The organism is Bacillus sp. V26, from assembly GCF_034296245.1.
GTDB lineage: Bacteria > Bacillota > Bacilli > Bacillales > Bacillaceae > Bacillus > Bacillus halotolerans.
The window spans coordinates 1-115343 of record NZ_JAXKQF010000002.1 but is presented as its reverse complement, the minus strand read 5'-3'; the positions used below and the strand labels follow the sequence as shown (position 1 = coordinate 115343).

At 44.0% G+C, this 115343-nt stretch carries 111 protein-coding genes, 17 tRNA genes, 2 rRNA genes, 4 pseudogenes and 1 riboswitch (1 of these 135 running past the window's edge); of the genes and pseudogenes, 43 read left to right on the top strand and 91 right to left on the bottom strand.

The features are described from left to right. Positions 1 to 521: the 5' portion of an enoyl-CoA hydratase gene (locus tag UJ203_RS07835; protein WP_322009694.1), read on the bottom strand. Its footprint begins 247 nt before the window's first position; the window shows 521 of its 768 coding nt (coding positions 1-521); its start codon is at positions 519 to 521; its stop codon lies off the left edge, out of view. Between the two features lie 165 nt (positions 522 to 686). Here UJ203_RS07835 and UJ203_RS07830 point away from each other — a divergent pair, with 165 nt between their 5' ends. The 3 genes from UJ203_RS07830 to khtU all read left to right on the top strand — a co-directional run bounded on the left by UJ203_RS07830 (position 687) and on the right by khtU (position 2812). Next, entirely contained in the window at positions 687 to 1025 is a 339-nt protein-coding gene (locus UJ203_RS07830) for a hypothetical protein (RefSeq protein WP_105955305.1), read from the top strand. A 61-nt stretch (positions 1026 to 1086) separates the two neighbouring features. Further along, positions 1087 to 1584, top strand: coding sequence for a K(+)/H(+) antiporter subunit KhtT (gene khtT / locus UJ203_RS07825; protein ID WP_010333581.1), 498 nt, complete (start codon positions 1087 to 1089; stop codon positions 1582 to 1584). Positions 1585 to 1591: 7 nt separating this feature from the next. Beyond that, positions 1592 to 2812, top strand: a complete 1221-nt coding sequence (khtU, locus tag UJ203_RS07820) for a K(+)/H(+) antiporter subunit KhtU (RefSeq protein WP_105990514.1) — start codon at positions 1592 to 1594, stop codon at positions 2810 to 2812. 17 nt (positions 2813 to 2829) lie between these two features. On the opposite strand, the gene UJ203_RS07815 is transcribed toward khtU, so the two are convergent. Together UJ203_RS07815 and UJ203_RS07810 are read right to left on the bottom strand one after the other, a co-directional pair. Then, positions 2830 to 4335 carry a coproporphyrinogen III oxidase gene (locus UJ203_RS07815; protein ID WP_322009688.1) on the bottom strand — a complete coding sequence of 502 codons (1506 nt, stop codon included), beginning with the start codon at positions 4333 to 4335 and terminating at the stop codon, positions 2830 to 2832. Positions 4336 to 4447: 112 nt separating this feature from the next. Then, positions 4448 to 5314 carry a Cof-type HAD-IIB family hydrolase gene (locus UJ203_RS07810; RefSeq protein WP_059336402.1) on the bottom strand — a complete coding sequence of 289 codons (867 nt, stop codon included), beginning with the start codon at positions 5312 to 5314 and terminating at the stop codon, positions 4448 to 4450. Between the two features lie 487 nt (positions 5315 to 5801). On the opposite strand from UJ203_RS07810, the gene UJ203_RS07805 reads away from it, so the two are divergent. Then, entirely contained in the window at positions 5802 to 6875 is a 1074-nt protein-coding gene (locus UJ203_RS07805) for a DNA alkylation repair protein (protein WP_322009683.1), read from the top strand. Between the two features lie 43 nt (positions 6876 to 6918). On the opposite strand, the gene UJ203_RS07800 is transcribed toward UJ203_RS07805, so the two are convergent. After that, positions 6919 to 7272, bottom strand: coding sequence for a YlbF family regulator (locus tag UJ203_RS07800; protein WP_010333576.1), 354 nt, complete (start codon positions 7270 to 7272; stop codon positions 6919 to 6921). A gap of 92 nt (positions 7273 to 7364) precedes the next feature. Further along, entirely contained in the window at positions 7365 to 8498 is a 1134-nt protein-coding gene (locus tag UJ203_RS07795) for a DUF445 domain-containing protein (RefSeq protein WP_095713720.1), read from the bottom strand. Between the two features lie 262 nt (positions 8499 to 8760). Here UJ203_RS07795 and UJ203_RS07790 point away from each other — a divergent pair, with 262 nt between their 5' ends. From UJ203_RS07790 to UJ203_RS07765, 6 genes are all read left to right on the top strand, one after another. Further along, complete coding sequence (locus tag UJ203_RS07790; protein ID WP_322009680.1) at positions 8761 to 9852, top strand: YheC/YheD family protein; 1092 nt, start codon at positions 8761 to 8763, stop codon at positions 9850 to 9852. Further along, a complete protein-coding gene (locus tag UJ203_RS07785) occupies positions 9842 to 11203 on the top strand; it encodes a YheC/YheD family protein (protein ID WP_069486318.1) in 1362 nt (453 codons plus the stop codon). Before UJ203_RS07790 ends, UJ203_RS07785 begins: the two co-directional genes overlap by 11 nt. 158 nt (positions 11204 to 11361) lie before the next feature. Further along, a complete protein-coding gene (locus UJ203_RS07780) occupies positions 11362 to 11571 on the top strand; it encodes a YheE family protein (protein WP_024120758.1) in 210 nt (69 codons plus the stop codon). A gap of 212 nt (positions 11572 to 11783) precedes the next feature. Further along, positions 11784 to 11987 (top strand): beta type acid-soluble spore protein SspB, encoded by a 204-nt coding sequence (gene sspB / locus UJ203_RS07775; RefSeq protein ID WP_010333571.1) that lies wholly within the window; start codon positions 11784 to 11786, stop codon positions 11985 to 11987. A 106-nt stretch (positions 11988 to 12093) separates the two neighbouring features. Beyond that, the gene (locus tag UJ203_RS07770) at positions 12094 to 12219 is read left to right on the top strand and encodes a hypothetical protein (protein ID WP_105990510.1); all 126 of its coding nucleotides are present in this window, start codon (positions 12094 to 12096) and stop codon (positions 12217 to 12219) included. A 38-nt stretch (positions 12220 to 12257) separates the two neighbouring features. Next, positions 12258 to 12878 carry an NAD(P)-dependent oxidoreductase gene (locus UJ203_RS07765; RefSeq protein WP_305935167.1) on the top strand — a complete coding sequence of 207 codons (621 nt, stop codon included), beginning with the start codon at positions 12258 to 12260 and terminating at the stop codon, positions 12876 to 12878. A 45-nt stretch (positions 12879 to 12923) separates the two neighbouring features. Here UJ203_RS07765 and UJ203_RS07760 read toward each other — a convergent pair whose 3' ends face one another. Both UJ203_RS07760 and UJ203_RS07755 read right to left on the bottom strand, forming a co-directional pair. Beyond that, positions 12924 to 14945: an ABC transporter ATP-binding protein gene (locus UJ203_RS07760; protein WP_322009672.1), complete on the bottom strand. Its 2022-nt coding sequence runs from the start codon at positions 14943 to 14945 to the stop codon at positions 12924 to 12926. Further along, positions 14942 to 16699, bottom strand: a complete 1758-nt coding sequence (locus tag UJ203_RS07755) for an ABC transporter ATP-binding protein (RefSeq protein ID WP_322009670.1) — start codon at positions 16697 to 16699, stop codon at positions 14942 to 14944. Before UJ203_RS07755 ends, UJ203_RS07760 begins: the two co-directional genes overlap by 4 nt. Positions 16700 to 17141: 442 nt before the next feature. On the opposite strand from UJ203_RS07755, the gene UJ203_RS07750 reads away from it, so the two are divergent. Then, positions 17142 to 17642 (top strand): universal stress protein, encoded by a 501-nt coding sequence (locus UJ203_RS07750; RefSeq protein WP_105990506.1) that lies wholly within the window; start codon positions 17142 to 17144, stop codon positions 17640 to 17642. Positions 17643 to 17767: 125 nt separating this feature from the next. Further along, positions 17768 to 19129, top strand: coding sequence for a Na+/H+ antiporter NhaC (gene nhaC, locus UJ203_RS07745; protein ID WP_322009667.1), 1362 nt, complete (start codon positions 17768 to 17770; stop codon positions 19127 to 19129). Between the two features lie 37 nt (positions 19130 to 19166). Here nhaC and dat read toward each other — a convergent pair whose 3' ends face one another. Beyond that, complete coding sequence (gene dat / locus UJ203_RS07740; protein ID WP_105955295.1) at positions 19167 to 20018, bottom strand: D-amino-acid transaminase; 852 nt, start codon at positions 20016 to 20018, stop codon at positions 19167 to 19169. A gap of 282 nt (positions 20019 to 20300) precedes the next feature. Between dat and UJ203_RS07735 the strand changes: the two genes are divergently transcribed. Then, the gene (locus UJ203_RS07735; protein WP_024120750.1) at positions 20301 to 21149 is read left to right on the top strand and encodes a polysaccharide deacetylase family protein; all 849 of its coding nucleotides are present in this window, start codon (positions 20301 to 20303) and stop codon (positions 21147 to 21149) included. 25 nt (positions 21150 to 21174) lie between these two features. Here the strand turns inward: UJ203_RS07735 and UJ203_RS07730 are convergent, their stop codons facing one another. From UJ203_RS07730 to UJ203_RS07720, 3 genes are all read right to left on the bottom strand, one after another. Continuing rightward, positions 21175 to 21918 (bottom strand): NAD-dependent protein deacylase, encoded by a 744-nt coding sequence (locus UJ203_RS07730; RefSeq protein WP_322009664.1) that lies wholly within the window; start codon positions 21916 to 21918, stop codon positions 21175 to 21177. 78 nt (positions 21919 to 21996) lie between these two features. After that, a complete protein-coding gene (locus UJ203_RS07725; RefSeq protein ID WP_322009663.1) occupies positions 21997 to 23112 on the bottom strand; it encodes a mechanosensitive ion channel family protein in 1116 nt (371 codons plus the stop codon). Between the two features lie 150 nt (positions 23113 to 23262). Beyond that, a complete protein-coding gene (locus tag UJ203_RS07720; RefSeq protein WP_003224203.1) occupies positions 23263 to 23370 on the bottom strand; it encodes a YhdX family protein in 108 nt (35 codons plus the stop codon). A 234-nt stretch (positions 23371 to 23604) separates the two neighbouring features. Here UJ203_RS07720 and UJ203_RS07715 point away from each other — a divergent pair, with 234 nt between their 5' ends. Genes UJ203_RS07715 through crcB form a run of 3 tightly spaced genes read left to right on the top strand, consistent with a single transcriptional unit; the run spans position 23605 to position 25071 of the window. Then, a complete protein-coding gene (locus tag UJ203_RS07715) occupies positions 23605 to 24330 on the top strand; it encodes a glycerophosphodiester phosphodiesterase (protein WP_024120746.1) in 726 nt (241 codons plus the stop codon). After that, a complete protein-coding gene (locus UJ203_RS07710; RefSeq protein WP_105990501.1) occupies positions 24323 to 24715 on the top strand; it encodes a fluoride efflux transporter FluC in 393 nt (130 codons plus the stop codon). Before UJ203_RS07715 ends, UJ203_RS07710 begins: the two co-directional genes overlap by 8 nt. Then, positions 24715 to 25071: a fluoride efflux transporter CrcB gene (crcB, locus tag UJ203_RS07705; protein WP_322010619.1), complete on the top strand. Its 357-nt coding sequence runs from the start codon at positions 24715 to 24717 to the stop codon at positions 25069 to 25071. Before UJ203_RS07710 ends, crcB begins: the two co-directional genes overlap by 1 nt. Positions 25072 to 25084: 13 nt before the next feature. On the opposite strand, the gene UJ203_RS07700 is transcribed toward crcB, so the two are convergent. Both UJ203_RS07700 and UJ203_RS07695 read right to left on the bottom strand, forming a co-directional pair. Then, the gene (locus tag UJ203_RS07700) at positions 25085 to 26470 is read right to left on the bottom strand and encodes a hemolysin family protein (protein WP_322009659.1); all 1386 of its coding nucleotides are present in this window, start codon (positions 26468 to 26470) and stop codon (positions 25085 to 25087) included. A 633-nt stretch (positions 26471 to 27103) separates the two neighbouring features. Beyond that, entirely contained in the window at positions 27104 to 28285 is a 1182-nt protein-coding gene (locus UJ203_RS07695; protein ID WP_322009657.1) for a pyridoxal phosphate-dependent aminotransferase, read from the bottom strand. Positions 28286 to 28442: 157 nt separating this feature from the next. Here UJ203_RS07695 and UJ203_RS07690 point away from each other — a divergent pair, with 157 nt between their 5' ends. From UJ203_RS07690 to UJ203_RS07675, 4 genes are all read left to right on the top strand, one after another. Beyond that, positions 28443 to 28874 (top strand): MerR family transcriptional regulator, encoded by a 432-nt coding sequence (locus UJ203_RS07690; protein WP_024120741.1) that lies wholly within the window; start codon positions 28443 to 28445, stop codon positions 28872 to 28874. Positions 28875 to 28932: 58 nt separating this feature from the next. Beyond that, on the top strand, positions 28933 to 30267 hold the full coding sequence (locus UJ203_RS07685; RefSeq protein WP_322009655.1) for a hemolysin family protein: 1335 nt from the start codon (positions 28933 to 28935) through the stop codon (positions 30265 to 30267). Between the two features lie 175 nt (positions 30268 to 30442). Beyond that, the gene (locus tag UJ203_RS07680) at positions 30443 to 31342 is read left to right on the top strand and encodes an NAD-dependent epimerase/dehydratase family protein (protein WP_202852714.1); all 900 of its coding nucleotides are present in this window, start codon (positions 30443 to 30445) and stop codon (positions 31340 to 31342) included. 129 nt (positions 31343 to 31471) lie between these two features. Then, positions 31472 to 32622 (top strand): IS3 family transposase gene (locus tag UJ203_RS07675; RefSeq protein ID WP_322009651.1). Its coding sequence is split into 2 segments (ribosomal slippage): positions 31472 to 31745 and positions 31745 to 32622, totalling 1152 coding nucleotides; the frame shifts between segments, so codons are not numbered across the junction. A 20-nt stretch (positions 32623 to 32642) separates the two neighbouring features. Here the strand turns inward: UJ203_RS07675 and UJ203_RS07670 are convergent. The 3 genes from UJ203_RS07670 to UJ203_RS07660 all read right to left on the bottom strand — a co-directional run bounded on the left by UJ203_RS07670 (position 32643) and on the right by UJ203_RS07660 (position 35617). Then, entirely contained in the window at positions 32643 to 33785 is a 1143-nt protein-coding gene (locus UJ203_RS07670; RefSeq protein WP_322009649.1) for an FAD-binding oxidoreductase, read from the bottom strand. Positions 33786 to 33886: 101 nt separating this feature from the next. Continuing rightward, positions 33887 to 34486, bottom strand: a complete 600-nt coding sequence (locus UJ203_RS07665; RefSeq protein WP_024120737.1) for a 1-acylglycerol-3-phosphate O-acyltransferase — start codon at positions 34484 to 34486, stop codon at positions 33887 to 33889. Positions 34487 to 34621: 135 nt separating this feature from the next. Continuing rightward, entirely contained in the window at positions 34622 to 35617 is a 996-nt protein-coding gene (locus tag UJ203_RS07660; protein ID WP_322009646.1) for an aldo/keto reductase, read from the bottom strand. Between the two features lie 196 nt (positions 35618 to 35813). Between UJ203_RS07660 and sigM the strand changes: the two genes are divergently transcribed. From sigM to UJ203_RS07645, 3 genes are read left to right on the top strand one after another with little or no spacing between them, the layout of a single operon-like run. After that, a complete protein-coding gene (gene sigM / locus UJ203_RS07655) occupies positions 35814 to 36305 on the top strand; it encodes an RNA polymerase sigma factor SigM (protein WP_024120735.1) in 492 nt (163 codons plus the stop codon). Continuing rightward, positions 36295 to 37371 (top strand): anti-sigma factor, encoded by a 1077-nt coding sequence (locus UJ203_RS07650; protein WP_322009643.1) that lies wholly within the window; start codon positions 36295 to 36297, stop codon positions 37369 to 37371. The genes sigM and UJ203_RS07650 overlap by 11 nt, the downstream gene beginning before the upstream one ends. Beyond that, a complete protein-coding gene (locus UJ203_RS07645) occupies positions 37359 to 37649 on the top strand; it encodes a hypothetical protein (RefSeq protein ID WP_024120733.1) in 291 nt (96 codons plus the stop codon). The genes UJ203_RS07650 and UJ203_RS07645 overlap by 13 nt, the downstream gene beginning before the upstream one ends. 30 nt (positions 37650 to 37679) lie before the next feature. Here the strand turns inward: UJ203_RS07645 and UJ203_RS07640 are convergent, their stop codons facing one another. Further along, positions 37680 to 38111, bottom strand: a complete 432-nt coding sequence (locus UJ203_RS07640) for a GNAT family N-acetyltransferase (protein ID WP_322009641.1) — start codon at positions 38109 to 38111, stop codon at positions 37680 to 37682. A 109-nt stretch (positions 38112 to 38220) separates the two neighbouring features. Between UJ203_RS07640 and UJ203_RS07635 the strand changes: the two genes are divergently transcribed. Further along, the gene (locus UJ203_RS07635; RefSeq protein WP_322009639.1) at positions 38221 to 39627 is read left to right on the top strand and encodes a PLP-dependent aminotransferase family protein; all 1407 of its coding nucleotides are present in this window, start codon (positions 38221 to 38223) and stop codon (positions 39625 to 39627) included. Between the two features lie 37 nt (positions 39628 to 39664). Here UJ203_RS07635 and UJ203_RS07630 read toward each other — a convergent pair whose 3' ends face one another. The 4 genes from UJ203_RS07630 to citA form a co-directional block, all read right to left on the bottom strand. Further along, positions 39665 to 41020 carry a sodium-dependent transporter gene (locus UJ203_RS07630; protein ID WP_059352610.1) on the bottom strand — a complete coding sequence of 452 codons (1356 nt, stop codon included), beginning with the start codon at positions 41018 to 41020 and terminating at the stop codon, positions 39665 to 39667. A gap of 117 nt (positions 41021 to 41137) precedes the next feature. Beyond that, complete coding sequence (gene bcaP, locus UJ203_RS07625; protein ID WP_101860899.1) at positions 41138 to 42535, bottom strand: branched-chain amino acid transporter BcaP; 1398 nt, start codon at positions 42533 to 42535, stop codon at positions 41138 to 41140. A 248-nt stretch (positions 42536 to 42783) separates the two neighbouring features. Next, entirely contained in the window at positions 42784 to 43653 is an 870-nt protein-coding gene (locus UJ203_RS07620; protein WP_322009634.1) for an SDR family oxidoreductase, read from the bottom strand. A gap of 72 nt (positions 43654 to 43725) precedes the next feature. Beyond that, entirely contained in the window at positions 43726 to 44826 is a 1101-nt protein-coding gene (citA, locus tag UJ203_RS07615; protein ID WP_024120727.1) for a citrate synthase CitA, read from the bottom strand. 108 nt (positions 44827 to 44934) lie between these two features. Here citA and citR point away from each other — a divergent pair, with 108 nt between their 5' ends. Next, entirely contained in the window at positions 44935 to 45810 is an 876-nt protein-coding gene (gene citR / locus UJ203_RS07610) for a transcriptional regulator CitR (protein WP_024120726.1), read from the top strand. A gap of 69 nt (positions 45811 to 45879) precedes the next feature. On the opposite strand, the gene UJ203_RS07605 is transcribed toward citR, so the two are convergent. Then, the gene (locus UJ203_RS07605; protein ID WP_322009630.1) at positions 45880 to 46881 is read right to left on the bottom strand and encodes a LysM peptidoglycan-binding domain-containing protein; all 1002 of its coding nucleotides are present in this window, start codon (positions 46879 to 46881) and stop codon (positions 45880 to 45882) included. Positions 46882 to 47420: 539 nt separating this feature from the next. On the opposite strand from UJ203_RS07605, the gene UJ203_RS07600 reads away from it, so the two are divergent. Beyond that, positions 47421 to 48797 carry an alkaline phosphatase gene (locus UJ203_RS07600; protein WP_322009628.1) on the top strand — a complete coding sequence of 459 codons (1377 nt, stop codon included), beginning with the start codon at positions 47421 to 47423 and terminating at the stop codon, positions 48795 to 48797. Positions 48798 to 48827: 30 nt separating this feature from the next. On the opposite strand, the gene spoVR is transcribed toward UJ203_RS07600, so the two are convergent. Beyond that, the gene (gene spoVR, locus UJ203_RS07595; RefSeq protein WP_322009626.1) at positions 48828 to 50234 is read right to left on the bottom strand and encodes a stage V sporulation protein SpoVR; all 1407 of its coding nucleotides are present in this window, start codon (positions 50232 to 50234) and stop codon (positions 48828 to 48830) included. Positions 50235 to 50401: 167 nt separating this feature from the next. Here spoVR and UJ203_RS07590 point away from each other — a divergent pair, with 167 nt between their 5' ends. From UJ203_RS07590 to UJ203_RS07580, 3 genes are all read left to right on the top strand, one after another. After that, entirely contained in the window at positions 50402 to 51934 is a 1533-nt protein-coding gene (locus tag UJ203_RS07590) for a mechanosensitive ion channel (protein WP_415859183.1), read from the top strand. A 111-nt stretch (positions 51935 to 52045) separates the two neighbouring features. Then, a complete protein-coding gene (nsrR, locus tag UJ203_RS07585) occupies positions 52046 to 52486 on the top strand; it encodes a nitric oxide-sensing transcriptional repressor NsrR (RefSeq protein ID WP_010333538.1) in 441 nt (146 codons plus the stop codon). A 152-nt stretch (positions 52487 to 52638) separates the two neighbouring features. Next, a complete protein-coding gene (locus tag UJ203_RS07580; RefSeq protein ID WP_322009623.1) occupies positions 52639 to 54087 on the top strand; it encodes a LysM peptidoglycan-binding domain-containing protein in 1449 nt (482 codons plus the stop codon). Positions 54088 to 54129: 42 nt separating this feature from the next. Here UJ203_RS07580 and UJ203_RS07575 read toward each other — a convergent pair whose 3' ends face one another. Beyond that, positions 54130 to 54453, bottom strand: a complete 324-nt coding sequence (locus UJ203_RS07575) for a YqzG/YhdC family protein (RefSeq protein ID WP_305935115.1) — start codon at positions 54451 to 54453, stop codon at positions 54130 to 54132. 201 nt (positions 54454 to 54654) lie between these two features. Between UJ203_RS07575 and UJ203_RS07570 the strand changes: the two genes are divergently transcribed. Next, positions 54655 to 54897 (top strand): YhdB family protein, encoded by a 243-nt coding sequence (locus UJ203_RS07570; protein WP_024120719.1) that lies wholly within the window; start codon positions 54655 to 54657, stop codon positions 54895 to 54897. Positions 54898 to 54912: 15 nt separating this feature from the next. Here the strand turns inward: UJ203_RS07570 and UJ203_RS07565 are convergent, their stop codons facing one another. The 14 genes and pseudogenes from UJ203_RS07565 to UJ203_RS07500 all read right to left on the bottom strand — a co-directional run bounded on the left by UJ203_RS07565 (position 54913) and on the right by UJ203_RS07500 (position 69978). Then, positions 54913 to 55437: an NADPH-dependent FMN reductase gene (locus tag UJ203_RS07565; RefSeq protein WP_322009619.1), complete on the bottom strand. Its 525-nt coding sequence runs from the start codon at positions 55435 to 55437 to the stop codon at positions 54913 to 54915. Next, a complete protein-coding gene (locus tag UJ203_RS07560) occupies positions 55434 to 56081 on the bottom strand; it encodes a response regulator (protein ID WP_044156617.1) in 648 nt (215 codons plus the stop codon). The genes UJ203_RS07565 and UJ203_RS07560 overlap by 4 nt, the downstream gene beginning before the upstream one ends. After that, entirely contained in the window at positions 56078 to 57220 is a 1143-nt protein-coding gene (locus UJ203_RS07555) for a GAF domain-containing sensor histidine kinase (protein WP_322009616.1), read from the bottom strand. Before UJ203_RS07555 ends, UJ203_RS07560 begins: the two co-directional genes overlap by 4 nt. A 147-nt stretch (positions 57221 to 57367) precedes the next feature. After that, the gene (locus tag UJ203_RS07550; RefSeq protein ID WP_322009614.1) at positions 57368 to 59113 is read right to left on the bottom strand and encodes a phospho-sugar mutase; all 1746 of its coding nucleotides are present in this window, start codon (positions 59111 to 59113) and stop codon (positions 57368 to 57370) included. Between the two features lie 133 nt (positions 59114 to 59246). After that, positions 59247 to 60914 (bottom strand): glycerol-3-phosphate dehydrogenase, encoded by a 1668-nt coding sequence (gene glpD / locus UJ203_RS07545; RefSeq protein WP_322010615.1) that lies wholly within the window; start codon positions 60912 to 60914, stop codon positions 59247 to 59249. A 140-nt stretch (positions 60915 to 61054) separates the two neighbouring features. After that, complete coding sequence (gene glpK, locus UJ203_RS07540) at positions 61055 to 62545, bottom strand: glycerol kinase GlpK (protein ID WP_024120714.1); 1491 nt, start codon at positions 62543 to 62545, stop codon at positions 61055 to 61057. Positions 62546 to 62563: 18 nt separating this feature from the next. Next, entirely contained in the window at positions 62564 to 63388 is an 825-nt protein-coding gene (glpF, locus tag UJ203_RS07535; RefSeq protein ID WP_095713748.1) for a glycerol uptake facilitator protein GlpF, read from the bottom strand. Positions 63389 to 63558: 170 nt separating this feature from the next. Beyond that, positions 63559 to 64134, bottom strand: coding sequence for a glycerol uptake operon antiterminator GlpP (glpP, locus tag UJ203_RS07530; protein WP_029441192.1), 576 nt, complete (start codon positions 64132 to 64134; stop codon positions 63559 to 63561). A 30-nt stretch (positions 64135 to 64164) separates the two neighbouring features. Further along, positions 64165 to 65517 (bottom strand): aspartate aminotransferase family protein, encoded by a 1353-nt coding sequence (locus UJ203_RS07525; RefSeq protein ID WP_322009606.1) that lies wholly within the window; start codon positions 65515 to 65517, stop codon positions 64165 to 64167. Between the two features lie 137 nt (positions 65518 to 65654). Further along, positions 65655 to 66568, bottom strand: a pseudogene (locus UJ203_RS07520) (AEC family transporter). 112 nt (positions 66569 to 66680) lie between these two features. After that, positions 66681 to 68222 (bottom strand): bifunctional GNAT family N-acetyltransferase/carbon-nitrogen hydrolase family protein, encoded by a 1542-nt coding sequence (locus UJ203_RS07515; RefSeq protein WP_024120710.1) that lies wholly within the window; start codon positions 68220 to 68222, stop codon positions 66681 to 66683. Between the two features lie 15 nt (positions 68223 to 68237). Next, positions 68238 to 68900, bottom strand: coding sequence for an HAD family hydrolase (locus tag UJ203_RS07510; protein WP_322009601.1), 663 nt, complete (start codon positions 68898 to 68900; stop codon positions 68238 to 68240). Between the two features lie 122 nt (positions 68901 to 69022). Next, positions 69023 to 69445, bottom strand: coding sequence for a CBS domain-containing protein (locus UJ203_RS07505; protein WP_024120708.1), 423 nt, complete (start codon positions 69443 to 69445; stop codon positions 69023 to 69025). A 137-nt stretch (positions 69446 to 69582) separates the two neighbouring features. Further along, positions 69583 to 69978 (bottom strand): YhcU family protein, encoded by a 396-nt coding sequence (locus tag UJ203_RS07500; protein ID WP_024120707.1) that lies wholly within the window; start codon positions 69976 to 69978, stop codon positions 69583 to 69585. 111 nt (positions 69979 to 70089) lie between these two features. Here UJ203_RS07500 and UJ203_RS07495 point away from each other — a divergent pair, with 111 nt between their 5' ends. Then, a complete protein-coding gene (locus tag UJ203_RS07495; RefSeq protein ID WP_322009597.1) occupies positions 70090 to 70995 on the top strand; it encodes an RluA family pseudouridine synthase in 906 nt (301 codons plus the stop codon). 36 nt (positions 70996 to 71031) lie between these two features. Here the strand turns inward: UJ203_RS07495 and srtA are convergent, their stop codons facing one another. Both srtA and UJ203_RS07485 read right to left on the bottom strand, forming a co-directional pair. After that, entirely contained in the window at positions 71032 to 71628 is a 597-nt protein-coding gene (srtA, locus tag UJ203_RS07490; protein WP_322009595.1) for a sortase SrtA, read from the bottom strand. Further along, the gene (locus UJ203_RS07485; RefSeq protein ID WP_415859182.1) at positions 71625 to 75191 is read right to left on the bottom strand and encodes a 5'-nucleotidase C-terminal domain-containing protein; all 3567 of its coding nucleotides are present in this window, start codon (positions 75189 to 75191) and stop codon (positions 71625 to 71627) included. Before UJ203_RS07485 ends, srtA begins: the two co-directional genes overlap by 4 nt. A gap of 144 nt (positions 75192 to 75335) precedes the next feature. Between UJ203_RS07485 and UJ203_RS07480 the strand changes: the two genes are divergently transcribed. Further along, positions 75336 to 75983, top strand: a complete 648-nt coding sequence (locus UJ203_RS07480; RefSeq protein ID WP_024120704.1) for a spore coat protein — start codon at positions 75336 to 75338, stop codon at positions 75981 to 75983. On the opposite strand, the pseudogene UJ203_RS07475 reads toward UJ203_RS07480, so the two are convergent. Beyond that, a pseudogene (locus UJ203_RS07475) lies at positions 75915 to 76882 on the bottom strand (hypothetical protein). The gene UJ203_RS07480 and the pseudogene UJ203_RS07475 overlap by 69 nt on opposite strands. 121 nt (positions 76883 to 77003) lie before the next feature. Beyond that, positions 77004 to 77573, bottom strand: a complete 570-nt coding sequence (locus UJ203_RS07470) for a YhcN/YlaJ family sporulation lipoprotein (RefSeq protein ID WP_105955262.1) — start codon at positions 77571 to 77573, stop codon at positions 77004 to 77006. A gap of 154 nt (positions 77574 to 77727) precedes the next feature. Here UJ203_RS07470 and UJ203_RS07465 point away from each other — a divergent pair, with 154 nt between their 5' ends. After that, positions 77728 to 78162 (top strand): hypothetical protein, encoded by a 435-nt coding sequence (locus tag UJ203_RS07465; protein ID WP_322009591.1) that lies wholly within the window; start codon positions 77728 to 77730, stop codon positions 78160 to 78162. Positions 78163 to 78204: 42 nt separating this feature from the next. Here UJ203_RS07465 and UJ203_RS07460 read toward each other — a convergent pair whose 3' ends face one another. Further along, positions 78205 to 79596, bottom strand: a complete 1392-nt coding sequence (locus UJ203_RS07460) for an L-cystine transporter (protein WP_248338484.1) — start codon at positions 79594 to 79596, stop codon at positions 78205 to 78207. 172 nt (positions 79597 to 79768) lie between these two features. Here UJ203_RS07460 and UJ203_RS07455 point away from each other — a divergent pair, with 172 nt between their 5' ends. Further along, entirely contained in the window at positions 79769 to 80848 is a 1080-nt protein-coding gene (locus UJ203_RS07455) for a diguanylate cyclase (RefSeq protein WP_322009584.1), read from the top strand. 2 nt (positions 80849 to 80850) lie between these two features. On the opposite strand, the gene UJ203_RS07450 is transcribed toward UJ203_RS07455, so the two are convergent. Continuing rightward, positions 80851 to 81681, bottom strand: a complete 831-nt coding sequence (locus tag UJ203_RS07450; RefSeq protein WP_322009582.1) for a MetQ/NlpA family ABC transporter substrate-binding protein — start codon at positions 81679 to 81681, stop codon at positions 80851 to 80853. A 444-nt stretch (positions 81682 to 82125) separates the two neighbouring features. Here UJ203_RS07450 and cspB point away from each other — a divergent pair, with 444 nt between their 5' ends. Continuing rightward, positions 82126 to 82329 (top strand): cold shock-like protein CspB, encoded by a 204-nt coding sequence (cspB, locus tag UJ203_RS07445; RefSeq protein ID WP_010333511.1) that lies wholly within the window; start codon positions 82126 to 82128, stop codon positions 82327 to 82329. Positions 82330 to 82420: 91 nt separating this feature from the next. Here cspB and UJ203_RS07440 read toward each other — a convergent pair whose 3' ends face one another. From UJ203_RS07440 to queG, 18 genes and pseudogenes are all read right to left on the bottom strand, one after another. After that, positions 82421 to 83362, bottom strand: coding sequence for an ABC transporter permease (locus UJ203_RS07440; RefSeq protein ID WP_322009579.1), 942 nt, complete (start codon positions 83360 to 83362; stop codon positions 82421 to 82423). Further along, positions 83355 to 84272, bottom strand: a complete 918-nt coding sequence (locus tag UJ203_RS07435; RefSeq protein WP_322009577.1) for an ABC transporter ATP-binding protein — start codon at positions 84270 to 84272, stop codon at positions 83355 to 83357. Before UJ203_RS07435 ends, UJ203_RS07440 begins: the two co-directional genes overlap by 8 nt. A gap of 16 nt (positions 84273 to 84288) precedes the next feature. After that, positions 84289 to 84987 (bottom strand): ABC transporter ATP-binding protein, encoded by a 699-nt coding sequence (locus tag UJ203_RS07430; protein WP_101863743.1) that lies wholly within the window; start codon positions 84985 to 84987, stop codon positions 84289 to 84291. Beyond that, positions 84984 to 85355: a GntR family transcriptional regulator gene (locus UJ203_RS07425; RefSeq protein WP_322009574.1), complete on the bottom strand. Its 372-nt coding sequence runs from the start codon at positions 85353 to 85355 to the stop codon at positions 84984 to 84986. The genes UJ203_RS07430 and UJ203_RS07425 overlap by 4 nt, the downstream gene beginning before the upstream one ends. Before the next feature lie 5 nt (positions 85356 to 85360). Then, positions 85361 to 86140, bottom strand: coding sequence for a hypothetical protein (locus UJ203_RS07420; RefSeq protein WP_322009572.1), 780 nt, complete (start codon positions 86138 to 86140; stop codon positions 85361 to 85363). A gap of 171 nt (positions 86141 to 86311) precedes the next feature. Further along, a complete protein-coding gene (locus UJ203_RS07415) occupies positions 86312 to 86686 on the bottom strand; it encodes a hypothetical protein (RefSeq protein ID WP_024120693.1) in 375 nt (124 codons plus the stop codon). Between the two features lie 12 nt (positions 86687 to 86698). After that, positions 86699 to 87229: an NAD(P)H-dependent oxidoreductase gene (locus UJ203_RS07410; RefSeq protein WP_003224063.1), complete on the bottom strand. Its 531-nt coding sequence runs from the start codon at positions 87227 to 87229 to the stop codon at positions 86699 to 86701. A gap of 22 nt (positions 87230 to 87251) precedes the next feature. Further along, a complete protein-coding gene (locus UJ203_RS07405; protein ID WP_095713765.1) occupies positions 87252 to 88856 on the bottom strand; it encodes an MFS transporter in 1605 nt (534 codons plus the stop codon). Positions 88857 to 88896: 40 nt separating this feature from the next. Then, positions 88897 to 89563: pseudogene (locus UJ203_RS07400) on the bottom strand (HlyD family efflux transporter periplasmic adaptor subunit). Between the two features lie 35 nt (positions 89564 to 89598). Continuing rightward, a complete protein-coding gene (locus tag UJ203_RS07395; protein WP_101860915.1) occupies positions 89599 to 90063 on the bottom strand; it encodes a MarR family transcriptional regulator in 465 nt (154 codons plus the stop codon). A gap of 159 nt (positions 90064 to 90222) precedes the next feature. Beyond that, positions 90223 to 91401, bottom strand: coding sequence for a sporulation protein YhbH (gene yhbH, locus UJ203_RS07390; RefSeq protein WP_095713766.1), 1179 nt, complete (start codon positions 91399 to 91401; stop codon positions 90223 to 90225). Positions 91402 to 91579: 178 nt separating this feature from the next. Further along, the gene (gene prkA, locus UJ203_RS07385) at positions 91580 to 93475 is read right to left on the bottom strand and encodes a serine/threonine protein kinase PrkA (protein ID WP_024120689.1); all 1896 of its coding nucleotides are present in this window, start codon (positions 93473 to 93475) and stop codon (positions 91580 to 91582) included. Positions 93476 to 93832: 357 nt separating this feature from the next. Then, positions 93833 to 94540 carry a hypothetical protein gene (locus tag UJ203_RS07380; protein ID WP_322009561.1) on the bottom strand — a complete coding sequence of 236 codons (708 nt, stop codon included), beginning with the start codon at positions 94538 to 94540 and terminating at the stop codon, positions 93833 to 93835. A 10-nt stretch (positions 94541 to 94550) separates the two neighbouring features. Continuing rightward, the gene (locus tag UJ203_RS07375) at positions 94551 to 95264 is read right to left on the bottom strand and encodes a bactofilin family protein (RefSeq protein WP_322009559.1); all 714 of its coding nucleotides are present in this window, start codon (positions 95262 to 95264) and stop codon (positions 94551 to 94553) included. After that, positions 95255 to 95896, bottom strand: a complete 642-nt coding sequence (locus UJ203_RS07370) for a YhbD family protein (RefSeq protein WP_322009557.1) — start codon at positions 95894 to 95896, stop codon at positions 95255 to 95257. Before UJ203_RS07370 ends, UJ203_RS07375 begins: the two co-directional genes overlap by 10 nt. Positions 95897 to 96008: 112 nt before the next feature. Further along, positions 96009 to 96491 (bottom strand): tRNA (uridine(34)/cytosine(34)/5-carboxymethylaminomethyluridine(34)-2'-O)-methyltransferase TrmL, encoded by a 483-nt coding sequence (gene trmL, locus UJ203_RS07365; protein WP_322009555.1) that lies wholly within the window; start codon positions 96489 to 96491, stop codon positions 96009 to 96011. Positions 96492 to 96528: 37 nt separating this feature from the next. Beyond that, positions 96529 to 97458 (bottom strand): amidase domain-containing protein, encoded by a 930-nt coding sequence (locus UJ203_RS07360; RefSeq protein ID WP_101863735.1) that lies wholly within the window; start codon positions 97456 to 97458, stop codon positions 96529 to 96531. Positions 97459 to 97537: 79 nt separating this feature from the next. Then, the gene (gene queG, locus UJ203_RS07355; RefSeq protein WP_322009552.1) at positions 97538 to 98683 is read right to left on the bottom strand and encodes a tRNA epoxyqueuosine(34) reductase QueG; all 1146 of its coding nucleotides are present in this window, start codon (positions 98681 to 98683) and stop codon (positions 97538 to 97540) included. 83 nt (positions 98684 to 98766) lie between these two features. Between queG and UJ203_RS07350 the strand changes: the two genes are divergently transcribed. Further along, on the top strand, positions 98767 to 99390 hold the full coding sequence (locus tag UJ203_RS07350; protein ID WP_322009550.1) for a hypothetical protein: 624 nt from the start codon (positions 98767 to 98769) through the stop codon (positions 99388 to 99390). A 90-nt stretch (positions 99391 to 99480) separates the two neighbouring features. Here the strand turns inward: UJ203_RS07350 and UJ203_RS07345 are convergent. Then, a tRNA-Gly gene (locus UJ203_RS07345) sits at positions 99481 to 99554 on the bottom strand. Positions 99555 to 99747: 193 nt separating this feature from the next. Here UJ203_RS07345 and UJ203_RS07340 point away from each other — a divergent pair. Both UJ203_RS07340 and UJ203_RS07335 read left to right on the top strand, forming a co-directional pair. Then, entirely contained in the window at positions 99748 to 99948 is a 201-nt protein-coding gene (locus UJ203_RS07340; protein WP_322010611.1) for a helix-turn-helix transcriptional regulator, read from the top strand. A gap of 1 nt (position 99949) precedes the next feature. Next, positions 99950 to 100423 carry a hypothetical protein gene (locus UJ203_RS07335; RefSeq protein ID WP_322009548.1) on the top strand — a complete coding sequence of 158 codons (474 nt, stop codon included), beginning with the start codon at positions 99950 to 99952 and terminating at the stop codon, positions 100421 to 100423. A 17-nt stretch (positions 100424 to 100440) separates the two neighbouring features. Here UJ203_RS07335 and rpsN read toward each other — a convergent pair whose 3' ends face one another. From rpsN to UJ203_RS07305, 6 genes and pseudogenes are all read right to left on the bottom strand, one after another. Beyond that, positions 100441 to 100710: a 30S ribosomal protein S14 gene (rpsN, locus tag UJ203_RS07330; protein ID WP_322009546.1), complete on the bottom strand. Its 270-nt coding sequence runs from the start codon at positions 100708 to 100710 to the stop codon at positions 100441 to 100443. A gap of 105 nt (positions 100711 to 100815) precedes the next feature. Then, positions 100816 to 101333: pseudogene (locus tag UJ203_RS07325) on the bottom strand (hypothetical protein); the annotation flags it as partial. Between the two features lie 91 nt (positions 101334 to 101424). Next, the gene (gene ssuD, locus UJ203_RS07320; protein WP_322009544.1) at positions 101425 to 102561 is read right to left on the bottom strand and encodes an FMNH2-dependent alkanesulfonate monooxygenase; all 1137 of its coding nucleotides are present in this window, start codon (positions 102559 to 102561) and stop codon (positions 101425 to 101427) included. 19 nt (positions 102562 to 102580) lie between these two features. Further along, a complete protein-coding gene (locus UJ203_RS07315; RefSeq protein ID WP_081638258.1) occupies positions 102581 to 103414 on the bottom strand; it encodes an ABC transporter permease in 834 nt (277 codons plus the stop codon). After that, on the bottom strand, positions 103408 to 104409 hold the full coding sequence (locus tag UJ203_RS07310; protein WP_322009542.1) for an aliphatic sulfonate ABC transporter substrate-binding protein: 1002 nt from the start codon (positions 104407 to 104409) through the stop codon (positions 103408 to 103410). The genes UJ203_RS07315 and UJ203_RS07310 overlap by 7 nt, the downstream gene beginning before the upstream one ends. 17 nt (positions 104410 to 104426) lie before the next feature. Further along, entirely contained in the window at positions 104427 to 105194 is a 768-nt protein-coding gene (locus UJ203_RS07305; RefSeq protein WP_322010608.1) for an ABC transporter ATP-binding protein, read from the bottom strand. 397 nt (positions 105195 to 105591) lie between these two features. Here UJ203_RS07305 and katA point away from each other — a divergent pair, with 397 nt between their 5' ends. Beyond that, the gene (gene katA / locus UJ203_RS07300) at positions 105592 to 107043 is read left to right on the top strand and encodes a catalase KatA (RefSeq protein WP_322009541.1); all 1452 of its coding nucleotides are present in this window, start codon (positions 105592 to 105594) and stop codon (positions 107041 to 107043) included. A gap of 39 nt (positions 107044 to 107082) precedes the next feature. Here katA and UJ203_RS07295 read toward each other — a convergent pair whose 3' ends face one another. The 3 genes from UJ203_RS07295 to UJ203_RS07285 all read right to left on the bottom strand — a co-directional run bounded on the left by UJ203_RS07295 (position 107083) and on the right by UJ203_RS07285 (position 110184). Further along, positions 107083 to 107268, bottom strand: coding sequence for an FbpB family small basic protein (locus UJ203_RS07295; RefSeq protein ID WP_024120673.1), 186 nt, complete (start codon positions 107266 to 107268; stop codon positions 107083 to 107085). A gap of 142 nt (positions 107269 to 107410) precedes the next feature. Beyond that, a complete protein-coding gene (thiC, locus tag UJ203_RS07290) occupies positions 107411 to 109183 on the bottom strand; it encodes a phosphomethylpyrimidine synthase ThiC (protein WP_322010607.1) in 1773 nt (590 codons plus the stop codon). A gap of 132 nt (positions 109184 to 109315) precedes the next feature. Further along, positions 109316 to 109423, bottom strand: a riboswitch (TPP riboswitch). 68 nt (positions 109424 to 109491) lie between these two features. After that, positions 109492 to 110184: a Type 1 glutamine amidotransferase-like domain-containing protein gene (locus UJ203_RS07285; RefSeq protein WP_322009538.1), complete on the bottom strand. Its 693-nt coding sequence runs from the start codon at positions 110182 to 110184 to the stop codon at positions 109492 to 109494. A gap of 100 nt (positions 110185 to 110284) precedes the next feature. Between UJ203_RS07285 and UJ203_RS07280 the strand changes: the two genes are divergently transcribed. The 3 genes from UJ203_RS07280 to UJ203_RS07270 are packed head-to-tail and all read left to right on the top strand — an operon-like array spanning position 110285 to position 112022. Next, positions 110285 to 110509, top strand: a complete 225-nt coding sequence (locus UJ203_RS07280) for a hypothetical protein (RefSeq protein WP_024120670.1) — start codon at positions 110285 to 110287, stop codon at positions 110507 to 110509. Then, entirely contained in the window at positions 110506 to 110865 is a 360-nt protein-coding gene (locus tag UJ203_RS07275) for a spore coat protein (protein WP_010333479.1), read from the top strand. The genes UJ203_RS07280 and UJ203_RS07275 overlap by 4 nt, the downstream gene beginning before the upstream one ends. Positions 110866 to 110885: 20 nt before the next feature. Beyond that, entirely contained in the window at positions 110886 to 112022 is a 1137-nt protein-coding gene (locus tag UJ203_RS07270; RefSeq protein WP_322009526.1) for a zinc-dependent alcohol dehydrogenase, read from the top strand. A gap of 40 nt (positions 112023 to 112062) precedes the next feature. Here UJ203_RS07270 and UJ203_RS07265 read toward each other — a convergent pair whose 3' ends face one another. After that, entirely contained in the window at positions 112063 to 112260 is a 198-nt protein-coding gene (locus UJ203_RS07265) for a hypothetical protein (RefSeq protein ID WP_322009524.1), read from the bottom strand. Between the two features lie 153 nt (positions 112261 to 112413). Here UJ203_RS07265 and UJ203_RS07260 point away from each other — a divergent pair, with 153 nt between their 5' ends. Then, complete coding sequence (locus UJ203_RS07260; RefSeq protein WP_322009521.1) at positions 112414 to 113190, top strand: sporulation protein; 777 nt, start codon at positions 112414 to 112416, stop codon at positions 113188 to 113190. 98 nt (positions 113191 to 113288) lie between these two features. Here the strand turns inward: UJ203_RS07260 and UJ203_RS07255 are convergent. From UJ203_RS07255 to UJ203_RS07170, 18 genes are all read right to left on the bottom strand, one after another. After that, positions 113289 to 113370: transfer RNA gene (locus UJ203_RS07255), tRNA-Leu, on the bottom strand. A 252-nt stretch (positions 113371 to 113622) separates the two neighbouring features. Next, positions 113623 to 113711: transfer RNA gene (locus UJ203_RS07250), tRNA-Leu, on the bottom strand. Positions 113712 to 113718: 7 nt separating this feature from the next. After that, positions 113719 to 113789 (bottom strand) — tRNA-Cys (locus UJ203_RS07245). Positions 113790 to 113794: 5 nt separating this feature from the next. Continuing rightward, positions 113795 to 113869 (bottom strand) — tRNA-Gly (locus UJ203_RS07240). A 49-nt stretch (positions 113870 to 113918) separates the two neighbouring features. Next, positions 113919 to 113990: transfer RNA gene (locus UJ203_RS07235), tRNA-Gln, on the bottom strand. Positions 113991 to 113999: 9 nt separating this feature from the next. Beyond that, positions 114000 to 114075 (bottom strand) — tRNA-His (locus UJ203_RS07230). Positions 114076 to 114099: 24 nt separating this feature from the next. After that, positions 114100 to 114173: transfer RNA gene (locus UJ203_RS07225), tRNA-Trp, on the bottom strand. A gap of 5 nt (positions 114174 to 114178) precedes the next feature. Further along, a tRNA-Tyr gene (locus UJ203_RS07220) sits at positions 114179 to 114263 on the bottom strand. 22 nt (positions 114264 to 114285) lie between these two features. Next, positions 114286 to 114358, bottom strand: a tRNA-Thr gene (locus UJ203_RS07215). A gap of 5 nt (positions 114359 to 114363) precedes the next feature. Beyond that, positions 114364 to 114439: transfer RNA gene (locus UJ203_RS07210), tRNA-Phe, on the bottom strand. A gap of 12 nt (positions 114440 to 114451) precedes the next feature. Next, positions 114452 to 114528: transfer RNA gene (locus UJ203_RS07205), tRNA-Asp, on the bottom strand. A 13-nt stretch (positions 114529 to 114541) separates the two neighbouring features. Next, positions 114542 to 114618 (bottom strand) — tRNA-Met (locus UJ203_RS07200). A gap of 7 nt (positions 114619 to 114625) precedes the next feature. Continuing rightward, positions 114626 to 114701, bottom strand: a tRNA-Val gene (locus UJ203_RS07195). Positions 114702 to 114710: 9 nt separating this feature from the next. Beyond that, positions 114711 to 114782 (bottom strand) — tRNA-Glu (locus UJ203_RS07190). A gap of 34 nt (positions 114783 to 114816) precedes the next feature. Further along, a tRNA-Ser gene (locus tag UJ203_RS07185) sits at positions 114817 to 114908 on the bottom strand. 5 nt (positions 114909 to 114913) lie between these two features. After that, positions 114914 to 114988 (bottom strand) — tRNA-Asn (locus UJ203_RS07180). Between the two features lie 9 nt (positions 114989 to 114997). Further along, positions 114998 to 115113 (bottom strand): 5S ribosomal RNA (gene rrf, locus UJ203_RS07175). Between the two features lie 105 nt (positions 115114 to 115218). Beyond that, a 23S ribosomal RNA gene (locus UJ203_RS07170) occupies positions 115219 to 115343 on the bottom strand; the annotation flags it as partial.

Sequence of the window (115343 nt, the reverse complement as noted above, 5' to 3'; positions counted from 1 at the left end):
CCCATGCCAGCCGCTTCTTCAGCGGATAGCTTTTTCCCGCTCCAAATCAGTTTTTTCGCTTTCGCTTCCCCAATCCTTTTTTTCAGCAAATAATGTCCCCCGCCATCAGGAACAAGGCCGATGCCGATAAAGTTCATTGCAAGAACGGCATTTTTCTCCGCAAGCACAATGTCAGCACAAAGTGCTAAACTCAAGCCCAGCCCCGCGGCAGCACCATGGACAGCGGCAATTGTCACTTTTTTCATTTCGTATAACGTTAAAGTAATGGCTTCGATTGTATCCATCAGCTGCCTAAATTGATCAGGATCATGCTCAGAGGTCATCATCCGTATATCGCCGCCTGCCGAAAAACCTTTTCCGGTACCTCTCAGGAGGACGATGAGCGCCTCGCTTTCAGAAACCTTTTCACACGCCTCCTTCAGCTCGAAAAGCATTTGCTCATTCAAGGCGTGATGAGCATCAGGGCGATTCAGCACAATTTCTGCCACAGGCCCCTTCAGTTCATATTGAATATAATCCATATGAAACACCTCCATGTATACGCTTTCTTTTTTTCTTTCTCATATACATTCCCCGCCGTCCTTAAAGAAACCTTTTTTATTTTTCAAGGTCAATAGATACTGAAAAGTGCATATCATTTGAATGGAAACATAAAGTTTTATATAGTGAAATGGAAGGGATATAGAATGAGAAAGGGGGAAGGTAACATGGATAAATTGCTGATCAGCTTTCTATTAAGCTTATTTATGGTGTGCTTTCCCCCTTCTGACGTGGCCCTGCCCTCCCAGTTTGATGCAAGCACTGACAGCTATGTGCCAATGGCCTCATATCCGAAAGAATCACAATCAGCCAAAACGCCGTCACCGGGCAGCCTGCATCTGGCGGAGTTTATGAAAGAGTACAATCCATTGGCGCAGTCTATCAGAACGTTATCTGTCAAACCGCTTGATGATCCTCACATCAACAGGCTGGAAAGGGTTTGTGCCGTCCCTGTCAAATACCAGTCTAATTACCTCCGAATATGAATGTATACCGTTTTGTTTGTACCCTATCTTTTAGCCAACACTACATTCGGAGGGATTTTCATTGAATATAAAAGAAAACGATCTGCCGGGAATCGGCAAAAAATTCGAAATTGAAACAAGAAACCGCGAAAAAATGACGATTATCATTCATGATGACGGAAGAAGGGAAATCTATCGGTTTGATGACCGGGATCCGGATGAGCTCCTTTCCAATATTTCACTGGATGATTCTGAAGCAAGGCAAATTGCAGCCATTTTGGGCGGCATGGTCTATAAGCCGCAGGCGCTGGAATCCATCGAGATGGCGTTTAGCGACCTCATTATTGAATGGTTTAAGGTGGAAAAAGGCGCGAAGTCAATCGGGCGCACCCTCGGCGAACTTGATGTCCGTCAAAACTATGATGTCACTGTCATCGCCATCATTAAACACAACCAGCAAAAGTTTTTAAATCCAGGCGCTGACTCAGTGATTGAAGAAGATGATACCCTTGTCCTCTCAGGTGAAAGAAAGCATCTGAAGAAGCTGACTCATGATTTTCTTTCTAGAGAGGGCGTGTGATCAGCGGATGGATCATCTTGTTTTTGAAGTCGGAACTGCGCTTGTGCTTGTGGCAATTGCCAGTGTCATCGCAAATAAAATTAAGTTTTCAATTATCCCGTTTCTCATTATTTTAGGGATGCTGCTTGGCCCTCATGCCCCTAAAGTCGGGATCATTGACCTCACGTTTATAGAAAGCAGTGAAATCATTGAGTTTTTCGGACGGATGGGCGTGCTTTTCCTCCTTTTCTATCTCGGACTTGAATTCTCTGTCGGAAAGCTGATCAAGTCTGGAAAATCCATCGCAATTGGCGGATCAATTTATATTTTGATTAACTTCAGCCTCGGACTGCTTTATGGCTTTATCACCGGGTTTTCTTTTCTGGAAGTCCTCGTGCTGGCAGGCGTTATCACCATTTCTTCAAGCGCGATCGTCGCAAAAGTGCTGGTCGATTTAAAAAGAACGGCCAACCCGGAAACCGAGCTGATTCTCGGCATTATTATGTTTGAGGATATTTTCCTTGCTGTGTATTTGTCTGTTGTTTCCGGTCTTGTGCTTGGAGACGCGACATCAGTCGGGGGTGCGATTTTGTCCATTCTGATCGCATTTGGCTATATGCTGCTGTTTTTTATCGCGGCCAGAAAGCTCCCGCCGCTGTTGAATAAGCTGTTGGACATTCGCTCGAACGAAGTGTTTATTATCGTCATTTTTGCAGCGCTCTTTTTCATCGCCGGATTTTCAGAGACAATTCATGTAGCAGAAGCCATCGGCGCGCTGCTGCTCGGTTTGGTATTTTCGGAAACAGAGCATTCCGATCGGATTGAGCACCTTGTCGTTCCGTTTCGCGACTTTTTCGGCGCGATGTTCTTTTTCAGCTTCGGCCTCAGCATAGACCCTTTTTCACTTGGTGAAGCGGTTTGGCTGGCATTGGGAGCTGTGATCCTGACCATATTCGGAAACTTTATCGCCGGAATGGTGGCTGGACGCCGCGCAGGGCTTTCTCATAAAGCCTCATCCAATATCGGTCTTACGATCGTATCACGGGGAGAGTTTTCGATTATCGTTGCCAACCTCGGCATAGCCGGCGGCCTGTCAGCCACATTAAAGCCGTTCGCCGCATTATATGTCCTCATTCTGGCGATTTTGGGGCCATTATTAACAAAAGAGTCAAAATGGATTTACCGCCAGCTAAACAAGGTGTTTAAATGGAAGCCGGACGTTCAGCCTGTGAAAAAACAGCGGGGATAAAAAAAGCAGCACTGTGATCAGTGCTGCTTTGTCGTTCTCTCAAAAATTTGCTCTAAATATTTGATCTTTTCGTCCGTGTAGTGCTCAAATCGGTCATTGTATGATTTCGGGTCTTTCGGATTGGCAAAGTGTGTGATTTTCCCTGTATCCGGATCAATAAATTTACTTGCCGCACCGCAGCCGATGCCGATAATCGTCTGCACTTCTTCCATAATCATAATGTTGTAGATGCTTTCCTGGCCCGGAATCGAGTACCCGACGTTTTCCAGATTTCCAAGAATATTTTTCTGGCGGTATAAATAATAAGGCACGTATCCATGCTCTTGCGTCCAAGCTACCGCATCATCCATCATTTGAGAAACCTCTTCTCTCCCGGCAACTTTGTATTTATGTTTGTTTCTTGTCATTTCTGACGCCCGCTTAAAGGAAAGGGTGTGAACAGTCAGCGATTCCGGCATCAATTTCTCGGTTTCTGAAAGGCTGTGTCTGAACTCCTTCACGCCTTCGCCAGGCAAACCGATAATTAAATCCATATTGATATTATTCATGCCGTGCTGGCGTGACAGATGATATTTTTCAATGGTCTCTTCCACCGTATGATGACGGCCGATCGCTTTGAGCGTTTCGTTTTCATAGGATTGCGGGTTAATGCTGATCCGGTCAATATCATATTTGTTCAACACGGCAAGTTTTTCTTCAGTAATCGTGTCGGGGCGGCCGGCTTCCACAGTAATTTCCCGAATGTTTTTCACATCCGGGAAGGAGCGGACCATTTCTTCATACAGAAGATCCATCTCTTCCGCTGTAATGCTTGTAGGCGTCCCGCCGCCAAAATATATGGTTGTGACCTTGACGTCATGCTCCTTGAGCCATTCGCCGATTTTCTGCATTTCGTAATGCAGCCCCCATAAAAATGAGCCGACTCTGCCTGCTTGTCCTTGGATGGCGTATGCAGGAAATGTGCAATACGCACATTTGGTCGGGCAGAAAGGAATGCCGATATAAATACTGACTTCGTCCTTTACTTGATATAAATCAGGAACTGCCGCCAGCTGCCTGTCGACAATTTGCTGCATCAATTCGATTTTCTCATCATGAATTAAATAGTCCTTTTTCAATTCTGCATGCGCCTGTTCCTTCGGCATCCCGCTTTGCAGCTTTTTATGAAGCAGCTTCGTCGGGCGGATTCCCGTGAGGATTCCCCACTTTTGCGTCATGCCCGTATGCGCTTGAAGAAGATTTAAGTAAACATAAGAAATTGTGTTTTTCACTTGTTTGAAAGCTTCTTTTTCATTCATATCAGGAGAAAAAGCTTTCGTATGGTGTGCCTTAATTCCGGTTCCTTTCACTTCTCCTGAAACCGTCACATGCTCATCTGTTTGCGTGCACGCTAAAGAGATGACAAGATCCGCCGGCTCCTCTCCGCCGTAGACAAGACCGCATTCCTCATAAAACAAATTTGCGATATTTTGCAGTGGCCGATGAAGGCGGTCATCGTGTATGCCTTCTATTTTAATTTGCAACTTCATCACCTAATTTATCAGATTCAAAACTTTCTTTAGTGTACAGAAATAAACAGCTAAAATCAATCCGGCAAAAAAGCCGCCGCACCTGTTTAGGCGCGAGCGGCTTTTTTTATACGCGTTTCATGTGGAACTTATCGAGGAACCCTTTTCGCTGCTGCATACGGAAATATTCCTTCATCATATATGCGACGCCTTGCTCGTCATTTGACCTTGTGACCCAATCGGCTTTTCTCTTAATTTCCGGTGCAGCGTTCCCCATTGCAACCCCAAGTCCGGCAAGCTCAATCATCGGAAGATCGTCTTGCTGATGGCCGATAGCGACTACATCCTCCATCCCCAGCCCCAGTTCCGAAGCGACAAGTGCAAGGCCCGCTTCCTTCGAAACTCCCTTTGGAACAATGTTCATCTTCTCATCGTTTACGCGAATCACGTCAACCGCCGGGAAGGCTTTTGTAATCGTTTCTGTAATGTCTTGCTGAATATCGTGTTCTGTATATACTTCGATGACGGGCGCACTCACCGGTTCATCCATCAGAAGATCGCTTAACGATTCAACAAACTGAACCGGGTAAAAGATGGGATCTGACGGGTGGATCAGCGCTTTCCCAAGCAAATTTGAATTGACCTTTTTCTTGTTTCCTATCGAATATTTCTCGTGAAGAAGCCTGATGTTGCATTGATAGCTCTCAAGCACTTGAACGATATTAAAAGTATGATCGTCAGAAATTCTTTTTTCAAAAAAGGGCGCGTCTATTTTCTCAGCGATATAGGCGCCGCTGTGGGTAATCAGCTTTGCATCAAGCTTCAGCGATTTTGCTATTTTCTGAGCTGAGCGAAAATGGCGGTTGGTGACAAGTGTGACGTAAATCCCTTTTTTCTTAACATATTCAATCGCGTCTTTCGTTGCCTGATGAATTTTCCCGTTCGACCGAAGCAGCGCTCCATCTATGTTTAAGGCAAGCAATTGTTTAGACACAGAGATGTCCCCCTCCTTGATGACTGTACTTGTGTATAGGATATGACCCTGTCTCTGTGTTTAGAACAACCTTTTCTGTACAGCAAAAAAAGCCTGACTCAGCAGACTTTATATATGCAATCATAATAGGATACGATCGAAGCAGCCATTCTCCCTAATATCGTTATTTCGATTTACGAAAAATCATGTATCAGGAACCCCTTATTTGACCAATGATGCGCTCCGAACACTTACTCTCTGTTGCTTATCCCCTCTATATAACGGCATGATATGCGACCGTATCCATTTGAAATAGGTAAGTGTAGGCGCTTTCAATGTTATTATCCCAGTTTTCTCTGCAGATGACAAGGGTTTTTTTAACTAAAAAAAGTAACCAATATCTGTGTAACTAAGGTAGCGTGTAATGTTAATTATTGGATTCCGCCACTTGAACAGGAACGTACATTCGTATACAATATAAACATTAAATGAAAAAAGCGGTGGTCCAATGACTGTATTAAAAGAAATTTATAATCAAGAACTGATCTCTCGATTGATAGATACTGTAAAAGAAACCTATCCAGCGTTCAACAAAGAAAAATTCGAGGAGCTCTTAATGACGGGAGAATGGCCTGAGCTCGCTTTAAAAGAACGCACGCGCCGCATTACCGTTGCTTTATACGAAACACTGCCGAAACATTATGGCGAAGCGCTTGCAGTATTATGGGATGCAGCTCCTCATTTTAAGGGACTCAGCGGAATCATATTTCCTGATTATGTGGAGCAGTACGGCTTAGAGCATTGGGATGATTCAATGAAGGCGTTAGAATACTTTACGGCATATTCCACTTCAGAATTTGCTGTGAGGCCTTTTTTGCTTTTAAATCAGGAAAAAATGATTGCACAATTCCTGATATGGTCTAAGCATGAAAATGAGCACGTGAGAAGACTTGCGAGTGAAGGAAGCAGGCCCCGCCTCCCATGGGGAAAATCGATACCCGCATTGAAATCGGACCCCTCCCCTGTGCTGCCGATCCTTGAGCAGCTGATGCAGGACGAGTCTTTGTATGTGAGAAAAAGTGTGGCCAACAGCCTTAATGATATATCAAAAACGCATCCTCACTTGCTGAGAGAAGTCGCAGTACAATGGTATGGAACACACCCTCATACAGACTGGATCATCAAACACGCTTACCGGACCTTGCTAAAAAAAGGCGATAAACAGGCTTTATTGCTTTTTGGCTATCACGATGCTGATTCGATTCAACTGCAAGATTTAACGTGTGAGTCCAGCCGTATTTCTATTGGTGAAACCCTCAAGTTTACTTTTCACATTCATTCAGACAGAGATCAGAAAGTAAGAATTGAGTACGCCATTGATTACGTAAAAGCCAGAGGCCAGCATCATCGAAAAGTATTTAAAATAACAGAAACGAATATAGGAAAAAACGAAACAAAATCATATACCAAAACACAATCCTTTAAGGATTTATCTACAAGAAAACATTACAAAGGAATTCATACATTATCAGTGATCATCAATGGAGAGGTAAAGAAATCGCTGGATTTTCTAGTTTGCTGAACGAATAAAAAATCCCTTCTTATCCAGAAGGGATTTTGAATGATTAGCCTTCGACACTGCCGTAAAGCTCTTCTAAAGGCTTCATGATGATTTTGTTTAATTCGCCGATCAGCATACTCATACGCTGCTCCGCTTCCATCAGCTGAGAGATTTTTTCGTGCTGCTGCACAAGCGCAACGGTTTTTTGAGCCTGCTGCACTTCGTCTTCTGTAATTTCTTCTCCAGCCATTTGTTTTTGCTGAAGTCTCAGCTGCACATCACGGAAGTTTTCGAACATTCGTTTCGCAGACTCGTCTGCGTTTACTTCATCGTACAGGTTTTTTAAACGGGTAAACTCTTCGCTCCCGCGCAATGCATTTTCCAGATCATACGCTACATCGTAAAAATTAACAGCCATTGTAAATAGCTCCTTTCATTATTGCCGATTGACATACCACTCCACTATAACAGACTATGGAGCTCCTTTCATTAATCGAAACCCGTTTCTTCTTAAAAAAGGATGACAAACAACGCTTGAATTGCACCTATGATTCCGCCGAGAAGGCCGCCCAAATAGGTTATCATTTTAAATTCTTTTTTCGAAATCGACAGCACCATTTCTTCAAGACGCTGTACCGGGAACTGATCCACCTGCTCCTTTACAATTTCCTCAAGGCGCATTCGTTTTAATACACTTTCAAGATTGGTTGAAATCCCCTCAAGCAATTTGTCTAAAAGCGCCGGCAGGATACGATGGTTCAGATCATTTTCATAGCGGGCTGTAAGCGAGCCAATCGTATTTTCAAAAAACGGAGCAGTTGAAAATGCTTGCAGCACTCTTTGTTTCAGGCTAAAGATTAATACTTTTGCGTTCCATTTTTCGTCCGCTTCATTAAATGTATACTCCTTCAGCTTGCCCCATTCGTTTTTCAGAAGATCAGAAAGCAGCTTATTCGTTTCCTCATTCCGCAAAAACTTCAGAAGCTCCGGCAGCACGCGATCAGCAAGGCTTGAATTGCCGAGAAACATTTGCACCATGCTTCCAAGCATACCGCGTTCTTTTAAGAAATCATCAATCATATTGCCGAGACGGATTTTTCCTTCTTCACTTTCAAAATAATGAATGCTTCGCGCCAAAATATAGCCTGAAATCATCGGTATCTTCTCTTCAAGCTTTTCCTGCACTTCCAATGGCAGTGCTTCTTTTAACGTTTGATGCTCATATCGGCGGAAAAGTTCATTCAATTTATCATCCGTCCAGCGGCTGATCCAGGCGTCTGCCGCTTCACCCGGATGCTTTACTCCGGCTTTTTCAAGCGCTTCTTTTACTGTCATTTCAGATAGCGACAGGTTTTGAATCAGCTGTTCACCGACTTGCAGCGCCTGCTTTTTGGCTGAATCTGAAACAAGCCGCTTTTTAATACCCTCAGGCGTTAATAAGTGGTTTACCACCATCAGCCCCATTTGTTTCGCAAGCTCATCACGTCTTCTTGGAATCAATCCCGGAGTAAAAGGGACTCGTTTTCCAAACAAATAATATGCCTTATACGGCCTAAATAGCATTTGAATTGCTAAATGATTGGTCACCGCGCCGATAACTGCGCCGATCACGATCATAAATATAAAGGTTCCTGCAATACCCATTCCTGCTCATCTGCCTCCATCTGTGCTTTTACTTTTTCATAAATAGAATGACCTATTTGTATTATAGAGGTTGGTGTGATCACTTAGCAAACAAGGAGACAAAACATATGGCCATAAAATCAGCTTGTTTAACAGGAATAGGGCAAGATGCTGAATCGTAATCTGTAAAGTAGACTACCGACAGCTGTGTTCCTGATGTTTTTTGAAGCGTAAAGCTGCTGACACCCGCCGGCAGCTTTTTAATAAAAGGGGGAGTCTCACCATGATAACACTCGGTTTTATGTCCTTAACCCGCCAGCACGAGCAGGATTATTCCGCAGAATTGGCTACACGAGCGCCCGAATTCGGCATACGTTTGATCCGTTTTACACCGTTTGACATTTTGCCCGACACCCTGCGTGTAAAAGCGCTGGTATATCATCCAGCGAGCAGCAATTGGAACGAAACAGAACTTGCGATTCCCGATTATATTTATGACCGCTGTTTTTATGGGAAGGATTCACAATCACAAAAAGCAAAGCCGATCGTCGAATGGCTCAAAAAATATCCGAAAACCGAATTTATCGGGCGGGGTCTTCCTGATAAATGGACTGTGTTTCAAGATTTGCAGGAGCATTCTGTGATCAATCCTTACATTCCGGAAACCATGAAAGTGAGCCGATTTGAACAAATCCATTCGTATTTATCGAAAGAAAAAGCCTGTATTTTAAAGCCAGCGTTCGGTGCTGGCGGCAGAGGCGTGATACTTCTGGAGCTTGGCAAGAAAAACATAACCGCCACCTACCATATCGGAAAGGATAAACAGACAAAATCCTTTTCCAACCAAGCTTCATTTAAAACTTGGTGCAAAAAAGTGCTTCAGCACCAATATTTGATGCAGCCTTATTTAAATATCCAAGATAAGGAGCAATACCCTTGTGATATCCGGCTGTTTATGCAAAAAAATGAGGACGGTGAATGGCATACCGTCGGAAAGGCAGTGAGACGCGGATACAAAAACGGGCTGCTGGCCAATTTATCAGGCGGATCGGATACGCTTACATTTGATACATGGTTTGAAAATATCCCGAAAAAACAGCAGGTAGTCTTACTGGATGACTTATTCTCGATTACCCAATCGGTTCCGTATTATCTTGATGAGCGATACGGGCCATTATTTGAACTCGGTCTGGATATATGCCTTGCGAAGGACGGGAGAATCTGGATCCTGGATATCAATTCTAAACCAGGCAGAAAATCAATACTTCATGTTTCCCCTGAGAAAAAAGAACATCTATATACTTGCCCTCTTAAGCGGTGCAAATATCTATTTTCGCTGCAAAACCAGAAAGGAGTCCTTCCGCGTGAATCGTAAACGGTTTTTGATCGGCATAGACAAAAACAGTGAAAATACTCTGTTTCTGCCCTCCGCCATGAAGCAAGACGGCCTTTTGTCTGCCTCATTCGGAACGAAGGTTGTCAGATGCCATGTTACTTTCAGACGAAATCTCGAACAGACAGTGCTCCTCTCTGAAAATCTGTTTCACGAACTGCTGATACCGCATCGCAGCCGGGCTGATATTCTCATTCATGATCATTCGGTGCACATTGGTCCGTTAATCGGGATCTTTACCGCGGGGTTTACCGCATCACTTGAGCGCCCTTTTAAGGACCGTTCTCTCTTTTTTTCTAAACTGCTCACTTTGCATGAACAAACAGGAAGCTATTGCTTCGTGTTCGGCGCGCACCAAATCAATTGGCAGGAAGGAACGATTGAAGCGCTTCTATACAGGGAAAATGGCTGGGAGAAACACATTGTCCCGCTGCCGAACGTCGTGTATGACCGTTTGCCGAATAGAAAAATCGAGAACTCAATTGTCTTGCAGAATACAAAAAATCGGCTGATCAATGAATATCAAATCCCATGGTTCAATAAAACATTTTTCAACAAATGGGATGTTCATCAATTGCTGGAAAAAGACCCGAGAACGGCTCCTTACTTACCGAAATCAATCCTTCATCCTACTGTTGAGCGGATTGAAGAGCTGAGTGATTCATTCGGCAAGGTTTATATAAAACCGGCGGACGGAGCACTCGGCACCGGGATTTATCAGCTCGCCAAAACGGAATCCGGTTTGACTGTGAAACATACAAATGATGCCAAATCTTTTTCTTCAATCGACTATCCCGATGCTTCCGCATTTCTGGATGAATTTCAAAAACAGCATGATCCCGCTGTCTTTCTCGTTCAGCAAGGGGTAAATTTGATTGAATTTCAGGGAAAACCAGCCGATTTCCGCGTTCATACGAATAAAAACAGTAAAGGCAAATGGACTGTGACCGCCATCGCAGTAAAAATTTCAGGAGAAAACAGCATTACAACACACCTATCAAATGGCGGAAAAGTGAAAACGCTGGCCGAAGTATACGATGATCCGGCGGAACGAATACATGTCATTAAAAAGCTTTCTGCGGCGGCATTGACCGCCAGCCAAGTGCTCCATGACCATATCGAAGGGTTCATCGGCGAGATCGGTTTTGATTTTGGCATTGACCAAAATGGTAAGGTATGGATGTTTGAAGCGAATTCACGTCCGGGCCGCAGTATTTTTTCTCATCCGAGTCTGCAATCTGTCGATTCTTTGACAAAACGAAGAAGCTTTGAATATGCTTCATATCTTTCGAAGATGGCCATTACCTCCCATGAATCGCTGTGGCCATCCTAATTTGCCCGCTTTATGTAAAAGCGGGCTTGAAGTTTATTCAACGCAAGGACAAGTTCATCATAAAGCCCCTTCAATGATGTTTTGCAACAATGATACAATGAATGTAATTCGTCCGTATCCATGTCAATTGATATCAATTTCAAGGAGCGTGGCCCCTGATGATTTCTCATTTCAGCTGGAAACCTTTGTTTCAAAAACAAAAACTGCCCGGATGGACAATTTCGTTTTACTATAAAGGCATGCATTACGAGGGCATCTATCATAAAAGCGGCGAGATTGAATGGGGAGATTTGTTTCCCGCCCGTGCTGATGAGCCTGCACTCAAAAACGAGATACATGAATTGATGCTTTTTCATATTTACGATTAGCTTAGCCTGGGCGGCTAAGCTTTTTTTATGCCTTCTCAAGATTTACCACTAAAATCCCCGCATGAGTTTTAGTCAAATCTAACATAATACGTAGTAACAAGCCGGCAAAGCATTGGGTTACGCCGAGACGGCAGTGACACCCGAGGCGGGTCCACAGACTGGTGCAACTCCAGTTAACCCAACCATATCAAATAAAAAAGGAGATTTTACACATGGCAAACCAAAACTCTTCAAATCAATTACTAGTACCTGGCGCAGCTCAGGCTATCGACCAAATGAAACTTGAAATCGCTTCTGAATTCGGCGTTAACCTTGGAGCGGATACGACTTCCCGCGCTAACGGTTCTGTCGGAGGAGAAATCACAAAACGTTTAGTATCTTTCGCTCAGCAGAACATGGGCGGCCGCGTACAATAACAATTCAATAAATGGCTGACAGAAGGCGCGGTTTCCGCGCCTTCTTTATATTTGTCACCCTTTTTTCCTGCACCACATATCCTAGGAGAAAAGGGAGGGAATCAAAGTGCCATTCATCGATATTATGAATTGGGAGCTGGTGCAGTTCGTAAGTATATCCATGATTAATGAATATGTTTCCCATCGTTCTGTCTTTTTGTACAGGTATTCTTTCCCGCGCTGTTCAAACTGAGTACCTCCTTTTATAATGAGGGGCGAGGAGGTTTTTTCATGAAAATTGCCTTATTTGGCGCAACCGGCCGTGTCGGACAAGCCTTTTTAATATTGGCAGGCACCAATGAACAACTTGATATTTACGCTCTGATCAGGTCATCGAATGATAAACTTGGCCTGCCGAAAGAACGAATCGTTATCGGGAATGCCCGCTGCCGGGAAGATGTGAAAGAAGTCATGAAGGATGCTGAGATCGTCATCAGCTGTCTCGGCACAGATGGCGACGATACGTTGTCAGCTGCCATGACACATATTCTTGCCATTATGCAGGAAAAGCATATCAAACGGCTCATCACGATCGGCACCGCGGGCATTCTTAATTCACGATGTGAACCAGGAAAATACCGATTTGAAACAAATGAATCAAAACGAAAGCTGACCCGCGCTGCCAAGGAGCATGCAAAGGTATATGACATGCTTAGAGATTCGTCCTTAGATTGGACCATGATCTGCCCCACATATCTCCCCGACGGAGAAGCAGCAGGTGAATACCGTGCAGAGCGCAACGTCTTGCCGGCGGAAGGCAAAAAGATCACTGTCGGCGACACTGCGGCTTTTCTGTATCACGAGCTTCTTACAGGAGATTATATCGGCTGCCGGGTAGGACTGGCTTATTAATGCGTAAAAAAACCCAAAACATTGAATGTCTTGGGTTTTTGAAAACTATGCAATGGAGTGCTTCTGTCCTTTTTGCAGCTCATACATTTGATAATATTGCCCTTTTGACGCCATGAGTTCCTCATGATTCCCTTTCTCAACAATTTCTCCTTTTTCAAGCACTAAAATTTGATCCGCGTTTCTGATGGTTGAAAGCCGATGGGCAATGACAAATGTCGTGCGCCCTTGCTTCACTACATCCAGTGCCTTCTGGATCAAAGCCTCTGTCTCCGTATCAATATGCGCCGTTGCTTCATCCAAAATCAAAATGGCGGGATCGTACGCCAGAGCTCTCGCAAAGGAAATGAGCTGCCGCTCTCCCGAGGATAGCGTGCTGCCTTTTTCAATGACAGGTTCGCTGATGCCTTTCGGAAGCTTTTCAAGAAGCGACTCAGCCCCGACTTGCCGCAGTGCTTCTATGATGTCTTCTTCTGAAATTCTTTCATCCTCCAGACTGACGTTAGAACCGATTGTTCCTGAAAATAAGTACGGGTCCTGCAGCACAATCCCCATATGGGATCTAAGTTCCTGCCTTGACATGCTGTAAATGCTTCTCCCATCGATGAGCACATCCCCTTTTTGCGCATCATAAAAGCGGAAGAGGATATTCAAAATCGAGCTCTTGCCTGATCCGGTATGGCCGACAAGCGCTACAGTTTCGCCTTTTTGTGCTGTAAAGGAAATGTGTTTCAAAACATTTTCTCCTTCTTGATAAGCAAATGATACGTCTCTAAATTCAACCCGCCCCAGCGCGCGCTCCTTCGCCGGTTCACCCGTTTCTTCCGTTTCCTTTTCTTCAAGCAGTTCAAAAACACGCCCGGCGGACACCCGCGCCAGTTCCAGTTTAGAAAACTGATTGACGATACCTGTAATCGGCTGGAATAAGCGGTTTAAGTAATCCACAAACGCGTACAGCACACCGATGGAAACAATTCCTGCCGCGTTTAGGCTTGCGCCGCCAAAATGCCAGATCAGACAGACAAACGCAAGGTTGCGGATCACATTCACAAGGTTGTGTGACATTAAGGAGTTTAAATTCAGCATCCTGTTCTGATAGTAATAATGAGATTCATTTAATTCCTCAAACTCTCTCATTGTTTCTTTTTGATGGCGAAAAGCTTGGATGATCGGCATGCCTTGAATGGACTCATTCATTTTTGCATTAATGTCACTATTGATCGAACGGATTTGATGATTGTAATAGGAAGCGTATTTCCGATAGATGATCGACCACAGCCAGATGATCGGCACAATCGCCAAGCATAAAAACGCGAGCTTTACATCCAGCAGGAACAACGCCGTAAATATCCCGATCATATATATGCCGCTTGTCACAAACGTCGACAGCACTGTCACATATAAATCTCTGATTGCCTCGGTATCATTTGTAATTCTTGCGACTACTTTGCCCGCGGGAAGATTATCAAAATAGCGGATCGGCAGTTTCTGAATGCGGGAAAACACATCCTGTCTCATCTTTTGAATAATGCGGTTGGCACTCATCTGCAATAAATAATGCTGCCCATATTGGAAAAATACCGAGAAGACAAGCAAACCGGCATACAGAAAAATAAGAAACGTCATCCCCTTCATTTCCCGCTTATAGAACTGAAAAATCTCCTGCTTTGTCAGCTTTTCAGCAGGATACGTCCGGCTTTCATTCCCATTAGTGATCGTCAGCTTTCCGTCAGAAACCGTTCTGTTCCCGTCAAAGCTGACAGCCTGATCAACGAAATAAAACGCCATTCCCACTTGATAAATATGCGCTTCTTTCTCTTTAGCAGCCGCTCCCTGCATCCGGTCCTCCCTGACATAGGAGGTGCCGTCAAATTCAACTGCATTTTTATCTTTTTTCGAGACCTCATACCATGTTTTTTCAATGCCGAGGATGTGGTCGTCAATCATTTTTTTGCCGATAAACGGTCCGGTCAGCTCTGCCCCGACTGCAATCGCAAGCAACAGGACGGCAGTGATCAGCAATTTTTTATATAGGAGTGCGTATCTCCATAATGTTTTTCCCGTGTTCATGCCCCTGCTCCTCCTTCTTCTGCAGTGAACAGCTGCTGCCTTTCGTATTGTTCCCGATACCATCCGTTATTGGCCATCAGCTCTTGATGTGTGCCTCTCTCAGAAATCACGCCGCCGTCCATCACAAGGATGAGATCGGCATGCTCCACAGCTGATAAACGATGCGTCAGAATAAATGTCGTTTTCTCTTGGCGGTTTTTCCTGATATTGCTGATAATAGCCGCCTCCGTTTTCGCATCTACAGCGGAAAGAGAATCATCCAGGATTAAAATCTCCGGATTCGCCATCAGCGCCCTCGCGATTGAAATTCTTTGTTTTTGCCCTCCAGAGAGTGCAACGCCTTTTTCACCCACCATTGTCTCCAGACCGGCCGGAAGCATTTGCAAGTCTTTTTCAAAATGAGCTTCTGAAACAGCCTTCTTTACCTCAGCATCACTTGCGTCAAGCTTTCCGTACAAGATGTTTTCTTTTACAGACCGGGAAAACAGCAAATGATCCTGCGGCACATATCCAATCCATCCGCGGAGCCGGTCAAGAGGAATCTGCTCAATCGGCACACCTGAACATGTGATGCTCCCTTCACCGGCTGGATACTGGCGCAAAAGCTGCTTGATAATCGTCGTTTTACCGCTCCCTGTTTTACCGGCAATCCCGACAGTCTGCCCTTTTCGCACGGCAAAAGAAATATCTTGTATATTCACATTTGTTGAGCTTGGATATGTAAAGCTGACATGGCTGAAAACGATATCTCCAGGCTCTTTTAAATCAGACGGCCGCTTCGGATCTGTCACGTCCGGTTCATAAGAAAGGGTTTCATTTACCCGATCTAAGGACGCGTTGCCGCGCTGCATCACATTAATTAATTCACCGATCGCAAACATTGGCCAAATCATCATGCCCAAATAGACATTAAAGGAAACAAGCTCGCCAAGCGTCAGCTCATTACGGAAAACAAGAAACGCTCCATACCCCAGCCCAATCAGATAGCTGGCGCCGACAAGCAGCTTAACAGTCGGCTCAAACAGAGAATCGATAAAGGCTACCTTCATATTCTTCCGGTACACATCGGCCGTCATTTCATTAAAACGGCGTTCATCATTCATTTCCTGCACATAAGCTCGAATCACTCTCACACCCGAGACCGATTCGAGCACCCTGTCATTCAGCGCTCCGAAAGAATTTTGTGCCTCTGTAAACCTTTCATGAATTTTACTTCCGTATATGCTGATCGCAACAGCCATAATGGGAAGCGGTATTATGGCTGCAAGCGTCAGCTTCCAGCTGATCAAAAACCCCATCGTCAAAAAGATCGTCATCATAAACATTGTGGAATCGACTAATGTCAAAATGCCAAAACCTGTCGTTAAACTGACAGCCTGGAGATCATTTGTCCCCCGCGCCATTAAATCTCCTGTTCTGTATTTTTCATAAAACGGCGGCGCCATTTTCAGCAAATGGCCCATCAGCTTTGAGCGGAGAATTTTTTCCATCACATTCGCTCCGCCGAACAGCTGGTGCATCCAAAAATAAGACATGATATACACCACCGCCGTCAAACCTAAAAATACGCTGACATAAAACAGCAGCCCGCCTGAGGTAAACTCCCCCGATTTCATATCATCGATGGCGTTCCCCAACAGTTTAGGCGGAAACATCTCAAGTACATTTACACATAATAAAAGCACAATCGCAATGGTATAGCGCAGCCAGTAGGCTTTAAAAAACCAGCCCAGCTTTTTCAATACTGAAAACATCCATCCCCATCTCCTTTATCTCGTCAGCCGCCTTCTATTTTTTCCTTGCAGCTCTTCAGGTTGTCATAACCAATCCTTGCCTCTGTATTTGTCTTCACATCCGATACACCTGTCTTTCTTAAGATTTTGTATATAAAAAAGGCATGAAGCGTCAGCTCCATGCCTTTTGTTATCGATTATGATGTACGGGAGCGCTTTTCGGCGCGCGGATTAACCCAATTCAAAAAAACAGAATAAGGGTTTGCCGCGCCAATATGAAACTGTTCTGTAAGACATATCATTCCTTGGCATAGCAAACCCTCCATTCATTCTGATTTTTCACTCTTTTTTCATAATATAAACAAAACCTTTTTTTGTCAATCATTACTTGAACAGAGAAAAGATTAAATAGATATGATGTCGGGTATTGTATTGTACGACGTTTTTTGAAAGGGTGAGAATGATGTTTCATGCTGACCGTATTATTGTTGCGTTTGACGGAAGTGAAAACAGTAAGAAAGCGCTTCAGACAGCCATTAATCTTGCGAAAACGGTAAATGCAGCCATTACAGTCGCCCATTCACATGATATGAAAGACAACCAGACCATCATCGACCCGCCGAGGCCCGCAGCAGGGGCAAGCTATATTGGCGGAGGCATGACAAGTGTTCCTGACCCGCTGATATCAGATGTTGCGCCACCGGAGCCAATGATTTATGAAGACCGTACGGAAGAAGTCATCGCCGAAGCCAGAATGATGCTGAATGATCAGCAGACAGAGGGAGATATCGATATATTGGAAGGTGACCCGGCTGAATCAATTATCGAGCATGCCAACCGGGTTTCAGCCGATCTGATTGTAACCGGAAGCAGAGACCAAAACAGACTGAAGAAACTTTTGTTTGGAAGTGTAAGTGAAAAGCTTTCGGCGAAATCAGATATACCGGTTCTGATCGTAAAGTGAGCACGCCACGTGCTCGCTTTTTTATATTCATAATTGTGAAAAAACACGGATTTTCGTTTTTTTCTGATATAATGCTTTCGTGCCCAAAAGCACAAAAGCATTAAAGAAAATGATGGGGTGTTGTTTTGGATTCTCAAAAAAAGCTGACGTTTCCGTTAGCCGTCGGTTTATTTATATTCATGTTAGGGGTCATTATCTCCTGCTTATTTTTTCTTCATACAGAACCGCATATCCCGCTGTTCCTATGTGTTGTCCTGCTTTCAGCAGCCGGTTTATGGTACGGATTTTCCTGGAACAGTCTTGAAAAAGGAATTGTAAACGGGATTAAAAACGGTGTACAGCCGATCATTGTTCTGGCGCTGATCGGTATCTTAATCGGCGCTTGGATGTACAGCGGCGCCATACCGTCCGTTACAGTTTATGCTTTATCCTTTATTGAACCGAGCCATCTTCTGTTGACTGCTTTGTTTTCCTGCATGATCATCAGCACGCTAGTCGGCTCAAGCCTGACAACTGTAAGCACAATTGGCGTGGCACTGATCGGCGTGGCGAGCGCAGCAGGCGTTCCGCTCGAATGGACGGCGGGGGCAGTCATTTGCGGAGCCTGCTTTGGTGATAAAATGTCACCGATGTCGGATACAACAAATTTCGCTGCGGGTATAGGCGAAATATCTATCTTTGAACACATTCGCCACATGATGGGCACAACTATTCCCGCCTTGCTGATCACCGTTGTCCTTTTTTACTTTCTTGGTTTATCAGTCTCAGCGGACGCTGCTTCAACAGATGATATTGCACACGTTATAGCCGGAATAAAAGATGCAGCAAATGTTACACCGTGGGCGCTTCTTTCTCCGCTCTTAGTTGTTTTGCTGGCGATTAAGCGCGTGTCCGTTATTCCCGTTCTGACTGCCGGTATTATTTCCTCGGGAATTTTGACTGCCATTTTCGTTCCCGACAGCAGCATTCAGGCTTTTATGGCAGCCCTGCAAAATGGCACCATGTTCGAAACTGACAATGAGGCTGCCGCTAAAATCATCAACAGAGGCGGACTGCAATCCATGATGGGCTCAGTTTCTCTTATTATGATCGCTTTTGCACTCGGCGGTTTAATGGAGAAAATCGGCCTGATCTCCGTATTATTGGAGGGTATGATGAAAGGAATCCGTTCAAAGGGCAGTCTCATTGCAGCAACTGTCTGCTCAAGTATCGGTGTCAATCTTGCAACAGGCGAACAGTATTTATCTATATTAATACCGGGACAGTCATATAAATCCTTATATGACAAACAAAACATTCAGCGGAAGTTTTTATCAAGATCATTAGAGGACGGCGGAACATTGATTAATCCATTGATCCCTTGGGGCGTCAGCGGGGCTTTTATGGCAACCGCGCTTGGTGTTCCCGTCATTGACTATCTCCCATTTACGTTCTTCCTATATATATCACCGATGATCTCGATTTTAGTTGGATTTGTAAAAAAATAAAAAGAGCGCCGCTTGCAAAGCGGGCTCTTTTTTAACATTAAAATGATACGCGGGCTGCCTGCTGAATGCTTTCTTGAAAAGCCGCCTGCAGCTGTTTTGTCACCGGTCCGGGCACTCCGCTTCCGACTGACTTTCCATCAAGCGTCACAACCGGAATAATCTCTGCCGTGGTTGAAGAAATAAAGATTTCCTCCGCCTGTCTCAGCTCTTCTTCAGTAACGGGCTTTTCATCAAGCTCTATGCCGTTCTTTACGATGAGATCCAAAATCTTCATTCGTGTAATCCCATTGAGAATCATTCGGTTAGCCGGATGCGTCCGCACCGTACCGTTTAAAACGGCATAAACATTAGAAGAGGTACCTTCTGTAACAATTCCGTCTCTTATTAAAATGCCTTCAAATGCTCCTGCTTCGTAGGCTTTCTGCTTTGCCATCACATTATACAGTAAATTCAGACTTTTAATATCGCATCTCAGCCAGCGAAGATCCTCATCCGTGATGGCTGAAACGCCGTATGTCTGCTCCTGTTCCGGCTTTTTAACAGAAAATGTATAGGCCGTCGTCTGCGGCTCAAGGCCCGCTTCATATTGGTGTTTTCGCGGAGCAACCCCTCTGGTGGTTTGAATGTAAACCGCTCCGTCGCTGACCGCATTTTCCTGCACAAGCTTTTGCAGGTCCCACTCTAAATCTTCTAAACTGAACGGCAGTGAAATTCCGATCTCAGCCGCGCTTCTGAATAAACGCTCCGCATGCTCGCGCAAGCCGAATAATACCCCTTTATACACCCTGATAACCTCATAGATTCCGTCTCCAAACTGATAACCGCGATCTTCCACATCAACGGATGCCTCGTTCCGCTCCACCAGTTGGCCATTGACTAAAATCTTCATATAAGCCCTCCCTTTTTCGTATTTATCCTGATGTCTAATCAAGCTGTCATTGTCACTCATTCTACCATATCAAACCAGCTGAAAAACAGAAAGATCAAGAACTCAATAGCTGGGAAGGAGATTATTTTTTCCTTAAAATCTGACATTTCGACATTTTTTCTATGTTCTTTCCAGTTTTATTCCTGTATACTTGACTCGTAATACATAGGTTGTAAACAATGGCACCTTCAGAGCTGCCAATACAGCGGTATGTAGAGATTTTATGCCACTGGAGAGATTGATATGCGACAAACGAGAGGAGACGCTTCTCCTTCTGCAGTTTCGCTTGCTTTTAAATTTGCAAGTTTAGCAGTTTTATGTGTGCTGCTTTTGCTTATGGTGATTTTAGGTTATTCCAACAGCTCCTCGAAAGCAAAGGAGATCACTGTCACAACAAACAGCCAGCTTCGTGATGAGAAGGAAAGCCTGAAGCTGAAAGACGACTCCCCAGGCCTGCTGATAAAACATTTGCAGACCGAGCAGAATATGGGAGACAAAACGGTTTATTTAACCTTCGATGATGGCCCGTCAGCCTCTACAAACCGCTTGCTGGACGTACTGAAAAGCGCCGATGTAAAGGCGACATTTTTTATGCTGTCACCGCGAATGAACGAATTCAAACACGCTGTTAAAAGGGCCGGAAATGAAGGGCATGCACTCGGTTTACACGGGGTCACGCATAATAACAAATTGTTTTATCAAACGCCGACATCACCGCTAAAAGAAATGCAGCAGGCGCGCGACACGCTGGAAAGCATTACAGGCTATCGCACTGATCTCGTCAGAACGCCCTACGGCAGCAAGCCGTCTCTTACAGATTCTCAAATTCGCAATCTAGAAAAAGACGGTTTTGTGTACTGGGATTGGACGATTGACAGCATGGACTGGAAATACCGCAACTCAAAATACGTAGCAGAAGTACTGCAGCAGCTTGACAATATGGAACACAGCCACTCAAATCGGCCGTATGTGATTCTCATGCACGATCTTCCTGCTACAGTAAACGCACTGCCGGTGCTAATCCATAAACTGAAAGAAAAAGGCTATTCCTTCGGTGTGTTAAAGGATACAATGGTTCCGGTTCATGAATAAAAAAGTGAGGCGCTTATCTGCGGCCTCACTTTTTTATGCCCAAGCTACGGGCAAACTCTCCGATTTTTTGATGGATGACGAAATCAAACAAACTGTCGCAGTACGTCGGCTCCAGGTTAATAATGGCTTTTTTAATGCCTGGAATCCGGCTTGCATCCTCAGGCACAAATCTGGCGGGAGCAACCTCAAGAGACGTGCCGATCACCAATAATAGGTCGGCTTTATCCAGCTTTTCATAAAGCGTGTCAAAATGCAAAACGGCATCGCCAAACAGAACGACATCGGTTTTTAATACCGTTCCGCACGCCTCACCGTCATTTCCGACCGCTGTACACTCCGGCACATCATGCTTCAGCAAATGAGGGAGATCATATCGGGCGCCGCATGAGAGACAGCTCGCTGTTTGGATAGAGCCATGCAACTCGTATACACGTCTGCTTCCGGCTTTTCTATGAAGGCCGTCAATGTTTTGTGTGAATATATCCACCTGCTTCCCTTGTTTCTCCAGTTCTGCCAAAAGCAAATGCCCTTCATTCGGTTCATAGCTCCCGCTCATTTTCATTTGAAACAATTCTTTGAACTTAGGCCAAAACAGACGCGGATAGCTTAAAAAATAATCAAGGCTCATCGCCTCCATCCTTGAGGCATCCTCAGTCCAGATGCCGCCGGCTGAGCGAAAATCGGGTATGCCTGATTCTGTGCTCATTCCCGCTCCGGTCAGCACGACAATTCGCTGTGCTTCATTCAGCATGTTTCTGAATGCTTCCAATTCAACACCGCCTTACAGTCTTTTTTCTTATTTTACCATGAAAAAGACTCCGCCTCTTTGAGACGAAGTCTGTCTTTTTTAAGCCCGTTCCTTTTCCCCTTTATTGAGATTTACTTGAAACGGATCATGCTGGTGCTTCTGATTGACATACACCATTTGTCCGGGATAAGCAAATTCAACCCCTTCAGCGCCGAGGATTTCAATAATTTTGTAGTTGATATCCTCTCTGACATGAAGGTTCTCCGCCCAAACGGTTGTTTTTGTATAGAAGTTGAAAAATAAATTGTAATAGCTGTCAGCAAACGTATCGAAATTGACCATGATTGTATCATTATCGACCCCTTCATGTTCAAGCAGCATCTTTCTGAGCGAACGAATGCAGCGTTCCAAATTCTCAATCGGCGTTGCGTAGGATACATGAATGGAAAACGTAATCTGACGCTTGGTCATTCTCGTCCAGTTCGTGATGGCTTCCATCGACAGCGTGGAATTCGGCACCGTTACAAGCGCACCCTGCGCTGTTCTGAATCTTGTGCTTCTGAAGGTAATATCCTCCACTGATCCGGTTACTGTCGCCGTTTCCACCCAATCACCGATCGTAAACGGCTTTTCAGTGATAATGATGATTCCGCCAAAGAAGTTGCTGATCGTGTCTTTCGCTGCTAACGCAAAAGCCAATCCGCCAAGCCCAAGGCCCGCCACAAACCCATTGACGTCATAATTGAATTCTTGCGCGATCACGCTCACACTGAGCGCTATAATGACAAAACGGAGCAGCTTAGACAAAAACGGCGCCAGAATATCATCCATATCCAGTTCGAAGCGCTGATTCACTTTATGAAAAATAAAAGATGATGTAGCGGTCAAATTACAAAGCCCCCAGCACAACAGCGCCACAATCAGCGAGCGGTATATTTTGCTGATCAGCGGCATCTGTGCATCTAAAAATGGTGAATAGCGAATCGCTAAAAACAGTCCTAAGGCAACAAAAAACCATCTGGCAGGCTTATCGAACGCCACAACCACCTGTTTAAAAATTTCGGTTTTCGGTTTGTTTGTCATATTAAAAAGCAAACTAAAGAAATATCTTGTAAACAGTTTTCTTAGTATAAGAAACAACAGCAAAATTGCCAAACTGATGCCGATTTGTATGATTTTATCTAGCGTGAAATATTGCTGCAGATGATCTAGCATGGCAGTCTCCCCTCTATCCCAATCGAATGTTTATTATACTAAAACATTCGGCAGAATGCTTCTCTAAATGTCTTTATAAAACACAAAACCCCGGCGGAGCGCCGGGGCAATTTCTCATTTTAACCATTCAGCCAGATTCAATAGGGACAGTCACTTACTTTTTTTCGTTTGTGTCTGATCAAGGAGAGTTGCTTTTTGCATTTCAGCATCTGTTTCGGCTTTAATTCTTTCCTCCACTCTGATTCTCCCTTTTCCCATGATCTCGCCTCCTTTTTTGCTATTATAAAGTAACAGAATATTTTGTGAACATGTCGAAAGCACTATTTTTCTGCCGAAATATGCTCGGATACGGCGAGTGTTCTTGTTTCAGTTATACGTTGTTTTCAGCTTGGACTATTCAAATATAACAGAAAAAAATTCACAAGTTGGTATCGCGGTGCATATATGGATTTGATACAATAACAGAAATGCCCATATGAGGAGCTGACAAGCTTGTACACCATTGCCCACCGCGGAGCATCCGGCTACGCTCCCGAAAATACAATTGCTGCATTTGATCTCGCGGCAGAAATGAATGCAGATATGATTGAGCTGGATGTCCAGCTAACAAAAGACAGGCAGATTGTCGTTATACACGACGACAGAGTGGACCGGACAACAAACGGTTCAGGCTTTGTTAAGGATTTTACGCTGAAGGAGCTGCAGGCACTCGATGCAGGAAGCTGGTACGGCCCCGCTTTTCAAGGAGAAAAAATCCCGACTCTGGAGGACGTGCTCAAGCGCTACCATAAAAAAATCGGGCTTTTAATTGAACTAAAAGGCCATCCTTCGCAAATCGGAATTGAAGAAGAAGTGGGACAGCTGTTAGGACAATTTTCTTTTTCTATTAACAATATTGTTCAATCCTTTGGATTCCGCTCCATCCAAAGGTTCCGCGAGCTTTATCCATCGATTCCGACAGCCGTTATTACAAGGCCGAATTTTGGCATGCTGTCCAGAAATCAGCTGAAAGCCTGCAAATCTTTCGCAAATTATGTCAACATCAAATACACACGTCTCAATCGTCTCATGATCGCTTCCGCCCATAAAAACGGATTAAAAGTGTTTGCATGGACAGTAAGGCATCAGAAAACAGCAGCCAAATTGCAGGCCATGGGCGTGGACGGTATTGTCACAGACTACCCGGACTACGTATTAAAGGATGGAAAACATGAATAGATATAGTGCAGTTTTTATCGGAGGCGCCCTTGGCGCTTGTCTCCGATACGGATTGAACATCGGCATAAACAATGACATATTTCCGGCTGCAACTTGGCTGGAGAACGCGGCAGGCAGCCTTCTACTAGGCGTTCTGACCGGCTTTTTTATGATTAGGGCGAAACGGCCTTTGCTATCGGCTTTTTTAGGCACCGGTTTTTGCGGAGGCTTTACAACCATGTCAACATTTTCTAAAGAAACGGTCATGCTGTTGCAATCCCATTCGTCATTAGCTGTTTTGTATATGGCGTCCTCATTCATATCCGGAATCGTGCTTGCCCTCTTTGGCGTTTTGGCAGGACGGCGAATAGCCCGATTTCAAATAGGAAGGGGGCGGAAGCAATGATGACACTAGCTGGTATTTTCGTTGCGGGAGGACTAGGTGCTGTGCTGCGTTTTTGGCTCGGCAATGTCATAACATCTAAAACCGAAAGCCTTCGTTTTCCAGTCGGCATTTTGACCGTTAATATACTGGGTGCCCTCGGTCTTGGTCTTTTTACAGGGCTTCACGTGACAAATTCATCTGCAGCACTCATCATCGGCACCGGCTTTTTTGGCGCCTTTACCACTTTTTCCACTTTCAGCGTTGAAAGTGTTCAGCTCTTGCTGGCCAAGCGTGTAAAGGAAGGCATCCAATACATCGGCTTAACGCTTTGCGGGTCTCTCTTGGCGTTTTGGTGCGGCTGGACGCTGCTGACATAAAAAAACCTTGAGCTTATTTCTCGCTCAAGGTTGCACTGTTCAGCATGACCGGCTCGGGCATCGGCAGCGTATGGTGGGCCGTAACCCCGGTTGTTTTGCTGATTTCTTCTTTTATATCTATTTGCTTAATCAGACGGCCATCCATCTTCAGCACCTTTATTGTATATAATCCGATGCGAATGGATTCGCCAGCCTCAATATCAATGTTTTCTTTCAATATCAGGCCGCCGATGGTGTCCACGTCTTCTTGAATCGATGCGCCAAGAAGGCTGTTCACCTGATCCATGCGAACCTTTCCATCCATAACATAATGGCGGTCGCCAAGCTTTTGGATCAGCGGCTGTTCGTCTTCATCAAATTCATCTCTGATCTCGCCGACAATTTCTTCAAGAATGTCCTCTGTCGTGACAAGTCCCGAGGTTCCGCCGTATTCATCCGACAAAATCGCCATATGAATGCGTTCACGCTGCATTTTAATCAGCAGATCATGAACCGGAATTGTTTCAATGACTTCAATCACTGGCCGCACATACGGATGGATCGTCATTTTCATTCTTTCCTCTTCTGTCATAAACAGCAAATCAGAAAACAAATGCTTCGTATTGACCAAGCCGATTACACTGTCTTTGTCCCCATCTGTGACAGGCCAGCGGGTGTATTTTTCTTTCTGCATAACCTCCAGCATCTCGGCCATTGTCATATCTGTTGATACAGCGGCCATTTCCTTCCGCGGTATCATAATTTCTTTGGCAATGCGGTTATCAAATTCAAAAATCTTATTCACATATTTATATTCAGACGGATTAATCTCTCCGTTTTTTAAACTCTCAGACAACAGCATTCTGAGTTCTTCTTCAGAATGAGAACCCTCATGTTCTGACGCCGGCTTTAAACCAAACATGCCGCATAAAAGCCGCGCCGATCCATTCAGGATCCAAATAAACGGAAACAGGAGCAAATAGAATAGTCGCAGCGGACCCGCTATCAGCAAGGTTAGCTGTTCAGCCTTTTGAATCGCGACCGTTTTCGGGGCCAGTTCACCTACAACAACATGCAGAAATGTAATCAAGCCGTACGCGACCGCAAAAGAGACTGCATGAGAAACCGATTCCGGCAGGCCGAGCGGTTCAAACAATGGGTGCAGCAGCCGTTCAAATGCCGGCTCCCCCAGCACGCCGAGTCCAATTGATGTCACTGTAATGCCCAGCTGGGATGCAGATAAATATTCATCCAAATCTGTAATGACACGCTTTGCGAGTATCGCCCGTTTGTTTCCTTCTGTTATAAGCTGATCAATTTTGGATCTCCTTACTCTAACAATCGCAAACTCACTTGCGACGAAAAATGCAGTTAAAGCAATGAGCACACCAATTAAAATCAGACTGTCAATATCGTCCATTTAACCTTATCCCCTCATTAAAGGATAAGGAGTCACCTCCTGATATAATCATTTTTCCTTAACATTGAGGTACGCGGTGTATTGTTGCCTAAGCAGAGGGCCCCATCATACCACCTCCAAGTCAAAGTTTGATTATAAATTGTATATTTTATTGTAACACAACTCATTCCAAAAATGATTTTTAATTTTTAGACTTTTATCATGGGACAAACTATTGATTCATCTGGCCAGCAGGTTCTCGATATCCGTGTATAGCCTTTCAATCTCTGACTCTGCACCTGTTAAGATGCTAAAACTATTGGCAAGGCGCTGTTTACTGAAATATCAGACATTGATCTGTTTTTCAAGCTGAAGCTCGTTTAAGGCGGAACAATTGGTGACCGTTAGATCATTTGAAGCTTAAAAGATGCGTCTGTCACGCAGCGCAGGCAAGGGCTAGTAATTAGCTTATCCAGTTTGCGTTAAAAATGTTTTTTTCTTCATTTTGATAGTTCTGCTGTTATGATTGGATTTGGCGGTTTATCTAAGGGAGAGATAAAATCAGGAATTGAAAAACAGGACAAAGCTTGGGGCATACGACAAATAAAAAAGATAACAGCCTCAAATAGCTGTTATCTTTTTGTCTGAGATGGCCTATGAAAAATCTTTATATAAGGCAATAAAGATGTCGCGTGATTTTTTGATCTGCTTCAGCGGCACACTGAAGGATAAACGGAAGTGCCCTTTCATCCCAAAACCGCTGCTCGGTACAATTAACAATTTATACTTTTGCGCTGCATGCACACAAAATGCGACTTCATCTTCAATTGGCGACTTCGGAAAAACGAAGAAACCGCCTTTTGGCATTTCAAATTCAAAACCGGCTTCCTTTAAAATATCAACCATGAGATCCCTGCGCTCTTTATAAGCGCTTGCGTCTATTCTTAAATCATCCATTCTCGCCACAGCCCGCTGCATCATGACAGGCGCATTTACAAATCCAAGCGTTCGATTGCAGTACACAAAAGCGTTTATCAAAAGGTCGGCATCCGGCATGCTGCTGTCTAAGCCGATATAACCGAGCCGCTCCCCTGCTATGCCGAGGTCTTTACTGAATGAGCTCGCCAAAATGACACGGTGATACGATTGAAACGGATTTGCCAGTTCTTCATCATAAATCAGCTGACTGTACGGTTCATCAAACAGCACATAGATGGTTTGGCCGTTTGTCTCTTCGATCTCTTTTAACAGAGCGCCTAGATCATCTATATTTTTCTGGCTGAGTACGGTTCCCGTCGGGTTATGCGGTGTATTCAGGATGAGACCTTTCGTCTGCGGGGTGATCGCCTGCCTGACCGCTTCAATGTCAATCTCGAACCGGGCTGTCAGCGGGCAGCTGACAGCCTTCCCGCCATAGTTCTCAATATACAATTTATATTCTGCAAAATAAGGAGCGAGAATCATGACCTCTTCTCCCGGATTTAATATACTTTTTAACGCCACATTCAATGCGCCGCCCGCACCTACTGTCATGACAACACGCTCAGCTGAAAACTCGGCAGCAAAGCGGCCGGCCAGAAATTGCGCGACTTTTTCTCTAGCTTCAGGAAGGCCCTGATTTTGTATGTATCCGTGGTTTCCTTTTTCAGCTTCTTCTATTAATGCTCTCGTAAAGGCTTCAGGCGGTTCAACGACCGGGTTGCCGATTGAAAAATCAAACACCTGGTCATTCCCGAACTCTTTCTTCAGTCTCGCTCCTTCATCGAACAGCTTTCGAATCCACGATCCTTTATTAAGGTTCTCTTCAATTTCCCGCGATAAACCAGCCAATCTCATCTGTCCCTTCTGCACATATAAATTGAACATTCTATCTATCTATGTTACTTCAATCATAATTCGGATGCCACAATTTCCATATCCGGCATCTCAAAAAAACAATAAACTTGTGTAAGGCACCCTTCATATATTAAACTATTCTCATAACTATAACGTGATGGTTGGGAGGGATTTAGATGGGGCTGAGACTTATCGTATCAGTGAACTAGCGGCACTTGCCGGAGTAACGAAACGAACAGTTGATTATTATACGAATCTTGGTCTGCTGACGCCGGCCAGATCCTGTTCAAATTATCGTTACTACGATGAAAACGCACTTAAACGACTCATATTTATTGTAGATTGCAAGCAGCAGCGATTGGCCCTGTCCGATATTAAAGATCGACTGGAGAACCAGTTTCCCTCTTCAGCCATAGATCATGATGAAATTGGAAATCTGGCATCTGAAATTGATTATATGAATCAAAACATCTCCGGAATCTTGCATCGGTTTGAACGGCTGGAGCCTGAGGAGCGTGACAAGCTAAAAAGCAAACTTACACCCGAAAAGCTCGCCGTGTTCCAATCATTTATGCTGCTGTTAAGTTAAAACCATTTTACTAACAGGAGGTGTTACCTTCATTCTCATTGTAGAGTGAAGGTTCTAATTGGACATAGTGAATTTGATTTTAGTCGCTGTTTTAATCGCCCTGACGGCGTTTTTCGTAGCATCTGAGTTTGCCATTATCAGAATCAGAGGCTCACGGATTGATCAGCTGATCGCGGAAGGAAATAAAGCAGCAATTGCCGTAAAAAGAGTGACCACGCATCTTGATGAGTATCTATCTGCGTGTCAGCTTGGAATTACATTGACTTCCATTGGATTAGGGGTTTTAGGGGAATCGACGATTGAAAGGCTTGTTCATCCGCTTTTCGTACAATTGAACGTACCAAGTTCCCTTTCACATATCATATCGTTTATTTTGGCGTATGCTATTGTGACATTCCTGCATGTTGTTGTCGGAGAACTTGCACCTAAGACAGTTGCCATCCAAAAGGCGGAAGCAGTGTCTATGCTGTTTGCGAAACCGCTGATTTGGTTTTACCGCATCATGTTCCCGTTCATCTGGCTTTTGAACAATTCCGCACGGTTATTGACAAAAGCTTTTGGCCTGGAGACCGTATCAGAAAACGAACTGGCTCACTCTGAAGAAGAGCTAAGAATTATTCTGTCGGAAAGCTATAAAAGCGGTGAAATTAACCAGTCAGAGTTTAAATATGTGAATAAAATCTTTGAATTTGACGATAGGCTCGCGAAAGAAATTATGATCCCGCGGACCGAGATTGTCAGCCTTCCGCACGATATTAAGATTTCTGAAATGATGGAAATCATTCAAATTGAAAAATATACCCGCTACCCAGTAGAAGAGGGCGATAAAGATAATATTATCGGGGTTATTAATATTAAAGAAGTGCTGACCGCCTGCATCAGCCGCGAGGTTTCTGTTGATTCCACCATCTCTCAATTCGTGAATCCGATCATTCATGTGATTGAATCTGCGCCGATCCATGATTTGCTTGTCAAAATGCAAAAAGAAAGAGTCCACATGGCAATCCTGTCAGATGAATACGGCGGAACTGCCGGACTGGTGACGGTAGAGGACATTATTGAAGAAATCGTTGGCGAAATCCGCGATGAGTTTGATATTGATGAAATCAGCGAAATCCGCAAAATCGGCGAAGGCCATTACATGCTGGACGGTAAAGTCTTGATCGACCAAGTGAACGACCTGCTCGGCATTCATTTAGAGAATGAAGAAGTCGATACAATCGGCGGCTGGTTCCTTACTCAGAAATACGATGTTGAAAAGAACGATTCAATTATCGAAGAAGGCTGTGAATTTATTATTAATGAAATTGACGGCCACCACGTCGCTTATATTGAAGTGAAAAAGCTCGCAGCAGAAGAGCTGATAGAAGTTGGAGAGTCGAAAGAAGCATAATTTGAAAAGACACCCTTTATTAGGGTGTCTTTTTTATTCTGGTTCGTTTTTGACATGATCATACCTCTCTTCTGAAAACTGCTGCTAATAAATCGGTCATCCGCGGGAACTCTAAAAAGGTGCAATTGCGAGAAAAACGAACATCTCTGCATTATTATCGAAAAGGAGCGAAAACATGAAAGTTGTCGTAACTGGAGCAGCAGGTAAAATCGGACGCTGGGCTGTAAGAACAATATTGGAGGCCGGCCATGATGTGACAGCATCAGACAGAGTATTAAAAGAAGAATCCGCATCGAAAAAATTTATTCAAGCTGATTTGCGGGATTACGGTCAGGTATGTCAGCTAATGATGGGCTGTGACGCTGTGATTCACCTTGGGAATATCCCTACAGATGTCAGGAATACATCCCAGGCGATATTTGAAAATAATATGCTTGTTAATTTTAATATCCTGGAAGCCTGTAAAGATTTTAAAATCCGTAAGCTTGTGTGGGCTTCAAGTGAAACGGTGCTGGGATATCCATTTGTGCCGGACGAGCTCAGTTACCTTCCCGTAGACGAGGAACATCCAACGATCGTAAAGTCATCTTATGCGATGGCAAAACGGCTGACCGAAATCCTCTCAGATATGTATTCAAAGCTGATCAATACACAAATTGTCACTCTCCGCTTTGCGAATATATATGAGCCTGATGAGTACGAAAAAATCCCAGGCATGCACTGGAATGAGCAGCAAAAGGATATTCAAAAGAAAAACGCATGGGCGTATTGTGATGTCAGGGATGCTGCACATGCTTGCCTTCTAGCACTCGAAAAAAACAATCTCGGAAATGACGTCTTCCATATTACTGCACCCGATACCATCATGAAAGAATCGAGTGAAGACTTAGTAAAACGATTTTTCCCCGATGTATCTTTAAAGAGAGATATAAAAGGATTTGAAACGCTGATGGCAATCGATAAAGCCAAAAAGGTCCTTGGCTATGAACCGCGTTATACATGGCGTTCTGTATTAAATAATGACGGCTCTCTTAAAGCACTGCCAGAGGATCAGCTATCATTATCAAAAATATAAACATCACAAAAAAGCAGCAGGTGATCACCGGACGGGACTGACCCCATAAGATGAGACAAATAAAAAACACCTTCAAGTTTGAAAACGGATAGTTGTTATCCTTAAATAAGACTTGGAGGTGTTTTTTGTATGGGAACAAGAATGAGTTATCCGGTTGAAGTTAAGCAGAAGGCTGTAGAAATGAGATTGGCAGGCATGCCTATGAAAGAGATCATGGAGAAATTAAAAATTAAGAATAAGACACAGATTCAGACATGGGTTAGATGGCATAAGGCTGGGGATACACATCGATTTGAACAGCCTGTTGGTAAGCAATACACTTACGGAAAAGGTCCGGAGTATTCTTCCGAATTAGAGAAACTGCAGGCAGAGAACCGTTATCTGAGACAACAAAATGAAGTTTTAAAAAAGTACAACGAATTGGAAAGGAAGTTGATAGCCAAACATCAGTTGAACTTGTAGAAGTATTGCACGGCACAATGACCGTACAGGATATCTGTGTTCATTTAGGTATCTCACGAGCGTCTTATTATCGTTGGAAGAAGAACCTGATGAAAGATCATCCCAAGTGCCATTTGGAAAAACAAATCGGCACGTTGTGCCGAGAGCACAAGTATCGATATGGATATCGAAAAATTACAGCTATATTAAAAAAGGAAATGCGTATTAACCATAAAACGGTTCAGCGTATCATGCAGAAAAATCAGTGGCAGTGCCGGGTTAAGGTGAAAAAGCGCAAGAAGAATGGGCAGCCATATGCCGTGGTTGATAATATATTAGATCGGAACTTTCAGTCCGATCATCCTCTTGAAAAACTAGTAACGGATATCACGTATTTGCCTTATGGACAGAAACAATTGTACCTTTCCAGTATATTGGATGTATACAATGGAGAAGTAATTGCTTTCACGATTGGAGATAAGCAGGACACAGACTTTGTCTTAAACACACTTGATCAGCTGCCAACACTGCCTCAGAACTGCGTGTTACATAGTGACCAAGGATCTGTGTATACATCTTATGAGTATCAGAAAGCTGTTAAAACAAAAGGCATTACCATGAGCATGTCCCGCAAAGGGACGCCCGCTGATAATGCCTCCATCGAATCGTTTCATTCCTCACTAAAGTCTGAAACGTTCTATCTTAACAGTATTGATCGAACCACGACCGCCATCGTAGAACGCACTGTCAAAGAATACATTTATTATTATAACAACATTCGTATTCAAACGAAACTAAACAGCCAATCACCGATAAGCTATCGGCAATTGGCTGTATAAAAGGTGTTTTGATCCCTGTCTCAAAAACAGGGGTCAGTCCCGACCCCTGCTGCTTTTTTTATATGATAATCATCTAAATTGATATCCAAATCCATTTTGAGGGCCAGCTTCGCCAACTGCTCCCCCATATAGGGGCCCATTGTTAAACCAGACGACCCAAGACCGTTTGCCACTATGATCCCCTTCCAGCCGGGAAGAGATCCGATCACCGGCACATCGCCTGGTGTAAAGGGGCGTAAGCCGACTCTTGCCTCTTGAAAGGTGCTGTTCGCTAAGCCGGGAGCCATTTCTAATCCTTTGCTCAGAAGTTCCTGCAGCCCGCCAGCCGTTATCCGTACATCACGTCCGCCTATCTCATCTTCACGTGTCGCACCGATGGCTATTCTATTGTCATGATAAGCTAAAAGATATTCTTTGGAAGGCGGCATCACTGCAGGCCAGCTGTCGATATGATTTACATTCGGCACCTGCACATACACAATTTGCGCTTTTTGCACACTTACTTTGAAGTGAATTCCCAAAGGCGCTAACAATTGGTCTGCCCAAACACCGGCACAAACAATAACCTCGTCAGAAGAATAGATTTCATTACCGACAGTTACGCCTGTGACACGATTCGAATGATGTCGAAGCGCAGCATCGCCTTTTAAAATGACTGCGCCGTTTCTTTGAGCAGATCTCAATAATGTATCTCGCAGCACTTCTCCATCCACGCGGGCGGCTCCGCTTATATGAACAGAATGGTACCGTTCAGCCAGCAGAGGAAACAAATCAGCGGTTTGGTTTTCATGAAGAAAGGTAATCTCACCAATTTCCGCGGCAGCTTGTTTACGCTCCCGCACACGTTTTTCGATCTTTTCTATCTTTTCTTTATCGTGATGAATACTGAGGGCACCGACTTGAGCATAACCAATGTCCGTCTCGCCTTCTTTTCTAAGTTCTTCTATGAACCGAGGATAAAAGCGCGCTCCGTCCTTTGCCAGCCGGTACCAAGCCTGATCACAGCGAGGAGACAGCCATGGACAGATAATGCCTTTCGCTGCATGGGTGGCCTGGCCCTTATCTTTCCGATCTATAACAAGAACCTCTGCACCCATTTTGGCTAGCTGATATGCTGTTGATGCCCCCAAAATTCCAGCCCCGACGATTATAATTTTTTTCATGATCCGTAACCTTTCCCAATGATCAATACCTCATTTAGTATAGCTAATGGCCCAGGAAATTATAAACAATCGGGAAATGGGTGAATGCAATGACCGATGAATTAAAGTTGTTCCAGCTTCTTTTCAAGCTCTTTAATGCTGTTATTCAAAGCCTCTGTCATAGCCGCCAGCCTTTCCTTAGACGGAAGATGGGCAAAATCGGCCTGCTGCAAAGGTTTACCGATAATCAGCTTCATTTTTCCTTTTTTGAACAATGCCTTTCCGCTTGAAGGTCCTTTATAAGCGGCCGGAACAAGGGGCGCTTTCCCCATTTGCGCAATTGTCACTGCGCCTCTTTTTAAAGGCACATCCTCAGAGGTTCTTGTTCCGCTTGGGAAGATTCCGACAATTTCTCCTTCTTTCAGCAGCTTAATCGGCGTTTTAATGCTGCTTGGGCCGGGATTTTCCCGGTCTACCGGAAAGGCATGAATTTTCTTCAGAAACGAACCGATCCATTTATTTTGAAAAAGCTCTTTTTTCGCCATGTAGTGTATTTGATAAGGAAGAATCCCGACTCCGAGTGTGATCACATCAACCCAGCCAGAGTGTGTACACGCGATGACAAAACCTGAATCGGCCGGAAGGTTTTCTTTGTTATACACCTTCACTCCTCCGCGAAGAGAAAGAATAACTTTTAAAGCATTTGCACAAAACTTATACATATCGCACTTCCTTTGTCGTAATCAATGATTCTTTCTGTTACTTATTATAACAACATTTTTTATTACCTGGTACTAATTTTTAAGATTTCTCTTTTCTTAACGTCAAAAAGCTGAGGAATCATCCTCAGCTTTTTGTTAAATGCCCTCTCTTGTCGGAGGCGCCATAAATTCCGGTCCGACCGAGTTTGATATCGTATGTTCCAATATAGTATTGATGTCTTTTTTATCTTCACTGCTCAGCGTCCAGCCAGTAATTTCTGATACCGCTTCTATTTGCTCAGGTTTTCTAGCTCCCCAAAGAGCGATTCCCGCTCCAGGCTGGTCTAAAATCCATCTGACGGCCAGATGAATCACTGATTTTCCATACCGTGTCTTCGCCAGCTCATCTAATTGATTGACAGCAGAAAGATACTCTTTAAATCTTGGCTTCTGGAATTTCGGATCGTGATTTCGGAGATCGTCTCCCTCAAACGAATGATCTTCTGTCATTTTTCCTGTTAACAGCCCTCTGCATAAACTGCCGTACAATAGTGTTGTCATCTGCTTGTCTTTCGCATACGGGAGCACATTCTCTTCAATTTCCCTTTCAAACAGATTGTAAGGAGGCTGGATTGTATGAAGGGGAGCAACAGCCCGAAACGTATCCATTTGTTCAACCGAAAAATTACTGACGCCGATCGCGCGGATTTTCCCGGCATCATATAATTCCTTCATCACTTCTGCGGTTTCCTCTATCGGGACAAGCGGATCAGGCCAGTGCACCTGATATAAATCGATATAATCCGTCTGAAGCCGTTGCAGGGAATCCTCGACCTCCTGTATGATTCTCGCTCTGTTAGCATGGCGGAACAGCTGATTGTTTTTCCAATCCAGCGCCGTTTTAGTGGCAAGAACAACCTGATCTCTTGCCCCATGCTGCTTGATCGCCTTCCCGACAATTTCTTCGGACTGTCCGAAGCCATATGCCGGCGCGGTGTCAATCAGTGTGATCCCCTTATCAAGAGCGGCGCGGATGGTTTCGATCGATGTTTTTTCATCAGTGCCTCCCCACATGGTTCCGCCGATCGCCCATGTGCCGAGTCCAATTCGGGAGGCTTTTATTCCTGTGTCTGAGATACTGATATGTTCCATTGTGCCACTCCTTCACTTTTTCACTATGGTTTCCCTGATGGAAAAAATGTTAAACATTTCTCACCACTATCTTTCAGGGCAAATTTTCGGTACTATAGAGTAATGGTGTTTGATTACGTATTAAAAAGCCGTTTGCATGTAATGTGCAACTTTAAACCTTTCTTATGCGTGTATAACATAGAGGGGAGAAAAGGCAGTGACGATCGATGAAATTTACCAAATGTACATGAATGATGTTTACAGGTTCCTGCTCTCCATGACAAAAGACAAGCATCTTGCCGAAGACTTGCTGCAGGAAACCTTTATGCGGGCATACATACACATTCACTCCTATGATCACAGCAAAGTAAAGCCCTGGCTTTTTCAAGTGGCGCGGAACGCCTTCATTGATTACGTCAGAAAGCATAAGAAAGAAGTAACCATTTCTGATGATTTGATTGGAAGTCTCTTTCAGACTGCTGTTCAGAGCCCTGCCCATCAGGTAGAGATAAAGGAAGTGCTGACTGGTTATATGTCCGAGCTCCCCGATAACTATCGGGAGGCGTTAACACTATATTATTTAAAAGAATTAAATTACAAAGAAGCATCCCATATTATGAATATTTCAGAGGCGAATTTTAAAAGTGTTTTGTTTCGTGCCAGACAGCGGCTGAAAGCACTTTATAATAGAGGTGTTAATGATGAATGAAGAATTTAAAAAGCGTTTTGATCAATATAAAAACGGTGAAATGAGCGATCAGGAAATGACCGCGTTTGAAGAGGAACTTGAGAAGCTCGAAGTGTATCAGGAACTGATTGATAGTGAGCTGCCAGACGATCATGATTGGGATGTCGACATCAGTCCTGAAAAACAAAAAGCCATTCTGGCCTACGGCAAACGGAAGTCTTATTTGCGTATTTCCGCGCTTGCCGTCATTTCGACATTAATGATTTTGCCGCTATGTACGCTGGGAAGCTACCTCTATTACGGAATGGGAGGAAAACACAGCACCGGCAATGAATTTATGGAAACTGCCGCAGTCACTGTAGCCCTGACTATGCCAAATGTTCTTGTCGATACTTCTGGACTGAAGAGCCAGGTGAAGCTGTTTGGCATGAATACAGAATTCCCGCTTCAAAAACAGATTGGCACGAAAACGGCCGCCGTGGGGAATGAACGGGTGGAAATGTTTTATGACAGAGTGAAAGCGCCGGTCGTCAACTACTATGACTTAGAAATCCATAAAGCAGGCCATTACTTTACACACCCATCAAGCGGATCTGAACAAGCAACCGCAAAAGCGGAAAAAACATTAAAAACTTTGCCTGAAGGGACTGTTTCCGAGGTCTACCTTTCTTATGACCGGGCATATCCGACAAAAGAAGTGTATCAAAAATTCAGCGGCTATGATGTAAGCTTTTTGTGGAACGCGGTTGAAACAGAGAACAATACAAAGGATACCCCTTACGCAGAGCCGCTTGGCTACCCAGGGAAAGATTCAAAATTCCTGACTGCGCTTAATACAAAAGGCAAGTCAAACGGCGACCAATTTATCGATGCTTTAACTTACATATCGAAGCACGAAAAATGGGCGCAGGTCATCTCAAAACGAAAAGATTTAAAAGTGGACTCCCGCTTGGATTATGTAGAGAAAAATGGTGTTAATGTATACGGCTCAGTCGTTACAGGGCCGACCAAGGAAATCCAGCGCATGCTGAAAAACAAATCAGTAAAATCAGCAAATGTCGGCGAGGTGGAATTATGGAATTGGTAAGAATTTTTAAAGAACATAATGTATTTGGCTGGATATCTGTCGGGACAGCAATTCTGTCTTTGCTCTTGCTTAATTTGGCGATTATCAGCAATGTAACCTCTTATTCTTATCAAATGCTTCCGTTTGCCATGGCCGCCGTTCCGTTTGGCGTTATCGAGCTTTTCATCAAAAGAGGACGCACGGGTCCCGGCCTGCTCGGCGTTGTACTTAATCTCTTTGTGATTATCTGTGTGTATACGATCGTGTCTGTGGATACCAACTTACAGTTTGGTTTTTAGCAGAAAAGACGCCTGAAACGGCGTCTTTTTTTAATACAATTGTTTTCTGAATAAATAACTTTCAATCGTAAATCCCATTTTATCCGTATAAAATCTGTGGGCGTGTTTGCGCTGAAGACCTGATGAAAGACTGACAAGAGGATAGCCCGCATCTTTCGCCCAGTTTGCCGCATAATCCAAAAGAAGTTTGCCGTACCCTTTAGATCTGTGAGACCCGCTTGTGACAAGATCTGCTATCCATACGTACTCTCCTTTATGAAGCGAAACCTTTGGCAGTGCGCCGCACAGCGCCCTGATCGTTTTATCCTCATATAAGGCAAACAGCATATACAACTCTTTTTGGACACAGCGTTCCAGCCTATGTAAATACGTCTCTTCATCCAGCTCTGTTCTTAATTCGTGCATCACCGGATAAGCTTCCATCCACTCTTCTCTAGTCGTTAATTGTTTGATATGAAGCATCTTATCAATCCCCTCTCCATTCGTTACAATGATGATATCCGATTTATGGCATTCACCAAATAGCCAAAACCTGAAAAAATGACCACGCCAGATGCAAAGGAGAGATAAAATGGATATCACGCCGTTTCTGGACAAAACAAGCAAAACACCGCTGTATGAACAGCTTTACACCTATTTCAAACAAGAAATGACACATGCCAGAATCACCAAGGGAATGAGGCTTCCGTCAAAACGCAGGCTCTCCGGCTTGCTCGGTGTCAGCACGGCAACGGTAGAACGCGCCTACGAGCAATTAACCGCTGAAGGATATGTCAAAAGCAAGCCTAAAATCGGCTGGTTTGCGGCAGAAATTGAACCTGAGTTTCCGGCTGCTCCAGTATCATATCAACCGCCTCCTCAATCGGTCACTCATAAAGAAATAGAACCTGTTATTAACTTTCATCAAGGAAATGTCGATCCGGTTTACTTTCCCTTTAACGCTTGGCGAAAAAGCATAGTGAAAAGTCTCGATCTGTATTCTGAACAATTTCACACCTCAGGCGATCCTCAAGGAGAACCTGCACTCAGAGAAATGATAGCCCGATTTGTCAGACTGTCACGCGGTGTCAATTGTGACCCCAGCCAGATTATTATCGGAGCAGGCACTACTGTCCTTCTGCAAATTCTTTGCCTTACGCTTCAGCCGGGAACAAAAATCGGTTTTGAAGAACCGGGATTTCACCGTTCAAGACGAATGTTTGAGGCCAATCACATGAACGTGATCCCCATTTGCACTGATGAAGAAGGAGTCCTGCCGGCTAGCCTTACACACGAGAGCCCGCATCTTGTCTATACGACTCCCTCGCATCAATTCCCGCTCGGGAGCATAATGACGATCGCCCGAAGACAGAAGCTGTTATCTTGGGCAAAAGAGGCAAACTCATTTATTATTGAGGATGATTATGATGGAGAATTCCGCTACAGCGGACAGCCCATTCCATCTCTGCAAGGCCTTGACCCGAATGGCAGGGTTATTTATCTCGGCACTTTTTCAAAATCATTGCTCCCTTCCTTGCGGATCAGCTATATGATTCTTCCTGATGCACTTATTGAACCCGCAAGAAAAAATGCGCTTTTGATGAAACAGACCGTCTCTTCTCATAATCAATTGGCACTGGCAGATTTCATTGAAAACGGCGAATGGCAAAAGCATTTGAACAGGATGAGATCCTTATTTCGAAAAAAACATGCTGTTCTGCTGGAAGCGATACGAACTGAATTGGGAGACAGTATGGAGGTTCTCGGAAAAAACTCGGGGCTTCACATCCTGCTCCGGCTTATGTTTTCAGCCAGTGAGGATGAAGCGATAAAAGCCGATGCCAAAAACAGAGTGAATGTCTATCCGGTATCTCCATCGTACAAAAGCCAGCCGCCGTTTGTTTCTGTCTTAATCGGTTATGGAGGGCTTTCTGAAGAGGACATCCGGCTCGGTATCAAAAAGCTGAAAACCGCATGGGAGCCGCTGATGAAATCATAAAAAACAAAAAAACAGGCCCCCAGCGGAGCCTGTTTTTCTAAAAGGATATAATCCCGATTAAATTTAAGAACACAATAATAATAGCCAGCGGCACAACAAAACGGAGCAAATAAAACCATATATAAAAGAATGCTTTCCCGGGATGCGATCCTTGTCTCATTTCTGCCCACAGCTCCTGTTTCGATATTTTCAGCGGAATGAAAATAGAAATTAACAGGGCGCCTAATGGCAGCAGAACATTGCTGACAGTAAAATCGACAACGTCAAAAAACGTCTTATCAAATATGCGCACATCGCTCAGCATGCCATAAGATAAGCAAGATGGGATACCGACTAAGAAGATTAAAAACCCGCTTGTCCATGACAGTTTTTTTCTCTTTGTTTCATCGCCTTTGCCGATAATGGCTACAATCATTTCCACCATTGAAAAGGCAGAGGTCAGTGCGGCAAATAAAAATGCGACAAGAAAGCCGATGAAAAACAGGATGCCGAACGGAAGCTGTTCAAAAACGGCCGGAAGCACTGTAAACAGCAAAGTCGGACCTTCATTCGGCTCCAATCCGAAGGAGAAAACCGCAGGAAAAATAGCCAGACCTGCCAAAAGTGTCACAATGATATTCATGACGACAATGGAGGCTGCAGAACGCGGGATATTTTGCGTTTTCGGCAGATAGGAGCTGTAAGTCACCATGACCGAAACCCCCAGTGTTAACGTAAAGAAAGCCTGTCCCAGCGCAAATAAAACAGACTCCGGCGTCAAATCGCCGAAATGAGGCACAAGCAAAAATTTCACACCTTCAATCGCATGATCCAGCGTGAGCGACCGAAGAACAAGCAGGACAAACAATATAAACAAAATCGGCATCATCACCGCGCTTACCCGTTCAATCCCTTTTTGAACCCCTCTGGCGACTACCAGCACAGTCAGCACCATAAAGATAAGCTGAGCCGCAAGCGTCTGCACGGGATTTTGAATAACAGAACCAAAAAGTGCACCGTACTGTTCCTGGGTGAGTCCGGACAGTGAACCTGATGCTGTTTTCACTATATATAGTAAAATCCATCCTCCGATAACACTGTAAAACGATAAAACTAAGAAACAAGCCGCTACGCCGACCCATCCTGTGAGAAACCAAGCTGTTCGCGGCGCTTCTTTTTTATATGCATCAATGGCATTCGTTTGGTTCCGTCTTCCAAAGATAAATTCTCCCACTAAAAGCGGATAGCCCAAGAGAATGGTAAATAGCACAAAAATAAGGAAAAAGGCGCCTCCTCCATTCGTCCCCGCTACATAAGGGAACTTCCAAATCGCGCCTAAGCCGATGGCTGATCCAGCGGCAGCCATGACGAAACCGATTTTTGAAGCCCATTGGACTGGTTTTTGCTCAGACAATGATGTCACTTCCTTTCCAGCCTATATTATCTCTTATTTTCATGCTTATTTCTATATATTCATTTGATGAGAATAGAAAAGAGAGCGGCCAGTGTCAGCCGCTCTCTTCTTTGAGAGTTATTGATTTAATTTTGAATGCTTTCTTGAATATAAGAAATAGATCGCCATGCCAATTAACAGCCACACAAGGAAGCGGACAATCGTCACCCATCCAAGATTAAAAATTAAGAACAGGCAGAAAAGAATTGCTAAGCCCGGGATAACCGGAACCCCCGGGCATTTAAAAGCTCTCGGGAGATCAGGCTGTTTCTTTCTCAATACGATAACCGCCACAGAAATCAGCACAAACGCTGACAGCGTTCCGATGTTTACCAGCTTGGCAAGCTCATCAAGCGGAACAAGTGAACCGAGAAGCGCCGACATAATGCCGAAAAACCAAGTCGCAACATAAGGTGTTTTATGCTTCGGATGAACCTTAGAAAGCGAGCCCGGAACCAGGCCGTCACGAGACATAGCAAACATAACGCGTGTCTGTCCATAAAGCATCACAAGCATAACCGTTGTCATTCCCAAAACCGCGCCGATATCGATAATGCCTGCCACCCAGTTTTGTCCCGCGCTTTGAAGAACGAGAGAAACCGGATGATCGACGCCTGCAAACTGGGCAAACGGAACAACCCCTGTCATGATAGCCGATACAGTAACATATAAAATCGTACAAGCCAATAACGAGAAAATAATCCCTTTCGGCAGATCCTTCCCAGGGTTTTTCGTCTCTTCCGCAGCAGAGGATACAGCGTCAAATCCGATAAAAGCAAAGAAAACGAGCGCCGCTGCGCTGAATACGCCGCCAAAGCCCATTGGCATAAACGGCTGCCAGTTATCCGGCTTCACGTAAACAGCTGCCACCGCAATAAATAAGAGAACGACCAGCACTTTTAAAATCACCATAATGTTGTTGACTCTTTTAGATTCTCTGATGCCTAAATAAAGCAAATACGTAATCGCAAGAACAATGACAAACGCAGGCAGATTAAAAATGGTAAATGTTCCTTTTACAGCCCCCGGAGCAGCTGTTAAGGCAACCGGAAGATGAATGCCAAGCCCGGACAAAAATGATTGAAAATACCCGGACCACCCGACTGAAACGGCACTTACCGCCAGCATATACTCTAAAATTAAATCCCACCCGATAATGAAGGCCAAAAGTTCTCCCATTGTAGCATAAGTAAATGTGTACACGGAACCTGAGACAGGCACACTTGAAGCAAATTCAGCATAAGACAATGCAGCGAATAAACAAGCCAGCGCTGCGACAACAAATGAAATGGTCAGTCCGGGTCCGGCAGTTACTGCCCCTGTCCCCGTCAGTACAAAAATCCCAGTACCAATAATGGCCCCAATCCCAAGCAGTGTTAAGTCAAATGCCCCTAATTCTCTTTTTAAGGATTTTTCCCCATTTGTTGCAGCGATTAAATCTTGTATGCTTTTCTTCCTAAATACGCTTCCTTTCATTCCCCTTCAACTCCTAGCTGATGTTTTCTTTATATTTTATTTGAATTTTCTGAATTCATGAGCGGTAATGGCCGTTTTTCTTTTTTTCTACTATATTTGTACTGGTGATGAATCATTCCTTTCTCCTACTCAATATTATATATAAAAATCCAAAAATGAAAACTAAATTTTTAAAAAATTCGACAAATTTCTGCAGTAACCTATTTTCATGCACAAAAAAACCAGCAGATTTGCTGGTTTTTTGTGCATTATGTTGAAATAAAACGGCCGCCATTTACATGAATCGTCTGTCCCGTCATATAGGAAGATTCATCAGATGTGAGCAAGACGTATACACCCGCATGCTCAACCGGCTGTCCCGGTCTGCCCATCGGTGTATCAAGTCCATGCTGCTTCACTTTTTCTTCCGGAAATGTCGCCGGAATCAGCGGTGTCCAAATCGGACCGGGCGCCACCGCATTCACTCTGATGCCTTTATCAGCAAGAGATTTGCTCATTGATCGTGTAAAGGAGACAATTGCACCCTTTGTACTGGAATAATCAATTAATGCGGTATCCCCTTCATAAGCGGTAATCGAGGTCGTATTAATGATTGCGCCCCCTTCTTTCAAGTGAGGCAAAGCTTTCTTTGTCATATGAAACATTGAAAAAATGTTCGTGCGGAAGGTTTTTTCAAGCTGTTCTGTTGAAATATCAAGAATACTGTCCTGCGGGTGCTGTTCAGCTGCGTTGTTAACCAAAATATCCAGCTTCCCAAAATGGTCTACGGTTTGCTGTACAGCCTGTTCACAATGCTTCTCATCTCCGACGTCACCCGGAATCAGCAGGCAGCGGACGTTTTCCTGTTCAATCTGTTTTCGCGTTTCCTCCGCGTCAGAATGTTCGTCCAGATAAAGAATGGAGACGTCAGCCCCTTCTTTTGCGTACGCGATTGCTGCCGCTCTTCCGATTCCGCTGTCGCCTCCTGTAATGATCGCGACTTTTCCTTTCAGTTTTCCGCTTCCTTTATAATCACGGTCCTCTGATAAAGGAAGAGGATTCATTTCGGACTCAATACCCGGCTGCCGGTCCTGCCGCTGCGGTTCTTGTCCTTCTGTTTGTCTGTCCATTGGGTTCATATTGATCACTCCTAGACATGATAATACTGATCGTTTACCACATCACAGCAGCGAATAAACCGCAAAATATGTTTATAAAAGTACTTCTTCAGGAATAGCCCCTGTATATTTAGCTGACGGGCGGAAAATCATGTTGTTTTCTGCTTGTTCCAGCACGTGTGCGCACCAGCCTACCATTCGGCTTGCTGAAAACGTCGGTGTAAACAATTCATCATCAAAATCAATCGCTTTCATGACAGCAGCTGCATAAAATTCAACGTTTGTGTACAGCTTGCGGCCCGGTTTGTAGATGTCCAGCAAACGAATCGCCTCTGCCTCTACATGCAGCGCCAGATCCAAATCACGGTCATCGCCTGCAACCTCTTCAGCTTTCTGTCTCAAAGCTTCTGCCCGCGGATCTTTCGTCTTATACACGCGGTGCCCAAATCCCATCAGGCGTTCTCCTTTTTCAAGCTTTGCTGTCAAATACGCTGCAGCATTCGCTTTTTCTCCAATGTCTTCAAGCATTTTCGTCACAGCAGATGGAGCCCCTCCATGAAGCGGGCCTTTCATCGTGCCAAGCGCCGCGGTAATGGCCGATACCAAATCACTCTCTGTAGACAAAGTGACCCGTGCCGAGAAAGTTGATGCGTTCATGCCGTGTTCCATGGCCAGAATCATATATGTTTCAAGCGCTTTCTTTTTTGCTTCTGAAGGCTGTTCACCTGTGAGCATATAATAATAGTTTTCGACATGTCCGTACTGGGAAGATGGCTCAATGGCTTGCTCGCCGCGCACCCAGCGTTTTCTGTAAGCGATAATGGACGGCGTGATGGCAATCAGCCGAATCGCTTCTTCTATTTTTGGATAAAACGTGTACGTATTTTCCCCTAATGCTGAAACAACCGTTCTCAGTACCGACATGTCGTCCATGTTGTTTGGCAGCGACTGAATCAAACGCCCGATGCGGTCAGGCAGGTTTCGCTCCGCAATCAGCTTTTTTTCAAATGTCTGTAATTCATCTGATGCCGGCAGTTTTCCAAATAAAATCAAGTAAGCGGCTTCTTCAAAGCTGTGATGCAGCGCGATGTCTTTTGCATGATGCCCTCTGTAGATAAGCCGGCCTTTTTCGCCGTCAATATGACTGATTGATGTGTCCACACATGTAATTCCCTTTAATCCGTAATGTACCATTTGTATTCCCCCTATCCTTTTCTGTTATTATAGTAAATATAATATTTAAAAAATATTGAATATTTTAAAGGGAATTAATTAAAAATCTTAATCAGAGGGAGAATGGAAATGGATTTCAAATGGCTTCACACCTTTGTGACCGCAGCGAAATATGAAAACTTCAGAAAAACAGCAGAAACGCTTTTTTTATCTCAGCCCACTGTAACCGTTCATATCAAGCAATTAGAAAAAGAAATCAGCTGCAAGCTGTTCGAGCGAAAAGGCAGGCAGATTCAGTTAACCGATGAAGGCAGGGCTTATTTGCCGTTCGCACTGAGGCTGCTTGATGACTATGAAAACAGCATGGCAGAGCTCCACAGAGTGCGACAAGGCTACTCTCAAACCTTACAGCTCGCGGTTTCGCCGCTTATTGCCGATACCGTGCTTCCATCTGTTATGAAACGATACACTTCAATGAATACCGAAACAGAAATTGCAGTGAAAATTTTTGAATCGGCAGAAATCTCGTCTCTGATTAAAGCCGGCGAGGCGGATATCGGACTGAGCTGTTTAAAAGTCCAGTCTTCTTCTTTAACATGCCACTGTTTATATAAGGACCCTGTCGTCCTCGTTGCGCCTCCTGATCAGCGTTTCACATCAGACGAAGAAATTGATGCCAAAGAGGTGCTTGAGCAATACCTGCTTTTGACCCACAATCATCCTGACTACTGGGACGACTTACTCCGTCAAGTCAGAGTGACTTTTCCATTTGTGAGAACAATGAAAGTCACACAAACCCATATAACGAAACGGTTTATAAAAGAAGGACTTGGCGTTTCATTCCTCCCCTTATCTACAGTAAAGCGCGAATTAGAGGAAAAACAGATGATCAGAATCCCTTACCATTCTGTGCAGCTGCCCTATGCCGGTGCTTATGCGATCGCCCTTTATGAAAATAAGAAGGAAAAAAAGTTTTTGGACTTTTTATCACATTTTCATTTTTAGATGTAACCAAAACGAAGATGCTCCGTCTAATGAAAAAAACCCGTTCTATGAACGGGTTACTTCGCAAAATTAGAATCTTTTCGCACCGAGGTAGCGAGGCTTCCAGTAGCTGTTGTTCAGGCTGCTGATTTGTACACCATCAGATCCTGCATGAACGAAACTGTTGTTTCCAATGTAAATCCCCATGTGAGAAGGGCCGGATTTATATGTTGTAAAGAATACGAAATCACCGACAGACGGGCTGGCAATGCTCTTCATGGAACTCCAGTATCCCGCAGTGCTCGTTCTTGCCACACTTGTTTGTTTGTTTAATACGTACCAAATGAATCCGCTGCAGTCAAAACCGGAAGTTGTTGTTCCGCCCCATTTGTACGGCGTTCCAGTTAGCGCTTTTGCATCAGAAACCAGTTTGCTTACGTTAAGTGATGTAGATGATACTTTGCTGCTTGAACTAGATGAAGGCTTAGATGAAGTGACAGGTTTTGAACTTGTTCCTTTCACCTTCAATACTTGTCCGACATAGATTAAATCTGATTTTAAGCCGTTGAGACTCTTTATTTTGCTAACCGTTGTGCCGTATTTTTTCGCAATTTTAGATAGACTGTCGCCGCTTACTACTTTGTATGTAGAAGTTGCAGACGTAGACACGCTTGATGAACCGGAGCTGCTCGAACTGCTTGAGCCCTTCACTTTCAGAACTTGTCCGATACGCAGAAGATCTGATTTTAAGCCGTTCAGTTTTTTCAGTTCATTGATCGTCATGCCGTATTTTTTCGAAATCTTCCAAAGACTGTCGCCGCTCACTACTTTGTATGTAGAAGAAGATGAACTGCTTTTTGAACTTGATGCTGCCGATTTACCGTTAATGGATAAAGTCTGTCCTGCATAAATGATATCAGAATGAAGTTTGTTTTCTGATTTAATTTTACTTATTGTGGTGCCGTATTTTTTTGAAAGATCCCATAACGTGTCGCCTTTTTTCACCTTGACGCTTTGTGCAGATGCCGCTCCTGCAAATAAGGTCGATCCTAAAACTACTGCTGTTGTAGCTGTAATGATTTGCTTTTTCATGTTTTCCTCCCTAAATATGTATATCTATTATTATCTCTTTTTTTTAATTAATCATCTTGTTTTCTATTATAAGGATGGATTCCCAACAGAAATAGTCTTGACTTCACGTGACAAATTTCTTAATTATTCGTTTTCAAAAAAAGTTTTTAAGGGTATTAAATATTTCATTTTCATTTCAAAGGTGACAAAAAACGAGTGCTTTTGTCATGTTTTTTGGGCAGTTTATCAACATTTAGGAAATAATTGAAGAAGGTTTTGGGGATTTATGACATAGCGTAAGAATGTGGAACTTATAGGTTTCGATAAAAACTGCGGGCATCCGCAGTTTTTTTATTTAAACAACCATATCACGCATAAACCATGAGGTAAAGATTTTTCCGGAAAAATGAATGCTTTGATGAAAGAAAGGCAAGATAACGGACACAGACAATTTATATTCATCACAATCCTTTACCTAATGTTTACAGGATCAACAGCCGCACTTAACAAACATTCCCTATCGTAATAAGCAGAACAAATTAAAGGAGGCCTGCAAAAAAATGAGTCTGTTTCAAAAAATGAAATCAAAATTGCTGCCAGTCGCAGCTGTTTCCGTGCTTACAGCCGGTATATTCGCCGGTGCAGAGCTGCAGCAGACCGAAAAAGCAAGCGCCAAAAAACAAAACAAAGATGAGATCAGAAATGTCATTGTGATGATTGGGGACGGCATGGGAGCATCATACATAAACGCCTACCGTTCCATGAAAAATAACGGTGAAACACCGAACAACCCAAAGTTAACTGAATTTGACCGGAACCTGACAGGCATGATGATGACGCACCCGGATGACCCTGACTATAATATTACAGATTCAGCAGCCGCCGGAACAGCATTAGCGACAGGCGTTAAGACATATAACAATGCAATTGGCGTCGATAAAAACGGAAAAAAAGTAAAATCAATACTCGAAGAAGCCAAACAGCAAGGCAAGTCAACAGGGCTTGTCGCAACTTCTGAAATTAACCACGCCACACCCGCAGCATACGGCACTCACAATGAATCGCGGAAAAATATGAACCAAATCGCCAACAGCTATATGGATGATAAAATAAAAGGCAAACAAAAAATTGACGTTTTGCTTGGCGGCGGAAAATCCTACTTTACCCGCAAGGACAGAAATTTAACGAAAGAATTTAAACAAGCGGGCTACAGCTATGTGACAACAAAACAAGCGCTGAAGAAAAATAAAGATCAGCAGGTGCTCGGGCTTTTTGCAGACGGAGGGCTTGATAAAGCGCTCGACCGCGACAGCAAAACCCCATCCCTGAAAGATATGACTGTTTCAGCAATTGACCGGCTGAATCAAAATAAAAAAGGATTTTTCTTGATGGTCGAAGGCAGCCAAATTGACTGGGCCGCTCATGACAATGATACTGTCGGAGCCCTGAGCGAGGTTAAGGATTTTGAACAGGCCTATAAAGCCGCTATTGAATTTGCGAAAAAAGATAAACACACACTTGTGATAGCAGCTGCTGATCATACAACAGGCGGATTTACCATCGGTGCAAACGGCGAAAAAAATTGGCATGCGGAGCCGATTTTGGCCGCGAAAAAAACACCTGAGTTTATGGCCAAAAAAATCAGCGAAGGCAAACCGGTCAAAGATGTGCTCGCCCGCTATACAGATCTGGATTTCACACGTGAAGAAATGAAAAGTATTGAAGCCGCTTCACAGGCTGACAAAAGCAAAGGCGCCTACAAAGCCATCATCAAGATTTTCAACACCCGCTCTAACAGCGGCTGGACCAGTACCGATCATACCGGTGAAGAAGTACCGGTATACGCGTACGGCCCCGGAAAAGAGAAATTCAGCGGACTGATCAACAATACCGACCAGGCAAAAATCATATTTAACATTTTGAAAACAGGAAAATAAAAAGGATGCAGAACACTGCATCCTTTTTTCTTATAAATACCTGCGGTGAACCCCTTTTCCGTCATACGAAAACATCACTTGCTTATCCTCCAGCACAGATTCGATATGCACGCTTCTTCCCCACAGCTGGTATAAATAAGGAAGCACTTTCTCCAAGTATTTCAAATCCAGTTCTATGTCCTCATACCAATGCTTAATTAAGAGCTCGTTATTTTTCAGATAATCGCCTTCGTTTACTGTCAAATACGGAAATCCTCCGTTTACCCGCATGCTCACAAGCTGGTCGCGGACAGCCTCCCACTCTTTATCGACGATTTTATAGTCTCTGCCCTGCTTTTGGAACAGGTAAAGATCCTCGCGCATCACTAAATCTTTTGTTAAATAATTGCGGATGAATGAGATATCTGATTCAATCTCTCTGACCTCAAACATTTTCTCCCGGCCTGAGTTCGGCTTGACGCCTATTTTCTTCATTTCCTCAGTCGGATTGTTATACCGTTCCTCAATATCTTCAAAAATCTTCAGTCCCAAATAATAAGGATTGATTCCTGTTTTTGACGGCTGGACAACCCCGGCATTCAGCTTGGCGAACTCTATCGCTTCATCAGAGGTTAAATCAAGCTCCCGGATAATTCTTTGATGCCAGTATGAAGCCCATCCTTCATTCATAATTTTCGTTTCCAGCTGAGGCCAGAAATAAAGCATTTCTTCTCTCATCATCGTCAAAATATCACGCTGCCACGGCTCAAGTTCCCTTGAATGCTCTTCAATAAAAAGCAGAATATCTTTCTCGGGCCGCGGCGGGAAAGGTTTTTTTGATTTTTTCAGTTGTTTTCTCGGTTTCTTTCCATCTAAATTCCATAGATCATCGTACGGCGTAGCCATTTCCTCAAACTCTTCTTCCTCATCATCCACACTCCACTGGAGCTTCGGACGCACCAAAGAAGGATCGATATGCTCCTGGATTGAAAGGATCGCGTCTAAAAAGGCCTCCACTTCCTTTATTCCGTGAATCCGTTCATAATACTTAATTCGCTCCGCCGTTGCCGCCATGCTTTCCACCATGTCACGCTTCGTGTTTTGGAAGCGGCAGTTGTTTTTGAAAAAGTCACAGTGAGCGAGAACATGGGCGACAATCAATTTATTTTGTATCAGTGAATTGCTGTCCAGCAAAAAGGCGTAGCATGGGTCTGAGTTAATGACAAGCTCATAAATTTTGCTTAATCCAAGGTCATAATGCAGTTTCATTTTATGAAACTGTTTCCCGAAGCTCCAGTGGCTGAATCTTGTCGGCATCCCGTACGCGCCGAATGTATAAATAATTTCAGCCGGGCAAATTTCATATCTCATCGGATAGAAATTAAGGCCGAATCCTTTTGCAACTTCGGTAATTTCCTCAATTGCCCGCTGTAATCCCTTTTTCTCCTCCGCGTTCAACCGAATCCCCCCTACTTGGACTTATCTATAATGTATGAGCCCGCCTGATAAAAGATGATAAGTCACATTTTTGCCTGAAAAAAACTTGCCCTGCACACTGGCCTGTTTGCCAAATGTGTCAGTGGGTAAAAACAGACCATATTACGAAAAAAAAGGAGCGATACCAATTGAATGCAGCAGACATGTTTTCTTCTTATCTCAGTAAGTTGCCAAACCTCATCATTGCTTTGCTTGTCTTATTAATCGGATGGGCTATCGCCAAAATCATTGAAAAAGCGGTGTACAAAGGGCTCAGAAAAACAAAAATCGACGACAAGATCTTTGCTGAGAAAAAGCCGTCACGCTATTCATCGGAAAAAATCATAAGCAAGGTCGTTTATTTTATCGCTTTGATTATCGTCTTTATTTTATTCTTTAACATTTTGCACCTGACAACAGTGGCTTCGCCTTTTGTCAGCATGCTTTCTGCTATTGCAGCAGCTGTTCCGAGCGTGCTGAAGGCCGGATTGATTCTGCTGTTAGGCTGGGCTGCAGCCTCTGTGTTAAGCTTTCTTGTCAGAAAAATCGGAATGAAGCTGAACACGAGCGAAAAGCTGCGCAAATGGAACTTGGTATCTGAAGGGAAAGATATTCACCAGGCAGTTAACGCCGCTTCACAAATTGTCTTTTACCTCGTGCTGCTCATATTCTTGCCGGGAGTCTTATCTTCACTGAATATCAGCGGAATTTCAGGCCCGTTTACCAATATGATGGAAAGCGTACTCGCTTTTCTGCCGAAATTATTCGCTGCGGCGCTGATCGTTTTAATCGGCTGGCTCATCGCCCGCCTGGTCCGTGACATCATCACGAATTTCCTAGCAAGCATCGGTACAGAAAGATTCGCTGCTCGTATGGGATTATCCATTTACTTAAAGGATACAAGCCTTTCAGCTGTCATCGGAACCATTGCTTATGTGCTGATTTTAATTCCGGTTGTCATTTCAGCGCTTGATCGTCTTGATGTCGCCGGCATTTCTCAGCCAGCCGTCTCTATGCTCAATACTATCTTAAACATGCTTCCGAATATCATTATCGCCATCGTACTGATTTTAGCCGGTATATGGGCCGGAAAATGGGTAAACACAATGGTGTCCGGACTGCTCCGCCGTGCAGGCTTTGATTCTTTATTAGGAAAAATGGGCGTAGAACCTGGGGCATCCGCAAAGCTGTCACTCTCCCAAGTTGTCGGTATGATTGCGCAAATCATTGTGATCCTGCTGTTTACAGCCGAGGCGCTGCAAATTGTTCAGCTGCATTTACTCGTTGAGATCGCAGGAGGCATCATCGCGTATCTGCCGAATGTCCTTGTCGCAGTATTTATCCTCGGAATCGGCCTTTACGCCGGAGAATTGGTGCGCAAAGTACTGGCCAGCATGATCAAAGGTCAGGAGTTCAAATCTTTAGCTGCGATTGCAAAGTATACAATCATCGCACTGGCTTTCTTTATGGCACTAGATCAGCTCGGAGTCGCTGACACAATTGTCAATTCCGCATTTATCATCGTGCTTGGCGGATTCGCACTTGCATTCGGTTTATCATTCGGTCTTGGCGGAAAGGATTTTGCTTCACGTTATCTTTCTAAATTCGAACGCAAAATTCAAAACACTGAAGTTGATACGAAAAACCGTTCAAAACAAAATCCTTCCAATGACATGAATTAAAAAAATGCGTGTGCCCAGCAGGGTGCACGCTTTTTTAGGGAAATTCCTTTTTTTTCATTTTATAATAGATTATGATAAGATATAGAAAATGTCTTATTCCGAGGTCTTAATATGAAGTTAACAAATTATACAGATTATTCATTACGAGTTTTGATTTTTCTTGCTGCAGAACGTCCCGGAGAACTTTCAAATATAAAACAGATCGCCGAAACGTATTCTATTTCAAAAAATCATCTCATGAAAGTCATATACAGGCTCGGTCAGCTCGGATATGTAGAAACCATACGCGGACGTGGCGGCGGCATACGTTTAGGCATGGATCCTGAAGACATTAATATCGGAGAGGTCGTCAGAAAAACAGAAGACGATTTTAATATTGTTGAATGTTTTGATGCGAATAGAAATCTCTGCATTATTTCTCCAGTGTGCGGCTTAAAACACGTGCTTAATGAAGCGCTTATGGCCTATCTTGCCGTTTTAAACAAATATACGCTGCGAGACCTTGTCAAAAACAAAGAGGAAATTATGCAGCTTTTGAAAATGAAGGAATAGTTGATGATTCCTTCTTTTTTTATGCCCTTTTTCCTGCATTCTGTTAAGATAATATGACTGATTTTTAAAAAAGGCAAAACGATGAGTTGAATCTGCCGATATAAAAAAGAAACAGCATATTCAAAATCATTGGGGGAAAAAGGAGAGCTCAGATGAAAAAGAAATTAGCAGCAGGGCTGACAGCATCCGCGATTGTCAGCACAACACTAGCGATTACACCCGCTGAAGCAGCAACGATTAAAGTCAAAAGCGGAGATTCCTTATGGAAGCTGGCGCAAACCTACAACACAAGTGTAGCGGCCATCACATCCGCCAACCATCTTTCGACTACCGTCCTGTCAATCGGCCAGACGCTTACCATCCCAGGCAGCAATTCCGGCACTTCATCATCATCTTCTTCAGGCTCAACAGCAAAGAAGAGCGGAAATTCTGTTTACACAGTGAAAAGCGGCGATTCACTATGGCTGATTGCCAATGAGTTTAAGATGTCGGTACAGGAACTGAAAAAGTTAAACGGATTGAGCAGCGACATGATTCGTGCAGGGCAAAAATTAAAAGTATCCGGAAAGGTTTCTTCAAATTCCAGTTCCGGCACTTCAAGCAGCTCTAAACCATCTAAACCGAGCTCAAGCTCTTCAGCTTCGACTGGCACTTACAAAGTGCAGCTAGGTGATTCGCTTTGGAAAATCGCGAACAAAGTCAATATGTCCATCGCTGAATTGAAGGTATTGAACAATTTAAAATCTGATACCATTTATGTGAATCAAGTGTTAAAAACAAAATCAGCGGGTTCTAATTCGTCATCCAAAGACAATTCATCCAAATCGAATCAATCAACGTCAGCAACAACGAAGTACACCGTAAAAAGCGGAGACTCACTTTGGAAGATCGCAAACAAATATAACCTGACTGTACAGCAAATCCGAAACAGCAACAATCTGAAATCAGACGTTCTGTACGTCGGACAAGTGCTGAAGCTGACCGGCAAATCATCTTCCGGCACATCAACAACACCGTCTTCGTCAAATTCAAGCTCCGGAACAACGACGACTACATATACGGTGAAGAGCGGTGATTCCTTATGGGTGATCGCGCAAAAGTTCAATGTGACAGCCCAGCAGATTCGGGAGAAAAACAACTTGAAAAACGATGTCTTACAAATCGGCCAGAAGCTCACGATTACAGGCAAAGCTTCATCTTCAAATTCAAGTTCCGGATCTTCAGGCAGCACGATCTCAACAAGCGCGAAGATTAACAAAATGATCGCGGCCGCTAAGGAGCAGCTTGGTGTTCCATATCGCTGGGGAGGAACGACACCGGCCGGATTTGACTGCAGCGGATTCATTTACTATGCGCTAAACAAAGTGACATCTGTATCCAGATTAACGGCGGCCGGCTACTGGAACACCATGAAATCTGTCAGCCAGCCTGCAGTCGGAGACTTTGTCTTCTTTTCGACATACAAAGCCGGCCCTTCTCATGTCGGGATTTACCTCGGAAACGGGGAATTCATTAATGCCAACGACTCAGGGGTTGTCATTTCAAATATGAACAACTCATACTGGAAGCAGCGCTACCTCGGAGCAAAGCGTTATTTCTAAAAACAAAACTGTATGGCCTTTGTCGGCTGTACAGTTTTTTTATTAAAGACGAAACACATTGATGCTGATCATATGTTTCGTCACAGGGTGAAAATAAACCTCCGCACGCACGGAAAATGTTTCTTCATTCTGTTTGACGGTCACCCGAAAGACATCCTTTGTCTGCTGGTCATTCACCTCGGTCCGCCCCATATAGGCGTAATCGGAAAAAGAAGCCCCTTTATATTCATCTTGAATTTTACTCCAAGCGAGCTGTTCCCACTTTTGAACAGACTCGTTCATGTTTTCTGAATGCCCTTTTGCAGCCATCGATAAGATGATGAAACCGCAAAACAGAAGCGCAATGGCATACGGCAGAGATTTCATGTTTTCAGTCTCCTGTACCCAGATTATTTTCATCTTAGGTTTTCCAAAACCGCTTGCTTCATTCAGACATTTTCATTTTATGTCTCCCTCATATTGCTACCCCAGTTCTGACGCAGACGCCAAGTTTTGCCCCGTCAATAACAGCTGATGCGGCATAAACTAATCCTGAACTTCTCACACAGGAAAGGAGAAGCGATTGATATGGATTATGCTGATTACGACAAAGCATTGTATTACACCCATCGTTCCCAATGGGATAATTTATTAATTTTAATGGTGCGGACAGAGGATGATTTGTTATCAAAACGAATTGAGCATTTTTTGCATGCATACCATTTTGAACAGGATTATGCTGTATTAGAAAAGGTGCTGTATTCTCTTCTCCGCTATATTGACCATGCCACTGAGCTGACATATGAGGATCAATTAGCGCTTCTCACATAAAAAAACCCCCGGTGTTTAGACGCCGGGGGTTCCTGCATTTGCGAACATGTGCAATTCTTCCATCAGCTCTTTTATGCTGGCCGCCATGTGTTCCGTTACTGTTGCGTTTTCCACATCAATCGTTACCGGATCAAGCACAAGCTGCCTCGGAATAGCATTGGCATATAAGCCCCGCATCACGGTTCTCATATTGTTCAGCGCATTGATTCCGCCTTTTCCGCCGCCTGCTGCTGCCAAAAGAGTTACTGGCTTATATTTAAATTGTTCGCCGCTTAAAAAGTCCAGTGCATTTTTTAAAACGCCGCTCATGCCGCTGTGATATTCAGGAGATAGTAATACAATCGCATCCGCTTTGCTGACGCGCTGTTTTAGCTCTTGTACCCGCATAAGCGCGGCCTGTTCGGCTTCACCGTTAAATAACGGCAATATAAATTCGCTCAAATCAATCAAATCCGTTTGATACACAGATGAAATGTAGGCTGCCGCAATTCTTGTCCTGCCATGTATTCTCGGCGAGCCGCTAATCACTAATATGTTCACTTTGTGGTCTCTCCATTCAGGTTGTATTTCACTGCAAAAAGCGCTGCTTGTGTGCGGTCCGCCAGCTCAAGCTTTGCTAAAAGATTAGACACATGGGTTTTTACTGTTTTTTCTGAAATAAACAACGATGCTGCGATTTCTTTATTGCTTTTTCCGCAAGCAATTTCGTTTAGTACATCTCTTTCCCGCCGGGTTAATTGATAAAATTTTTCTTTTTCCGGTTCATTCTGTTTTTTCATATGTGTCAGGACATGGGGCATAATAGCTGAAGACAGCATATATTCGCCTGAATCAACCTGTCTCAGTGTTTTCACCAGTTCCTCCGGCTCCGTATCCTTTAGCTGATACGCCTTCGCTCCTGCCTGAAGCGCAGGGATTACATGCTCCTGATCAGAGTAGCTCGTCAGCACGACGATATGGACTCCGGGAAATTGCTGTACTGCTTTTTTTGTTGCCGCTATTCCATCCATATCCGGCATCGACAGATCCATCAGCACGAGATCAGGCTTTGTTTCTTCGATGACACGGAGGGCCTCACTTCCGGTTGCCGCTTCTCCGACAACTTCAATGTCGTCCTTGGTGGCAAAGAAAAAACGAAGCCCCTTCCGGACAACATGGTGATCATCCGCTATTACAATTCTCATCTCACTGTCCTTCCTTTCTGGTTGGTAAGCGGAAGCCTGACAGACAGCTTCGTGCCAGCTCCAAGCTCTGACTCAATGAAAAATTCCGCGCCGGCTTTTTCTGCCCGCTCTTTCATACCTTTGATGCCAAGTGAAGGCAGGCCGTCGTGCGCTTCATAACGAAATCCTGCCCCATGATCGATAATATCCAGTTCTGCATAGGACGAAGAAGCAGCAATTCTGACATACGCCGTATCAGTCCCGGCATGCTTTTTGCAATTATTGAGGGCTTCCTGCACGACACGCCACAGCATATGCTCCTCTTCATCACGAAGGTCCGGACATCCTTTTTGTGTAAAGACGACATTCAATCCGATCAGAGTGCCATAGCTTTTAATGGCTTCAGCCAGCCCTTTTTCCAATCCTCCGGGACGAAGCTGCCAGATTAAGGACTTCATTTCAGCCAGCGCGTCCTGCGTTAACGTTTGAATAAAATCAATCATCTGCTGCAGGGTCTCTTCTTGTGTTAATGTCTTTGCCGCTTTTGCTGTTAAACTGACGGAAAACAGCATCTGGTTGACTGAATCATGCAGCTCCTGAGCGAGACGGTTCCGCTCCATTAAAAGAGCATTTTTTTGTTTGTATTCAGCAAGCCTCATCCGCTGTATTGCTGTTCCGATCTGAAAAGCAACCGCCTCCAGCAAATGAAGCTCCTCCTCATCAAAAAGTGTCTTTCCGGCCGCCGCCACATTTAATAAACCAAACCGTCTGTCTCCATCTTCTAAGGGAACGGTTGCATGATGCGTAATCCCTTCTGTGTCAAAACAATGCAGCTCTTCAGCTGATTCTATGCGTTTACAGTTCATAATATTGGCTGCTTTTCTAAGTCCGCCGTTATTGAATTTCGTCAGGCAATAGCACTCCCCTTCACACATCAGCACTTTTTCCCTGCGGCTTAAAGCAGGCGGCAGGTATGCGTCTGCTGCTAACGTATAGGAACCGTCCTCTTCAATGAGAAAGATCCATCCAGACTGAAGATTCGTTAAGCTCAGCAATTCTTTTAAAACTTCATTCAGCGCTGCTTTGACATCGTGTCCTTGATTCAAAGTCTCGGCAATGGTTTTCAGCGTTCTTAATTTTTCCACCCTCGGTTTGGTCACGTCTCTCACTCCGGCTATGGTTATTATCTAAGATTATACCAGTTTTTTGAATATTGTTACTTCACATGAAGGATGATTTTCTTTCAGACTTTTGGATGAGAAATAGAAAAAAGCTGGATCACATTGCGTGATCCAGCTTTTATAGAATTACTTTGCTGTTGCTTCGACAATTTCGTCAACTGTCTTCATGACATCGTCAGAAAGTGCGGCAAGACGCTGTTCACTGTCTTGGAGGGATGTTCCTTTTACGGCGAAATAAAATTTGACCTTCGGCTCAGTACCAGAAGGACGGAGGCAGAACCAAGATCCGTCTTCCAAGAAATATTTCAATACATTTGATTTTGGCAGGTCGATGGCTTCTTCTTTATTTTCCGTCAAAACCATCCGTTTGCTTACAGCGTAATCCTCTGCTGAGACAACCTGTTTACCGGCCATTGTTTGCGGAGGATTTTGTCTGAAGGAAGCAAGAATCGCTTCAATCTGCTCCGCTCCCTGTTTTCCTTTCAGCGTCAGTGATTTCAGTCCTTCACGGTAAAAACCATATTCTTTGAAGATATTCATTAACGCTTCGTATAAAGACGTTCCTTGTTTCTTATAGAACGCGCAAACCTCAACTGCCAAAAGTGCGGCCTGAATGGCATCCTTGTCGCGGGCGAAATCTCCGATTAAATAACCATAGCTTTCTTCATATCCGAATTGGAAAGTGTACTGGCCTGAGGCTTCGTATTCTTTAATCTTTTCACCGATAAACTTAAAGCCCGTCAGTGTATCAATCGTATCGAGTCCGAATGAAGATGCGACATCGCGGCCGATTTCACTTGTTACGATTGTTTTGAGAACGACGCCATTCTCAGGCAGGATTCCTTGTTTTTTCTTTTCAGAAAGCAAATAATGAAGCAGCAGCGCACCGGTTTGGTTTCCTGTCAGCACTGTATATTTGCCTTCATCATTTTTCACCGCAATGCCAAGGCGGTCCGCATCCGGATCTGTTGCAATAAGAATATCTGCATTTTGCTCTTCGCCGAGCTTAATAGCGTATTCAAATGCAGCATGCTCTTCCGGGTTCGGAGATGTTACAGTTGAAAAGTCCGGATCTGGCCGTTCCTGTTCCTTTACGACCGTGACATTTTGATAGCCGAGGGCTTCGAGCCCGCGTCTGACCGGTTTGTTTGCGGTTCCATGCAGCGGAGTGAAAACCACTTTCACATCCACTTCTCCGGATAACTCAGGGTGAACGGAAATAGATGTTAGTTTTTCAGTATAGACCTTATCAATCTCTTCACCGATGATCTGTATTAAGCCTTTTTCTTTTAACACTTCTTCATCATCGACCGTGATTGTCAGTTCATTTTCGATGGCGTTTACCTGCTCAATGACGATGTCTGCTTCACGCGGAGGCAGCTGGCCGCCGTCATCACCGTACACTTTGTACCCATTATATTCAGGCGGGTTATGGCTAGCCGTCACGACAATTCCTCCATAAGCATTCAGTTGTCTGACAGCAAATGAAAGCTCCGGCGTCGGGCGAAGCTCATCAAATACGTACGTTTGGATGCCTTGTGTAGCAAGCGTTTTTGCAGCTTCCATCGCAAACTCCGGTGACTTATGGCGGGAATCATACGCAATGACAACGCCCCGTTTTTTCGCTTTCTCACCCTGCTGCAAGATGTATGCCGCGAATCCCGCTGATGCCTTGCGCACCGTGTAAATATTCATCCGATTCGTACCGGCGCCAATTTCTCCGCGCATACCTCCCGTTCCGAATTCAAGGTTTTTATAGAAGCAGTCTTCAAGATCCTGATCATTCCCCTCTAATTCAGTGAGGAGCTTTTTTAATTCAGGATCTAAATTTTCTGTCTGTTTCCAGCGTTCATAGCTCTTTCTCCAAGTCATAATTCGTCCTCCTATGTATCAGCCATATGCCATTATTTTAATATGAAGAGAGCGTCTCTGTCACTTGATATCTTGAGATCTGACGCTTTCTGGCTCATAAAAGAAAAAACGGGCTGCAGACAGCCCGTTATTTTTATTGTTCGACCGGTACAACCGCATCGTGTAATAGCTTGTTAAGGTTTTCTGTATGTTTGTTTTGCGTCTGCTCATCCCACTGGAATCGCTCGCTCATAAAATCAATAACGGCGTCTTTATATGTTATTACCCAATTGATATCAAAAAATAAACGTCCCGTTCTGCGGACAAAGAAGTCAGCAGGCGTTGCAGTCAATTCTTCTTCAATGCTGTATTCTGCCTCGGCAAGGATATGAACCGGGATATTTCGCTTCGCAGCCTCGTCTTTCAGTGCCTCGACCCGATTAAAGACTCGCTCTACGTTGGAGCCGTATCTGATAGCCAGCTGTTTCGCATCCTTTTCTGATAAGCCGGCCGCAATGCCTTCTTTCGTTTTCGCCGTCACGAAGGATGCAAGGTTTTTAGAACCGCCGACGTGCCCGCCTGAAATCGGCATGTTTTTCGTTTTGCATGGGCCGAAATCCTTTTCGCCTTCCTCTTTTAATCGATCACGAACAAGATCGACAATGTGCTCCGCCATTTTTCTGTACCCGGTCAGCTTACCGCCGGCAATAGTGATCAAGCCTGAATCTGACGTCCAAATTTCATCTTTGCGTGAAATCTCGGAAGGGTCCTTTCCTTCTTCATGAATGAGCGGACGCAGGCCAGCCCAGCTTGATTCGATATCATCCGCTTTAATATTCAGTTCCGGGAACATGTAATTGATTGAATTGATAACGTAATCGCGATCCTCAGTTGTCATACGCGGATGCTCCAGGGCCTCTTTGTAAACGGTATCGGTTGTGCCCACATATGTTTTGCCTTCGCGAGGAATAGCAAACACCATCCGGCCGTCCGGTGTATCGAAATATACTGCTTGTTTCAAAGGAAAGACAGATTGGTCAAATACAAGGTGAATACCTTTTGTATGCTGAAGGTGCTTTCCGTTTTTAGAATGGTCTTTTTCTCTGAGCTGGTCTACCCAAGGGCCTGTCGCATTGACGATTTTTTTCGCGTATACTTTATATTCTTTTTTCGTCAACACGTCTTCAATTAATACACCGACTGCTTTGCCTTTTTCATAAAGGAGTTCTTTTACTTTGGAATAATTCACAGGCTCTGCCCCGAATTTGACCGCTTCCTTCATGACTTCGATTGTCAGTCTCGCATCGTCAGTGCGGTATTCAACATAGTAGCCGCCGCCTTTTAAACCGTCTTTTTTCACCAAAGGCTCTTTTTGCAGCGTTTCTTTTGCTGAAAGCATGCTTCTGCGTTCTGATTTTTTTACGCCGGCTAAGAAGTCATAAACTCTTAACCCGATAGAGGTTGTGAATGAACCGAATGTGCCGCCTTTATGAAACGGAAGCAGCATCCATTCCGGTGTGGTAACGTGCGGGCCGTTTTCATAGACAATCGCCCGCTCTTTCCCTACCTCAGCGACCATTTTCACTTCAAATTGTTTTAAATAGCGCAATCCGCCATGAACCAATTTTGTTGATCTGCTTGATGTTCCAGCCGCGAAATCCTGCATTTCGCTGAGTGCGACCTTCATGCCCCTTGATGCCGCGTCAAGAGCTGTACCTGCTCCTGTAATTCCTCCTCCGATAATAAATAGATCATATGTTTTTTTCGTCATGTCTGTCAGCATGCGATCCCGCTCAAGACTTGAAAATTGATTTTTCATTATTACGTTTCCTCCTTGTTGTCACGGTAAATAGAAAAAGAGACCACAACAGCCAAAGTGCATGTTCACACTTTGGTGCTGTGGTCTCTCCTCATCTCAGGACCGTTCTTATTAACTTGTAACCATTATAACATACTCTTATTTTATTTAAAAGCCATAGCTGCTTTAACGGCTTTTTGCCAGCCTGTATACAGCTCATTTCGTTTTTCTTCTTCCAATTTAGGTTCAAAACGCTTATCCAGATTCCACTGGTTAATAATTTCAGAACGATCCTTCCAGAATCCCACAGCGATACCTGCCAAATATGCCGCGCCAAGCGCAGTTGTTTCATTGATTTCCGGTCGTTCCACAGGCACATCCAAAATATCCCCTTGAAACTGCATCAAAAAGTTATTTTTAACAGCGCCGCCATCCACACGAAGCGTTTTCAATGAAATGTTAGAATCCGCTTCCATTGCATCAAGCACATCTTTCGTCTGATAAGCCAATGACTCCAGCGTGGCACGGATAAAATGTTCTTTTGTTGTGCCTCTAGTCAGGCCGAAAACTGAACCGCGCACATCGCTGTCCCAGTAAGGCGTTCCCAAGCCGACAAAGGCCGGAACGACATATACGCCGTCAGTTGAATCAACTTTCTCCGCGTATGATTCGCTAAGTGAAGAGTCCTGGAACATTCTCATTCCGTCTCTGAGCCATTGGATGGCTGAGCCTGCGACAAAAATACTTCCTTCTAAAGCATATTCAACTTTACCGTCAATGCCCCAGGCGATTGTTGTCAGCAGCCCGTGTTCCGACTTAATTGCTTTTTCCCCTGTATTCATCAGCATGAAACATCCTGTGCCGTATGTGTTTTTCCCCATGCCTGCTTCAAAGCACGCCTGGCCGAACAGCGCGGACTGCTGGTCGCCTGCCGCTCCAGCAATCGGAATATTTTTTCCGAAGAAGTGATAATCAACTGTCTCCGCATACACATGAGAGGACGGTTTTACTTCAGGGAGCATTGATTTCGGAACGCCTAAAATCTCAAGCAGCTCATCGTCCCATTTCAAATCGTAAATATTAAACATCAGCGTTCTTGAAGCGTTGGAATAATCCGTCACGTGGGCTTTTCCGCCTGACATTTTCCAAATGAGCCATGTATCAATCGTTCCAAACAGCAGCTCGCCTTTTTCCGCTTTTTCTCTTGCGCCTTCCACATTGTCTAAAATCCATTTCACCTTCGTGCCAGAAAAATATGGATCTATCAAAAGGCCTGTTTTCTCTCTGAATGTATCATTATATCCTTTTTCACGAAGCTCCTCGCAGATTCCAGACGTCTGTCGTGACTGCCAAACGATCGCATTATACACAGGCTTTCCTGTATCCTTATCCCAAACAACCGCTGTTTCCCTTTGGTTGGTAATGCCGATTCCGGCAATTTGAGAAGCGCTGATTCCCGATTCAGAAATGACTGATGCGATAACAGCAAGGACAGATCCCCAAATTTCATTTGCATTATGCTCAACCCACCCTGGATGCGGGAAGTATTGTGTAAATTCCTTTTGAGCGGAGTGAACGATTTTGCCTTCTTTATTAAACAGAATCGCTCTTGAACTTGTTGTCCCTTGATCTAAGGATAAAATGTAAGTTTCCATAAGATGTCTCCCCTTTGCTTAAATATATTTTGAATTTGATAGTGTTTTAGCTGCATGTTTTTTCGTATAGCCATAGAGTCCTAACAATACCACAACCAATACAACGCTTACAATCCAGAAACTGCTTGTAATCTGCCCCTGAAACGCGGCGCTGTAAAATACACCGCCGAATGATCCGCCCAAAATCGGGCCGGCAACAGGAACCCATGCGTACTTCCAGTTTGATGAGCCTTTCCCCGGAATCGGCAGAAGTGCGTGGGCAATCCGCGGACCTAAGTCGCGGGCGGGATTAATTGCATATCCCGTAGTTCCTCCAAGAGAAATACCGATAGCAACGATGAGAAAACCGACGATTAAAGGATTAAGTCCCTCTGTAAACTCATTTGCCCCAATCGCCAAAATTCCAAGCACAAGGACAAATGTCCCAATAACCTCACTTAAAACGTTTGCAAACGTATGCGGAATGCTGGGTCCAGTTGAAAAAACACCCAGCTTGGCAGCGGGATCATCGGTAGACTTCCAATGCGGCAGGTAATGAAGGTAAACAATCACCGCACCGATCATTGCTCCGATCATTTGCGCCGCAATGTAAACCGGAACCTCTTTCCACGGAAAATCACCAACAAAAGCAAATGCTATCGTTAACGCGGGATTGAGATGGGCGCCGCTGATGCCGCCGACCGCATAAGCGGCCATTGCCACACCTAATCCCCATCCAAATACAACAACAATCCAGCCAGATTGATATGAAAGCGATTTCTTCAAATTGACTCCTGCACAAACACCTGCGCCAAAAATAACAAGCAGCATCGTACCGATTAGTTCTCCCCAAAATGCTGTCATAGATAATTCCTCCTAAGGTTGCGATTAAGAAGTATGATAGAGAATAAAAAAACCACAACAAACCGCTTTACGGGTGTATAACCTTTACCGTAAAGAGCTGCTGTGGGTCTCCGGATTCTCCATCACATTGTATTAACCTAGTGCAATTGTATCAGTGGATGAAAGCGGTGTCAATCACTTTCTGTCAAAAAGTTTTCATATTTTTTCCATAATTTGGTGTTAGATGTGGTGACAGCAACGGCACCAGCTTTCAGTGCCTGTTCTACATCTTGTTCTGTGCGGATGAAACCTCCCGCAAAGATAGGGATACCTGTTTTCTCTTTAATTTCCTGAATAAGTGACGGCACGATGCCCGGCAGCACTTCAATGAAGTCAGGCTTATGCTTGCCGACAAACTCCATGCTTTTTTCCATTGCGCTTGTATCAAGCAGAAACAGACGCTGGATCGCATAGATTTTCTTCTGCTTCGCTTTTGCAATCACGTTTGATCTTGTTGAGATAATCCCCGCTGGCTTGATATCCTGGCAGATAAATTCCGCTCCGTATTCATCATGTTTGATCCCTTGGATTAAATCGACATGCACCATCATCTTCTTCCCGTGCTTTTGCGCCTCTCTGATCACGCCCTTTAATTGTCCGAGATGAATATCAAGTATCACGCCGTACGAAAACGAGCTGTTTAAAAACTCATCAAATTGCTTCATATTACGAATAGCCGGTAAAATAGGCTGGTTGTGAAAACTCATAGTGTGCTCCTTTAACAAATCACTTTTGTATCAAATCGTCAGTATGCTTTCCTTCACCGTTTTTACGATAAATGCAAGGTCTTCTTCTGTCAGACAAAATGGCGGGGCGAGCTGAATGACATTGTTATATCCGGCGACTGTATCGCCGTTTTTGCCGATGATCAGCCCTTTCTCTTTGCATGCCGCAACCACTTGGTTCACTTGGTCAGCGCCAGCCGGCTCTTTAGTCAGCTTATCTTTGACAAGTTCGATTCCGACCAGCAGCCCTTTTCCCCTTACATCTCCTACTGCAGAGTGTTCTCTTAACGACTGAAGCTCACCTAAAAGCTTTGCTCCGAGATCGCGGGATCGCTGAATCAGCTGTTCATCCTCCATAATTTGCAGGTTTTTCAAAGCTAATGCGCAGGCTGCCGGGCTGCCGCCGAATGTGTTGACGTGGCGGAAACGGTCATAAGGAGCTTCTCCTTGGTATGCTTCAAAAATCTCCCGTTTAACCGCGGTCGCTGACAATGGCAGATACGCGCTTGTAATCCCTTTCGCCATTGTAATGATATCGGGCTTCACGCCGTAGTGCATAAATCCGAACGGCTCGCCAGTCCGCCCAAATCCGCAGATGACCTCGTCACAAATCAGCAGGGCGCCGTGGCGGCGGCAGATTTCCTCCACTTTCTGCATATATCCGTCCGGCGGCATTAAAATGCCTCCGCCAGTAATAATGGGCTCCATAATGACACCGGCAATCGTTTCGCTTAATTCCCATGTCATGATGCGGTCAATTTCATTTGCGCTCTCTAGCGTATCGGCGTCTTCAGGATTTCGGTAGACATCAGGCGGGGCGGCGTGCAGGAATCCTTGGCTTAACGGTTCATATTTATATTTCCGCTGTGCCTGGCCGGTGGCAGAGAGCGCTCCCAACGTATTGCCGTGATAGGATCTATATCTAGAGATGAATTTATAACGGCTGTGGTCGCCGTTTTCCAGATGGTATTGGCGAGCGATCTTAAAAGCGGTTTCATTTGCTTCCGATCCGCTGTTGGAAAAGAAAATCACATAATCGCCGCCAAGCCACTCATTCAGCTTTTCCGCCAAGTGAATCGCAGGTGCGTGACTTTGCGTTAACGGGTAATACGGCAGTTCCTTTAATTGTTCATAGGCAGCCTCCGCAAGCTCTTTTCTGCCGTAACCAATATTAACGCACCACAAACCGGACATCGCATCAAGATAGCGGCGTCCGTCTATATCAGTCACCCAGGCTCCTTCCGCCTTTTGGGCAAACAGACTGTCCGCTTGATGCGCTCCCTTCATAGCATGCCACACGAATTGCTCATCCTTTTGCTTTAATCCCTGATTTTGCTGAATGTTTTCCATCCCCATCATCTCCATTTCATTAGCGTTCAATAAATAAATTGAAACAGACCTTCTCTTATGTGATGTCTAGGTGATGATTTCCCTGACTTCAATATAAAGCCAGACGACAAAGGAGTCAATAAACCGCCGGGTAATTAAAACATCCTCTTTCATCAAGAAGAAAGAGGATGCAGCATCCAAAGCAGGACCGGCAAAGTGACTATGCTCAGCATTGTGCTGATAAAAGTGGCACTGGAAACGACTTCGGGCCTTGTATTAAACTGAACGGCCATTAAGGTCGTATTGGCAGCGGTCGGCATGGCCGCTACGAGGATCATAATTTGCTTCGTCATGTCATCCACAGGCAAAATCAATGTGAAGGCCAGCGCAATTAACGGTGATACCATCAGCTTCAGCAGCAGAGAATAAGAAATTTTTCTGTATTCAATATTTCTGAAAGAGATCAGCGCAAGCTGCATGCCAAGAATAATCATGATCGTCGGAATCGTCGCATTTCCGACCAGTTCAATGCCTGTCATTAACTCTTTAGGGATTGAAATATGCATATGCTGAAGTATTGCGCCTAAAAGTGCTCCGTACGCCACAGGCATACGGATAACCCGAGTCATCACCGTTTTAAATCCCCCTTCCTCCGAACCGCCCTTTGCAGCGTAATACATGCCGATAGTACTCATAATTAACTGCTGCAGCACCATTAACACAACAGCCGTATCCAGCCCCGCCGTCCCAAACACAAGCAGTACGACAGGCGTGCCGTAATTGCCGTTATTCATAAAGGCTGATGAGAGAATCATGGCACAGCGATCTGGTTCGGATACCTATGAAAAAAGGATAAAAAGGAGACCAACAGTACAAGAACCAGGCATAGACCCAGCACAAAAATAGACAGATACACATAGTCCATCGTCAGCTCGTTTGAATAAAACGTATCAAAAGCCAAAAAAGGAGACATTAAATATAAGGACATTTTGGACAGTGTCTGAATATCAAAACCGAGTGTTTTCTGTCCGATATAACCAATTGCGAAGATTCCGAAAACGGGAACTAAAACAAGCAGAAACTCCATAAGGCACCTTCTTTTCCGATGTACACATTTATATCTATTTTAAAGAAAGCACGGCAGAGTTTCAATTTCGCCTTTTTTAAAAAAAGCCCGCCAATTCAGGCGGGCTTTCGCATTATTTTTTATAGTGAATGTGATAAATATCGCGGCGTCTGTCTTTGAGCTGACGCACCGTTCCGTTTTGGCGCTGTCTTCTGAGAATTTCTAAGTCAACATCGCCAATGACGACCATTTCAATATTCGGGTTGGTTTCCCCAACGATGCCGTCTCTTGCGAATTCAAAATCAGAAGGGGCAAAGATGCCGGACTGAGCATATTGGATATCCATATTTTCAGTTTGCGGCAGGTTTCCAACCGTTCCGGAAATGACGGTATAAATTTGATTTTCGACCGCTCTTGCCTGTGAACAGTATCTGACACGCAAGTAGCCTTGGCGGTCTTCCGTACAAAATGGCGTAAAAATAATTTTTGCGCCTTTATCGGCCGCAATGCGGGCAAGCTCAGGAAACTCAATGTCATAGCAAATTTGGATCGCAATTTTCCCGCAGTCCGTATCAAACACACGCACCTGGTCGCCCGCACTGATTCCCCACCATTTGCGTTCATTCGGCGTAATATGCAGTTTATATTGCTTCTCAATCGTTCCATCGCGTCTGAACAGGTAGGCGATATTATAAATTTTCCCTTCCTCTTCTACGAAATGAGATCCGCCGATAATGTTGACATTATACTTAACAGCCAAGTCTGTAAACAGACTGATGTAATCCTCAGTATACTCGGTAATTCTCTGTACCGCCAAGCTTGGTGAACGTTCCTCAAGGAAGGACATCAGCTGGGTTGTGAAAATTTCCGGGAACACTGCAAAATCAGATCTCGCGTCAGATGCGACATCGACATAGTACTCTACTTGATTCGCAAATTCCTCAAAGGAATAGATTTTTTTCATTTCGTATTGAATGACACAAATTCTCACAGGGAAGGCCGATTTATAATAACGCTTTGTCTGCTGAGGCAGATAATCGACATTATTCCATTCCATGAGCGTCGCATATTTGATTGAAGCTGTATCATCCGGAAGATAATCCGGGTTAATCCGCATCAGGGTAAAACCGTTCATCAGCTGAAAAGAAAGGACAGGATCGTAAATTTGATGGCGTGTTACCTGTTCAACATACTCTCTCGCAGTCATTTCATCAGCATATTTATGATAGTTCGGTATCCGTCCGCCTATGATGATGCTTTTCAGATTTAAACGTCTTGCCAAATCCTTTCTTGCCTCATACAAACGATGGCCGATTTTCATCCGTCTGTAATCAGGATGCACCATGACCTCGATCCCGTACATGTTTAAGCCATCCGGATTGTGATTGGTGATGTATCCGTCATCTGTAATGTCCTGCCACGTATGGCGGTCATCATATTCATCAAAGTTAATCAGGAGGCTTGAGCACGAACCGATAATTTCACCTTCGAATTCTGCACAAAACTGCCCTTCCGGAAAATGCTCCAGATGGCTGATTAAATGCTCTCGCTTCCACGGCTCCATGCCTGGAAAGCAGTCCTTTTGAAGGTCGATAATGTTGTCGATATCTTTCTCTTCGATATTACGGATGACCATTTTCTTTTCAAAACGGGTCAAATCTAATTTCTCAGACAATCTACTCGCTCCTTTCTAGTTTTGTGCGTTCAGATGATCAAACAATAGGGCGAGCTCCATCTCCGCCATTGATTCGAGCCTGTGATCATATTCTTCAAACATCAAGGTGCCTGTTACTTGATTCGGAACGATCACACACTTCATGCCCGCTCGCTTGGCAGCAATCGAACCATTGACGGAATCCTCGAATGCGAGGCATTCCGACGGCGATACTCCAAGATTCTTTGCCGCTAACAAATACAGCTCGGGATTGGGCTTGACCTCTTCTACATCATCAGCTGTCTGAATCACTTCGAATTCGTCAAACAGGCCAAGTTGCTTCAAATGGCCGGATACCCATTTATAATCTGAGCTGGAAGCCAGTCCTACTTTTAAGCCTAAATCCTTTGCCGCATTCAGATACGCTTCAACACCAGGTCTCGCTTTTTCTGTTTCCATGCGTTTTGCAAACCGGTCTCTTCTCAGTTTTGTCAGCTCTTCATGGTTCAGCTTTTTGCCTATCTGCTCTTCTAAGTATTCAAATGGCCGAAATCCCGCCGCTGTTCCGATAACCTTCCCCCAAACGGATAACGGCAGAACTGAGCCATGTTCCTCAAAAATTTCCTGAAGGACTTCATATTCATGCGTTTCTGTATCAAGAATAAGCCCATCAAAATCAAAAATTAACGCTTTTATCACTGCGTACAACTCCTTTGGCCCGAATTGAGACATATGTATACACTATACCCCGAAACGTCTCTGCTTTCAAAAAGTAAGGGTTTATGTGAAGAAAGAGCCTGCACATTGCAAGCTCTTTCTTATTAATGCAAGTTTTGATGAGAAATGTTTGTCAGCGCTTCTCCAGCAGACTCGTTCGACATCTGATTGACAGCCAGGTCTCCAAGCGCAACGATCCCGACTAGATTGTTTTGATCTACAATAGGAAGGCGGCGGATTTGGTGCTGGGCCATCAGATGCGACGCGTCTTCCAGACTCATATTAGGATTTCCTGATACGAGGTCTGTTGACATCACTTCTGAAACGGGTGTCTGGCCATCTCGGCCTTGAGCTGTGGTTCTCAATGCAATGTCACGGTCAGTCAGCATTCCTTTTAAAACACCTTGCTCTACCACGGGAACCGCCCCGACGTTATGCTGTTTCATCAGAGAAGCCGCTTCCTGAATCGTTTGATTCGGAGAAACGGTTGCTACCTGCGTTGTCATTGAATGTTTAACTGAACTCATTGGTCAGCACCCCTTTCAATCATTAGTATGTTCAGACAACGGATGATTAAAAAGGGAGTTGCAGGAAAGGTTTTGTGGTATGATTTCTCTGATGCAAAAAGAGCTTTTCTCGAAACGGAAAAGCTCTTGCTGCGAGATTATATCAGCCTTCTGTGACCCGAAAAGGCATTGTTTGTTTTCGGTTGAAAATCAGATAAAGCAAACGGAAAATATACTCCGCAATCATTCAGCATCTTGCTGTTTTTATCAAAAATGGCTTGATCACTCAAGTCATCATGCGGTGAAGGCTTTGTCAGAATAATATGTATCATTTGCAGACAAGCCATAATTTGAAAAGCTTCTTTTAATGTTCCTTGGTAATATTGGTTATTTAAAGACAGAACGCCTTTCTTTTTAAAGCGCTGAATGTCCAGTTCGGAGAAATAAAGAGGAAATACATGATGGAAAAGCTCCATTGACAGTTCCTTGATAAAGCTTTCCTGTTCTTCAGTTGCTGCGTTCACGATTCTCACGTCTATCACCTTTCTTGCCATCGAATATCCAAAGTCTTTCTCAAGAATATCACAGAAAAAAACGCGAAAGCTAAGGTAAGTGTTTCCTATGAGAAGCAGCGGCCTTTCGCGCAAAAAAGGAGCCATTTGATCATGAAAGAAAAAGGCAAAGGGCTAGAGCTGATAATCAGTGAAAAACAGGACGGACAATGGCTGTTTTCTGTGCTGAAAACAGAGCTCAAAGCTTCTAAACCCGTTATCCAAGAATGGATGACTTATCACAATATAAAGGTCAATCACGAGCCTGTCAAAAACAACATACTCGTAAAAAAGGGTGACCGCCTGTTTATTGATCTTCAGGAAAACGAAGAGTCCTCCGTCATACCTGAGTATGGAGAGCTTGATATTTTATTTGAAGACCGCCACATGTTAATCGTCAATAAACCAGCTGGCATTTCCACTCATCCCAATGAAGAAGGCCAAACCGGCACACTTGCTAATTTGATCGCATATCACTTTCAGGTCAATGGCGAAACAATCAAAGTGCGCCATGTCCACCGTCTTGATCAGGATACATCAGGCGCTGTCGTATTCGCCAAGCATCGCCTGGCGCATGCCATCTTAGACCAGCAGCTAGAGCAAAAAACGCTGAAGCGTACGTATCTCGCAATCGTTGAAGGAAAACTGAAACCAAAAAAAGGCAAGATCGATTCGCCGATTGGAAGAGACAGATCACACCCGACAAGACGGCGGGTTTCGCCAGGCGGACAAGCCGCCGTCACCCATTACCGTACCCTTGCTATCAATGCGAGAGAACAGCTCTCGCTTGCTGAATTAGAGCTGGAAACGGGCAGAACACATCAAATCCGTGTGCATATGGCAAGCATCGGCCATCCGCTTACGGGGGATACACTTTACGGAGGCGGGAGCCAATTTCTTAACAGGCAGGCGCTGCATGCCAAAAAGGTACAGGCTGTTCATCCGATTACCGAAGAGCTGGTCGTTGCCGAAGCACCTCTTCCCGCTGATATAGAAAGCATTTGCCATACGTATTTATAATGAAAAAAAGCCGCAGGGATTGTCCTGCGGCTTTTTTTATGAAATACGTTTTCCGTAAATAATATAACGTTTCGGGGCATTCCCGACGTATGAAAAAGGGTAGCAGGTGGTCAGAATGAGCTCTTCCTTTTCGTGCTGCAGCGTAATAATGGAGATATCATCCTTATCCACGATTTTTGTTTTGTCAATTTCATATGTGAAATCACCATATGAAAGGATGATGTTGAGCCGGTCACCTTTTTCAAGCTCTCCTGTCCGGCGAAACACAGTGTCCCGATGTCCTGACAGTACAATTTGCCCGTTTTCATCTGGATAATAGCTGTCCTTGTAATGCCCTACACCCTTTTCTAAATCATCCGCATCGGTCCCTTCCACTATTGGAAGCTCCGCATTGATTTTCGGTATTTCCAGTATGCCGCTTGCTTGGCCGGTCTTCGGCTTAAACGACGATTTTTTCTCGGCTTGATTATCGTTTTTCTTCGTGCCTGCAATGGCCTGCGGCTGTTCAGCCGCCTTTTTTGCTTCTTTTAATGTCTGCTCTGTTTTCATGCTGGTATCAATCAGTTTAAAGCCCCCGTAGCCTGTGATCACAAGACCGATCACAATGATCACAAGAGGAATATATTTTTTCACGTCGTAGCGGCACTCCTTTTCCTTCTGATATATAAATACGTTCCCGACAGTGAGACCGCTGCGCCGATCACAATAAAGTTGTAGTATCCTGCTGACGTATCCGGAAGCTTATGATCAGAACCGCTTTCCTCACTTTCTTTATGCAAAGGCAGTGTGTTTATACGGCTGGCAGCAGTGGCAGGCTGTTTGGTCTCTGTTAACTCTTCAAAGGTCGAAATGACTGCAGGCGGCAGCTGATGGACCGGAGCTGTAACCGGAGTCTCTCTTAGTTCAGGCTGTTCTTCCCCAGGTGTCGGATTTACCTTGCCCGGATCATCTGTTCCCGGACTGTCTGCCGGGTCTTCAGTGACTGGGTCTTCAGCCTGACTGTCTTCAGCCAGTTTAATTCTGCCTTCTTTTGTATATGTAATCGGCTTATCAAAGCTTTTTACATACTCAACAGTCGCTTCTAAATCCTCAGGCCCTGTAACCGGATGTTTCCCAAGCAATCCGATTGGCTGGTATTTGGCTCCTGTCGCCGTCGCCATAAAATTATTGACGGTTAAAGTGTATGTGGCATCCGGCCGGATTTCGGTTCCGTCTGCCATGTTTATATCAACCGCTTTGCCTGTTTCTTTATCCCACGTATACGTAAACCCGCTTATGCTGTAGTCAGGGCCGAAAACCGGTGAGATTTGCGCATTGATGATCTCCCGCAAATCTTTTCCTTTAATCTCAAGCTTCGTCAGCACATTTCCAAACGGCTGAATGTTATAAAGATCTCCCCATGTAATTGGGCCTTTCTTCAGTCCTTCCCGTATCCCGCCGCCATTCATTAGCGCAAAATCCGTTTTCAACGCCGCTCTCATGCCATCAGCAATCAAATTCCCAAGTGGTGTGTCGCCATCATTAGAATAACCGCCTTCCATATCAACAGCCGCCTCACCGACTACTTCGCTGATAATCGGTTCAGCAAGGGCCTGATACTTACTTAAAATAGCTGAGGCGCTGGCATCAGGTTTTTTCTTGCTTTGATCGACGTATTCGATTTCAGCCGATTTTTTGACGATGTCTTTTGTCTGTTTATTGATTTCCAGATCAACGACACCTATCGCTTTTCCGTATTCAAACGCCTGAACGATCAGCTTGCCGTTCACTTCACCATTGACGACCTTATGGTTATGCGCTGCAAAAATGATGTCTATCTCAGAATCTGATTTGTTTGCAAGATCAGCGGATTCGCCTGTAATTGTGGTGCCGTTTTGTTCAGCAGACATATGTGCGAGCACTGCAATGGCCCTGATGCCTTTTTTCTTCAGCTCTTCGGCAGCGTCATTTACCGCTTGTACTTCATCGGTAAACTCAATATCCTTTATTCCGTCAGGCATGACCATTCCGGCCGCCGACTGTGTGACAACCCCAATAAAAGCAACAGGTATGCCCTCTACGTTTATAACGTCATAAGCCGGCAAAAAGGGTTCTCCGGTAGACTTCATTTTACAATTGGCGCACACAAGCGGAAAGTTTTGTCCGTCATAGCCGCTAGTGCCTTTCGGGTGATCTCCCCCTTTTAACATTCTCATGAGTTCATCCGTACCTTCATCGAACTCGTGATTGCCCACAGTTCCGACATCAAATCCGATATCCTCCATCAGTTCCACAGTTGGTTCATCTTGAAGAAGAGATGATACGGGCGAACTGCCCCCGATCATATCCCCTGCGTGCACAGTGAGCGTGTTTTTCTTTTCTGCCTTTTTTTCTTTCAAATAGGCAGCGGCATAGTCCATACGTCCGAATGTGCCATCTGGAGTGCCGTCTCCATCAAGATCAAGCTCGTATTGCTGATCGATTTTCCCATGTAAATCGTTCATGCTTAAAATCCTAAGCGGTATATTTTCTTGGGGAGAGGTTTGCTTTTTCTTGTAACCGGCACTCTCTGCTTCAGCTGCTGAAGCAAAGAAGATCCTGTTTTCCACAGCCACCTGCTTCCAGTTTGCTGGCGAAACATAGGTCTTGTTTGATGAGTCTCCCACATACCTTGTCAGCCCTTTCCCCTGCTCTCTGGCTCTAAATTCAAACGGCATTTCCATAAGAGGATCCGCTTCACTCCAAATGCCTTTTTGCTCTTTTTTTGCATTGGCGGCTGCGGCCTGAAATTCCTGATAATCCTCTTCATTTTCAACAGGCCAAATAAAATATGTTGGAGCATAGCCATTTTTCACGAGTTCTAAATTTACATTTGCCCCTGTCTCAGTCACAACCTGTCCAAGAAGTCTGCCATAGCTGTCCTTGGCTTCGCTGCCGACTTTTACCGTTATTTGATCTCCTGGAGACAAAACAGTTTTTAAATAGTCAGAGGCTTTCTTTCCAAATCTTAACTGATTTTCATCCGCTTCATTTTTTGGTGTGTGGTATGTTTCTGGCGTGTCTACATTTACAAAACGGATTTTTGCCGTGCCAAGTATCGGTTTTTTGACATGAATGGTATCACCGTCTACAACGCGATCAACCACAGTTTCATATTCGCCTTCTGAAAACGGCGGGGCAGGCTGCTCTTGAAGCAGCTTCATGTCTGCTGATTTTCGCGGAAGAAGCTGAAGGGATTGATATCTGCTCAACACGCCAGTGATTTCATACCATTTATCCTCAGTCAGTTCATCAATGATACCTGTCTCACTCATAACACGCAGTGTCATTGCGTGGTGATCATTATCGATCATCGTAACATTGTAACCGCCGCCTGCTTGAGAATTTGGAATAGAAGAAATATAAGCTTTGACTGTTACAAGACGCCCTTCATATTGATCACCCAAGCTGCCATTGACCAGTTCATTGATCGTTGAAAATTCAGGGACAGGGAGAGGCTGATTTGATTGGGTAATACGGATGCCTGATGTATCCGGAACTATTTCAGTAAGCCCTTGGTAAGTCGTTATTTTCCCTGTCACCGTAATGTCCATTCCTTCTTTTAACTCAGGGAAATTCTCTGGTGCTGCCGAATAAATGTTGATGCCGCCTGTGTCACCCTGCATAAAGGTCGACAGCTTTCCGCCTCCGATTGCGCTCTGATCGGCAGTAACAACGCCTTTAATCGTGACATGTTCATTCATTCGGCCGCGCGCTTCCTGTATTGTAATAGGCTGTGCTGCCGGCGGAGATTCAGCGTCATCCTTTAAGACCATTGACTGAACCTTCTTAAGACCTGTCGTATTAAAATAATGTTCAAGCTCTCCTTGAACAGCTATCTTTTTCCCAAGAAGCAGCGGGTTCGTTTGCAGTCCGAATTGGCTTCTAAACGCGGATTGGATTTGCACGGGAAGAATGTGATCGGGTGATGTCTCGTTTTTGCTGTCCGCTATAGCAACGTTATAATCATTTGAAAAAGGGCTTGTCAGATTGTAATGCTGGGGTGAAACAGCTTGGCCGATTGTATATCCTTCGACAAGAGCTCGGCCCTCTTTTTGCTGTATCGCTTTTTCAACCGATATTGGTTCTGGCTCAGCAGCTCTTACAGCTTCATAAGCGGACATGACATTCAAGAAAATAAAAAGTATGATCAAAACAACATGTAAAACACGCCTCATCAGTTTTCCTCCCTTACATCTTGCATCATTCGTTTATTTGCTAATCACTTCGACAATCAGCATATAAATCCTGTCAGGCGCTGCATAAAACACCGCAGACAAGCACAAAATACAGCTGATCTGAAAAAAAAGGAGGAATTCGGTTTGGATCAGCAATTTCAGCAGCAATCACAGAATAAAGGGATACCAGGCAAACCGCATCAAAATCACGGCGGACATGAAATGTTTGATATGCACGAGGTGCTTTCCGGAACGCTTACTGTGCTAGATCAGTTTATGATGCTGAGACAATTCTGTAAGGATCAGGAATTATTAAACATCCTTGACCGTCAATATCAATTCATTACATCTCAATATAACTTAACGGCAGAGTGCTTCAAAACAGGAAGCGAGCCTTCACAAAAAACAGCAACTTATATGATGAAAGAAGACAACCAGACTGTTTACGGTATGCAGCCGGCACAGCCTAAGAAACCTGTTCAATCCATGAATGACATTGATGACAGCATCATCAGCCGCCAAATGCTTTGCGCTGTTAAGGCACAGGCATCTATGCTGACGATGGCTTCTCTAGAAATGACAAATCCGGCTGTAAGACGTGTACTGTCTGCGCAAATTCAGCAGTATGTCGAAATGGCTTTTGAGATTTTCCTTTACCAAAACAAACATGGTTATTACCAGGTTCCGCAGCTTGATGCGCAGGATATGGAACAACTGAGAAATTCATTTGCCCCTGCACAAGGACAAATGCCTCCGACTCAAGGCGGTATGGGCCAGCAAGGACTTCATTAAATAAAAAAAGGCATTGGATAGAAACTATCCAATGCCGCATTTTCTTCAAACGTTCTGGTAAAATCTTTTTCAAATTGATCAAGACTATCCTGCGTCGCCGCTTTAAACCCTTTCTTAAAATCCCCTTTTTTCGCTGTTTCCTTTATAATCTCCAACATAATGTCTTTCCCGTATGTTTCCGTCAGCTCATTGATCATATAAAAGCTTTGCAAATAAACATCGGTTTCATATTCCGATCGAGCTTCCTGCCAGTTCTGATCTGTCTGCAAACGGTCAAACGGCACAACAGTAAACGTGATCGGATCTATGAGCAATTCATAGTTCGCGATCCACTCGCTTAATCCTTCATGGAACCATAAGGGGAACTCATCAGGATCTGCTTCAAGCTCCCGTAATTTCTGATGAAACGCGTGATGTGTGTACTCATGAATCAATAATCTCTGATACAGATAAACCGCTACATCATCACCTTCTAAAAGCTGCTTTTTCTCTTCAGGCAATAATCCGATCAGCTGCTCCCGCTCAGAATAAAAGCCCACAACATCCAATAAACCGGAATAAGCCTCCATCTGTTTTTCATTAGGAAAAAAAATAATATCAATAGGCTTATGATTCGAATATTCAAGCATGACCTGATTAATACTCACCGCATATTCAAGCGTTTCTTTCGTTAATGGCAGTAAGGATTTTTCCTTAGAAGTGTAATAAACATCGGCCTGTTTAAATGACTCTTTCTTCATGTGCTTCGTCACTTGTTCTTTCGTTATCCCAGATGTCTGCCCTGGCAAAGACAGAATATACATCGTGCTTGATACGATGACCGAGCTTACGGCCAGCATCACAAGGACTCCGCACAGGAATAGAGCGGATGCCGCACGCTTTCCTATGCCACCCTGCAAACGTCTCCCTCCCTGAGCCGGTCCGTCTTGTACCTTTTATTTTTACTCTATGCAGCCTTAGTTCACAGCGTGTCATTTCTGCAAAGAAAAAAGCCGCACAAATTATGCGGCTTTTTATCTGTTATTCAGCTTGCGGAAAGACACGTTGTACTGTTTGACTGAATTCATCAAAGAATCCTGCAATCGGATCGCCATTTTGAATCCGTTCGCCATACCCCTGCATCCGATCAACAAAGTCTGGATTTGCAGAAACATAAACATTGTCCATGTTCTTATCAGTGTCTCTTACTTTATCGGAAATTTTCTTTTTCAGATCTTTTCCAACTTCTTTTTTCCCATTTGTTAATACAACTGCAACATAAGCTTGATTTCCGGCAACAATCACATTCGCGTGTTTAACTTCTTTCATATCGGTAATTTTATCGGCTGCATCATCAGCAACTTCCAACTTACGGTTATCATTACCGTTATTGTTATTACCATTATTCGTCATATTATTGTCAACGTTGTCACGGCTATCATTTGCATTGTTGATATTTCTTGTGCCGTTATCATTTGCCGGATTGCGGTAGTTAACATTTTCTGGCTCTGCATTATCACGTCTGCCCTCACCCTGATTGGCCATACTGCAGCCAGTCATAAGCAAAGGGATAAGAAGCATGGACGCAAGGACTTGTTTTTTTCCAAGCATGTGAATTCCTCCTTTATCACTTTACTTATAGGTTTTTCTAATTGGCTCTAAATATGCATGAAAAAATAACGGAAATGCTTTCCCGGGAAATAAAACGGTTAATTTGTCTAATCAGAGGGGAAAATATCAATACACTTATAAAGGAGGGATCACGTTGTTCAATCAGCGAAAAGGAATCAGTCCGACAGCCTTAGTTATCGGTTCAACTGTGCTTGTTGCTGCTTTATCACCGCAGATCCGGCAAAAAATCAGCGGGTTTATTACAGGTCAAATGAGCAACCGGAATTCTCAAAATAAGTCGTTTGATCTTTCTAATGTGGGAGGTATGATGAAACAGGCGTTTGGCGGAAATAATCAAGATCAATCGCAAAATCGTCAGCAAAATGGCCGTCAGCAACAGCATGCAGGCCAGCAGAAAAGCCACCCTCAACAGCATCAGTCTCAGCATAATCGCCAAACGGACACAACAACAGCCAGAAATAGACAGCAGCAATATGCAGAGCCAATCCATTTCGAACAAAGCGCAATGAATGTAATGGATGACAACACTGTAATGGAAATGCTGGAAGACTTAGAACCCGGCCGTTAAAAAAAACGTGTAATCCCCCGTGGATTACACGTTTTAATATGCCTAGGCTTCTTCCGCTTCGATCACATTGGATCGATCTTGGAATACACCAGAATCTATTTCCTTCGTAACTTTGCTGGTAATCAGCCCTGATGTCATACTTCCGCTGACATTCAGCGCAGTACGTCCCATATCAATCAACGGTTCGATAGAGATTAATAAACCGGCGAGCGCGACAGGCATATTTAACGCTGATAAAACGAGCAGCGCTGCGAATGTAGCTCCGCCGCCAACCCCGGCGACACCAAACGAACTGATAGCAACAACCGCGATCACTGAGATGATAAACGCCGGATCAAACGGATTTTGACCGATTGTCGGGGCAATCATCATCGCCAGCATAGCCGGATATATCCCGGCACAGCCATTTTGGCCGATAGATAGCCCGAACGAGCCGGCGAAATTCGCAATTCCTTCCGGGACACCCAAGCTTCTTTGTGTTTTAATATTCAGCGGCAAAGCGCCTGCGCTTGATCGTGAAGTAAATGCAAACACGAGTACAGGCAGCGCTTTTTTCAAATAAACAACCGGATTTAATCCGCTGATCGTCAGCAGAAGCAAGTGAATGATAAACATTGCAATTAACGCGGCATATGAAGCAATGACAAACATACCCAGTTTCAAAATGCTGTCAATATCACTTGTCGCAATCGTTTTTGTCATAATGGCCAACACACCGTAAGGCGTCAGTCTCAAGATGAGAGTAACAACACGCATGACAATGGCGTAAACAGCATCAATCAATTTTTTGAACGTTTCAGCCTGTTCCGGCTGTTTCCGTCTCACACCTAGAAATGCAATGCCTAGAAAAGCGGCAAAAATAACGACTCCGATCGTTGATGTCGGTCTAGCCCCTGTAAAATCCAAAAACGGATTACCAGGAAGCAGCTCAATCATTTGCTGCGGCAGTGTTTTCGCTGTCATCTCCTCTGATTTCTGTTCAAGCTCCTGTCCTCGAGAAAGCTCTGTATTTCCTTGGTCAACCTGAATCGCCTGAAGATCAAAGGAAAGGGCGGACGCAATACCAACCGCCGCGGCTACCGCTGTAGTCGCAACCAAAATCCCGATAATCAAACCGCTGATTTTCCCGAGATTTTTTGTCAGCTTCATCTTTGTAAAAGCGCCTAGAATGGAAATAAAAACAAGCGGCATGACAATCATCTGAAGCAATTTGACATATCCGCCCCCGGCAATATTAAACCAGTCGGCTGTTTGAACCACAATGTTGGAAGTCGGACCGTATATCAGCTGAAGCGCAAATCCAAAAACGATCCCCAGCCCCAGGGCAGTAAACACACGTTTTGAAAAAGAAACATGTTTCTTCTGCATGGCAAATAGCCCAATAATAAGTAAAAGTAGAATAAATACGTGCAAAATGACTAGCAAAGTCTCCAATTGAGGCAAACTCTCCCTTCAAAATTTTTCTTATATACTATATTACACAAATTCCGATAGTTCAAGTAAGAATTATTTCAGCATCAATATTTGGATAAAAAAACCCAATGAATACCGTTTTTGTTCTTTTCATTCCCCCCTTTCTTTAGTAACTTATATAAGGGTGATAATATTGCTGAAAGAACTGTTCGTAAATTTGACCATTTTAATCACATTTAATTATCTGTTCACCCACCTGTTTAAAGAAAGGTTAATACATAAAAAAGACCGCCTGTCCTTTCAGTTAATAAAAGGAACTGCCTGCGGTCTCCTCGGGGTTATTCTTATGAATTTTGGTTTGACGTATCACCATTCAATCATAGATTTTCGAAATATCCCTATTATGATCGCCGCTCTTTATGGAGGCTGGGTGTCTACGGCGGCAGCCCTGATGATAATCGCAGCAGGCCGCATGCTGATCAGCTTGAATGAATCAGCGCTGTATTCCATCATTACAATTTGCATTGCTGCCGTGCTGTCACTTATTGCATCAAGGAGAGAAAAAGTTCAGCTGAAACACGTTCTGTTACTTTTAATCATTTCAAATGGTTTCATCTCCTTTTTCTTCTATGTATTTGTTGATATCTATTCACTTAAGCTTCACTTTTACTTTTGGCTGATTTCAATTATCGGCGGCATGCTCAGCCTATATATTATCGAGCATGAAACAAATGCACATCTTTTATTTAAACAGTATAAGTTCCAGGCGCACTTTGACTTTTTGACAGGTATTTATAACCGCAGAAAGTTTGAAGAAATCACACAAGACCTGTATCAACAGGCTGCACACACTCCATCTTTACAATTTTCGCTTATTTATATGGATATCGATCACTTTAAAACCATTAACGACCAATACGGCCATCATGAGGGGGATCAGGTTCTAAAAGAGCTGGGATCCCGACTAAAACAAAATATCCGCAACACTGATCCTGCCGCACGGATCGGCGGCGAGGAATTTGCCGTCCTCTTGCCAAATTGCACGCCCGAGAAAGCATTCCAAATCGCTGAACGGATCAGGCACTCGATTAGTCATACACCGGTTGTATTAACAAACGGGGAAAAGCTTGCCGTTACGGCCTCACTGGGAGTAGCCCATTACCCCCGAAACACAGATAAGCCGGAAACCTTGCCGGTTCTTGCTGATCAAATGCTGTATAAAGCGAAAGAAAGCGGCCGAAACAAAGTATGGTTTTCCGAAAAAAAAGAATGAATTCATGTTTTGAATTCATTCTTCCAATCTGAAAGACGATGTAAAGGCAAAAAAGCGGGAACAAGCATCCCTTGATACTCCTTCTCTATAAATGCCGCTGTATCATCTGATTGATAGAGTTCAAGGATGGTTTGCAGTGTTTCGCGATCTCTGTCCTCAGCTCTGACAACAATTACATTCATATCTTCCTTCCCGGTTTGTCTGCCGCCCTTTAATGTATGCTTCTGCGGGTTCAATCCCGCTTTTTTTGCGGCGGCTGTTTTCATCACAAACACGTCAGCTCCGCTCAATACATCCTGTTGGCGTACGGTTTTCAATTTCAAGTGTTTCGGATTATCTTTTATCACATCAATTGAACCGGTTCCGTTAAATCCGTTCTTCAAAGTAAGCAAACCCGCTTCCTGCAGCAGCGTAAGGGCTCGCCCAAAATCGAGCGCTTCATCCGGGACAGCAACAACTGCACCGCGCGGAATATCTTTGATTCGCTGATATCGTTTTGAATAAATGCCCATAGGCGCTATGTATGTCGTGCCGAGCGGTGCCAGTTTATGTTTGTATTTCTTTGAAAACGACTGAAAATATGAAATGGATTGAATAGCATTGGCATCAATCTCTTTGTTAGCCAGCGCAATATCTGATTCTGCATAATCAGAGAATGGAATCAGCTGAATATCAAGCCCTTCCGCTTCAGCCTTTTTTGCGATATAGTTCCATATCGCTTCGTCCGACTCAGCAATTCCAATTTTTATCGTTTCATGTTCTGCTGACGGTGAGCATGCAGTAAATGAAATGAAAAAAATAAGAACTAAACTGCATACAAGCCACTTTTTCATTGTGACACCATACTCCTATCTATTTATTAGAGCATGCAAGCAATATCAGACATAAAAATCAGACGCTCTTCGTTGATAAACGTTGTCATTTGTAACATTGGTTAACTTTACCTTACTCATATCAGATAAGGTTGTCAATTACTATTACCCTACCTTTCCGTAAAGAGATATTAAAGTAAAAAGTCCTGCAAACATATGATCACGTATCGAAAAAACAGATACATTTCGGCAAATAAATATCAAAATGAAAAATAATATGTTATTTTCCGAAAAAAGTTTCGTTTAACAGTTGTTTTTTCTCAAAATTACTGGTAGAGTAAAGGTAATTATTTTTGTTCGAACTATCTTTAAGAAGAAAGTTTTGTAAGAGTTTTCGTCTTGGAAGTTTGTTTTAGAGCAAGAATAGTGAATTTAAGCGTTATGATCGCTTTAGGAGGAAATTTCATGTTAGAAGGTAAAGTAAAATGGTTCAACTCTGAAAAAGGTTTCGGATTCATCGAAGTAGAAGGTCAAGACGATGTATTCGTTCATTTCTCTGCTATTCAAGGCGAAGGCTTCAAAACTTTAGAAGAAGGCCAATCAGTTTCTTTCGAAATCGTTGAAGGAAACCGTGGACCACAAGCTGCTAACGTTACTAAAGAAGCGTAAGCATAAATTGATAATAAAAACTGCAGGTGCAAGCCTGCAGTTTTTATTTTAAAGAAAAAGCTGTTTTGCTTATGCAAAACAGCTTTTTTCATTAGTTCGCAATATCCCGTTTCATAAAGATTCCGAAAGCTAGCAACAGGAAGACGACAAAGTAAATCGCCAGCATCACAATAGAGAAAGTCATTGTCATCCCTTCCACTATCGGTGTTCCTTCTACATACTGCATCAGATCAACATTGGCAAATAAAATATACTTCGCCCAGTCGAACTTCATCGCCATAAATGCAGTGGCTGTCGTGCCCGTTACCAATAAAAAGATAGAAAACCCTACAGCAAGAGAGCTGTTTCTGAATACTGCGGACAGCATAAATGCCATCGTAGCCAGCATTAAAGCCGCAACAGATTCTGAGAGATACGTTTTGGCCAAATATCCCAGCATGTTTTGTTCCAATACATGACCGTCCTTATAGATTAAATGAACATTCGCGGCAGTGTCCCCGCCTGTTCCGAAAAAGACCAGTCCCAGCAAAGTTGAACCCATAAATAATATAAACAGCAATAAGAAACCAAATAAAAGAACGGTAATATATTTAGAAAGCAGAATTTGAAAACGGCTGAGCGGCCGGATCATTAACAGCTTAACCGTACCCCAGTTAAATTCGTTTGCGACGATGCCAGCTGCGATTATAATCGTGAACAGCCCAGTAAGGATTGTAAAACCGGCAGAATCCGTTACATAAGACCAAACGGTATATCCAGTGTCACTCGGGATATTATGTTCAATGCGATAGTTATTGATTGTGATCGTTTCTTCATATTGTCCTTTCAGGGAAGGATCTTCTTTCATTGCCTTCTTCAAATCAGCATTTTGTGCTTGAAGCGTTTCTTTCCACTTCGGATTTGCTTCATCGGTTGAAAAGTGGTTTGTTAAAAATGCCCACCCGATCATTGTCAAAGCAAGGATTCCGATCATCACCCATGTTCCGACACGGCTGAAAATTTTGATCCACTCATTATAAATCAAATTAAGCATGCTGAACCTCCTCTTTTGCTTCGCCTGTGATTTCTAAGAAACGGTCCTCTAATGATTTTGTAATCACTTTGACTTCATAAATGCAGATTTGCTGCATGACCAGCAATTCAATGACTGCAGGGACGTCCTCTTTAGCCAATTTGATTCCCAAACCGTTTGTCTTGATTACCGAATCATATTCTTTTAGAATCGCAGCAGCTTCCTTCGGCTGCTCCACATGGAAGAAATATGTATCCTTTTCATCAGTTATTTCATCTCTTACATTCTGAATATCGATAAGCTTTCCTTTTTGGATAATCGCAATTCGGTCACACATCAGTTCCATTTCTGACAGCAGATGGCTTGATACGATGACAGACATTCCTCTTTCTCGCGTCAGCTTCTTTAAATGGTCCCTGATTTCTCTGATTCCCGCCGGATCAAGGCCGTTTGTCGGTTCATCCAAAATCAGCACTTTCGGATCGTGCAGAAGGCATTGTGCCAAGCCGAGACGCTGTCTCATTCCCAGAGAGTAGGTTTTCACTTTATCATGGATTCTTTCTTTGAGGCCTACCAGTTCTACCACTTCATCAATTTTTTCCTTCGTGACACCCTTTACCATCCTTGCGTATTGCTGGAGATTTTTATATCCGCTTAAGAATTTATACAGCTCTGGATTCTCTACAATAGCCCCGATATGTTTGATTGCCTTGGCATAATCTTTTGTGATTGATTGGCCGCAAATGAGCACGTCACCTTGTGACAGCTTCATTAAACCGACCATCATTCTGATTGTCGTCGTTTTCCCTGCTCCGTTCGGTCCCAGAAATCCAAATACTTCGCCTTCGCGAATCGTAAAGCTCAGATGATCAATGATCGTCCGGCCTCTGATGTTTTTTGTCACATTTTTTAATTCCAATACTGTTTTCATCAAATTCCTCCTCTTTCTAGTAAACTTCCATATTCGTTTTAAACCATTGCAGCACGGACATACCTTCCTGCTCACGAATCTCTTCTACATCACGCTGTGCCATTTTTTCTCCGTCGGCGAGCACGATGACCTCGTCAAGCAGGATTTCAATTTCATCAATTTCGTGTGTCGCAATGACAACGATCTGCTGCTCAAAATCAATATAAGAAACGAGGCTGTTTACGATTGAATCCCTGACCATTGGATCAAGACCGGAAAAAGGCTCATCCAGCAGAATGACGGAAGCTTTTCTTGATAGTGCCAGCACGATTTTAAGACGGCCTCGATTCCCCTTAGAAAGCTGCTTTATCTTTTTTTCAGGCTTCAGCTGCATTTCCTCAAGCAGCTGATAGGCTTTTTCCATCTGAAAGTCAGGGAACTGTGATTCGTAAAAATCGAGCATATCTTTCACCGTAAATCCGGGATAAAACATGTCTAATTCTGTTAGATAAGCCGTCTGCTTGATCATGTCTCTTGTTACAGGCTGTTCACCCGCTTGCACTGAACCTGAAGTAGGAAACATCAATCCGGCGATTAATTTCAAGGTTGTCGATTTCCCGCTGCCATTCGAGCCCAAAAATCCGTAAATTTTTCCCGGATATAAAGTGAAGGATATATTGTTTAGCGCCGTGTGGCCGCCGTATCTCTTAGACACATTGTCAAATACAATATTCATTCCTGTCCTCCATCCGTGTATTTTTTAATGCCTGCCAGCATTTCTTCTTTTGTTAATCCCAGCTCTGCCATTTGATGAATAAAGCTTTCAAACACTTCACGGGTAAGCCTCTCTTTCAGTTCATCCACGATTTCAGCTTTGTCAGCGATAAACGTCCCTTGCCCTCTTCTTGTCTCCACAATTCCCAGCCTTTCCATTTCACTGTAGGTTCTTTGAATCGTATTCGGATTTACTTTTGTTTGAATTGCCATTTCTCTGACAGACGGCAGCTTGTCTCCGGGAACAAGCTCCTGTCTGACCAGCCTATAAAAGATTTGATCAGCAATTTGCAAATAAATCGGTTTAGAGGATTGAAAGTCTTGTCTCATGTTCTCTACACCTCAACTTTTCGCTGCAGGAGCCTGGAAGCCAGAAAAAGAAATACAGCTGCCAAAACCAGCATGACAATAATAGACGGATATGGAAGATGGAAGATGTTTAATTCCACGCTCCACCCTAAGGATCCCTTGTATGTAAAACCGACATCTCCATACGTTGTGAAATAATACAGTTTATCCAGCGGTGTCAGCCAAGGCATGATCAAATGGTCCTCTACATAAAACCACCCTACCCCCAGTAACATACAAATGAACCACCGAAACCGTCTGATGAAGGAAGAACTCGATTTTAAAGAATGAAACACAATCCACAGCAGGATCACCGCACAGGAAAGATAAGCAGTAAATACCAGCCCATAAAGATTAAAGATCAGTATAGTGCCTGCAAGCGGAACTTGATCAGCAATGAGCGCTTTTGAGTCAAGGTACTGATAAAGAAAGACTCCGTAAACTGAAATCAAAAACTGAAAAATAAATTGATAGACAAGACCGGCAGTCAGCTTCGATAGTAAAAGCGCGGCTGCGCCGTTCGGATTATATAACCATAGCTGGTTTTTCCCCTCTATACGAAGACTATTGTAGACCAGCAAAGGAGCTAAAAACACTTGAAAAATGGCAAGCATTACCCAGCATCCAAAAGCAGCTAAAGGCGCTTCAGTCAATCGTTCTACTAAAAAGCTTCCGGCAGCTAAAAGTATGACTGCACCGAGACATGCAAAAAACCGCATTTTTGACAGTCTCAAATCCTTTTTTACTAAACCCCAAAACGGTTTCATTGTTTTTCCTCCTAAAAACACTCATGAAGTGTATGACTCAAATAGTACACTAGAACTTTCTGAAATACAACATATTCCATGGATTTATTTTATAAAAAACCAAGTTTTATGCATTTAAAACAGCATAAAAAAAAGCAAACCCGCCATGAGTAAACGGATTTGCCTTTGATATTATTTCTTTTTATTTTTCATGGAGAGCAGCGCATCACGATAACTGCTGTCCTGCATTTTGTCACTTTTTTCAGTGACCTCTTTGTCTTTCTGATCTTCCTCAGAATGCTTAAACTTTTGAAGCGCCTGCCTGTAGAAGTCATCCCCAATTGAGTCACTTTTCTCTTTTTCAGAGTCAGTTTTTACAACGGCTGGGACATGCTCAGCAGCCCGTGCTTCAGCAGGGTATTGCGCTTCGTTTTCTTCCTCTTCTGGAGGGGCGATTTTTTCAGCTGTTTCTCGCTTCTCGAGTCCAGCAGAGGCATTGCGGACGTTATACGTGATAAGGCCCGCAATCACAATGACAGCAGCAATAATTGCTATAATAATGGCCATTTTAACCTCTCCTTACTGTCCGGCTGTTAAGTTTCCTGTGACTTGGCTGACGCGTCTTCCTAATGCGCGGCCCAGCTGGATACCTTCCTCAGACATTAACTCATCACTGTCTACAGGGCAAGTGACGCCCGCTCCGTAGTAAGAACCGTACAGCGCGTTTTCAGGCACATTGCCAGGCAGACCGACAACAATCATCCCTTGGTGGAACATTGGCGTGATTAAGTTGTGCATTGTCATTTCCAAGCCGCCGTGTGTTGTTGCCGTTGTGCAGAATACTGCGCCGACTTTGTTGATCAGCTCGCCTTCAGCCCATAAGTAGCCGAGTCTGTCGATCCAAGTTTTCAGACCTGCACTGATTGTTCCGAAATGCCCGGGGCATCCCCAAATAATCGCGTCCATGTCTTTAAGCTTGCGGATATCCGCCTGATCTACGTGGTCGATGAATACTTCAGCCGCGTCGTTTTCCCGAGCGCCTTCAGCAATCGCTTCTGCCAATACCTTTGTATGTTCGCCTTCACTGTCATACACTACATAAATTTTCATTCAGGAAACCTCCCTGTACAGTTTAAGATTCCTTAACTTCTTTTGGAGCCGGAAGCAATGAAAGCTCCTCTTTTTTCTTTTTCTCCGCACGCAATTTATCTTTTCTGACATCACGCAGGAAAAGACTGAGAATCACACCTGCCACACAGAATAATGTCGCCCACATAAAGGCGTCATTAATCCCCATGACGTTTGAATCGAGTGTCGCGTGTTTATAAATATGTGAGTAAACATACGTTTTCGCTGTTTCATAAGGCACATTCATATTCACCATTATATTCGAAACTGCATTTTGGAACGCATGGAGGAAGTTCGGGTCCGCCGTGCTTGTTTTATCTGCAATTTGTGAATAATGGAATGTCGTGCGGTTTGTATAAATCGTCGTAATTAAGCTTGTTCCAATTGATCCGCTGATTTGGCGGAGCGTGTTGCTCATCGCCGTTCCGTGACTGTTCAGACGGGCAGGAAGCTGGTTCATCCCGGCTGTCATGACAGGCATCATTAAGAGTGACATACCGAATGCGCGAATTGAGTATACAAGCATAATGTGTGTATATGGTGTATCGATGGTCAATTGCGTATATTGGAATGTTGTCACCACTGTCACGACCAGACCGATAATCGCAAGCGGTCTCGGGCCGAATTTATCAAACAAAATACCTGAGATCGGTGACATGATCAGCATCACGATCGCACCCGGAAGCAGAAGCAGACCGGATTGAAGCGCCGTAAATCCGACCAGGTTTTGCAGATAGATCGGTAACAGGAACATACCAGTGTAAAGTGCCACTGTAATAATGATATTAATAACACTTGAGAGTGAGAAAATGTCGTATTTAAACACTCTGAAATCAAGCATCGGATCATCATGGCGCAATTGCTGAACAACAAAAGCAATAATTGCAATGACGCCGATTATAACTGTAGACAGTACAATCGGATCGGTCCAGCCGTCAGAACCCGCTTCACTGACTCCGTATAATAAGGATGCGAAACCGACAATTGAGAGGATCGCTCCAAGAGTGTCGAGTTTGATTTTTTGCGGCTCCACCAAATTCTTAAAGATGAAGAAAGCCACGATGATAACAATTGCGCCGATCGGCACAAGTCCGTAAAACATGATGCGCCATGTGTAATGCTCAATAATCCACCCAGAAAGAGTCGGGCCGACCGCTGGAGCAAACATCATCGCAAGTCCGAAAATCCCCATTCCTTTCCCCCTGCTTTCAGGCGGGAAGATTAACAGAATGGTTGTCATAACGAGCGGCTGCAAGATACCTCCGCCCACGGCCTGGATCAAACGGCCGATCAGCATTACAGAGAAGTTAGGTGCGATACCGCAGACTAACGTACCGAGCGTAAAACAGAACATGGCGACGAGAAAGAGACTCCGTTGGCCAAAACGTGTAATCAGGAAGGCAGATAACGGAATCAATACGCCGTTAACAAGCATGTAACCTGTTGTCAGCCACTGAATCGTCGTTGCACTTACGCCAAATTCAGTCATTAAGTGCGGCATTGCGACGTTAAGCAATGTTTGGTTTAGTATTGCCAAAAACAAACCCGCCATTAGCACAATCAGCAATGTCATAGGGCTTTTTGTATTTTTTTCTTTGCCTGTAGCCATCTAAGACAACCTCCTTTCATGGTTTGATGACTGATCTGTTTTACTCAGAAATCTTAACAGATGCATTCATACCTGGAAGCACCTTATCAGATGGGTTTTTGATTGAAATTTTCACAGGAACTTTTTGCGTTACTTTTGTGTAGTTTCCGCTTGAATTTGTAGATGGAAGCATATCAAAAGTTGAGTTAGTCGCATAGCCAATTTCTTCTACAGTACCGTCAAAAGTTGTATCAGGATCTCCGTCAACTACTACGTCTACACTATTTCCTACTTCAACATCCGCAATATCTGTTTCTTTAATATTTGCTGTGATGTACAGGTTGTCCATGTCAATCGTTTGCGCAATTGTAGTACCAGCTTGAACGGTTTGTCCGTTTTTCACTTCGTTTTTCACAATTGTTCCATCCATGATGGATTTTACATCAACAGTTTGTTCACCTTTGATTTTTGCAACTGTGTCGCCTTTTTTCACTGTTTTTCCTTCTTCAAGATCCCAGTCGGATACTTTACCTGCTGCTGGAGCTGAGATAGCTGCCATATCGCCGGCTACTTTTGCTTCATCTGTTTTTACGTAGTTTGTGCTTTGATAATAGTAATAAGCACCTCCGCCTATAATTGCAAGAACAACAATCAAACCGATAATGTTGGTCAGAATTAAACGTCCTCTGTTCATTTTGTTTTTCTCCTTTCGTTTCTTCCTCTATCATTTTGTGGAAAGCTGGTGAAAATATGTGGGAAGTTTTCAATTACCGCTTTTTTCTGCACAGCCTTCAGCGAGCTTAGATAAACTCCCGGCAAGCTTACGCAAATATTGAAGCTGAGACGTGTCAAGCTTCTGATACAGGCTTGCGCCCAAATTCGCGTATTGCACAGCGGCTTTCTGTAAAAGTTTTTCCCCCTCTTCGGTTAACTGAATCATGACGATACGGCGGTCACCCGGACTGTCATATCGATTCATCAATTGCCGGTTATATAGGATATCGGTCATCCGGGTCACAGAAGCAGGCTTAAGATCAAGAGACATGGCCAGCTTGCTGAGCGGCGTGCTTCCGCTTTGATGAATTTTAAACATCAGTAAATATTGAAGGACTGTAATATCAAAAGGCTCAAGCACAATCTCCAATATCTTCTTCTGTTTTTTATAGATAGCCCGAGACGTATCGAAGAGCTGTTCAAAAGTGAGCAAAGCACGTTCTGATTCAGTCAACTCCTTTTCACCTCATTCCTCAATAATAGTTCACAAGATAAAATATTAATAAATGAAAGAAGATTTGTCAAAGGAAAAATTCCTTTTTTCTTCTTATTTTTTTCGTAATCGCTTTCTTACTTTTTTTAAATAAAAAAAAGCCCTGAAATGGGCTCTTCACTAGGATAATTGATGGCTGATGCCAGTTTCTTCATTTCTAAAAAAGTTCTTCAGCGCCTGAAAAACGTCTGACTTCTGCTTTAAAATATAGTATTTGAATTTCTCGTCTTTCACATTTTTATAAGCCGACATTAACGTTGAGTGTCTATTGTATTGATTGACCTCGCCATAACAGAATAAATTTGCTTTCTTCATAATATCATTCACCAATTTCACGCACCGGGCATTATCAGATGTGAGATTGTCGCCGTCAGAGAAATGAAAAGGGTAAATATTATAACGGGCGGGGCTGTATTTTTCATCGATCAGCTCAAGCGATTTTCGATATACGGAAGAACAGATTGTTCCGCCGCTTTCTCCCTTTGAAAAGAAATCTTCCTCAGACACAACTTTCGCTTCTGTATGATGGGCAATAAATTCAATTTCAACTGTTTCATATTTCGTCCGTAAAAAGCGGGTCATCCAGAAAAAGAAGCTTCTCGCCATGTACTTTTCCCACACGCCCATACTGCCGCTCGTATCCATCATTGCTAACACGACAGCTTTTGACTCAGGCTTCGTGACATCATTCCATGTTTTATATTTTAAGTCCTCCGGATAAATCGGATAGAAAGACGGCTTCCCTGTCATCGCGTTGCGTTTAAAAGCCGACATCATTGTTCTTTTCTTATCAATATTACCGGTTAACCCTGTTTTACGGATATCGTTAAACTCAATATCCGTGTGGATGATATTATCTCTTTCTTTTTGCTGAAGATTCGGAAGCTCTAATTCTTTGAAGAGCGCTTCTTCTAAATCCATTAGTGAAACTTCTGCTTCATAATAATCTTCGCCTGCCTGATCTCCGGCTCCCTGGCCTTTACCCGGCCCCTGCTTTTTGTCTGATCCGTCCCGGGCTACAACATCTCCAACCTGGCTGTCGCCGTCCCCTTGCCCTACATGTTTATTTTTATCGTAGTTATAGCGGATTTTATACTCATCCAGTGATCGGATTGGAATTTTCACTACATCTTTGCCGTTAGACATAATAATGCTTTCCTCGGTTACGAGATCCGGGAGATTGTTTTTTATGGCTTCCTGTACTTTTTTTTGGTGGCGCTGCTGGTCATCGAAGCCTTTGCGATGGAGGGACCAGTTTTCCTCAGAAATTAAAAAATGGCCGCTGTCATTTTGGGACATGAATTCCCCTCCTTAACCATTTGTGGTCGTGATACATACCTATTCCGGCTTGTGCCAGATTATGAAACAAGTCTTTCGAAAAGATTTATATTCATCATATGCGCATAAGTACAGTTAATTGACAAACTATTTAGAAAATGGTACAAAACAACCCGCCCTGTTCGGACGGGTCACTTGCTTATCGGTTCAGCAGGCTGCCGACGTATTTCAGCAGCTCATTGGCACTCGTCGAGTTGTAGCCGTGCTCATCAATTAAACGGGCTACGACTTCATTTACTTTCTTCAGCTGCTGCTCATCAGGCGTTTTCGTTGAGGTCGTAATTTTAACGACATCCTTCAAATCAGCAAACAATTTTTTCTGAATGGCTTCACGCAGTCTTTCATGGGAATTGTAGTCAAACCGCTTTCCTTTTCTCGCATAAGCGGAGATGCGGATTAAGATTTCTTCGCGGAACGCTTTTTTCGCGTTTTCGGAAATGCCGATCTGTTCTTCGATCGATCTCATCAGCTTTTCGTCCGGATTCATTTCTTCCCCTGTCAAAGGATCACGCAGCTTATTTTTATTGCAATAAGCCTCTACGTTGTCGAGATAATTATCCATGAGCGTTTTGGCTGATTCTTCATATGAATACACAAACGCTTTTTGGACTTCCTTCTTCGCAATATCATCATATTCCTTACGGGCTGCAGAAATAAAATTCAAGTACCGCTCCCGATCCTCGTTTGAAATAGACGGATGCTGATCAAGTCCTTCTTTTAAAGAACGGAGAACATCAAGGGAATTGATCGACTCCATATTTTTTCTGATAATGGTTGAAGAAATGCGGTTGATCACGTAGCGCGGGTCAATTCCGCTCATCCCCTCATCATTATATTCTTTCTTCATGTCCTCAACGTCTACTGAATTAAAGCCTTCCACACTTTCTCCGTCATACAGTCTCATTTTCTTCACCAGATCAATATCAGACCGCTTCGGCTCTTTTAATCTCGTAAGGATTGAAAACATCGCGGCGACCTTAAGGGTGTGAGGAGCAATATGAACATCCGATACATCACTTTCTGCGATCATTTTTTCATAAATTCTTTCTTCCTCAGACACTTTTAAGTTATAAGGAACAGGCATCACAATAATTCTGGAGTGCAGGGCTTCGTTTTTCTTATTAGAAATAAATGAGCGATACTCCGTTTCATTCGTGTGAGCTACGATCAGCTCATCAGCAGAAATTAACGCAAATCGCCCGGCTTTAAAATTCCCTTCCTGTGTCAGTGAGAGCAAATGCCAGAGAAACTTCTCATCACATTTCAGCATCTCCTGAAACTCCATCATGCCTCGGTTCGCCTTGTTCAGCTCTCCGTCAAACCGGTAGGCGCGCGGATCAGATTCAGAACCGTACTCGGCAATGGTTGAAAAATCAATACTTCCCGTCAAATCGGCAATATCCTGAGATTTCGGGTCAGACGGGCTGAAGGTGCCGATTCCAGTACGCTTATCCTCAGAAAAGAAGATCCGCTCCACCCTCACATCTTCAATACGCCCTCCGTACTCTTCCTCCAGCCTCATCACATTTAATGGTGAAAGACTTCCTTCTATTCTAATGCCGTATTCTCTGTAAAAATCCTCCCGCAAATGATGAGGGATTAAATGAAGGGGGTCCTCGTGCATCGGGCAGCCTTTAATCGCGTATACAGCACCATTATCCGTCAGCGTGTACGCTTCAAGACCTTTTTTGAGCATCGTGACCAGCGTTGACTTACCGCCGCTCACAGGGCCCATTAAAAGCAGAATCCGCTTTCTGACATCAAGCCTTTTCGCAGCCGGATGAAAATATTCTTCCACAAGGCGCTCGAGGGATTCTTCAAGCCCGAACAGCTCGCGGTCAAAAAAGCTGTACTTCTTCCGTCCGTCAATCTCCTCTATCCCGCTGTCTTTTATCATATTAAAAACACGAGAATGAGCAGATTGCGCGACCATTGGATTCTCTTTAATAATCTCCAAATAATCAGCGAATGTTCCTTCCCATTTCAGACGCTGCTCTTCCTCTCTGTACTTTTCAATTTTCTTTAATATATCCATAAGGACCTCCTCTATCATGTTTGATGCGCTGTGCAAAAAAAGGTACTTTGATACAATCTATGCCGTCAGCTCGTGATACATGCTTTGGTTTCTTAAAAATAAAGATACCTTATACAGCGTTGACAAGGCAGACTGCGTGCGTTCATAATAAAGAAAATACAGAATCATCCAGACTCGGACAGCAGGAAAAATTGAAGAGGGGGAGAGACGGTGAAAACAATCATCATGATGGGAGTCATTGTCACTTTTTTAGTATCAATTTTTACCGCAGGGTACGATAGCAAGCCGGGAAAAGAATAAAAAGAAAAGGGTGCTCCCTCCTGAGAGCACCCTTTTTCTTTGTAACAGAACAATGTTTTACAACTTAATTCTTTTGATCATTTTTGAATGCTGATCGCATTCGCATTTGTTTTCAAACTCAACTGTGCCGATTTTACAGCCTGGCCCGATAACAACTTCTTTCCCTCTGACAACCGCCGCCTCGGTATTTTCCAAATAGATTTTATCTCCTTCAATCAGCTCCGCAATTAGTTTCGCTTTTTTTCGCGTAAAAAAGCGCGCACGTTTTTTTACTGTAATGGACGTTCCGCCTATTTCCCGGACCCGGCTGGCATCATGGCTCAATCCGATATCAATCTCGCCTGCATTCAACAAACCTGTTACGTCCACACAGCCAGTGATATGGAACGATTCGGTTTCACAATCGCCTTTCACGCTGAGCTTTCCTTTTGCTTCGCACGAATCCCCCGCCATATTGCCGCCGATCTCAGTCAGACCCTTCAGCTTCAATCGGCCAACATGAAGAGCGCCTCTGACTTGAATCGTCCCATATATGCTGATTTTGCCCGCAGTCAAATCGCCTTCAAACTCGCTTTCTCCGAATACTTTCAGCCGTTCAGTCTCCGCGTTCCCGAGAAAACGGCCTGTGCCGTATATGCGGCAGCCTGCAGCGGACAGTCCTTCTCCAACCGTACCTTCACCTTTGATGCTGACCTGGTGATAGGCGCCTCCCGCAGCGTGCCCGGCACCATATAATTTTAAATTCCCTAATTTTACTGTTTCCATATGATCCTCCTTACATTCTTGTGTACGTGCCTACCGAAGCGTTCGGATCACAAGTATAATCACCGCTGTATTCCACGGTCTCAATCCGGCAGTTCGGACCGATTTTCACTGTGTTTCCCCGCACAGTCTTGGCGTTCGTATTTGTCAGCTCAATCACGTCCCCCTCGATCAGTTCAGCCGTTAACACAGGGGTCGGCATCAGCTTCAGCAATGTCAGCATCCCTTTTCTGCCCGTCACTTGAAGATGGCGGCAGCCGATTTCCCGCACATAACTCTCTCCGGAAGAAAGCTTGATATTCACCTGATCAGCATTTAAAAGACCGCTGACTTTGCATTTCCCTTCGGTCTGAAATCTTTCCGTTTCACAATCAGCTTCCATGACCGCCTTTCCGGTGATCACAATGTCATCAGCCTTGACTGTTCCGCCAAATGTTGACGATCCCGCAACCTTCAATTGTTTAGCGGCGGTCTCACCTTGAATAAAGCCTGTTCCATTCATGCGGATGGATTCTGCTTTAACATCCCCATGAATTTTCCCTGAACCGCTGATGGTTACTGTTTTTGCCTTGACGCTCCCATCCGCTTTACCGGTCCCGTTAAATGAAAAAGTGTCACACTCCACGTCTCCGGCCACAGTTCCGCTGCCATTAATCTCAACTGATTGAAATTTTCCGCCCTTCGAACTCCCCGAACCGTTTATCACCAGATTATCCATTATTTCCATTGATGGCCCTCCTGCATATATTTTGTCTTTAGTTCCTCTGAAGCATTTGCTAAATCCACTCTTTCGACAATCTTGACGGACGACTCAAAAAGGATGCTGTCTGCGGCAGCCGCTATAAAACAAGTCGTTACACCCAGCTTGCGTAAAATGATCAGTTCCGTCTGCTTCTTGATCTCCGCTGTATCATACTTCCTCAATACCTCAGCAGCCATTTTCGCTTCTTCCAAGCTGACATTTCCGGACTGCAAAAGCCCTTCAAGCACATACAGCGACAATAGATCCCGAGAAGAAAACACCGTGTCAGCTCCGCCTTCTGAAAAGACATGGAGAGCCGGCTTTGAAATCAAACCTTTCGTCAGCAATTCATCAGCTGTCATGCTCACAACCTTCATTTTCGGTGACAGCATCTCCCGCATCTCATCCAAAGACAAATTTTCTTTCATCTTTTGAATGACTGAAATGCGCTTTAAAATATCCTCTCTAGGAAAAAACGTCTCTTGCCCTGTAAATGTAGATTTACGTATAAACCACTCCTCAGGGATTAAATTTTTTCGTTTCCATCGATACAGCTGACCGTATGAGATGGATGTTTCTTCAAGCAATTCTTTTTTAGAGATTAATTGATCTTCCATAAGTCCAGCTCCTTTGATGGATATATTGTAACATAACACTGTTACGTTGTTAAGCCCAGAATAAAGTTCCATAACACAAAAAACCCGCCCATACACATGAGCGGGTTTTTCACTATTTTAAATCTCGGTAATTTTGCTGACGCAGTGCCTCATACACTAAAATCGCTGCGGTATTGGACAGATTTAGCGATCTGACATGCTCTGTCATCGGAAGACGCAGGCATCGGTCCATATTATTTTGAATTAATTCCTTTGGCAAACCGCTTGTTTCTCTTCCGAACACAAAGAAATAATCCTCGTCAATATCCGTGTAGTCAAAAGATGTATGCGGCTTTTGGCCGAATTTCGTGATGAAGAAAAACTGCCCGTTTTTATATGCCTCAAATAATTCTTCTAACGAGTCATGATACACTACGTTTACAAACTCCCAATAATCAAGTCCGGCGCGCTTCAGCATTTTATCATCTGTTGAAAAGCCGAGCGGACGAATCAGGTGGAGCGTTGTATCTGTTGCTGCGCAAGTACGTGCGATATTCCCTGTATTAGCAGGAATTTCTGGTTGATATAAAACGACATGTAATGCCACTGTGTTCACCTCTATTTTTCTTATCCGCCCATCATTATATCATTAATTACTCTTTTGTCGTATCATCAACGATATGAAAAAAGGCATATCGGATAGACGGTGTGTATGCAGTTGAATCCTCGTATGACCAATACCTCATCCGGCTGTCATAGGACTGGGCGTTGACAAGCGGCATATTGCCTTTGTCCTTCGCCACCACAATCGTTGTATGATTAAACCGGCCGTCTCCCTCAAAATCATAGCAAATCACATCACCCGGCACCAGCTCTTCCGCTGATTTCACCCGAACCGCCCGAAGGCCGGCCTTGGAATTCGTCAAATACATTTTCATCGAGTGCGCCACCGTCCAGCTATAGCTCCACGAGCTTTGGTTCATCCACCAGCCAGATCCTCTGTTCGGGTGACCGCGCATTGGCGCTCCTCCTGCATGAAGACACTGAGAAATAAAATTCGTACAATTATCGCTGAAATTTTTATAAGCCGGATTACGCTTGTTCCAATATTTTTCGGCATATTGTACCGCTCCGAGCCGGTCATATTGAAAAGCCCGGCCAAACGCTTCCCTTTCTTCCTGTGAATAGTCAATAATGCTTTGGCCTTCACTAAACCCCGCCGGTTTTTTTATCACTTCCTGATCCTTAATCAGAATTTGATCATAAACAAAAGCGACTCTTTCTTCTATCTGCTCTTCCATATACAGACTGTCATCCTGCTCCTTGTATAGATATTCGAAGTGTATGATATACCTGATGCAGGCGGTTCCGTCATCCTCAACCTGCACATAGTCAATGACAGCTTTTGCTTTCGCTTTTATCATCTCAATCTTACGTTTTTCCAGAAGCTTTTTCTTTCGTTCCATGACTTCCAGGTCTCCGACTTGAGGCTCCTGTCTCAGATCATGCCCGTTGACCAGATAGCTGAGACGCTCCTCCGCTAGTTGTTCTAATATGTGCTTCAAGCTCACCCCACCCGACATACTTTTTTATAGAGAAAAAACACTTGGCTGCATCTCAAGTGTTTTTTCCTTCTGCTCTATACGTATGTCAGGACAAGACTTATTTAGTCATGCCGGCTTTTAGCAATTCAATTCCTTTTTCAATTTCCTGCTTTGCCTCTTCATCATTTTCGTTTTCCAGTGCTTTTTCAAGCTCCTCCGCGTATGTGTTGTCTCCGATTTTCCCGATAGCCCAGGCAGCCGTTCCCCTGATTACCGGGCGCGGATCTTTATGCATAAGCTCCGTCAGTTCAGGCAGTGTGGAGGTGTCTTTAAAGTGGGCAAGCGCCAGAATCGCATTCCGCTGAATCGGTTTTTTTCCGCGCCACGAGCCTGAAACATGTCCGAATTTCTCTTTAAATTCACGGTTGCTGATGGTTAAAAGCGGCTTCAGCAACGGTTTTGCAATCTCGGGGTCCGGTTCCATTTCAGGATGCAGATGAAAATCCTTCCCTTTATTGATTGGACATACCGTTTGGCACGTATCGCATCCATACAGGCGGTTTCCGATTTTTGTGCGGAATTCATCCGGCAAAAATCCTTTTGTCTGGGTCAGAAAAGATATACAGCGCTGAGCGTTGAGCTGCCCAGGGTTCACAAGCGCTCCCGTCGGGCAAGCATCTAAACATTTGGTGCATGATCCGCACATATCCTCAATCGGCACATCCGGCTCGAAAGGTATATTTGTAATCATTTCCGCCAAATACACATAAGACCCGTACTCTGGCGTTGTAATCATACAGTTTTTGGCGCTGAACCCAATTCCGGCCCGTTCCGCCACTGCCCGATCAGACAATTCACCCGTATCGACCATTGATTTTGTCCTGATATCCTCATGCTTGCTTCTCAGAAAATCCTCCAGAAGATCGAGCTTTTCCCGCAGGACGTCATGATAGTCCTTTCCCCAGGAGGCTCTGCAAAAAATGCCTCTGCGCTCAGTTCGCGTGCTTCTTGGCGCATCCTTCATTCTCGAAGGATAAGCAAGTGCAATGGCCACGATTGATTTCGCTTTCGGCAAAAGCAGCGTCGGCGTCACTCTTTTTTCAATATCAGGCTCTTCAAAACCGGAAAGATATCCGAGTGACTCCTGAAGAATCAAACGGTCTTTTAAACTGTCAAATGTATCAGCGGTCGTAAAACCGATCTTGTCCACGCCAATGCTTTTCGCGTATTCAATTAATTCTTCTTTCAGCTGATAAACGTTCATGGTTTGCACAGCCTCCTTTCTTTGTGATAAAACAATAAGCCGTTGTATAATAGGTTGATATCCCGTAATTGGAGTGAATACATGTGAATATCAAACTTGATCCTGTTATTACTGAACGTGCGGCAGGAATAAATGCAGCCGCTGTGATATATGAAAATATTGAAGTCGGCTCCTCTCCGCAAATGCTGAAAGGCAGACTTCGTTTATTTCAAGAGTCTCTGTTTTTTGACTATGCGGACGGCGGAATATCGGACCAGCCTTACGTCAAAGAATGGCAGACAATCTTTAAGCAGCTGGACCCTTCATTCGAGGGAGAAAAAACGCCGATGGAGCAAATGCTGATCCCCATATCCAAAGAACAATTCATGGAAAGCGAGGATTCAGCCCATGATACCATACATTTTTTCTCGTTAAAATATTCTCTCCCCATTATGATCTATGATACCGGCAAGCTTCAGGAGCCTATCCGGATATCAATAGGAGAAAAAGATAACATACTGATTTATTCTGATGAAAACGGTGTATTCGGCGACTTCAAAACCAACGTCAATCAAAAACCCGTCACAGCAGATACAAAAAGCATGCTGCAAATCATCTTTTTCCCGCCATCGATTGAAAAAGAAAACGCCGTTAACCTTTTAACATCATTAACGAAAATGTTTGAACAAATTCACGGCGGCGGCCATACAGTACATTGGCTTACGTAAAAGAACACGAGATTCGTGTTCTTTTTTACATAAAAAAACGCAATACTTCGTTTATCTGAGAAACGAAACACTGCGTTAATAACGTATGTATGGAGCGGGTGATGAGAATCGAACTCACGACATCAGCTTGGAAGGCTGAGGTTTTACCACTAAACTACACCCGCATTTGTGATTGTCGGTGTCAGCACCGCTTTGACTTTTATTATGTTACACGTTTATTAAATTTTCGTCAAGGGAATATAAAAAATTTGTCGAAAAAAATTTGTATTTTTGCAATGTTGTTAAGTTACATTTACATAATGTTAAATAAACTATACAATGGAAGAAAGTGAGAATATGAAGGTGGCAGACGTCATGATGAAAAATAAAGTGAAAGAGCTCAGAGCGCGCTTCAGCTATTCTCAGGAAAAACTCGGAGAAACGGTCGGCGTCACGAGACAAACGGTAGCAGCAATTGAAAAAGGAGACTATGTTCCCTCACTGTTATTAGCATTAAAAATCTGCAAAGCTTTCTCCATGCATATGGAGGATGTCTTTTGGCTAGAGGAGGAAGACTAATATGGGCATGAAAACAAAAGCAGCATTTCACCTCGTTTTGTTTGGCCTTGCATGCTGGACACTTGTTGCATACTTTAAAGCTTCAGAAGGCATTGGAGCCTTTTTCCGCACAAAGAACGGCCAGATGATGTTTGAAATAAACATCACCCCGTTTATTCTTTTTATTGCGGCAGCTACGGTTTATATGTATTTACAAAAGAAAAGCGGGCCTGCTTCAAAGAATCTCCTGCTGCCAGATGAATTTGAGGAACAGGATGAAAGAGAGCAGATGATGACGGCAAAAGCCTGCCGTGCGTCATATATCGCCGTCTACTTTTCACTGCCTGCCGCCGCTGTCCTGCTCATTTTTTATCCGCTGTTTCAGTCACACATTCCCTTTTTCCCTATTATTATCGTGTTTATCATCATGATCATCCAGCACATATCCTACGTCATTTCCTTCAAGAAAAATGAAAAAAACTCCGGCGCGGTGTAATCGTCCGGAGTTTTTTCTTACCAGCTTGCTTTTTTCACACCAGGAATTTGGCCTTTATGCGCCAGCTCCCTAAATGCAATTCTGGACATTTTAAATTTTCTCATATATCCTCTCGGGCGGCCCGTTACCATACAGCGGTTATGGAGTCTTCCCGATGCTGAATCTCTCGGCAGCTTGCTGAGTGCTTCGTAATCTCCTTTTGCCTTTAACTCTTGTCTGATAGCAACATATTGTTCAACAAGCTTCTGGCGTTTTAATTCTTTTGCCACTTTTGATTTCTTAGCCAAGAAAAAGCCTCCTTTAAATCGTAATATTTACGATTTAAAATGTATCATGATGTATTCTAAAATGCAAGTACACCGCTCGGTTAAACAGACGGCCGAAGCCGTCCATTCAACATAATAAAGCAGAGCATCTTTATGTTTAATCAGTTCATTTTTGTTTTCAGAGGTTTTCATTGTACCGTTAGAATCCTTTATGCTGCTGCCGATCAATACCGGTTTCCCAAAGGAAATTGGCTCCGCTATGATATATTTTGAGTCATTTCCTGTGCAGCGCTGACGTCACGCTGAAACGATGAAGCAGCCGTGCTGCTCCCTTGTTCATCAACAATACCAAAGTGAACGGTGCTCATTTTTTTCTGATCTTCCTCATTCTCAAAATAAACAAATTGTAATGTAGCGGGATTTTCTTCCGTGTAGTCAGCAGTTACCGGACCTATCGTTTCAACAAGCTTTCCGTTTTGGTAATGTTCAATGTACATGTCCGCTTCAGAAATGCTTTCATTGATATTAGTCACTTCAGCAGCGAATGAATGCGGAGCCGCAATCTTCATTCTGTTTTTTTCAATATCTGAAACATCTGCCTCTTTGATTTCCATGTGCTTCGTATTTCCGCATGCAGACAGCATGACCAACAGAGTAACGGCACTTATAAGTATTCTCAGGAAAAACAGCCCCCTTTTTTGATTATCATACCATGTTCGGAGGCTGTGTTTTCACTTAGACTGACGCATGATTCTCTTTGACAAAATAAGTGTTACCGACGGCTTCTCCTCTTTTTTTCTGAAGTTTCCTTGTCCGCTCATTTTCGAACGGCAAAAGCGGGAAGACGAGCTCTGCAAAATAGTACGCTTCTTCTAAATGAGGATAGCCGGAAAAAATAAATGATTCAATGCCGAGGGCCTGGTACTCCGCTATGCGGTCGGCAATAGTCTGCGGGTCTCCGACAAGAGCCGTGCCTGCCCCTCCTCTGACCAGGCCGATACCCGCCCACAGATTCGGGCTGATTTCAAGCTTTGTCCGATCGCCTCGATGAAGCTCCGCCATCCGCTTTTGACCCGAAGAATCAGCACGGCGCAAAGCGTTCTGTGCTTTGGCAATCGTGTCATCATCCAAATGGCTGATTAAACGCTCAGCCGCTTCCCACGCCTCATGTTCTGTTTCCCGGGCGATCACATGCAGCCTAATGCCGAACCGCACTGTTCTTCCCTCTTTTTCCGCTTGCTTTTTGACTCTCTCAATCTTTTCTTTTACCTGTTCAGGCGGCTCACCCCACGTTAAATACACATCTGTATGCTTTGTCGCGACTTCAATTCCAGCCTGTGAGGACCCGCCGAAATAGATAGGCGGGTGCGGTGCTTGCCGCGGCGGGAATAGCAGATTGCTGTTTTCCACTTTTATATGTTTTCCTTCATAGGTAACCGTTTCTCCGCGCAAAAGCCCCCGCCAAACAGTTAAAAATTCGTCCGTTGCTTCATAGCGCTCATCATGACTGATAAACAGTCCGTCCCCGGCTAGCTCGTACGGATCGCCCCCTGCCACAACATTAATCAGCAGCCGTCCATCTGAAATGTGATCTAAGGTAGAGGTCATTCTGGCTGCAAGAGAAGGCTGCATTAACCCGGGCCGTACCGCGACTAAAAACTTTAAGTCTTTTGTTTCTCCCGCTAACGCCGAGGCTGTGAGCCAAGGGTCCTCGCACGATCTTCCCGTCGGCAGAAGGACTCCTGTATACCCCAGCCTGTCAGCAGCCTGCGCCACTTGTTTAAAGTATTCATGATCCGCCGTCCGTCCATCGCTTTCCGACCCTAAATACCTTGTGTCTCCATGTGTCGGAATAAACCAAAGAATGTCCATAACAATCTCTCCTTTTCGTCTATTTTCCCTCGTAACTGTTTCTCCACTTTAATAGCTTTCGTTCAAGCAGCCTGACAAAAGAATCCGTCAGCTTTCCAACCACCGCAAAAATGATAATTCCGGCAAACACTTTATTTGTTTGTGAAAATTGTCTGGCATCCATGATCATATAACCGACCCCAGAGCTTGAACCCATCAGCTCCGCTACAACAAGCCCAAGCCATGCAATACCCAGCGATAAGCGAATGCCGAGCAATATATTGGGCAGGGATGCCGGCACAATCACTTTTGTCATCTGCTGGTGCCATTTAAATTCAAGCACCCGGGCAACTTCGAACAGCTTAGCGTCAACTCCGCGAATGCCGTTAAATGTATTGATATACACAGGGAAGAAAGCGCCGAGCGCAATCAGCAAAATTTTAGATATTTCATCAAAACCGAACCATAAAATAAACAGCGGTGTGACAGCCAGATGCGGAACGGTTCTGAGCATTTGCAATGATGGGTCAAGATACAATTCCGTCCGTTTAGAAAATCCGGCCAAAATTCCGATCAAAAGCCCAAGCCCCGCACCAAGTACAAAACCAAGCGCTGCCCGGTATATACTGATTTGCAGATGGCCAAAGAGCTCGCCTGTCAAAATGAGCTCTTTAAACGTCAGCAAGATCGCAACAGGTGTAGGGAGCACTGTCGCCGACACGATGCCAAGACTGCCGATCACCTGCCAGATGGCTATGATCACAGCAGGCAGCAGAAGCCCCTTTGCCCACCCGTATTTGATTCTATGGGGCTTTCTTTGTATCGCTTCAGCATTTGCTTTCGGCAGTGAACCTGCAGCCTCTGCTTTCATGATGGATCACCTCCAGAGACTTTTTCCTTTAACGCTTTTTTGATAAATGAATTATCAACAACTTCTCCCACATCAATTTTCTTATCTATCGCTTTTGTTTTAAATTGAAAATCCGCTGTCTCCTGCTGCGCTTTTATAATGTCTTCACGAATAACCTCATTCAGAGGCTCCGTATTTTTCAGCACATTTTCAACGACCTTTTTATCGAGATCTTTTATTTTTGCATACAAGTCAGCCGCTTTACCCGGATGTTCCTTTTGCCATACAACCGCCTGATTAAAAACCTTCAGAAAACGGACCACTTCGTCTGGATGTTCCTTAGAGAATGTTGTTCTAACTAATGTAAACCCTGGTGAATATAAATCGGTGCTTTCCCCGTTCACAAGAAGTTTTGCTCCGTGTTTGATTGTTTCTAAGGATAGGTACGGCTCCCAGATGGACCAAGCGTCAACCGAACCGTTTTCAAACGCAGAGGCCGCTTCATCAGGCTGCAGCTGAATAATGGTCACGTCATCAGCTGACAAGCCTGATTGATCAAGCGCTTTATACAAAAAGTCAAAGCCGCTGCTGCCTTTCGCTACAGCAATTTTCTTTCCTTTTAAATCTTTGACCTCCTTAATCCCGCTGTCTGGATTCACAAGTATGCCGTTCGCCTTTAATCCGTCCTGAGACAAGCCGATTTCTTTAAAATCAATGCCTGCCGCCTGTCCAGCGATCACTGGTGAATTGCCGACTTGAGAAAAGTCAAGTTTATCTGCTGCAAGCCCTTCAAATTGTGGCGGCCCGCTTTGAAACTCCACCCATTTCACCTTGATGCCTTCTTTTTCAAAAGCCTCTTCAAACCAGCCTTTTTCCTTGGCAATTAAAAGCGGGCTTAAGCTTTGCTGTATTCCAATGCGAATTTCTTTTAATGGTTTTTTATCACCGCTGGGTCCATTTGCTCCGCACCCTGCCAGCAGAAAAAAAATAGATGCCAATACAATGATTCCTTTTTTCATCTCTGCTTCAGCCCTTTCTATATCCCTAATCCTTCTGCATACTCAAAGTCTTCTGTTTTTTCGAATTCTGACAGCACTTTCTGTCTGATCGCTTGGAAATCAGGCGTCGTCCTGTTTCGGGGATAAGCCAGATGAATTGGCATCAGCTTATGAATTTTTCCCGGTTTGGCTTTTAGGATCGCAATCTCATTCCCTAAATAAACAGATTCATCTATATCATGAGTGACGAGTATCATCGTTGTTTTTTTCCTCCGCCATATATCCAGCAGCACGTCTTGAAGGTGTTTTCGAGTAAACGCGTCTAACGCACCGAACGGTTCATCCAAAAGCAGCACCTCCGGCTCCCGCAGAAGAGCTCGTGCGATGGCCACTCTTTGAGACATACCGCCCGACAGCTCACGCGGATATGCTTTCTCCGATCCTTTTAATCTGACAATCTCGATCAGTTCATCTACCTTCTGTTTGACTTTTGGATCTTTCAAATTCAAATCGGCGGCAATATTCTGCTCAACCGTCAGCCAAGGAAAGAGACGGTGTTCCTGAAAAATAAATCCTTGCTGAATACCTGGTGCAGTCACATGCCGTCCGTTAATTTCGATACGCCCGATAAAATCAGAATCAAGTCCTGCAATTATCTTTAAAAGTGTGCTTTTTCCGCATCCGCTCGGTCCGATGAGCGTTAAAAACTCACCCGGTGCAATTGATAATTGGATATTCTCCAAGACCACAGTTTTGCGGCCTTCTTGAGCAAATGCTTTTTCCTTGATGTTGATGGTCACAGCCACTTTTATCCCTCTCCTTCTGCCAACCCCGCCTTCTAAAAAAAACAAAAAGGCCCCCATCTCTGTTTTTGTAGAGATGAGAGCCTTCGGCGGTCCGATCAGCTGCCCAATTGTTTTTTGTTTGAATATCATGTTAATTCAAATTATTCCGATATGTCAACTCTTTTTTATTCAGCATTTTTTGGATGAATGTTTATCACTTACTTTTCATATTCGCAAATAGCGCTTATTTCTATGAACCCTCGATCATCTCTATTAAACCGTTCTGCAAGGGTTTTCTGCTTTTTTTAATAGTTTTTATCGCATTATACAAATGATTATTTTATAATCATTATAAAATAATATTGACTTTTTACTTAGAGATGATATTATGTTCTTATCAATTCCAAGAGGTGATGATATGAGTTCAAATAAACTGACAACTAGCTGGGGAGCTCCAGTTGGAGATAATCAAAATTCAATGACTGCCGGTTCTCGCGGACCAACTTTAATCCAAGATGTACACTTACTCGAAAAATTGGCTCATTTTAACAGAGAACGTGTTCCTGAGCGTGTCGTTCACGCTAAAGGTGCAGGCGCACACGGTTATTTTGAAGTGACAAACGATGTAACAAAATATACAAAAGCTGCTTTCTTATCAGAAATCGGCAAACGCACACCTTTGTTCATCCGTTTCTCAACAGTTGCCGGTGAACTTGGCTCTGCTGACACCGTTCGCGACCCGCGGGGATTTGCTGTTAAGTTTTATACAGAAGAAGGAAACTATGACATCGTCGGCAACAATACGCCGGTATTCTTCATCCGCGATGCGATTAAGTTCCCTGATTTTATCCATACACAAAAAAGAGATCCAAAAACACACTTGAAAAATCCTACAGCTGTATGGGATTTCTGGTCACTTTCACCGGAATCTCTACACCAAGTGACGATCCTGATGTCTGACCGCGGAATTCCTGCTACACTTCGCCACATGCACGGTTTTGGCAGCCATACATTCAAATGGACAAATGCCGAAGGCGAAGGCGTATGGATCAAGTATCACTTTAAAACAGAACAAGGCGTGAAGAACCTTGATGTGAAGACAGCAGCAAAAATTGCCGGTGAAAACCCGGATTATCATACTGAAGATCTGTTCAATGCAATCGAAGACGGCGATTTCCCTGCATGGAAATTATATGTGCAAATCATGCCTTTAGAAGATGCAAATACGTACCGCTTCGATCCGTTTGATGTCACAAAAGTATGGTCTCAAAAAGACTATCCGCTCATTGAAGTCGGCCGTATGGTTCTTGACAGAAATCCGGAAAACTACTTTGCAGAAGTAGAACAAGCAACATTCTCACCTGGAACACTGGTCCCCGGTATTGATGTATCACCGGATAAAATGCTTCAAGGGCGTCTGTTTGCGTATCATGATGCGCATCGCTACCGTGTGGGAGCAAACCACCAGGCCCTGCCGATCAACCGCGCACGCAACGAAGTAAGAAACTACCAGCGTGACGGACAAATGCGCTTTGACAATAACGGCGGCGGCTCCGTCTACTACGAGCCAAACAGCTTCGGCGGACCGACTGAGTCACCTGAGGATAAACAAGCGGCTTATCCAGTACAAGGAATGGCTGACAGCGTAAGCTACGATCACAATGATCACTACACACAAGCCGGCGATCTCTACCGTTTAATGAGCGAAGAGGAACGCACCCGCCTTGTAGAAAATATCGTAAATGCAATGAAACCGGTAGAAAAAGAAGAAATCAAACTCCGCCAAATCGAGCACTTTTACAAAGCTGATCCTGAATACGGAAGACGCGTAGCAGAGGGCTTAGGTTTGCCGATTAAAAAAGAAGTTTAATAGCATAGAAAAAAACCCGCTGTTTATTCAGCGGGTTTTTTACATAGATTTACGGATTGCCGTATGCTTCTCGTCAATCTTCATATAAATTTTCTCCATTAACTCCTCGCTATTCATTATCTCCCGCTTGTTCTTTTCAATAAGAAGCGCCAGCGGCAGCATCTGATTGCCATATGTTTTTCGTTTTCTGAAGCGTCTTCTCCCTTTCTCTTTTTTGGTTCCCATCATTTCTCCCTCCTTTAAAAATAAAAAAGGCTCTTATCTCAAAAGATAAGAGCCTTCGGTGATCCGATCAGCAAATGTTGGAAATGTATATTAGCTATATTAAAACGTATTCAATTTGGCCTGTCAATGACTTTCTATACTGTTACTTATAAAGTTTACTGCCTTGATTCACAAATTCCTCGGCTTTTTCTTTCATGCCCTCTTGAATGGCATCCCACTCATTAAGCTCTTTGTCTTTGGCATAATCACGGATATCCTGAGAAATTCTCATGCTGCAAAATTTCGGCCCGCACATCGAACAGAAATGAGCCGTTTTCGCCCCTTCAGCAGGCAGGGTCTCATCATGATATTCAAGCGCTCTTTCCGGATCAAGCGACAGGTTAAATTGGTCTCGCCAGCGGAATTCAAAGCGGGCTTTTGATAAAGCGTCATCTCGTATTTGCGCTCCCGGATGCCCTTTTGCAAGGTCAGCCGCATGCGCCGCAATTTTGTATGTAATCACCCCTTCCCGCACATCTTCACGGTTTGGCAGCCCGAGATGCTCCTTCGGCGTCACATAACAAAGCATGGCCGTTCCATACCAGCCGATCATCGCCGCTCCGATCGCTGATGTAATGTGGTCATAGCCCGGTGCAATATCCGTCGTCAGCGGCCCTAGCGTGTAAAAAGGCGCTTCTTTACAGATTTCCATTTGTTTATCGACGTTTTCCTTGATTTTATGCATCGGCACATGACCCGGCCCCTCAATCATCACCTGAACATCATGCTTCCAGGCAATTTGCGTGAGTTCTCCGAGAGTCTCTAATTCAGCAAACTGCGCTTCGTCATTGGCATCGGCAATTGACCCTGGACGAAGCCCGTCTCCAAGAGAAAAGGCAATATCATACGTTTTCATAATTTCACAGATTTCTTCAAAATGAGTATACAGAAAGCTTTCCTGATGATGAGCCAGACACCACTGGGCCATAATCGCTCCGCCGCGTGACACAATTCCCGTTGTCCGTTTAGCAGTTAGCGGCACATATCGCAGCAAAACACCCGCGTGAATCGTAAAATAATCCACACCCTGTTCAGCCTGCTCAATCAGCGTGTCACGGTAGATTTCCCACGTTAAATCCTCCGCTACACCGTTTACTTTTTCAAGCGCTTGATAGATCGGAACGGTGCCAACCGGAACCGGACAATTTCGGATAATCCATTCACGCGTCGTATGAATGTCTTTCCCCGTGGAAAGATCCATCATCGTATCTGCTCCCCAGCGAATCGCCCACGTCATTTTTTCCACTTCTTCTTCAATTGAAGATGTAACCGCTGAATTCCCGATATTCGCGTTAATTTTCACATGGAAATTTCGGCCGATAATCATTGGTTCACTTTCCGGATGATTAATATTTGCTGGAATAATCGCCCGGCCGCTGGCTACTTCATCTCTGACAAATTCGGGAGACACATGCTCACGAATAGCGATAAACTCCATTTCAGGGGTAATCATCCCCTTTTTCGCATAATGCATTTGAGTGACATTTTGGCCCGTTTTCGCCCGCAGCGGTTTCCGCTTTAATCCGGGATAGCTTACATTAGGGTTAGCCTTTTTATAGCCGTTGTCTTCTGGCTTCACAGCACGTCCATCGTATTCCTCAACATCGCTGCGCCCAGTGATCCACTTGTGCCGAAGCGGTTTTAAACCTTCTTGAATATTAATTTTTACATCGGGGTCCGTATACGGTCCGCTTGTATCATAGACACGAACCGGCGCGTTTTCCTCTTCGCCGAATGATCCTGTTGTCGGACTGAGTTCAATTTCTCTCATCGGCACTTGAATATCCGGCGAAGCCCCCTCTACATATACTTTTTTACTCCCTGAAAAACTCGACATAATGGAAATGTTGGCTTGCTGCACTGAATGATTTTGCATCACTTATCCTTCCCCTCTCTTTGTTTGAAAGGACAAAATCAAGCCCATAACCAGCACAAAAAACCGGATTCAATTGAATGAACCCGGTTACAGTCAGAAAGAAACATATTATTGCAGTATTCAGCAATAATAAAAACAATTCCTCTACTTCCCCACGCTGGTACGAACCAGATCAGGTCCAAAGGGTTAAGAAGCATACCTTCTCTCTCAGCCCGTCAGCGGGCACCCCCAGTAACTATTAATTTCGCACTTATCGTATCATAAAAACAAACTGAAAAAAAGAGCAATATATAAAATATTCAGCAAATTCAAGACAAATATGTAATCGGCAATGCTATTTCAGAGATTTCATTTTCATGAAGCACCACCTGATACGCCTTTGCATCAGATCTTGAACTCACAGCCTGAAAAAAATGATCATCAATAAAATGAAGAGCTGCTCCATCATCCGCCGCATAACCGCTGCTCAACGCTTTCTCTGATATCATGTGATGATATGTAGGTCTCCGATCCTTTTCTCCATCATAATGAGGACAAAAACTGCCTTGCAAAAAACCCAAGCTTTTCAAACCGGTCAGCGGTCCGGCAGAATCCGTCACACCTTCTTCAAACCAGCAGATCGCACCTGCACTTAATCCCGCTAAAATAATCCCGTTCTCCCAAGCTTTTTTCAATATGTGATCCAGTCCCCACTCCTTCCACAGCACCAGCAAATTTCTTGTATTTCCCCCGCCGACATAAATCACATCTTTCTCCATAATAAAGGAGGCTAAATCTGTTGTCGGCGGCTTAAATAAAGACAAATGAGACGGGTCACAATCAAGCTTTTGAAAAGCATGGTAAAACCGCTGAACATAGTTCTCCGCATCCCCGCTTGCCGTTGGCAAAAAACAAATGCGAGGTGAGGGCTGCTTTGACTGATTAATGATAAATTGATCAAGAACGAGATGATCTGGTTCCATTGAAAAACCTCCGCCGCCCATCGCAATAATCTGTTTCATCATCCACTCCCCCAAGAAAATATTTTACCCATTATAGCACTTTCGCATAAAAGCATGATACAAGGTAAAAATACCTTTGAATCAGGAGGTGACCGAAAAAATGGAACAAGACCGTTTGGCAAACCACGAAACAGTTGATTTACACGAAATCCTCAACTTCAAAACCGTATGTTTACTTAAATCAAAAATGATGCAGGGACTGGTGTTCGATCAGGAACTGAGAGCCCTTATGGAGAAGGATGTACAACAGTCTGTACGGGACGTAACTGAGCTTCAGAGCCTCTATCAAAAGGCCCCGACAATAACAGGAGGTGACTATCATTGAACGATTTCTTAGACCCGAAAAACGCAAAAGGCATGCCTGACCTTGCTGATTCAGCACTTGCCCTAGATTTCTTAATTTCCGTAAAAACCGGTATCAAAAATTATGCTGTCGCCATCACGGAAACCGCAAGCCCAGAACTCAGAACAGCATTGCGTAATCAATTAGACGCAGCTATTTACCTGCACGGAGAACTATCACAGCTCATGATGGAAAAAGGCTGGCTTTTCCCTTCTGACTTGGACAAACAATTTCAAATCGATATGAAATCAGCACAAACAGCTGTTGATATCGCCGGGCTAAAACTTTTCCCCGATAACACGAACCGTCTCGGAACATTCGCAACGCCCGATCACTAAACAATAAGGAGACATCATGAATGAAAGCTGTTACGTATCAAGGCATTAAAGACGTCCGCGTCAAAGAGGTAAAAGCGCCAGAAATCAAAAAACCTGATGATATCATCGTCAAACTGACAACCACAGCAATCTGCGGATCTGATTTACACTTAATTCACGGCATGGTTCCCAATTTTCCTGAAGATTATATCATCGGCCATGAACCAATGGGCATTGTTGAAGAAACAGGCCCCGACGTTCACAAGGTTAAAAAAGGCGATCGTGTCATCATACCGTTTAACGTCAGCTGCGGCGAATGTTTTTTCTGCAAAAACCAGCTCGAAAGCCAATGTGACAATTCAAATGCAAACGGCGAAGTCGGCGCTTATTTTGGCTATTCAGACTCAGCAGGCGGCTATCCCGGAGGCCAGGCTGAATACATGCGCGTCCCCTATGCTAACTTCACTCCCTTTAAACTTCCTGATGACTGTGAAGTAGAAGATGAGAAATTGGTATTGCTTTCAGACGCTATGTCGACAGCCTATTGGAGCGTAGACAACGCAGGAGTAAAAGAGGGAAATACCGTCATTATTCTCGGCTGCGGTCCTGTCGGGCTGCTCGCGCAAAAATTCGCATGGATGAAAGGCGCCAAAAGAGTCATTGCAGTGGATTATGTAGACTATCGCCTTCAGCACGCCAAAAAAACAAACAATGTAGAAATTGTTAATTTCGAGCATCATGAAAACGCCGGTTCATATTTGAAAGAAATCACACAGGGCGGTGCAGATGTCGTCATCGACTGCGTCGGAATGGACGGCAAAATGTCCCCGCTTGAATTTCTCGCCACCGGTGTTAAAATGCACGGCGGAGCCATGGGTGCGCTGGTAACGGCGGCACAGGCTGTCAGAAAATGCGGCACAATTCAAGTGACAGGTGTGTACGGAATGAGGTACAATGCATTTCCATTCGGAGACATCTTCCAAAGGAACGTAAATATTAGAACCGGCCAAGCCCCTGTCATTCATTATATGCCGTACCTGTATGATTTGATTGCTACAGGTAAAATAGATCCGGGCGACATCATTACCCATGTTCTGCCGTTAGATCAAGCAAAGCACGGTTATGAGGTGTTTGATACGAAAACAGACGGAGCCATTAAAGTGCTTCTTAAACCATAAAAAAAGACGGTCTCTCATTTTGAGAAGCCGTCTCTCTATTTTATTGCTCCACTCTTCTTAACGCTTCGTTTACTGTTTCTTTTATAAACGCATCTTCCCCGGTTAAACTGTCTAATCTAAGTTCACCGCTTCTCAGTTTTTCTGAAAGATTGTTAATGTCCTCCTCGACTGTGATTTGCAGCTCACCAGCTAAAAACATTCTATGTAATTCATCAGCGACCATCGTTTCTTTATTCATTCACGTCTCCTCCTTTACTTAAGCATCACTTTTAGTCTGTCCCTCAGATAAACGAATATAGGAAAAAAGGTTCATTTATTTCAAAATAAATGAACCTTTTTTCCTTCTTCCCACGTATAACTGTTGAGAAAAAGAAAAAGGGGAAGATCTAACATGTCATTTTTTAAGAAACTTGCCGCAAGTGCCGGCATCGGCGCAGCAAAAGTCGATACCATTTTGGAGAAAGATGCGTATTGTCCAGGAGAAGAAGTCCGCGGAACTGTACATGTAAAAGGCGGGAAAATCGCCCAGGATATCCGTTATATTGACTTACAGCTCAACACAAGATATGTCATTGTAAAAGACGATGAAGAGCACCGGAAATACGCAACAATTCATTCTTTTCGGGTAACTGGTTCATTCATCATTCAGCCTGGAGAAGAACACCAATTTCCGTTCTCCTTCATCCTGCCTCTTGATACACCGATTAGTGTAGGGAAGGTAGAAGTCGCAGTAGTGACAGACCTTGACATTCAAGGCGGTATTGATAAATCAGATCACGATCGTATCTTCGTAGAAGCACATCCTTGGGTTGAAAATGTGTTAGAAGCAATTGAGAACCTTGGCTTCCGTCTTAACGAAGCAGACTGTGAACAGGCATCTTACTTCCAGCGCCGTCTGCCTTTCGTTCAAGAATTTGAGTTTGTTCCAACATCAGGATATTACCGACAAATGCTTGATGAATTAGAGCTTATTTTTCTTTTAGAGGAAGACGGTTTAGAAATTATTTTCGAAGTCGATCGCCGGGCAAGAGGCCTGCGTGGATGGCTGGAAGAGATGTATAATGACGGAGAGCAGCTCGTACGTGTCCGTTTCAGACAATCAGAGCTTGATGATATCGAACAACTTGAAGAGATCTTAGAAGAGATCATCGACCAATATGCTGAGTAAATTAAAAGAAGGAGCCTATGCTTATTAATATAGGCTCCTTCTTTTAATAAAAACAAAACCCCGTTTCTTACATAAGGAAGAAACGGGGTTCTTTTGTATACCGGTGGTCGGGGTCGAACCGACACTCCAGAAGGAACACGATTTTGAGTCGTGCGCGTCTGCCAATTCCGCCACACCGGCAAGTTTTACGTCGTATCTAACCGACGAATATAAATATAACATGGATATGATAAAGTGTCAATGTATTTCAAAAAAGTTTTTTGGGAAATATAATAATAAAGGGCTAAAGCGACTTTTTATGAAATACAGCCCAATGCTTATCGACACTTTCATACAATAAAAAAATGATCTACATAAGTAGATCATTGATATGATTAGCTTTATTATATTTTCAAGCACAAACACCAATTTAACTTATCAAGTAAGTAAAATTGGTGCCGAGGGCCGGACTTGAACCGGCACGGTAGTCACCTACCGCAGGATTTTAAGTCCTGTGTGTCTGCCAATTCCACCACCCCGGCAAAAGAAAGGCGACACCCGGATTCGAACCGGGGATAAAGGTTTTGCAGACCTCTGCCTTACCACTTGGCTATGCCGCCGTAATTGGAGCGGAAGACGGGATTCGAACCCGCGACCCCCACCTTGGCAAGGTGGTGTTCTACCACTGAACTACTTCCGCATCTTAAGGGACTTAATACATTATATGCAATTGATATAAAAAAGTGAGACTGGGCTAGCTGGATTCGAACCAACGCATGACGGAGTCAAAGTCCGTTGCCTTACCGCTTGGCTATAGCCCAATGATAATATGGGGCGATTGATGGGAATCGAACCCACGAGTGCCAGAGCCACAATCTGGTGCGTTAACCACTTCGCCACAACCGCCATAATCTCAAGATGTCATAAATTTGGCAGGGGCAGTAGGAATCGAACCCACACCGGAGGTTTTGGAGACCTCTGTTCTACCGTTAAACTATGCCCCTATAAATGGTGGAGGGGGGCAGATTCGAACTGCCGAACCCTGAGGGAGCGGATTTACAGTCCGCCGCGTTTAGCCACTTCGCTACCCCTCCACATTAAGTTTTGAAAAAACAGTGCCGGCAAGAGGACTTGAACCCCCAACCTACTGATTACAAGTCAGTTGCTCTACCAATTGAGCTACACCGGCATAGGTGGTGGCTCGGGACGGAATCGAACCGCCGACACACGGATTTTCAGTCCGTTGCTCTACCAACTGAGCTACCGAGCCTTATTATTCAAATGGCGGTCCGGACGGGACTCGAACCCGCGACCTCCTGCGTGACAGGCAGGCATTCTAACCAACTGAACTACCGGACCATTTGATTTTAATTGGTTGCGGGGGCAGGATTTGAACCTGCGACCTTCGGGTTATGAGCCCGACGAGCTACCGAACTGCTCCACCCCGCGATGATAATGGTGGAGGATGACGGGCTCGAACCGCCGACCCTCTGCTTGTAAGGCAGATGCTCTCCCAGCTGAGCTAATCCTCCATCATATAATGACCCGTACGGGATTCGAACCCGTGTTACCGCCGTGAAAGGGCGGTGTCTTAACCGCTTGACCAACGGGCCCAGACTTTCAATTGTAATTATGTATAAATATAAGTGGCGGAGAGCAAGGGATTCGAACCCTTGAGACGGAGTTGACCGCCTACACGATTTCCAATCGTGCTCCTTCGACCACTCGGACAGCTCTCCAATAATGGCTCCGCAGGTAGGATTCGAACCTACGACCGATCGGTTAACAGCCGATAGCTCTACCACTGAGCTACTGCGGAATGAAGCCTGCCTGGCGATGTCCTACTCTCACAGGGGGAAACCCCCGACTACCATCGGCGCTGAAGAGCTTAACTTCCGTGTTCGGCATGGGAACGGGTGTGACCTCTTCGCCATCATCACCAGACAATTTCAGTGACATTTAACATTATACTATGTATATCTTGAAAAGTCAAGAGTTTTTTGAGATATTCTCTCAAAACTAGATAACAGGTGTGACATCATTAGAAATTAGGTTAAGTCCTCGATCGATTAGTATCTGTCAGCTCCATGTGTCGCCACACTTCCACCTCAGACCTATCAACCTGATCATCTTTCAGGGATCTTACTTCCTTGCGGAATGGGAAATCTCATCTT

What these genes read in the sequence shown, in the direction of transcription:
- UJ203_RS07830 (WP_105955305.1), top strand. Translation starts at nt 687, where the DNA reads ATGAGAAAGGGGGAAGGTAACATGGATAAATTGCTGATCAGCTTTCTA.
- khtU (WP_105990514.1), top strand. Translation starts at nt 1,592, where the DNA reads ATGGATCATCTTGTTTTTGAAGTCGGAACTGCGCTTGTGCTTGTGGCA.
- UJ203_RS07805 (WP_322009683.1), top strand. Translation starts at nt 5,802, where the DNA reads ATGACTGTATTAAAAGAAATTTATAATCAAGAACTGATCTCTCGATTG.
- UJ203_RS07800 (WP_010333576.1), bottom strand. Translation starts at nt 7,272, where the DNA reads ATGGCTGTTAATTTTTACGATGTAGCGTATGATCTGGAAAATGCATTG.
- UJ203_RS07795 (WP_095713720.1), bottom strand. Translation starts at nt 8,498, where the DNA reads ATGGGTATTGCAGGAACCTTTATATTTATGATCGTGATCGGCGCAGTT.
- UJ203_RS07790 (WP_322009680.1), top strand. Translation starts at nt 8,761, where the DNA reads ATGATAACACTCGGTTTTATGTCCTTAACCCGCCAGCACGAGCAGGAT.
- UJ203_RS07780 (WP_024120758.1), top strand. Translation starts at nt 11,362, where the DNA reads ATGATTTCTCATTTCAGCTGGAAACCTTTGTTTCAAAAACAAAAACTG.
- sspB (WP_010333571.1), top strand. Translation starts at nt 11,784, where the DNA reads ATGGCAAACCAAAACTCTTCAAATCAATTACTAGTACCTGGCGCAGCT.
- UJ203_RS07765 (WP_305935167.1), top strand. Translation starts at nt 12,258, where the DNA reads ATGAAAATTGCCTTATTTGGCGCAACCGGCCGTGTCGGACAAGCCTTT.
- UJ203_RS07760 (WP_322009672.1), bottom strand. Translation starts at nt 14,945, where the DNA reads ATGAACACGGGAAAAACATTATGGAGATACGCACTCCTATATAAAAAA.
- UJ203_RS07755 (WP_322009670.1), bottom strand. Translation starts at nt 16,699, where the DNA reads ATGTTTTCAGTATTGAAAAAGCTGGGCTGGTTTTTTAAAGCCTACTGG.
- UJ203_RS07750 (WP_105990506.1), top strand. Translation starts at nt 17,142, where the DNA reads ATGTTTCATGCTGACCGTATTATTGTTGCGTTTGACGGAAGTGAAAAC.
- dat (WP_105955295.1), bottom strand. Translation starts at nt 20,018, where the DNA reads ATGAAGATTTTAGTCAATGGCCAACTGGTGGAGCGGAACGAGGCATCC.
- UJ203_RS07735 (WP_024120750.1), top strand. Translation starts at nt 20,301, where the DNA reads ATGCGACAAACGAGAGGAGACGCTTCTCCTTCTGCAGTTTCGCTTGCT.
- UJ203_RS07725 (WP_322009663.1), bottom strand. Translation starts at nt 23,112, where the DNA reads ATGCTAGATCATCTGCAGCAATATTTCACGCTAGATAAAATCATACAA.
- UJ203_RS07720 (WP_003224203.1), bottom strand. Translation starts at nt 23,370, where the DNA reads ATGGGAAAAGGGAGAATCAGAGTGGAGGAAAGAATTAAAGCCGAAACA.
- UJ203_RS07710 (WP_105990501.1), top strand. Translation starts at nt 24,323, where the DNA reads ATGAATAGATATAGTGCAGTTTTTATCGGAGGCGCCCTTGGCGCTTGT.
- crcB (WP_322010619.1), top strand. Translation starts at nt 24,715, where the DNA reads ATGACACTAGCTGGTATTTTCGTTGCGGGAGGACTAGGTGCTGTGCTG.
- UJ203_RS07700 (WP_322009659.1), bottom strand. Translation starts at nt 26,470, where the DNA reads ATGGACGATATTGACAGTCTGATTTTAATTGGTGTGCTCATTGCTTTA.
- UJ203_RS07695 (WP_322009657.1), bottom strand. Translation starts at nt 28,285, where the DNA reads ATGAGATTGGCTGGTTTATCGCGGGAAATTGAAGAGAACCTTAATAAA.
- UJ203_RS07690 (WP_024120741.1), top strand. Translation starts at nt 28,443, where the DNA reads ATGGTTGGGAGGGATTTAGATGGGGCTGAGACTTATCGTATCAGTGAA.
- UJ203_RS07680 (WP_202852714.1), top strand. Translation starts at nt 30,443, where the DNA reads ATGAAAGTTGTCGTAACTGGAGCAGCAGGTAAAATCGGACGCTGGGCT.
- UJ203_RS07670 (WP_322009649.1), bottom strand. Translation starts at nt 33,785, where the DNA reads ATGAAAAAAATTATAATCGTCGGGGCTGGAATTTTGGGGGCATCAACA.
- UJ203_RS07665 (WP_024120737.1), bottom strand. Translation starts at nt 34,486, where the DNA reads ATGTATAAGTTTTGTGCAAATGCTTTAAAAGTTATTCTTTCTCTTCGC.
- UJ203_RS07660 (WP_322009646.1), bottom strand. Translation starts at nt 35,617, where the DNA reads ATGGAACATATCAGTATCTCAGACACAGGAATAAAAGCCTCCCGAATT.
- UJ203_RS07650 (WP_322009643.1), top strand. Translation starts at nt 36,295, where the DNA reads ATGATGAATGAAGAATTTAAAAAGCGTTTTGATCAATATAAAAACGGT.
- UJ203_RS07645 (WP_024120733.1), top strand. Translation starts at nt 37,359, where the DNA reads ATGGAATTGGTAAGAATTTTTAAAGAACATAATGTATTTGGCTGGATA.
- UJ203_RS07640 (WP_322009641.1), bottom strand. Translation starts at nt 38,111, where the DNA reads ATGCTTCATATCAAACAATTAACGACTAGAGAAGAGTGGATGGAAGCT.
- UJ203_RS07635 (WP_322009639.1), top strand. Translation starts at nt 38,221, where the DNA reads ATGGATATCACGCCGTTTCTGGACAAAACAAGCAAAACACCGCTGTAT.
- bcaP (WP_101860899.1), bottom strand. Translation starts at nt 42,535, where the DNA reads ATGAAAGGAAGCGTATTTAGGAAGAAAAGCATACAAGATTTAATCGCT.
- UJ203_RS07620 (WP_322009634.1), bottom strand. Translation starts at nt 43,653, where the DNA reads ATGAACCCAATGGACAGACAAACAGAAGGACAAGAACCGCAGCGGCAG.
- citA (WP_024120727.1), bottom strand. Translation starts at nt 44,826, where the DNA reads ATGGTACATTACGGATTAAAGGGAATTACATGTGTGGACACATCAATC.
- citR (WP_024120726.1), top strand. Translation starts at nt 44,935, where the DNA reads ATGGATTTCAAATGGCTTCACACCTTTGTGACCGCAGCGAAATATGAA.
- UJ203_RS07605 (WP_322009630.1), bottom strand. Translation starts at nt 46,881, where the DNA reads ATGAAAAAGCAAATCATTACAGCTACAACAGCAGTAGTTTTAGGATCG.
- UJ203_RS07600 (WP_322009628.1), top strand. Translation starts at nt 47,421, where the DNA reads ATGAGTCTGTTTCAAAAAATGAAATCAAAATTGCTGCCAGTCGCAGCT.
- nsrR (WP_010333538.1), top strand. Translation starts at nt 52,046, where the DNA reads ATGAAGTTAACAAATTATACAGATTATTCATTACGAGTTTTGATTTTT.
- UJ203_RS07580 (WP_322009623.1), top strand. Translation starts at nt 52,639, where the DNA reads ATGAAAAAGAAATTAGCAGCAGGGCTGACAGCATCCGCGATTGTCAGC.
- UJ203_RS07575 (WP_305935115.1), bottom strand. Translation starts at nt 54,453, where the DNA reads ATGAAATCTCTGCCGTATGCCATTGCGCTTCTGTTTTGCGGTTTCATC.
- UJ203_RS07570 (WP_024120719.1), top strand. Translation starts at nt 54,655, where the DNA reads ATGGATTATGCTGATTACGACAAAGCATTGTATTACACCCATCGTTCC.
- UJ203_RS07560 (WP_044156617.1), bottom strand. Translation starts at nt 56,081, where the DNA reads ATGAGAATTGTAATAGCGGATGATCACCATGTTGTCCGGAAGGGGCTT.
- UJ203_RS07550 (WP_322009614.1), bottom strand. Translation starts at nt 59,113, where the DNA reads ATGACTTGGAGAAAGAGCTATGAACGCTGGAAACAGACAGAAAATTTA.
- glpK (WP_024120714.1), bottom strand. Translation starts at nt 62,545, where the DNA reads ATGGAAACTTACATTTTATCCTTAGATCAAGGGACAACAAGTTCAAGA.
- glpF (WP_095713748.1), bottom strand. Translation starts at nt 63,388, where the DNA reads ATGACAGCATTTTGGGGAGAACTAATCGGTACGATGCTGCTTGTTATT.
- glpP (WP_029441192.1), bottom strand. Translation starts at nt 64,134, where the DNA reads ATGAGTTTTCACAACCAGCCTATTTTACCGGCTATTCGTAATATGAAG.
- UJ203_RS07525 (WP_322009606.1), bottom strand. Translation starts at nt 65,517, where the DNA reads ATGGAGATGATGGGGATGGAAAACATTCAGCAAAATCAGGGATTAAAG.
- UJ203_RS07505 (WP_024120708.1), bottom strand. Translation starts at nt 69,445, where the DNA reads ATGAGTTCAGTTAAACATTCAATGACAACGCAGGTAGCAACCGTTTCT.
- UJ203_RS07500 (WP_024120707.1), bottom strand. Translation starts at nt 69,978, where the DNA reads ATGGCAAGAAAGGTGATAGACGTGAGAATCGTGAACGCAGCAACTGAA.
- UJ203_RS07495 (WP_322009597.1), top strand. Translation starts at nt 70,090, where the DNA reads ATGAAAGAAAAAGGCAAAGGGCTAGAGCTGATAATCAGTGAAAAACAG.
- UJ203_RS07485 (WP_415859182.1), bottom strand. Translation starts at nt 75,191, where the DNA reads ATGAGGCGTGTTTTACATGTTGTTTTGATCATACTTTTTATTTTCTTG.
- UJ203_RS07470 (WP_105955262.1), bottom strand. Translation starts at nt 77,573, where the DNA reads ATGCTTGGAAAAAAACAAGTCCTTGCGTCCATGCTTCTTATCCCTTTG.
- UJ203_RS07450 (WP_322009582.1), bottom strand. Translation starts at nt 81,681, where the DNA reads ATGAAAAAGTGGCTTGTATGCAGTTTAGTTCTTATTTTTTTCATTTCA.
- cspB (WP_010333511.1), top strand. Translation starts at nt 82,126, where the DNA reads ATGTTAGAAGGTAAAGTAAAATGGTTCAACTCTGAAAAAGGTTTCGGA.
- UJ203_RS07440 (WP_322009579.1), bottom strand. Translation starts at nt 83,362, where the DNA reads ATGCTTAATTTGATTTATAATGAGTGGATCAAAATTTTCAGCCGTGTC.
- UJ203_RS07435 (WP_322009577.1), bottom strand. Translation starts at nt 84,272, where the DNA reads ATGAAAACAGTATTGGAATTAAAAAATGTGACAAAAAACATCAGAGGC.
- UJ203_RS07430 (WP_101863743.1), bottom strand. Translation starts at nt 84,987, where the DNA reads ATGAATATTGTATTTGACAATGTGTCTAAGAGATACGGCGGCCACACG.
- UJ203_RS07425 (WP_322009574.1), bottom strand. Translation starts at nt 85,355, where the DNA reads ATGAGACAAGACTTTCAATCCTCTAAACCGATTTATTTGCAAATTGCT.
- UJ203_RS07420 (WP_322009572.1), bottom strand. Translation starts at nt 86,140, where the DNA reads ATGAAACCGTTTTGGGGTTTAGTAAAAAAGGATTTGAGACTGTCAAAA.
- UJ203_RS07415 (WP_024120693.1), bottom strand. Translation starts at nt 86,686, where the DNA reads ATGGCCATTATTATAGCAATTATTGCTGCTGTCATTGTGATTGCGGGC.
- UJ203_RS07410 (WP_003224063.1), bottom strand. Translation starts at nt 87,229, where the DNA reads ATGAAAATTTATGTAGTGTATGACAGTGAAGGCGAACATACAAAGGTA.
- UJ203_RS07405 (WP_095713765.1), bottom strand. Translation starts at nt 88,856, where the DNA reads ATGGCTACAGGCAAAGAAAAAAATACAAAAAGCCCTATGACATTGCTG.
- yhbH (WP_095713766.1), bottom strand. Translation starts at nt 91,401, where the DNA reads ATGTCCCAAAATGACAGCGGCCATTTTTTAATTTCTGAGGAAAACTGG.
- prkA (WP_024120689.1), bottom strand. Translation starts at nt 93,475, where the DNA reads ATGGATATATTAAAGAAAATTGAAAAGTACAGAGAGGAAGAGCAGCGT.
- UJ203_RS07380 (WP_322009561.1), bottom strand. Translation starts at nt 94,540, where the DNA reads ATGGAAACAGTAAAATTAGGGAATTTAAAATTATATGGTGCCGGGCAC.
- UJ203_RS07375 (WP_322009559.1), bottom strand. Translation starts at nt 95,264, where the DNA reads ATGGAAATAATGGATAATCTGGTGATAAACGGTTCGGGGAGTTCGAAG.
- UJ203_RS07370 (WP_322009557.1), bottom strand. Translation starts at nt 95,896, where the DNA reads ATGGAAGATCAATTAATCTCTAAAAAAGAATTGCTTGAAGAAACATCC.
- UJ203_RS07360 (WP_101863735.1), bottom strand. Translation starts at nt 97,458, where the DNA reads ATGTCGGGTGGGGTGAGCTTGAAGCACATATTAGAACAACTAGCGGAG.
- queG (WP_322009552.1), bottom strand. Translation starts at nt 98,683, where the DNA reads ATGAACGTTTATCAGCTGAAAGAAGAATTAATTGAATACGCGAAAAGC.
- UJ203_RS07340 (WP_322010611.1), top strand. Translation starts at nt 99,748, where the DNA reads ATGAAAAATAAAGTGAAAGAGCTCAGAGCGCGCTTCAGCTATTCTCAG.
- UJ203_RS07335 (WP_322009548.1), top strand. Translation starts at nt 99,950, where the DNA reads ATGGGCATGAAAACAAAAGCAGCATTTCACCTCGTTTTGTTTGGCCTT.
- ssuD (WP_322009544.1), bottom strand. Translation starts at nt 102,561, where the DNA reads ATGGACATTCTTTGGTTTATTCCGACACATGGAGACACAAGGTATTTA.
- UJ203_RS07310 (WP_322009542.1), bottom strand. Translation starts at nt 104,409, where the DNA reads ATGAAAAAAGGAATCATTGTATTGGCATCTATTTTTTTTCTGCTGGCA.
- katA (WP_322009541.1), top strand. Translation starts at nt 105,592, where the DNA reads ATGAGTTCAAATAAACTGACAACTAGCTGGGGAGCTCCAGTTGGAGAT.
- UJ203_RS07295 (WP_024120673.1), bottom strand. Translation starts at nt 107,268, where the DNA reads ATGGGAACCAAAAAAGAGAAAGGGAGAAGACGCTTCAGAAAACGAAAA.
- thiC (WP_322010607.1), bottom strand. Translation starts at nt 109,183, where the DNA reads ATGCAAAATCATTCAGTGCAGCAAGCCAACATTTCCATTATGTCGAGT.
- UJ203_RS07285 (WP_322009538.1), bottom strand. Translation starts at nt 110,184, where the DNA reads ATGAAACAGATTATTGCGATGGGCGGCGGAGGTTTTTCAATGGAACCA.
- UJ203_RS07280 (WP_024120670.1), top strand. Translation starts at nt 110,285, where the DNA reads ATGGAACAAGACCGTTTGGCAAACCACGAAACAGTTGATTTACACGAA.
- UJ203_RS07270 (WP_322009526.1), top strand. Translation starts at nt 110,886, where the DNA reads ATGAAAGCTGTTACGTATCAAGGCATTAAAGACGTCCGCGTCAAAGAG.
- UJ203_RS07265 (WP_322009524.1), bottom strand. Translation starts at nt 112,260, where the DNA reads ATGAATAAAGAAACGATGGTCGCTGATGAATTACATAGAATGTTTTTA.
- UJ203_RS07260 (WP_322009521.1), top strand. Translation starts at nt 112,414, where the DNA reads ATGTCATTTTTTAAGAAACTTGCCGCAAGTGCCGGCATCGGCGCAGCA.